This window comes from Sporosarcina sp. FSL K6-1540, assembly GCF_038620285.1.
In the GTDB taxonomy this organism is placed as follows: Bacteria; Bacillota; Bacilli; order Bacillales_A; family Planococcaceae; genus Sporosarcina; species Sporosarcina psychrophila.
The window spans coordinates 4551071-4666413 of sequence record NZ_CP152018.1 but is presented as its reverse complement, the minus strand read 5'-3'; the positions used below and the strand labels follow the sequence as shown (position 1 = coordinate 4666413).

At 40.1% G+C, this 115343-nt stretch carries 100 protein-coding genes and 1 pseudogene (2 of these 101 running past the window's edge); 79 read left to right on the top strand and 22 right to left on the bottom strand.

Going from position 1 to position 115343, the window contains the following annotated elements; translation table 11 throughout:
• The 4 genes and pseudogenes from MKY15_RS22420 to MKY15_RS22405 form a co-directional block, all read left to right on the top strand.
• Positions 1-1233, top strand: the 3' portion of a protein-coding gene (locus MKY15_RS22420; protein ID WP_342538638.1) for a VWA domain-containing protein. It extends 189 nt beyond the left edge of the window; the window shows 1233 of its 1422 coding nt (coding positions 190-1422); its start codon lies off the left edge, out of view; its stop codon occupies positions 1231-1233.
• A gap of 40 nt (positions 1234-1273) precedes the next feature.
• Positions 1274-2049 (top strand): annotated as a pseudogene (locus tag MKY15_RS22415) (Ku protein).
• Positions 2046-2489: a hypothetical protein gene (locus MKY15_RS22410; protein ID WP_187045248.1), complete on the top strand. Its 444-nt coding sequence runs from the start codon at positions 2046-2048 to the stop codon at positions 2487-2489. Before MKY15_RS22415 ends, MKY15_RS22410 begins: the two are co-directional and overlap by 4 nt.
• Positions 2486-2770, top strand: a complete 285-nt coding sequence (locus MKY15_RS22405; RefSeq protein WP_187045247.1) for a hypothetical protein — start codon at positions 2486-2488, stop codon at positions 2768-2770. The genes MKY15_RS22410 and MKY15_RS22405 overlap by 4 nt, the downstream gene beginning before the upstream one ends.
• Positions 2771-2992: 222 nt before the next feature.
• Here the strand turns inward: MKY15_RS22405 and MKY15_RS22400 are convergent, their stop codons facing one another.
• The gene (locus MKY15_RS22400) at positions 2993-4432 is read right to left on the bottom strand and encodes a hypothetical protein (protein ID WP_342538636.1); all 1440 of its coding nucleotides are present in this window, start codon (positions 4430-4432) and stop codon (positions 2993-2995) included.
• Positions 4433-4938: 506 nt separating this feature from the next.
• Entirely contained in the window at positions 4939-5154 is a 216-nt protein-coding gene (locus tag MKY15_RS22395; RefSeq protein ID WP_342538635.1) for a hypothetical protein, read from the bottom strand.
• Between the two features lie 744 nt (positions 5155-5898).
• On the opposite strand from MKY15_RS22395, the gene MKY15_RS22390 reads away from it, so the two are divergent.
• Together MKY15_RS22390 and MKY15_RS22385 are read left to right on the top strand one after the other, a co-directional pair.
• Positions 5899-6450 (top strand): hypothetical protein, encoded by a 552-nt coding sequence (locus MKY15_RS22390; RefSeq protein ID WP_187045244.1) that lies wholly within the window; start codon positions 5899-5901, stop codon positions 6448-6450.
• Positions 6451-6752: 302 nt separating this feature from the next.
• On the top strand, positions 6753-7091 hold the full coding sequence (locus MKY15_RS22385) for a hypothetical protein (RefSeq protein ID WP_187045243.1): 339 nt from the start codon (positions 6753-6755) through the stop codon (positions 7089-7091).
• Positions 7092-7336: 245 nt separating this feature from the next.
• Here MKY15_RS22385 and MKY15_RS22380 read toward each other — a convergent pair whose 3' ends face one another.
• Positions 7337-7534 (bottom strand): tyrosine-type recombinase/integrase, encoded by a 198-nt coding sequence (locus MKY15_RS22380; RefSeq protein WP_255428702.1) that lies wholly within the window; start codon positions 7532-7534, stop codon positions 7337-7339.
• A 205-nt stretch (positions 7535-7739) separates the two neighbouring features.
• Here MKY15_RS22380 and MKY15_RS22375 point away from each other — a divergent pair, with 205 nt between their 5' ends.
• The gene (locus MKY15_RS22375) at positions 7740-8090 is read left to right on the top strand and encodes a hypothetical protein (protein WP_255428456.1); all 351 of its coding nucleotides are present in this window, start codon (positions 7740-7742) and stop codon (positions 8088-8090) included.
• A gap of 383 nt (positions 8091-8473) precedes the next feature.
• Here the strand turns inward: MKY15_RS22375 and MKY15_RS22370 are convergent, their stop codons facing one another.
• Positions 8474-9037, bottom strand: a complete 564-nt coding sequence (locus tag MKY15_RS22370) for a recombinase family protein (RefSeq protein WP_067210754.1) — start codon at positions 9035-9037, stop codon at positions 8474-8476.
• Positions 9038-9156: 119 nt separating this feature from the next.
• On the opposite strand from MKY15_RS22370, the gene MKY15_RS22365 reads away from it, so the two are divergent.
• The 3 genes from MKY15_RS22365 (at position 9157) to MKY15_RS22355 (ending at position 12688) form a co-directional block, all read left to right on the top strand.
• Positions 9157-10566 (top strand): SulP family inorganic anion transporter, encoded by a 1410-nt coding sequence (locus tag MKY15_RS22365; RefSeq protein WP_342538634.1) that lies wholly within the window; start codon positions 9157-9159, stop codon positions 10564-10566.
• A gap of 13 nt (positions 10567-10579) precedes the next feature.
• Entirely contained in the window at positions 10580-10993 is a 414-nt protein-coding gene (locus tag MKY15_RS22360) for a universal stress protein (RefSeq protein ID WP_342538633.1), read from the top strand.
• A gap of 396 nt (positions 10994-11389) precedes the next feature.
• Positions 11390-12688 carry an MFS transporter gene (locus MKY15_RS22355; RefSeq protein ID WP_342538632.1) on the top strand — a complete coding sequence of 433 codons (1299 nt, stop codon included), beginning with the start codon at positions 11390-11392 and terminating at the stop codon, positions 12686-12688.
• 443 nt (positions 12689-13131) lie between these two features.
• Here the strand turns inward: MKY15_RS22355 and MKY15_RS22350 are convergent, their stop codons facing one another.
• From MKY15_RS22350 to MKY15_RS22335, 4 genes are all read right to left on the bottom strand, one after another.
• Complete coding sequence (locus tag MKY15_RS22350) at positions 13132-14652, bottom strand: CoA-acylating methylmalonate-semialdehyde dehydrogenase (RefSeq protein ID WP_342538631.1); 1521 nt, start codon at positions 14650-14652, stop codon at positions 13132-13134.
• Positions 14653-14674: 22 nt separating this feature from the next.
• Entirely contained in the window at positions 14675-16036 is a 1362-nt protein-coding gene (locus tag MKY15_RS22345) for an aspartate aminotransferase family protein (RefSeq protein ID WP_067210738.1), read from the bottom strand.
• Positions 16037-16439: 403 nt separating this feature from the next.
• A complete protein-coding gene (locus MKY15_RS22340; RefSeq protein WP_067210736.1) occupies positions 16440-17990 on the bottom strand; it encodes a PucR family transcriptional regulator in 1551 nt (516 codons plus the stop codon).
• A gap of 22 nt (positions 17991-18012) precedes the next feature.
• On the bottom strand, positions 18013-19182 hold the full coding sequence (locus MKY15_RS22335) for a PucR family transcriptional regulator ligand-binding domain-containing protein (RefSeq protein ID WP_067210734.1): 1170 nt from the start codon (positions 19180-19182) through the stop codon (positions 18013-18015).
• Between the two features lie 194 nt (positions 19183-19376).
• On the opposite strand from MKY15_RS22335, the gene MKY15_RS22330 reads away from it, so the two are divergent.
• The 6 genes from MKY15_RS22330 (at position 19377) to MKY15_RS22305 (ending at position 26858) form a co-directional block, all read left to right on the top strand.
• Positions 19377-20624, top strand: coding sequence for a Zn-dependent hydrolase (locus MKY15_RS22330; RefSeq protein WP_067210732.1), 1248 nt, complete (start codon positions 19377-19379; stop codon positions 20622-20624).
• A gap of 223 nt (positions 20625-20847) precedes the next feature.
• Positions 20848-22251, top strand: a complete 1404-nt coding sequence (hydA, locus tag MKY15_RS22325; RefSeq protein ID WP_067210730.1) for a dihydropyrimidinase — start codon at positions 20848-20850, stop codon at positions 22249-22251.
• A gap of 28 nt (positions 22252-22279) precedes the next feature.
• Positions 22280-23623 carry an NAD(P)-dependent oxidoreductase gene (locus tag MKY15_RS22320; protein WP_231885681.1) on the top strand — a complete coding sequence of 448 codons (1344 nt, stop codon included), beginning with the start codon at positions 22280-22282 and terminating at the stop codon, positions 23621-23623.
• A 12-nt stretch (positions 23624-23635) separates the two neighbouring features.
• Positions 23636-24898: an NAD-dependent dihydropyrimidine dehydrogenase subunit PreA gene (gene preA / locus MKY15_RS22315; protein WP_338656140.1), complete on the top strand. Its 1263-nt coding sequence runs from the start codon at positions 23636-23638 to the stop codon at positions 24896-24898.
• A 280-nt stretch (positions 24899-25178) separates the two neighbouring features.
• Positions 25179-26636: an NCS1 family transporter gene (locus tag MKY15_RS22310; protein ID WP_342538628.1), complete on the top strand. Its 1458-nt coding sequence runs from the start codon at positions 25179-25181 to the stop codon at positions 26634-26636.
• An 18-nt stretch (positions 26637-26654) separates the two neighbouring features.
• On the top strand, positions 26655-26858 hold the full coding sequence (locus MKY15_RS22305) for a hypothetical protein (RefSeq protein ID WP_067210720.1): 204 nt from the start codon (positions 26655-26657) through the stop codon (positions 26856-26858).
• A 236-nt stretch (positions 26859-27094) separates the two neighbouring features.
• Here MKY15_RS22305 and MKY15_RS22300 read toward each other — a convergent pair whose 3' ends face one another.
• Positions 27095-27715, bottom strand: coding sequence for a hypothetical protein (locus tag MKY15_RS22300; RefSeq protein WP_067210719.1), 621 nt, complete (start codon positions 27713-27715; stop codon positions 27095-27097).
• Between the two features lie 516 nt (positions 27716-28231).
• Here MKY15_RS22300 and MKY15_RS22295 point away from each other — a divergent pair.
• Genes MKY15_RS22295 through MKY15_RS22285 form a run of 3 tightly spaced genes read left to right on the top strand, consistent with a single transcriptional unit; the run spans position 28232 to position 31962 of the window.
• Positions 28232-29728 carry a spore germination protein gene (locus tag MKY15_RS22295; protein ID WP_342538626.1) on the top strand — a complete coding sequence of 499 codons (1497 nt, stop codon included), beginning with the start codon at positions 28232-28234 and terminating at the stop codon, positions 29726-29728.
• Positions 29729-30841, top strand: coding sequence for a GerAB/ArcD/ProY family transporter (locus MKY15_RS22290; RefSeq protein ID WP_342538625.1), 1113 nt, complete (start codon positions 29729-29731; stop codon positions 30839-30841).
• The gene (locus tag MKY15_RS22285) at positions 30838-31962 is read left to right on the top strand and encodes a Ger(x)C family spore germination protein (protein ID WP_342538624.1); all 1125 of its coding nucleotides are present in this window, start codon (positions 30838-30840) and stop codon (positions 31960-31962) included. Before MKY15_RS22290 ends, MKY15_RS22285 begins: the two co-directional genes overlap by 4 nt.
• A 12-nt stretch (positions 31963-31974) precedes the next feature.
• Here the strand turns inward: MKY15_RS22285 and MKY15_RS22280 are convergent, their stop codons facing one another.
• The gene (locus MKY15_RS22280) at positions 31975-32922 is read right to left on the bottom strand and encodes a nucleoside hydrolase (protein WP_342538623.1); all 948 of its coding nucleotides are present in this window, start codon (positions 32920-32922) and stop codon (positions 31975-31977) included.
• Positions 32923-33417: 495 nt separating this feature from the next.
• On the opposite strand from MKY15_RS22280, the gene MKY15_RS22275 reads away from it, so the two are divergent.
• From MKY15_RS22275 to MKY15_RS22265, 3 genes are all read left to right on the top strand, one after another.
• Entirely contained in the window at positions 33418-34893 is a 1476-nt protein-coding gene (locus MKY15_RS22275) for a YdiU family protein (RefSeq protein WP_342539805.1), read from the top strand.
• 136 nt (positions 34894-35029) lie between these two features.
• Positions 35030-36478, top strand: a complete 1449-nt coding sequence (locus MKY15_RS22270) for a DEAD/DEAH box helicase (protein ID WP_342538622.1) — start codon at positions 35030-35032, stop codon at positions 36476-36478.
• 93 nt (positions 36479-36571) lie between these two features.
• Positions 36572-37072, top strand: coding sequence for a GNAT family N-acetyltransferase (locus MKY15_RS22265; protein WP_342538621.1), 501 nt, complete (start codon positions 36572-36574; stop codon positions 37070-37072).
• Positions 37073-37329: 257 nt separating this feature from the next.
• On the opposite strand, the gene cobT is transcribed toward MKY15_RS22265, so the two are convergent.
• Together cobT and MKY15_RS22255 are read right to left on the bottom strand one after the other, a co-directional pair.
• Positions 37330-38388 carry a nicotinate-nucleotide--dimethylbenzimidazole phosphoribosyltransferase gene (cobT, locus tag MKY15_RS22260; protein WP_187047922.1) on the bottom strand — a complete coding sequence of 353 codons (1059 nt, stop codon included), beginning with the start codon at positions 38386-38388 and terminating at the stop codon, positions 37330-37332.
• Positions 38389-38583: 195 nt separating this feature from the next.
• Positions 38584-39081 carry a hypothetical protein gene (locus MKY15_RS22255; protein ID WP_187045226.1) on the bottom strand — a complete coding sequence of 166 codons (498 nt, stop codon included), beginning with the start codon at positions 39079-39081 and terminating at the stop codon, positions 38584-38586.
• A gap of 413 nt (positions 39082-39494) precedes the next feature.
• Between MKY15_RS22255 and xylF the strand changes: the two genes are divergently transcribed.
• The 4 genes from xylF (at position 39495) to MKY15_RS22235 (ending at position 44546) form a co-directional block, all read left to right on the top strand.
• A complete protein-coding gene (xylF, locus tag MKY15_RS22250; protein WP_187045225.1) occupies positions 39495-40592 on the top strand; it encodes a D-xylose ABC transporter substrate-binding protein in 1098 nt (365 codons plus the stop codon).
• Between the two features lie 71 nt (positions 40593-40663).
• Positions 40664-42184, top strand: a complete 1521-nt coding sequence (locus MKY15_RS22245) for a xylose ABC transporter ATP-binding protein (protein WP_342538619.1) — start codon at positions 40664-40666, stop codon at positions 42182-42184.
• Between the two features lie 68 nt (positions 42185-42252).
• The gene (locus MKY15_RS22240; RefSeq protein WP_338656823.1) at positions 42253-43350 is read left to right on the top strand and encodes a sugar ABC transporter permease; all 1098 of its coding nucleotides are present in this window, start codon (positions 42253-42255) and stop codon (positions 43348-43350) included.
• 203 nt (positions 43351-43553) lie between these two features.
• On the top strand, positions 43554-44546 hold the full coding sequence (locus MKY15_RS22235; RefSeq protein ID WP_342538618.1) for a Gfo/Idh/MocA family oxidoreductase: 993 nt from the start codon (positions 43554-43556) through the stop codon (positions 44544-44546).
• Between the two features lie 89 nt (positions 44547-44635).
• Here MKY15_RS22235 and MKY15_RS22230 read toward each other — a convergent pair whose 3' ends face one another.
• Complete coding sequence (locus MKY15_RS22230; RefSeq protein WP_187045222.1) at positions 44636-45298, bottom strand: ribonuclease H family protein; 663 nt, start codon at positions 45296-45298, stop codon at positions 44636-44638.
• 844 nt (positions 45299-46142) lie between these two features.
• Between MKY15_RS22230 and MKY15_RS22225 the strand changes: the two genes are divergently transcribed.
• The 5 genes from MKY15_RS22225 (at position 46143) to MKY15_RS22205 (ending at position 50661) form a co-directional block, all read left to right on the top strand.
• Positions 46143-46241: a hypothetical protein gene (locus MKY15_RS22225; RefSeq protein WP_342538616.1), complete on the top strand. Its 99-nt coding sequence runs from the start codon at positions 46143-46145 to the stop codon at positions 46239-46241.
• 231 nt (positions 46242-46472) lie between these two features.
• On the top strand, positions 46473-48080 hold the full coding sequence (locus MKY15_RS22220; RefSeq protein WP_342538615.1) for a spore germination protein: 1608 nt from the start codon (positions 46473-46475) through the stop codon (positions 48078-48080).
• Positions 48081-48094: 14 nt separating this feature from the next.
• On the top strand, positions 48095-49282 hold the full coding sequence (locus MKY15_RS22215; RefSeq protein WP_342538614.1) for a Ger(x)C family spore germination protein: 1188 nt from the start codon (positions 48095-48097) through the stop codon (positions 49280-49282).
• A gap of 6 nt (positions 49283-49288) precedes the next feature.
• Entirely contained in the window at positions 49289-49513 is a 225-nt protein-coding gene (locus MKY15_RS22210) for a hypothetical protein (protein WP_067210695.1), read from the top strand.
• 35 nt (positions 49514-49548) lie between these two features.
• The gene (locus MKY15_RS22205) at positions 49549-50661 is read left to right on the top strand and encodes an endospore germination permease (protein ID WP_067210692.1); all 1113 of its coding nucleotides are present in this window, start codon (positions 49549-49551) and stop codon (positions 50659-50661) included.
• 559 nt (positions 50662-51220) lie between these two features.
• Here the strand turns inward: MKY15_RS22205 and MKY15_RS22200 are convergent.
• Together MKY15_RS22200 and MKY15_RS22195 are read right to left on the bottom strand one after the other, a co-directional pair.
• Entirely contained in the window at positions 51221-51445 is a 225-nt protein-coding gene (locus MKY15_RS22200) for a small, acid-soluble spore protein tlp (protein ID WP_067210690.1), read from the bottom strand.
• A 288-nt stretch (positions 51446-51733) separates the two neighbouring features.
• Positions 51734-52303: a biotin transporter BioY gene (locus MKY15_RS22195; RefSeq protein WP_067210688.1), complete on the bottom strand. Its 570-nt coding sequence runs from the start codon at positions 52301-52303 to the stop codon at positions 51734-51736.
• A gap of 343 nt (positions 52304-52646) precedes the next feature.
• On the opposite strand from MKY15_RS22195, the gene MKY15_RS22190 reads away from it, so the two are divergent.
• Positions 52647-53573, top strand: a complete 927-nt coding sequence (locus tag MKY15_RS22190) for a dipeptidase (RefSeq protein ID WP_067210685.1) — start codon at positions 52647-52649, stop codon at positions 53571-53573.
• On the opposite strand, the gene MKY15_RS22185 is transcribed toward MKY15_RS22190, so the two are convergent.
• A complete protein-coding gene (locus MKY15_RS22185) occupies positions 53558-53935 on the bottom strand; it encodes a DUF3899 domain-containing protein (protein WP_338656175.1) in 378 nt (125 codons plus the stop codon). The genes MKY15_RS22190 and MKY15_RS22185 overlap by 16 nt on opposite strands.
• Positions 53936-54069: 134 nt before the next feature.
• Here MKY15_RS22185 and MKY15_RS22180 point away from each other — a divergent pair, with 134 nt between their 5' ends.
• From MKY15_RS22180 to MKY15_RS22155, 6 genes are all read left to right on the top strand, one after another.
• Complete coding sequence (locus MKY15_RS22180) at positions 54070-55719, top strand: peptide ABC transporter substrate-binding protein (RefSeq protein WP_067210680.1); 1650 nt, start codon at positions 54070-54072, stop codon at positions 55717-55719.
• Between the two features lie 209 nt (positions 55720-55928).
• Positions 55929-56861 carry an ABC transporter permease gene (locus MKY15_RS22175; RefSeq protein WP_067210678.1) on the top strand — a complete coding sequence of 311 codons (933 nt, stop codon included), beginning with the start codon at positions 55929-55931 and terminating at the stop codon, positions 56859-56861.
• A gap of 53 nt (positions 56862-56914) precedes the next feature.
• Positions 56915-57916, top strand: a complete 1002-nt coding sequence (opp3C, locus tag MKY15_RS22170) for an oligopeptide ABC transporter permease (protein ID WP_067213991.1) — start codon at positions 56915-56917, stop codon at positions 57914-57916.
• Positions 57917-57930: 14 nt separating this feature from the next.
• Entirely contained in the window at positions 57931-58950 is a 1020-nt protein-coding gene (locus MKY15_RS22165) for an ABC transporter ATP-binding protein (RefSeq protein ID WP_338656178.1), read from the top strand.
• Positions 58951-58955: 5 nt separating this feature from the next.
• Positions 58956-59969, top strand: a complete 1014-nt coding sequence (locus tag MKY15_RS22160; RefSeq protein WP_067213990.1) for an oligopeptide/dipeptide ABC transporter ATP-binding protein — start codon at positions 58956-58958, stop codon at positions 59967-59969.
• A 305-nt stretch (positions 59970-60274) separates the two neighbouring features.
• On the top strand, positions 60275-61570 hold the full coding sequence (locus MKY15_RS22155; RefSeq protein WP_187047920.1) for a serine hydrolase domain-containing protein: 1296 nt from the start codon (positions 60275-60277) through the stop codon (positions 61568-61570).
• A gap of 699 nt (positions 61571-62269) precedes the next feature.
• On the opposite strand, the gene nagE is transcribed toward MKY15_RS22155, so the two are convergent.
• From nagE to MKY15_RS22135, 4 genes are all read right to left on the bottom strand, one after another.
• Positions 62270-63730, bottom strand: coding sequence for an N-acetylglucosamine-specific PTS transporter subunit IIBC (gene nagE, locus MKY15_RS22150; RefSeq protein WP_342538612.1), 1461 nt, complete (start codon positions 63728-63730; stop codon positions 62270-62272).
• A 75-nt stretch (positions 63731-63805) separates the two neighbouring features.
• Complete coding sequence (locus MKY15_RS22145; RefSeq protein ID WP_067210673.1) at positions 63806-64624, bottom strand: PRD domain-containing protein; 819 nt, start codon at positions 64622-64624, stop codon at positions 63806-63808.
• A gap of 40 nt (positions 64625-64664) precedes the next feature.
• Positions 64665-65147, bottom strand: coding sequence for a PTS glucose transporter subunit IIA (locus tag MKY15_RS22140; RefSeq protein WP_067210670.1), 483 nt, complete (start codon positions 65145-65147; stop codon positions 64665-64667).
• 293 nt (positions 65148-65440) lie between these two features.
• Complete coding sequence (locus MKY15_RS22135) at positions 65441-65704, bottom strand: YqhV family protein (RefSeq protein ID WP_067213988.1); 264 nt, start codon at positions 65702-65704, stop codon at positions 65441-65443.
• 475 nt (positions 65705-66179) lie between these two features.
• On the opposite strand from MKY15_RS22135, the gene MKY15_RS22130 reads away from it, so the two are divergent.
• The 9 genes from MKY15_RS22130 to MKY15_RS22090 all read left to right on the top strand — a co-directional run bounded on the left by MKY15_RS22130 (position 66180) and on the right by MKY15_RS22090 (position 77339).
• Positions 66180-67826 (top strand): glycerol-3-phosphate dehydrogenase/oxidase, encoded by a 1647-nt coding sequence (locus MKY15_RS22130; protein ID WP_342538611.1) that lies wholly within the window; start codon positions 66180-66182, stop codon positions 67824-67826.
• 46 nt (positions 67827-67872) lie between these two features.
• On the top strand, positions 67873-68433 hold the full coding sequence (locus tag MKY15_RS22125; protein ID WP_067210665.1) for a glycerol-3-phosphate responsive antiterminator: 561 nt from the start codon (positions 67873-67875) through the stop codon (positions 68431-68433).
• A gap of 157 nt (positions 68434-68590) precedes the next feature.
• A complete protein-coding gene (locus MKY15_RS22120; protein WP_187045202.1) occupies positions 68591-69415 on the top strand; it encodes an MIP/aquaporin family protein in 825 nt (274 codons plus the stop codon).
• 54 nt (positions 69416-69469) lie between these two features.
• A complete protein-coding gene (glpK, locus tag MKY15_RS22115; RefSeq protein ID WP_067210660.1) occupies positions 69470-70963 on the top strand; it encodes a glycerol kinase GlpK in 1494 nt (497 codons plus the stop codon).
• 128 nt (positions 70964-71091) lie between these two features.
• A complete protein-coding gene (gene hpaB / locus MKY15_RS22110) occupies positions 71092-72525 on the top strand; it encodes a 4-hydroxyphenylacetate 3-monooxygenase, oxygenase component (protein WP_338656195.1) in 1434 nt (477 codons plus the stop codon).
• A gap of 354 nt (positions 72526-72879) precedes the next feature.
• A complete protein-coding gene (locus tag MKY15_RS22105) occupies positions 72880-73440 on the top strand; it encodes a DUF1697 domain-containing protein (protein ID WP_342538610.1) in 561 nt (186 codons plus the stop codon).
• A gap of 222 nt (positions 73441-73662) precedes the next feature.
• Positions 73663-74097, top strand: a complete 435-nt coding sequence (locus MKY15_RS22100; RefSeq protein ID WP_067210656.1) for a YugN family protein — start codon at positions 73663-73665, stop codon at positions 74095-74097.
• Positions 74098-74448: 351 nt separating this feature from the next.
• Positions 74449-75504: a calcium/proton exchanger gene (cax, locus tag MKY15_RS22095; protein ID WP_342539804.1), complete on the top strand. Its 1056-nt coding sequence runs from the start codon at positions 74449-74451 to the stop codon at positions 75502-75504.
• A gap of 161 nt (positions 75505-75665) precedes the next feature.
• A complete protein-coding gene (locus MKY15_RS22090; protein ID WP_187045198.1) occupies positions 75666-77339 on the top strand; it encodes a ribonuclease J in 1674 nt (557 codons plus the stop codon).
• Between the two features lie 126 nt (positions 77340-77465).
• On the opposite strand, the gene MKY15_RS22085 is transcribed toward MKY15_RS22090, so the two are convergent.
• Positions 77466-78398, bottom strand: coding sequence for an MBL fold metallo-hydrolase (locus tag MKY15_RS22085; protein ID WP_338656201.1), 933 nt, complete (start codon positions 78396-78398; stop codon positions 77466-77468).
• A 352-nt stretch (positions 78399-78750) separates the two neighbouring features.
• Between MKY15_RS22085 and MKY15_RS22080 the strand changes: the two genes are divergently transcribed.
• The 18 genes from MKY15_RS22080 (at position 78751) to MKY15_RS21995 (ending at position 100268) form a co-directional block, all read left to right on the top strand.
• The gene (locus tag MKY15_RS22080; RefSeq protein ID WP_067210647.1) at positions 78751-79518 is read left to right on the top strand and encodes a formate/nitrite transporter family protein; all 768 of its coding nucleotides are present in this window, start codon (positions 78751-78753) and stop codon (positions 79516-79518) included.
• Positions 79519-79908: 390 nt separating this feature from the next.
• The gene (locus MKY15_RS22075) at positions 79909-80406 is read left to right on the top strand and encodes a DinB family protein (protein WP_067210644.1); all 498 of its coding nucleotides are present in this window, start codon (positions 79909-79911) and stop codon (positions 80404-80406) included.
• A 1157-nt stretch (positions 80407-81563) separates the two neighbouring features.
• Positions 81564-82994, top strand: a complete 1431-nt coding sequence (locus tag MKY15_RS22070; RefSeq protein ID WP_342538608.1) for an NAD-dependent succinate-semialdehyde dehydrogenase — start codon at positions 81564-81566, stop codon at positions 82992-82994.
• Between the two features lie 189 nt (positions 82995-83183).
• The gene (locus MKY15_RS22065; protein WP_342538607.1) at positions 83184-83600 is read left to right on the top strand and encodes a hypothetical protein; all 417 of its coding nucleotides are present in this window, start codon (positions 83184-83186) and stop codon (positions 83598-83600) included.
• Positions 83601-83622: 22 nt separating this feature from the next.
• Positions 83623-84087, top strand: a complete 465-nt coding sequence (locus tag MKY15_RS22060) for a hypothetical protein (protein ID WP_342538606.1) — start codon at positions 83623-83625, stop codon at positions 84085-84087.
• A gap of 709 nt (positions 84088-84796) precedes the next feature.
• The gene (locus MKY15_RS22055) at positions 84797-89260 is read left to right on the top strand and encodes a S8 family serine peptidase (protein ID WP_342538605.1); all 4464 of its coding nucleotides are present in this window, start codon (positions 84797-84799) and stop codon (positions 89258-89260) included.
• 329 nt (positions 89261-89589) lie between these two features.
• Entirely contained in the window at positions 89590-90540 is a 951-nt protein-coding gene (gene paaA, locus MKY15_RS22050) for a 1,2-phenylacetyl-CoA epoxidase subunit PaaA (RefSeq protein ID WP_187045192.1), read from the top strand.
• 17 nt (positions 90541-90557) lie between these two features.
• Positions 90558-90905, top strand: a complete 348-nt coding sequence (gene paaB, locus MKY15_RS22045; protein ID WP_067210636.1) for a 1,2-phenylacetyl-CoA epoxidase subunit PaaB — start codon at positions 90558-90560, stop codon at positions 90903-90905.
• The gene (gene paaC, locus MKY15_RS22040) at positions 90902-91714 is read left to right on the top strand and encodes a 1,2-phenylacetyl-CoA epoxidase subunit PaaC (RefSeq protein ID WP_342538604.1); all 813 of its coding nucleotides are present in this window, start codon (positions 90902-90904) and stop codon (positions 91712-91714) included. The genes paaB and paaC overlap by 4 nt, the downstream gene beginning before the upstream one ends.
• Before the next feature lie 26 nt (positions 91715-91740).
• Positions 91741-92241 carry a 1,2-phenylacetyl-CoA epoxidase subunit PaaD gene (paaD, locus tag MKY15_RS22035; RefSeq protein WP_067210631.1) on the top strand — a complete coding sequence of 167 codons (501 nt, stop codon included), beginning with the start codon at positions 91741-91743 and terminating at the stop codon, positions 92239-92241.
• Positions 92242-92258: 17 nt separating this feature from the next.
• Positions 92259-92561 (top strand): EthD family reductase, encoded by a 303-nt coding sequence (locus MKY15_RS22030; RefSeq protein WP_342538602.1) that lies wholly within the window; start codon positions 92259-92261, stop codon positions 92559-92561.
• A 23-nt stretch (positions 92562-92584) separates the two neighbouring features.
• The gene (locus MKY15_RS22025) at positions 92585-93337 is read left to right on the top strand and encodes an enoyl-CoA hydratase-related protein (protein WP_342539803.1); all 753 of its coding nucleotides are present in this window, start codon (positions 92585-92587) and stop codon (positions 93335-93337) included.
• 12 nt (positions 93338-93349) lie between these two features.
• Positions 93350-94123, top strand: a complete 774-nt coding sequence (locus MKY15_RS22020) for an enoyl-CoA hydratase-related protein (RefSeq protein WP_187045189.1) — start codon at positions 93350-93352, stop codon at positions 94121-94123.
• A 15-nt stretch (positions 94124-94138) separates the two neighbouring features.
• The gene (locus tag MKY15_RS22015) at positions 94139-95662 is read left to right on the top strand and encodes an aldehyde dehydrogenase family protein (RefSeq protein WP_342538601.1); all 1524 of its coding nucleotides are present in this window, start codon (positions 94139-94141) and stop codon (positions 95660-95662) included.
• A gap of 609 nt (positions 95663-96271) precedes the next feature.
• Positions 96272-97144: a 3-hydroxyacyl-CoA dehydrogenase gene (locus MKY15_RS22010; RefSeq protein WP_342538600.1), complete on the top strand. Its 873-nt coding sequence runs from the start codon at positions 96272-96274 to the stop codon at positions 97142-97144.
• Positions 97141-98346, top strand: a complete 1206-nt coding sequence (locus tag MKY15_RS22005) for an acetyl-CoA C-acyltransferase (RefSeq protein ID WP_342538599.1) — start codon at positions 97141-97143, stop codon at positions 98344-98346. Before MKY15_RS22010 ends, MKY15_RS22005 begins: the two co-directional genes overlap by 4 nt.
• Before the next feature lie 60 nt (positions 98347-98406).
• Positions 98407-99297: a phenylacetic acid degradation operon negative regulatory protein PaaX gene (gene paaX, locus MKY15_RS22000; protein WP_342538598.1), complete on the top strand. Its 891-nt coding sequence runs from the start codon at positions 98407-98409 to the stop codon at positions 99295-99297.
• Positions 99298-99623: 326 nt separating this feature from the next.
• A complete protein-coding gene (locus MKY15_RS21995) occupies positions 99624-100268 on the top strand; it encodes an alpha/beta hydrolase (protein WP_342538597.1) in 645 nt (214 codons plus the stop codon).
• Between the two features lie 549 nt (positions 100269-100817).
• On the opposite strand, the gene MKY15_RS21990 is transcribed toward MKY15_RS21995, so the two are convergent.
• Positions 100818-101342 carry a gamma carbonic anhydrase family protein gene (locus MKY15_RS21990; protein ID WP_340742362.1) on the bottom strand — a complete coding sequence of 175 codons (525 nt, stop codon included), beginning with the start codon at positions 101340-101342 and terminating at the stop codon, positions 100818-100820.
• A gap of 87 nt (positions 101343-101429) precedes the next feature.
• Here MKY15_RS21990 and MKY15_RS21985 point away from each other — a divergent pair, with 87 nt between their 5' ends.
• The 14 genes from MKY15_RS21985 to hpaB (MKY15_RS21920) all read left to right on the top strand — a co-directional run.
• Positions 101430-102398: a DUF561 domain-containing protein gene (locus MKY15_RS21985; protein ID WP_340742361.1), complete on the top strand. Its 969-nt coding sequence runs from the start codon at positions 101430-101432 to the stop codon at positions 102396-102398.
• A 30-nt stretch (positions 102399-102428) separates the two neighbouring features.
• Positions 102429-102824, top strand: a complete 396-nt coding sequence (locus MKY15_RS21980; RefSeq protein ID WP_067210598.1) for a thioesterase — start codon at positions 102429-102431, stop codon at positions 102822-102824.
• Between the two features lie 44 nt (positions 102825-102868).
• Positions 102869-104014: a Glu/Leu/Phe/Val dehydrogenase gene (locus MKY15_RS21975; RefSeq protein ID WP_342539802.1), complete on the top strand. Its 1146-nt coding sequence runs from the start codon at positions 102869-102871 to the stop codon at positions 104012-104014.
• 15 nt (positions 104015-104029) lie between these two features.
• Positions 104030-105085 (top strand): pyruvate dehydrogenase (acetyl-transferring) E1 component subunit alpha, encoded by a 1056-nt coding sequence (gene pdhA, locus MKY15_RS21970; protein WP_342538596.1) that lies wholly within the window; start codon positions 104030-104032, stop codon positions 105083-105085.
• Between the two features lie 3 nt (positions 105086-105088).
• Positions 105089-106105 carry an alpha-ketoacid dehydrogenase subunit beta gene (locus tag MKY15_RS21965; RefSeq protein ID WP_342538595.1) on the top strand — a complete coding sequence of 339 codons (1017 nt, stop codon included), beginning with the start codon at positions 105089-105091 and terminating at the stop codon, positions 106103-106105.
• Between the two features lie 12 nt (positions 106106-106117).
• The gene (locus MKY15_RS21960; protein WP_342538594.1) at positions 106118-107338 is read left to right on the top strand and encodes a dihydrolipoamide acetyltransferase family protein; all 1221 of its coding nucleotides are present in this window, start codon (positions 106118-106120) and stop codon (positions 107336-107338) included.
• A 1-nt stretch (position 107339) separates the two neighbouring features.
• On the top strand, positions 107340-108779 hold the full coding sequence (locus MKY15_RS21955) for an FAD-dependent oxidoreductase (RefSeq protein WP_342538593.1): 1440 nt from the start codon (positions 107340-107342) through the stop codon (positions 108777-108779).
• Positions 108780-108933: 154 nt separating this feature from the next.
• Positions 108934-109917, top strand: a complete 984-nt coding sequence (locus tag MKY15_RS21950) for an ABC transporter substrate-binding protein (protein WP_342538592.1) — start codon at positions 108934-108936, stop codon at positions 109915-109917.
• Positions 109918-109935: 18 nt separating this feature from the next.
• Positions 109936-110985, top strand: a complete 1050-nt coding sequence (locus MKY15_RS21945; RefSeq protein ID WP_342538591.1) for an ABC transporter permease — start codon at positions 109936-109938, stop codon at positions 110983-110985.
• On the top strand, positions 110963-111760 hold the full coding sequence (locus tag MKY15_RS21940) for an ABC transporter ATP-binding protein (RefSeq protein WP_067210581.1): 798 nt from the start codon (positions 110963-110965) through the stop codon (positions 111758-111760). The genes MKY15_RS21945 and MKY15_RS21940 overlap by 23 nt, the downstream gene beginning before the upstream one ends.
• Before the next feature lie 39 nt (positions 111761-111799).
• The gene (locus tag MKY15_RS21935) at positions 111800-112591 is read left to right on the top strand and encodes a fumarylacetoacetate hydrolase family protein (protein WP_342538590.1); all 792 of its coding nucleotides are present in this window, start codon (positions 111800-111802) and stop codon (positions 112589-112591) included.
• On the top strand, positions 112588-113346 hold the full coding sequence (locus MKY15_RS21930; protein WP_067210577.1) for a fumarylacetoacetate hydrolase family protein: 759 nt from the start codon (positions 112588-112590) through the stop codon (positions 113344-113346). The genes MKY15_RS21935 and MKY15_RS21930 overlap by 4 nt, the downstream gene beginning before the upstream one ends.
• Positions 113347-113368: 22 nt before the next feature.
• Entirely contained in the window at positions 113369-113758 is a 390-nt protein-coding gene (locus MKY15_RS21925) for a 5-carboxymethyl-2-hydroxymuconate Delta-isomerase (RefSeq protein ID WP_342538589.1), read from the top strand.
• A 549-nt stretch (positions 113759-114307) separates the two neighbouring features.
• On the top strand, positions 114308-115343 hold the 5' portion of the coding sequence (gene hpaB / locus MKY15_RS21920; protein WP_342538588.1) for a 4-hydroxyphenylacetate 3-monooxygenase, oxygenase component. It continues 449 nt past the right edge of the window; only the first 1036 of its 1485 coding nucleotides appear in the window; it begins with the start codon at positions 114308-114310; its stop codon lies beyond the right edge, outside the window.

The window sequence follows — 115343 nt, the reverse complement described above, 5'->3', positions numbered from 1 at the left end:
AGTGTACTTAAGGTGAATAAAACACTCATGGACAGAATCATGGCGGATGAATCCTTTGTACACTACCGAAGCTTCACCCGATTGAATGATTTATTGTCAGCTATCGGCACGGTGAAATTCGGAGAAAAGACGAATCAATGGCTGGCTGACCAAAAAGAGGAAGATGAAGACTTTCAAAAACAGATCCAGGAAATTCACGCAATGCAAAGGCGACTTCAAGAGCAGGATTGTCAAGAAGATCCAGGAAGTGGAAGTCGGGTGTTAGAAGAGATTTTTAATGAAATGATGACTAAATTTGATGAGAAATTGCAACAGTTGCTTCAAAATAACAGTCATAGCTTTTCACAAGCATTGGCTCAAGCCATGCAAGAAACAAAACAAGTGAAAGACGGTCTAAAGTCTTTGCTTGGCGGCTGTAGTGCAGGGAGTGGTGATGCGGAATTAAAAAAGGTTCCTTTACGCGACCAACTAGCATTAGCTGAAAAAATGGCTTCTGATAAAACGATGAAAGAAATAGCGGAGTGGGCGGGTAGATTCAAACAGATAGCCCGTAAAAAGCAGAAATCCATACATAAAGAGTCTATGGGAAGAAGGGGAGTTACGTTAGGCAACGATATCGAGAGGTTACTCCCGATGGAATTTGGCTTATACATGCATCCAATATCGAAGAACGATTTTCTTCGTCGCTTTGTGGAAGGCCAAACCATGCAATATGAACAGAAAGGGCGTGAGGTATTGGAGAAGGGGCCAATCGTACTTTGTCTAGATCAGTCAGGCAGTATGTACAAACTGGATACACAATCCAAAGGTTTTATATTAACCCTAATGTCCATTGCGAGAAGGCAGCGAAGGGATTTTTGCTTAATATTATTCTCTACTCTGACAGAAATTCATAAATATGAAAAAGGGAAAATTAAAGGGTCTGATATGGTTAGTTTGGCTCGAACCTTTCTAGGTGGGGGTACGAATTTTGCACTTCCGCTTGATGAAGCGATGAATGTAATCAATGAAAGTCGGTTTAAACAAGCCGATTTGGTTTTCGTTACGGATGGTGAGGACACTTTAAACGATTCATTTCTACTAGAATTCAACAAAAAGAAAAAAGAAAAGGATTTCAACGTTCTTTCCCTAGTGCTCGGAAGCAGCATACATATAGTAGAACAATTTTCAGACAGGGTTGTTCAAGTTTATGATTTTGATGACGCAGGCAGTTTTACTGCCTTTGAAATATAAACTATATATGTTGAACAAATGAATCAGGCGTAGGAGTGAGGTGATTGATGTGAACACTGTTTGGAAAGGATTTATCTCGTTTGGACTAGTTACAATTCCAGTAAAGTTACACTCGGCAACAGAGGATAAAGGGATTAAGCTAAGGCAGATTCATGATAAATGTAAGAAACCGATTAAACAGGAAAAGGTATGTCCTATTTGTAACGAGGATGTGGATTCCAAGTCACTTGTGAAGCGCTACGAGTATGCGACTGACCGATTTGTAGTTATTACAGATGCTGAATTAGAGGGCTTGAAGAGTGATATAGAAGAAAAATCAGTTGAAATTGTAGAGTTCGTGAAGTTGAAAGAAATTGATCCGGTATATTTTGATAAACTTATTACTTGGCTGCAGATAGCAACGGTTCAAAAGCGTACGCATTGTTAAGGGAATCGTTAGCCAAGTCGAAAAAGATTGGCATTGCAAAGATAACGATACGTTCTAAGGAACGTCTTGCAGCTGTACGGGTACTTGATAACCATCTAGTTCTAGAGACGTTACATTTCCCAGATGAAGTTAGGTCTACAATTGACCTTCCACAAATCACTAACGTCAAATTAACTGCAAAAGAAAAAGAAATTGCATTATCTTTAATCGAACAACTAACAGCAGAATTTGATCCGACTAAATACCACGACGAATATCGTGAACGCTTAGTAAAATTGCTTAAGAGTAAAATACCTAAGAATGCAGAACAACCATCGAATGTTATTAATTTAATGGAGGCAATGGAGAAAAGCATTGCAACAATCAAGGAACAAAAGAAGCGGGCATGAAGTTAGTTAAGCCTATGCTATTGGAGTCTCAAGAGGAAGTACGTTCTGATGAGGGATGGTTATACGAACCGAAGTTTGATGGTATCCGGCTGTTAGTTGGAAATGACCATTCATATACTCGTCATGGAACAATAACCACCAGTCGCTTCCCTGAGCTTATATTTGTTGGTCAAGAGGTTTTATTAGACGGTGAGTTTATTGCACCCAGCACGAATGCCCCCGACGACTTCGCAGGATCTATGTCTCGCTTCGGTGGAAATAAAAATCAATCAATCTCATTGATGGGATTTGATGTTCTTTCATATAAAAATAAATCAGTCATTCGTTACCCACTCGAAGAAAGAAAAGCAATATTAACAGAATGTATAGCTGGAATTGATTCGCCTTACATTAATTTAATTCCCTACGTTTACACCGAAGGGGCAGCACTTTTTGCGTGATGAAAGAAAACAGAATGGAAGGCATGGTTGCCAAGCGATTGGGGACACCTTACATTCCTGGCACCCGTTCGGATGATTGGCGAAAAATCATTAATTGGAGTTATCATGATGTGGTTGTTACGAAGGTAACGCTTGGGCCGCTAACTGTTCAGTTACATAGTTCAGAGGGAGATTATTTGGGGAGCGTTGTTATTGGATTCACCAAAGAGATAAGGCAGATGTTAAAATCATTGGCTCCCCCTTTTTCCGTTATGGTTAAATCGCGGGGGTGGACAAGTTGAGGTAAACTACGATTACCCCAAATAATTAAGGTGAAATAAGAATAAAAGTGATTAGGGCAAGGACAATAAGTCCTTGCCCTAATCACTTTTATTAGATTTACAGTTCATGGTATTTACAATATATTCAAGGTATCGACTGGAGGTGGAGTGGTTGAATTGAAAAAACTAATATATTAAATAATACCATTTTATAAATCAATTACTAATATTACCGTACTTACTCTAATTCATATTTAGATATAATTGATATATTGGAAGCACCAAGTAATCTGTTCTTTCTTCTATAGTTAAGCGGTTAAAGAAGTGCTCCGCTTCGGTTTTACTATTTAACAATACGTTACAGCTAAACATCGCTGCAATATTTTCGCGGAATTCTGCACTGTATTTCATTTTAATGAGTACTTCAATTTGTTCTTTATTCAGACTTCCATTCAAACGATAATAAACCTGGAGTACATTGATCTCAATTTGCATTTCATAATCCGCATCTAATTCAGTTACCTTCAATTGCATATAAACATATTCTGCTAATTCAAGGAACTGTGTATTTTGTGTATTATCATAAGAAGTTATGCAACTTAAACAAAATTTATTTATCCATAGAAAGGTCACATTGTTCAATACCCTAACAGGGTCCATGAAGGAATCCTGAATTATTCTTAAGTTGATATTAGCACATGTTTCTAGCTCATTCGAAGTTAAAAATATAAATGGGCTAATTGCAAATCTTTCATCTGATTCCCAAAAGTGCAAAACTGTTTCAAACTTACTATAAGTTTCAGAGAATGCATTGATTAATAGTTTTTTCTCATTTGGATTATAGTAGACGAGTATTCTTAAATCACCTACATATAGGTTTAGTAGACCCCCTTTTTCAAGACTCTCTTTATTTATTCTCGAATAATCATGATTCACAAATATATCTGCAATCAGTTGGATCTTTAAATAGATGTCCTTAATATTTCCAATTATAATTGTTTCGTTAGGAATACTCAATTCTTCAAAAACAGGCTTGACCTCATTTAATAATTTAAAGTTATGTTTCGAGTTTTCGATCATTTCTTTTGTATCAAGGTCATTCATTTCGATGAAAACACCTCTAAAACTGACGGTTTTCCCAGCTAATATGAGCTCTAAGAAGGGAAGTACTTTTAGTTGCGATGCAATGGAGTGAAAATTAAAGAGATTAAACTTAATTTGTTGTTCCGAGTCATTAATATCAAAAATGACTTCCAATGAATTTTCTAACGTTACTTTTATAAAGTTTTCCCGCTCTTCAACTTTTAAGTGGAAATTGAAAGGTACCCCATCAACCTCGAAATCTTCTTTTCCTTCCCTAGTCATTTTTCCAATTACTCCAAATCCAATAGGGTAGTCGAAGTCCTTTTTTGTACCATATATATAAAAGTCATGTTCGAATATATTATCTGAAATATTATTCGGATTAAAGGTTAAACTTTTAAAGCTAAATGAATCGAATTCATTTATTTCAATAGGACAGTAGTCGCCTAGACCAATTGATTGCTTAGGACTTTCCGAAAGGAAGTTTTCACAGATAGTTTGAATGTTTGTTTCCTCTAATTCTCTTAGGTAAACAACTCGACTTTTTTGCTTTTTATTTTCTCCGAAATGGGTAATTAATTTTTTTAATTCGAGAGGCAACAAGTTCTTATAAAAGGTTTTTGTACTTCCATCTTGCTGGACTTCAACGACAAATAGTAAAACACCATTATTTTGGTAATAATTTTAATAGTGTTCCATTGAAAAAGTAAATGAAATTAATCCTTCTGTAAACTTATTAACTTGGGTGCCTTTTACTTGTATAGGGACTCTTCCTAATAGCGATTGTATTGTTTCATTCTCGTTTTCAAATACTTGAATATCTCCGTCAAATGAAATTCCTTTGTCCCCAATAGGGATATTTGGGAGTAAATGATTACCAGGTCTATTAGCTTCATTTACAATCGCCTGAACAGCTAAACGTTCAATTCTACTGTTATCTAGTTTAATTATTGATTCTCATTTTCTAATGATTAATATGTATATTATCGAAGGCATTCATCCATGAAGGAACCTAATGGACTTGAGGATAGGGGTGGGGCTATGCACTGGGTATACGTTTTAAGCGTACTCAAAAACTTCCAATAATGGAGTTTGCCCCTTTAAATTCACTCATCATAGAAGCTTGAATTATCTACTTTAATATCATCAATTTCAATATCTATTTCTAAAGGAGTAATTACATCAATTTGCAATTCGATATTGAATGGATGGGACATACTCATCCTTATCCCATCCCCATTTCTAAAATCACGGTTAGAACCATACTGATGTTCAACGTCTACTATGCCAGCAATATTAGCAAGTAATAAAATTACTGTCACTATGCAGCGCTTTATAAACGTCGAAATGATAGTAGAATGTTCTATATTCTTCGACACATTCCGAATCTTTAATACAGCGTAATCCTGTTTCGCACATCTCAAGGATTTTTAGTGATTCCCTTTCCTTCGTATACTCTTTTACTAAGGCATTGGGTAATCGGAATAAATAGTTTAAGATTTTATTATTACTATGTCCATCCAATTAGTTCCTAATAGTCAATAGTAAAACAGTTTAACAAATACATGTAACAGAATCTTTTACCGCGGGTTATTATGTATTCTGCGCCATTGTGTACGCCGTTTGTTCTGATAGGTTCGGCTGCTCCAGCTTCGCAATCTCTTTTTTCACGTATTGTCACGATCTATTTAGAGAAAACCTTTGTGAAAGAACGTCATGTGATTCATTCAATACGATGGGGAATTAGCGCTTCCTGTATTCGTAGTGAATAGACGTACCTGTGGTTGAGCTTTATTTCTAACCGTTAGTTGCCCACTTCCGCTTAATGTAGCCCCTCCATAGTTAGTGGGAAATCCTGCTGAGTTACGTATAATAAAATGACGGAAGTCACCTTTGAAAATTGTCGTCATTGAATAAGTATTATTAGCAAAAAAAACCATAAAACTACAAAAAATACTATTTTAGTAGATTACTGTATAATTACATGTTAGTATTGCATTACCTCGAGGTGGAAAAATCGTATTGCAATATTTTTGAACACTAAAAAATAAATTGGAGTGGTTAAGTTGAAAAAACTAATATATAAAATAATACCAATTGTTACAGCATGTATCCTTCTATTTACAACAATTGGAGGTACAACGGGTTTTGCAGCTGAAAGTTTAGAAAGCACACAAGAAAAAATCTTGAATGTTGAATTAAATGATATAAATCAATTACCCACAGAAAGTTTTAATGGTCCTAGAATTAATTTGGAATCAGAAGTACAGCCGCAGTTTATATTCCCTATTGTTCCATTATTAGTGGGTGTTACTATTAGATTTGGGGTTTCATTTGTTGCAAGAACCGCAGCCGGTAATGTAGTTAGAGTATCAGCACATGCTGCTGAACAAGCAGTAACTAGGAAGATTTCTGCGCAAATGATGGATAAAAGTCTGAGTTCAGGCTTGAAATATGTAGATAAATTTAGTGGGGAACGTATTACTTGGTATAGAGGTAATCAAACTGCTGTCTTACTTAAGAAAACTACAGATGAAGTTAGTACAGTTTATTTACAGCCCGCACCAAAAGCAAGTTGGGTACGTAAAAACTGGGAATGGTTTGGGGATGTGAAATAGCTCTCAGATAACAGAAGAGTTCACATATAAAACGATTGCTCTAATATAAGAGTAAAGCAACTAGTTAATTGTTCATATTAGTTGCTGGATTAGGAGACTTCGGGTACAGTGATTGCAAAGCTGTATCCTAAGTTTTCGCGCCTTTAAACAGAATATCGGACAAAGGATCGTAGTTTTGATTGACGAAATAACCTTCACTTAAGTATACATACAATTATTTGCGTGATAAGGGAGAATCGGCAATTCTCAAAATAGCATGGGGACTAACTGGGCCAATATATTAGAAAGGAGTCTATAATAATATGAAATGTTTATGTAAACAAAAAGAAGTACATGACTTAAAAGTCGAAGGAGATATAGGAGCCGACCCTATATGGTGTAATCAATGTGGATGTAACTTGGATATAGAAGATATTCCAATTTCACTTGCGTTGAAATCAGAATTAATGGAATGGGTATGGAAATATGGCAAATGGATTGATTGGGATAAAGATGGAGTATTTCCAAATGGGATTGAACTAGAAGAAGAACATAATAAACAGGGTATGTATTTAACAGAGAAATTAAGGGGAGAACTTGAAGACAAATATAAAGTTTCATTTTCCCCATCTACATTTGCGAGAAGACGTGCAGATAAATAGCATTAACTGAGTTTATCCAAAGTTTCCTTTTCCGAGTGTTGTGTATTCTTCCATTCTTAAAGTTAAGTAATAAAGATGAACCTTTGTGGTAGAAATTGAAGGGTTACAAGGGCTTCTCACGATGTGAAGCCCTTGTAACCCTTTTTATATGTCTTGATTTGTGACGACGACTTAAGAGGAGTACCCTCGCGCAGCAGCTCTAAAACTACGGTTTTAGTCCTGTTACGTGAGTTTTTTTATGTCAATTAGATATAATCCCCAAATATGTCTGGCTTCCATGCATGAATCGCATGACGTTCTTTCTCGAAGATTTTCTCTAAATAGATCATTGTTGTTTCGAACTTCTCGTGACCAAGAGAACGCATAATGTCGTATATATCCCCTCGGTTAATCTTTGATATGATCGCAAATACATGTCGAAAAACGTGAGGTGTGACTTTCATCGTTTGATCAGATAAGTTCAATTGGTCTAGGCTAGTAATCTCTTTCTTCACGTATTGTGACAAATACGAAGGGGTATAAGCGCGTCCTGTATTCGTAGTGAAAAGGTGATTAGAAAGTGGTATAAGTAAGGTAGATGCTAGGGTAAAAGGTAAGGGTTTTGTAGTTACTACACCTGTTATTACGCCTCCAGTAGTTAAAACGCCTGTGACTGCTCCTATAGTGAATAAGACACTGGATAGTGTGAGAGATGAGTTTAAGGCTGTGTTTGGGAATGGATATGAGTATAATGTAGGTACCGAATCAGTAAGTATTAAAATAGGAGGTGAAACAAAAAATAAATTGATATACCGATACTATGCAGGATCTAAGAGTGTGATGGTATGGGATCTGAATAAGATTAATGAGACGCATAAAGTAATAAAAGAGTTAGGTTTCCTATTAAAAGGAAATGAATTCAGTAGTGCTATTTCTAAATCAAAAACAACTGGTAATACTATTGATATCAAAGGCACAAGTATATTTCATGCTGGTGATAACCTAACAATAAAATGGTGAAATAGTTTTTAAAAGCGGACGTTTTTCTTCAATCTACAAACGAAAAAGATGCCATCGTCTGTGAAGAGATCGAGGGCTTATAATCCACGTACGCCCGGTCAAAAACATACATCTTTGTCAGCGGATCCAAAGAAGTAGGAGATGCCGGCCGGATTCATCCTGAGTGGTTTGGCTAGATTGCGAGGCGAGGAGCTCCACTCTTTTTGGAAGTCGTTGAAAAAGTTCTAATACTTAGAACTAATTAGAATTCCTGCCAATACCGCTTTGACGCTTTGTGGATGCCTCCCGCGATAAGCCAGAAAGAAGACCAATTGGGAGGCACCCCCTAGCGCCAAGCGTTGTTGGTAGGATTCTTTATTGCAACATATCTAGTTTTATATCTGTTATTCTGTCTCATCGGATACCGATGTAGAACGATCATCCAAATAGCGATATAAAGTAGACTTACTAATTCCAGTCGCTTCTTTTATGTCATATAACGTATAATTCTTACTGTCATACATTGAAAAAGCCAGCTGTAAATTGTCATCTGGTTTTCGTGGACGACCAATCGATTTACCCTGTTGTTTAGCAGCTTGTAGCGTAAATGTAGAAGAATGGCTTAGAAATTTAGATTGTAAATCCGCGAAAAAAGTAGCACTTTGAAGTAGTGAAGCTTTTTGTATTGTTTGATTGGATAATTGTTCATCGAGGAAGTGAATGGCGATTTGATCTCGTTCTGCTAGTCGTAAAATATCTAAAAGCTGCTGCAGGGAATCAGCTAATACTACAATATTTTGGACGAATAGTTCATCATCTTTTTTAAGTGCCATTAATAAGTGTTCAAGCTCTGTTCTTTTCCTGGCAAGTCCATGTGTCTCTTTACATAATGTATCAATGAAAAGTTCATTTAATTGGTGGGCGCAATGTTGATCCAAGACAATCGGACGGATATATCCGTATTTCATTTTTTCGCTCCTAACTTCCCAAAAGTATTACCTTATGGGACTAAAAATGATATGATATTAACATTCTAACATTGGCATAAGCTTTTTTATAATTTTAGACATCATGAAAGGGGAACCGTATGTATACTTTAAAACAACAGTGGTTTGGGAATGTGCGTGCCGATCTTTTAGCAGGTATGGTTGTAGGACTGGCACTCATTCCCGAAGCATTGGCTTTTGCGTTCATTGTGGGTGTAGATCCACGTGTCGCGTTATATGCTTCATTTACAATTGCGGTCATTATTTCGTTTGTAGGTGGCCGACCTGGATTAATTTCAGCTGCGACAGGTGCGATGGCTTTAGTGCTCGTCAGCTTAATGGCGAATCATGGTCTACAATATGTACTTGCAGCCACAATATTAACAGGAATTATTCAATTAATACTCGGGGGACTTGGTGTTGCGAATTTAATGAGCTTCATCCCAAACTCCGTCATGCTTGGATTTGTGAATGCACTAGGGATTATGATTTTCATTACACAAATGCCTTATTTACTTGGGTCAAACAGTATGACCTATCTATTTGCGATTGTTACATTAATTTTAGTGTACGCGATTCCACGATTTTTCACGGCTATTCCTGCACCTCTTGTTGCGATTGTCGTTATGACTTGTATTGCGCTCATAAGTGGTGTGAAGTTACAGACGATTGGTGATCTAGGGACGATGCCAAATTCATTGCCGGTTTTTTTTCTTCCAGATATTCCACTTAACTTTGAAACGTTAAAAATCATATTCCCTTATGCTTTGGCTTTATCGATTGTTGGTTTATTGGAATCATTACTTACTTCCCAAGTATTGGATGATATGACTGATACGTCGAGTAATAAAAATAAAGAAGCACGTGGACAAGGGATCGCCAACTTTATCACTGGTTTTTTCGGTGGGATGGCAGGTTGTGCTTTGATTGGTCAATCAATCATCAATATTAAATCAGGTGGACGAGGACGCTTATCAACATTAACCGCGGGTGTATTTCTACTGTTTTTAATTATCGTTTTAGGTGATGTAGTTATCAAAATTCCGATGCCTGTTCTTGTCGGGGTGATGATTATGGTTAGTATTACAACATTTAATTGGGGTTCGTTTAAGTTTCTGAAACAAGCGCCTAAATCGGAATCACTTGTTATGCTCATTACAATTGCGATTATCTTATATACACATAATTTAGCGATTGGTGTTGTTAGTGGTGTTATATTAAGTGCGCTATTTTTTGTTGCAAAAATTTCTCGTGTGACAGTAACGCATGATTTAGATGGATATAAGGTGAAAGGACCTTTGTTTTTTGCATCAACTACGAAATTTATTCAGTCATTCGACAATGTTACAGAAAATGAAATCGTCATTAATTTTGAAAACAGTCAGCTGTGGGATGAATCTGCAGTCGGTGCAATATATAAAGTGAAACAGAAGCTTGAGCAAAAAGGTGTGAAGGTACAGATTCAAGGGTTAAATTCTTCAAGTGAACAATTGTACAAACGATTAACATAAGGGAGGAATTCACATGAAGATTGCTGTAGCAATTGATGGGTCAGAAAATGCTTTACGTGCAGCAAAACATGCTATTACGATCGTCCGTTACTTACCTGATGCGCAGTTAGAAGTTATTTATGTCTCGGACTATAATAAGGCAAAAGATGAGCGGCTGTTATCGCAAAGCCCAGAGAGCTTAACATTGAAACGAGAGCAAAAAGTGCATCCTATTTTAGAACTAGCAAAAGATGTCGGAGTGAAGACGAAGACTATCATGTTGAAGGGGAATCCAAGTCAAGAAATAATAAAGTATGTGAATTCAGAAGGAATTGACCAACTTGTCATCGGGAGTCGCGGCTTAAATACTTTTCAAGAAATGATAATCGGCAGCGTCAGTCACAAAGTAATGAAGCATGTAAATTGTCCGATTACAATTGTTAAATAAAGAGCTTTCATACCCAATGCTATCTGATGCGTGACTGGTGAGAAATTGTGTAAAGAGTGCCTGTCCAACAATGAACACTGAAATTTGTGTAACACAGATACTTTTTTAATGGGTAAAATAAAACTTCCTGTACCGTACTCAATAATAAAGTGTCTGCGCAGAAACAAATAACAACTTCACCCGCTACGCCATTTCATAATGCGTACCAAAGCGGGATTTTTTAATAGCACAATAAACCATCAAATGGGATATTGAATCACATAAATAGATGATTTGTTATATAAATCCCTTGTAGTGTACGGGGGTGTTAAAATAAAGTCACGGATAGTATGCTAGATGACTACCCTTAAATTTGGTGCTATTGGTTTCTTTGAGTTGGTAAAGGGGGATTTCCATATGAGAAAAAAGGACTCGTTAGGGCTAGCACACTATGTAGATTCAATTGAAGCACAACAAAAGCTTTATAAGCGGTCGCTATTTGTTGTCGTGATGTCCCAGATTTTTGGTGGGGCGGGACTTGCAGCTGGGATTACTGTGGGGGCATTAATTGCTAGGGATATGTTAGGAACTGCAAGCTTTGCAGGGTTGCCGGCTGCATTGTTTACACTTGGATCTGCGCTTGCAGCGTTCTTAGTGGGCAGGATTTCGCAGCGTTTTGGTCGTCGGTACGGGTTGTCACTTGGGTTTATCACAGGTGGAATCGGTGCGATAGGTGTCGTCTTCGCAACGACTATGGACAATGTGTTGTTATTATTTATTTCGCTATTTGTTTATGGTGCAGGGACTTCGACGAATCTACAGGCGCGTTACGCCGGAACAGATTTGGCTAGTGACAAGCAGCGTGCGACTGCCATTAGCATCGCAATGGTTTCAACTACGATAGGTGCGGTGGCGGGACCTAATTTAGTGACACCGATGGGGAACTTCGCAATGACGCTAGGTATACCAGCTTTAGCGGGGCCATTCATATTAGCAGCGGCGGCGTATCTCGTAGCTGGACTAACGTTGTTCTTCTATTTGCGTCCTGATCCATTTCTAGTTGCAAGAGCAATTGCGGTAAAGCAGGAAAAACAAGTTGATTCAAATACTACAACAGTAAATAAAACACGACAGAGTAAGGTAAACCGAATCGGTATTTTTGTCGGTGCGATGGTTCTCGTCTTGTCTCATCTCGTCATGGTTGCGATCATGACAATGACCCCAATCCATATGCAAAACCATGGATCTGGACTGACGGTCGTTGGATTGGTGATCAGTCTACATATTGCGGCGATGTATTTGCCATCGCTTGGTACAGGTCTATTAGTCGATAAATTCGGTCGTACAGTAATGGTCATTGCTTCGGGTGTCACGTTATCACTTGCGGGATTACTAGCAGCCTTTTCTCCAGGTGATTCCCTCGTCTGGTTGACGATTGCACTAATAGTGCTAGGCCTTGGATGGAATTTTGGCTTAATCAGCGGAACAGCAATCATCATTGATTCAACTGATATGACAACACGTGCAAAAACACAAGGTTCTGTTGATGTGTGGGTTGCTTTAGCTGGAACAGCAGGCAGTATATTGTCAGGAATCATTGTTGCCTACTCAAGCTATGCTGTTTTAGGCTTTCTCGGCATGTACCTTTCGTTACTTTTGATACCACTTATTGTTTGGAAACGGTTTAAAGAGAAAAAAGAACATCACAAAACTTAATGACAGAAGCAAGAAAATAATGATCCTGCAGCAGTTAGCACATGTGATATGAAAAGAAAAATGAGAGAATTACACTTCATTCTATTGAATAGAAAACACCGGAAATCCATCGACCAAAACTCGGCGGGATTCCGGTATTATTTTTGTGTAAATCAACACTTCTGTTGATTTACCAAGAGTAACTATATAAGTTGAAATAAAGACTCCCATCAAATCCGTTACGGCGCTCGGGGATGCCTCCAGCCCTTAGCCAGATGAGGTATCCTTTAAACTATATGGAATAGCCTCTTGGCATTAACGGTATAATTTCTGCGGAGAATGCAGAAATTATACCAACCGAACTCTTCGTTGTTCGGTTGGCTACCCCTAGTAACGCGCCTTCACTCAGTTCATATAGGTATTCATTTGTTCAACATATATAGTAGTTTATTTTACGTGAACCATCAGTCGTTGTTACTTGGAAAAGCAAATGTTGACGCGGATTCACTGTTCTCTTCAAACCACTTTTCTGAAATGGTTTTAGTCTTGGTGAAGAAGCGGGCTTGGTCAGGCCCAAACATATGCCCCTCACCGAATCTCGAGCGTTTCCAACCGCCAAAGTTATGATAACCAACAGGAATTGGAATTGGCACGTTTACCCCAACCATGCCGACGTCAATCTCCGTTATAAATTTGCGAGCGGCTGCTCCGTTATTTGTGAAAATTGTGACACCGTTACCGAGCTCATGTGCATTGATTAAGTCGATTGCTTGCTCTAATGTATCTACCCGAACGACATTACGAGCAGGTCCAAATACCTCTTGCTCATAAATCTCCATGCCAGGTTTGACGTTATCTAATAAGGTAGGACCTAGATAGAAGCCATTGGAATTTTTAGCGATGTCTGGATTGCGACCATCGCATACGAGTGTAGCACCTTCTTCTAGGCTACGGTCGATAAAGCCAATGATCGCGTCCTTTGATTGCTTTGTAATAACAGGCCCAAAATCAACGTCTGAATCTGTGTATGGCCCTACTTTTAATTTTGCGATTTTATCAGCCAATACTTTGACGAGTTTATTCGCTGTTTCTTCGCCGACGGGAATGATTGTGGAAATGGCCATACAGCGTTGGGAAGCGGCACCATAGGCCGCGCCTAAAAATGCGTTTGCGACCTGTTCTAAATCTGCATCTGGCATGACAATCATATTGTTTTTACCGCCACCTAATGCCGTAACGCGCTTGCCGTATTTTGAACCGGTTGTGTAAATATAATCAGCGACAGCTGTGGAGCCGACAAACGAAATGGCTTCAACAGCAGGGTTTTCTAATAGCTCGTTGACCGCATCCTTGTCGCCATTGATGACTGTCCAAACACCATCGGGTAAACCCGCTTCTTTCCACAGTTCCGATAAAAATAATGCGGAGCAGGGCACGCGCTCGGACGGCTTTAAAATGACGGAATTGCCGACTGCGACCGCCATAGTTGTAATGGCAAGTGGCACCATCACTGGAAAGTTGAATGGGGAAATCGCTGCAACAACGCCAAGCGGTGCTTTTACGGAATAAGCATTAATATTCCCACCAACATTGACGGAGTACTCACCTTTTAATAGGTGAGGCGCATTGATGGCTAAGTCGACGGATTCTAAACCACGTGTGATTTCACCCTTGGCATCCTCGATTGTTTTCCCGCTTTCGATACAAATGATGTCGATGAGCGTATCGATACGTGCGGTCATCAATTGACGAAACTTCATGACAATTTCAACGCGTTTGCCAATCGATAGGGCGCGCCATGCCGGAAAGGCTGCTTTAGCTGTTGCAATTGCGCTTTGCACTTCCTCTTTCGTTGCAATAGGGACGCGTGCAATCACTGCCCCTAAACTCGGATTGAAAACATCTGAGAAGTGACCACTTGTGCCTGCAACGATTTCACCATTAATAAAATGCCCTAGTTCTTTTACCTCTGTATTTGTTACCATACATTCATTTCCCCCTTGTGTTTTACGCTTTTGGCAGTAGTTCATTTAAAGCGTTCGTAAGTTTTTCAACAATCAAATCTTTTTCTGCTAATGAAATAATCAGTGGTGGAGCGAGTGTTAAAGTATTGTTAAAGCCTGCAACCGTGACACCATTTTTCCCAATGATTAACCCTTGTTCTTTACATAAAGCGATGACTTTGTTGACAGCAGTTACATCAAGTGGCGCTTTGCTGTTTTTGTCACTTACAAGCTCAATGCCAATCAGTAAGCCTTTACCGCGGATGTTGCCGACATTTGGATGATTCTTTAAGCGTTCTTGTAGTTCCGCATGGATAATTGCGCCCATTTCTTCTGAGCGAGCAAATAAATTTTCATTTTCCATGATTTCGATATTTTTGAGGGCAACTGCACAAGCTGCTGGAGAACCTCCGAATGTGTTGACGTGGCGGAAAAAGTCGTACTCCTCACTCCCATTGAAAGCCTCATAAATTTCGCGACGCACAGCTGTAGCAGATAACGGCATATAAGCACTTGTTAAGCCTTTTGCCATTGTGACAATATCCGGCTGAATGCCATAGTTTTGGAAGCCAAATGCTTTGCCTGTACGTCCGAAGCCGCAAATTACTTCATCGACAATGAGCAGGGCCCCATGCTTTTCACAAACTGCTTTTACCCCACGCAAATAGTCCTCATGGGGCATAATCACGCCTCCACCGGTAATAATAGGCTCAAGTATTACGCCGGCAATCGTCTCGGATGATTCCCAAGTCATGACATTATCGATTGCCTGAACAGACGGTAGGGCAGTTGGCTCTGTAATATGATCTTCGTTTGCACGGTAGGCATCTGGTGGTGCAACATGGAGGAAACCAGGTGCTAACGGTTCGTACTTATATTTACGTTGTGCTTGCCCTGTTGCCGCTAATGCCCCCATCGTATTGCCGTGGTAGGCACGATAGCGGGAAATAAATTTGGTGCGATTTGTATGACCTTTTTGCTGATGGTATTGACGTGCGATTTTGAAAGCGGCTTCATTCGCCTCTGAACCACTATTAGAGAAAAACACAACATAATCATCGCCTAATAATTCGCTGATTTTTTCGCTCAGTTGAATGGCAGGGATGTGCCCAACGGATAGAGGAGTATAGGCATTTTCCAGTAATTGCTCGTAAGCGACTTTGGCGAGTTCCTCTCGCCCGTAGCCAACGTTCACACACCATAAACCAGACATGGCATCTAAATAACGTTTCCCATCAATGTCCGTTATCCAAGCGCCCTTCGATTTCTGAATGATTGTCGTCGCGTTTGGGTTGTAGGGCTTCATGGAATGCCATACATATTGTTCATCTTTTACTTGCCAATTTTGACTCGTTAAATTCGTCATCGAGCATCATCACTCCTTCATTTATCATCATGCTATCACTAGCGTTGCATAAATACAGGCAGAAAATTCACTCTATTAAATTTCACAGTTCAGAGCCAAAAAGGGAAACACTTCAATAGAGGTGATTCCATCCATTTGGTTTTTATTTACAATTATACTTGTGCGACAAGTTCGTTTTCATTTGGATTTGGAAGGGTACCAGCTGGCTTTATCCATTATAAAAGAACTTTTAGTTTGCAAAAAATAACGAATATTTTGAGTATTTAGAGCGAGTGGGTAGAATTAATGCGACGCTAGTGTCATGCTATAAATCTATTATCCGATTTTTCGGTGAAAATAGCATTATACACAATGTAAAATAAATAGGCTGTTGCTTTTCACATAAGGTGAGTGAAGAGAATGGTTAGTTGTCGCTAAACAGTATTAACTCTAGTGCTAATCGCTTTTCTGTTTGCATAAAATCTGAGCCTAGCAACTGCTCAATTTTTTCCAAACGATGGTACAGTGTTTGTCTAACGATAAACAGGCGTTCGGCAGTGTCTTTTTTTTGACCATTGGTGTGTAAATATACTTTTAACGTTTCGACTAATTTACTGCTATGCTTGCGGTCATAGTCAATAACGGGCTGTATATATTCGGTCATCATGTCCATAATATATGGATTTTTTTGTAATTGCAAAATTAAATGATGGAGGTGTAAATCCTCGTAAAAATACGAAAGCTGTGGATCTTTCCATCGAATGTGTAAGGTGTCTTTGGCTGTTAGAAAGCTAGTATTGAGAGCTTGGAAATGAGTCACGTATTTTCCTACAGCGACTGAAGTTTTAAAGTCACCATATTTATATTTTTGCTGATTGTCATGGATTTGTGTAATGGCTTGTTCGATACGTTGCTTATATGTTTCTTGCGCATGTATATTCGCTAAAATAAAAATAAGCTGTTGTTGCTTTTCTATGATAAACGGATAGAATTCTAACTTCTCTAAGACATTGCGCGTAAACAGCTTATAGTACGTTAAATCACTGCTTTTGCTTTTGTGGATTTGAAGAATCATGACCAGCCAATTACTTGTTGTGATATCTGCATGATGGTCTTGCAGGAAATGCGTCAATTCCTCCATATTGGATAACCCATTCAGCCATTGCTCTAGAACTTCACGATCCTCCACAGCCTTTTTTTCCTCGCTATACAAAACCCGCAATAAATAGTGTGAAAGTGCAATAACCGTGCGATCTAAAATCAGTGCATCGTATTCATTGACGACGCGCTGTGGGGAAAACAAACAAACCTCCCCATAATATTGGTTGAAAATATTCACCTCACAGCGAATAACATGTTTTTCCACATAATCAGGGCTTGACTGTTGTTGCATCTTATCATACTTGTCCTGCTGAATATTGGGAATAAACACAGGCTTTTGCCCATTAAATGTAAAGATGACCTGCAAGCCAAGATGTTTATAGAGGTGCATTAAAATTTGCTCGTAATTGTTGGCGGTCAGTGTATATTTATTAATTTGCTGTGCGTAGTTCTCTAGGTTTTTCACCATGCCATATTGCTGATTGATGAGGATACTGTGTATTTCTTGTGTGATTTCGACAAAGGCTACCTCCTGATGAAAGATGATGAGAGGGAATTGGTAGTCCGTCGCCAGTTGCTGTATGCAATCAGGAATTTCTTGAATGACGCTACCGAGCTCAATGCACAGCCCAGCTGATTTGGATGCTATTAATTGGTGAATAAAGTGATGGAAGTCATCATCATTGTTTTTCAAATGAATACCCGTAGTCAAAATTAATTCATTGCCCTTTAATAATTTGGCAGCATCCATAGTTTCGACGATATGCACCCATTTGATGATATTGAGTTGCCCCTCTGCACCAGCAAGAAGCTTCGCGCTACTGAATAACTTTTTCGTCAGTACATCTGCTATAGTGAGTGGAAATTCATTCATAGTGTCCTCCTATCACGCATAATTATTGATGCGTCAACACATCTTCTATTAAAAAGGCCATATACAAATTGGTTTTTGTAAAAGGGTTGGTGGCGTCTATATCTAATAGCAGTTCAACTTTTTTGATTTTATATAGGACAGTGTTGCGATGAATGAATAGACGTTCACTAATTTTACTCGTACTGCCGTTTTCTTCAAGGAAAATACGTAAAAATGACACGTAATCGGTGTTGTGTAAATCATCATATCGATAAAGTTGTCCAAGTATATCCTGGCTAAAAGATTCAATTAATGTCCGGTTTTGCACACCCATAATAATTTTATAGGCTCCAATTTCTTTATATTTGTATAAGAAGCGGTTGTTGTGCAACTGTGCTAATTGAATGACAGTGAGTGATTCCTCGTAGCTTTTATGGATGTTTTCGTAGTCTTCATAAAAATTCCCTTTGCCGATGATGACATTTAAGCTGCCGCTTTTCTGGGTGATCTTGTCGTAGATGTCTTCAACTGTTTTTGAGAAAGGACTATTGGATGTAGTGATCTGTGTTCGATTGATGAGAAAGATGAGGTGGTTTTTGTGCTTGAGTCTTAAAAACCGTTTATATCTATTTTGGAATGCAAACTGAATGAGGACCTCGTAACGGCCAATGCTACTGCGTGCATCTGTTGTTGTACAAGTGATGATGGCCAATTCTGCGCCTTGTGGAAATCCAAGTTGGGTTAAATTTTGCCTTGTGGAATCGACGTGCTGTTTGTAATGAAACAGTAAGTTGTAAAGGACTTGGTCTTCGGTGGATTGTTCTTGCTCGTGGGTGGCGATAAATTGAAATGTCGTTTTTAAAAGGTCGGCTACACGGCGGTCCCAAGGCATTTGGAAAATGGGCAATTCATGCTCATTGGCAAACGAGATGACCGATTCGGAAATGTCAGGAATATAAGGTCCCGTATTCACGATAATACCAGCTATTTTTTTAGTGTACGCCAGTTTAACGAGTTGTTCTAAGGATGTATTTTGGTGTGGAAAGTTAATGCCTGTTGTTACAACTAATTCATTTGGTCGGCAAAACGTGATTAAATCAATGCTTTCTACTACGTTAATACCTGAAACTTTTCGATACAAACCGCTTTCTCCAGCTACTAATGTCAGCATCGGGAATAGAGCCCCCTCTAGGATTTTGCCAATCGTTCCCATAACAGTCCCCCTTATTATACAAATAACGTACCATAAATATTGTGCACTTGCACATACTTTCTTAGTTTTATATCCATATCTTCCAAATAGTTTCTATTTTATGATTGTCATAAACAACCACTTATTGATAACTATTAATTTAGAATTTTCGTAAACAACCACTATTTTATTACTGTGAAAGAGAGGACTTGCATATGTATAAATGTAATAGTAGTAGATTACAGGGGTTAATTGAACAATTTAGTCAATTTGGTGCAACTGCCAATGGAGGCGTAACCCGTTTGTCCCTTTCAAAAGAGGATGTATTAGCGAGAGACTATTTTTGTGAAATATGCATAGAGTTAGGGATGGACATTCAAGTAGACGATATGGCAAATATCTATGCGATTCTACCAGGAAAAAAAGAGTGCCCACCCATCGTAATGGGATCACATTTAGATTCGGTTGAAAAAGGTGGCAGGTTTGATGGTGTCTTAGGTATTTTAACCGCAATAGAGGCGATACGAACGTTAAAGGAAAACGACATTGAGCTCGAGATCCCATTAATGCTTGTGAATTTTACGAATGAAGAAGGTGCGCGCTTCGATCCGGCGATGATGAGTTCCGGTGTCATTGCTTCAAAATTCAGTAAAGAAAAAATGCTAGAATCTATCGATAAAAATGGTATTACTTTTCAAGAAGCATTACAGGCGAGTGGCTACGCGGGGGAGCAAGGAAATCGCTTAACAGAAGCCCTTGCATATATTGAGCTGCATATTGAACAAGGACCGGTATTAGCAGCAAAGCAACGTGACATTGGGGTGGTAGAAGGCGTTTTAGGCATGGTGTGCTATGAAATTACCGTGACAGGTGAATCAAATCACGCTGGCACAACGCCAATGTCGATGCGTAAAGACCCGATGATTGTGGCGTCTCGTATAATTTCATCTTTGCATGAGCAGCTAAGTAAAATCGACGAAGCGCTTGTGTTCACATTTGGGCGTATGCACGTGGCACCTAATATTCATACAGTCATTCCGAACGAAGTAGTGTTTACTATGGATTCGCGTCATCAAAATCCAGCGGTGATGCTCAAAGTAGAAAAGCTATTGAAAGGTCTAGCTTCAGAGGAAAGCGGTTGCCACATTAGCCCGGTCAAGCTATGGGGGCGGGAGACCGTATTATTTGATGCAGCTATATGCAATGAAGTGGAAAAATCATGTCATGACTTTGGTTATTCCTTCCAACGTATGTTCAGCGGGGCGGGGCACGATGCACAGTATATCGCGAGCTTCATCCCCTCGGCAATGATTTTTGTTCCAAGTATCAAGGGGAAAAGTCATTGCGAGGAGGAAGAAACAACATTTGAAGACTGTGCAAAGGGGGCAGACGTGTTACTGGAAACCGTGTTGACACTACAAAAGAAGTTCAGCATGGGCGAAAAATACACACTGAACTCATGATGAGTGCAGGTTGAAATACTATAATTCGCTAGCACATTGGTTCATCACTAAAAGTTAGAGATGACGTTGGATTAAACTGCATATCATTAGAATGCGGGTTGATTGGAGTGAAGGTTGGACGACCCCAGCTGGACGGAAATTAACCTCCCCTCCACGGTGGAGAGCTAGCGTATTAATGGATATTGACAAACTTTACATTAATTAATCGAAGGGTGAGGGTAGTGTGAAAAAAGTGATTACAGGTGGACTCATTGTGACAGCAACAGATATGTATGAGGCAGATATTTTAATAGAGAACGGCAAAATTGTGCAAATCGGCAAAAACTTATCAGCTTATGGAGCGGAAATTGTAGATGCTACGGGTAAATACGTGATGCCTGGGGGAATTGATCCGCATACGCATTTGGATATGCCGTTCAACAACACGGTGACAGACGATGATTGGAAGTCGGGAACAGTTGCGGCAGCATTTGGTGGGACGACGACCATTTTAGATTTTTGCTTATCTGCGGGTGAAGAAAAACTTGCGACGGCTGTGGCAAAGTGGCATGTAAAAGCAAAGGGCAAATCAGCCATTGACTACGGTTTCCATTTAATGATTGGTGATTTAACGCCTGAAACAGAGGCCGAGTTACCGTTGTTACTAGAGCAGGAAGGGATTACATCTGTCAAGGTGTTCATGGCTTACGCGAAAGAATTCCAGGCGACAGACCGTACGCTGTTCAAAGCCTTTAAAATTGCAAAAGACATTGGCGCTGTTGTCATGGTGCACTGTGAAAATGGCTCAGTCATCGATGAATTAGTTGAGGAGGCGAAGCAAGCTGGTCAGACGGCGCCAATTTATCACGCACTGACACGTCCCGCGGAATTAGAGGGTGAGGCGACGAAACGGGCCATTGAACTAGCGCATATCGCAGGTGCCAAGCTGTATGTTGTACATGTGACGTGTAAAGAGGCTTTGGATGAAATTATCGCAGCACGTGAAAAGGGCTATGACGTGTATGGCGAAACATGTCCACCTTATTTAACGCTCGATCAGTCAGCGTTAGCACAGCCAGGCTTCGAGGGGGCGAAATATGTTTGGTCACCGCCACTTCGCCCGAAATATCATCAAGAGCATTTGTGGAATGCTTTAAAAGCCAAGCAACTGCAAACAATTGGTTCGGACCAATGTTCATTTAGCTTTAACGGGAAAAAGCAATTAGGGTTAAATGACTTTTCTAAAATACCAAATGGTGGACCGTTTATCGAAGATCGTTTCAGTATTTTATTTTCTGAAGGTGTGGCGAAAGGGCGAATTTCCATCTATGACTTTGTCGATATGATTTCGACAAGTGCCGCAAAAATTTTCGGCTTATATCCACAAAAAGGAACGATTGCTATTGGTTCTGACGCCGATATCGTAATTTTTGATCCTACGGTAAAACGTGAAATTTCAGCGAATACCCATCATATGAATGTAGACTACAACCCGTATGAGGGCTGGGAAGTGACTGGAGAGCCAATCAGTGTACTTGTGCGTGGAGAATACGTCATTAAAAACAAACAATTTGTAGGAGCATTAGGCAGTGGCCGATATATCAAGCGTGCACTACAACCGACGACCGCGCAAACAATCAACGTGTAAACATCAATCCATGAGGAGGAATGTTTCAATGACTTCGCAACTCGAACGGAATTTTGTGGAAATGACTAGCAGGATGACAAAAAATGAAGCACAAGAAGAGGCTAATCGTTGTCTGTACTGCTATGACGCACCTTGCATTACAGCTTGTCCGACAAGTATTCAAATACCGAATTTCATCAAGAAAATTGCTTCCAGTAATATGAAAGGTTCGGCCATGACGATTATGGAGGCCAACCCGATTGGTGCAAGCTGTGCGCGAGTATGCCCGACCGAGGAATTATGTGAAGGTGCATGTGTGTTAAATTCCTCGACAAAGCCTATTAAAATAGGGCACTTGCAACGTTATGCAACGGATTGGGCGATGGAATCAGACGTCGAGCTATTTAAAAAAGGTCAATCAAATGGACAAAAGGTAGCGATCGTTGGCGCTGGTCCAGCTGGTTTATCGGCAGCACGTGAGCTTAGTCGCTTTGGCTATAGTGTCACAATTTTTGAAGCAGAAGCAAAGGCGGGTGGCTTGGGCAACTACGGCATCGTGTCATTCCGATTACCGAATGATGTAGTGGATTGGGAAGTGGCGCAAGTTGTAAAGCTTGGTGTTGACATTAAAACAAACACAACAGTAGGCGTGGATATTTCTGCTGCAGAAATTTTAGCGCAATATGACAGTGTTATTTTAGCGGTTGGTATGGGGGCCGTGCCTAATCTTGGCATTAAAGGTGAGGAACTAGCTGGCGTTCATGATGCCATTGAGTTTGTAAAGCACACGAAAATGGGTGCACTGACAGAAGACTTAATCGGTAAACGTGTTGCGGTCATCGGTGCTGGTAACACAGCTATCGATGGTGCAACCTGTGCTGTGCGACTAGGTGCGGAGCAGGTAGACATTCTCTATAGAAGAACAGAAAAAGAGATGACTGCCTATCAGTTTGAATATGAATTTGCCAAGCAGGATGGCGTTGGATTTAAGTGGCTGACAGCGCCGAAACAAATTATCGGTGATGAGGCAGGGAAAGTAGTGGGACTTGAATGCGTCAAGATGAAACTTGGAGAGGCGGGTGTAGACGGCAGGCAACGACCTGAAGTAATCAAAGGGTCTGAGTTTGTTATAGAGGTGGACGCGGTCATTAAAGCAATTGGACAAACGCGCTTTGTCTCACTCATTGAAGCGTTTGGATTACAACATACGAATGGAGTAGTAGACATTGACGAAACGACTATGCAAACATCGAATGACAAAGTGTTTGCCTGTGGAGATGTCGTGTTTGGTAATGGCCAAGGGGAAGCAATGGTGGTAACAGCTGCACAGCAAGGTAAAGATGCTGCTTACATCATTCATGAGCGTTTAAGAAAACCGAGCGAGATCGCATAGGGGGGATGGAGCATGGCGGACTTACGAATTGACTTAGCGGGGATTAAATCACCGAATCCATTTTGGTTAGCATCTGCACCACCGACTAATTCGGGCTATCAAGTGCAACGTGCATTTGAAGCGGGCTGGGGTGGCGCAGTCTGGAAAACATTGGGTGAACCAATTTTAAATGTTTCATCGCGCTTTGCGGCTGTCAGCTTTAACGGACAGAGAGTAGCGGGCTTTAATAATATTGAGCTCATTACAGATCGTCCGTTAGAGGTTAATTTACAGGAAATTCTTGAAACGAAAAAAAGGTTTCCTAATCATGCCATTATCGCTTCATTAATGGTAGAGCCACAGCAGGAAAAGTGGCATGAGATTGTTAAAAAAGTAGAAGCTGTCGGGGTTGATGGTCTTGAGCTTAATTTTGGTTGTCCACATGGGATGGCAGAACGAGGAATGGGGGCTGCTTCTGGTCAAGTCCCTGAATTGGTTGAAAAGCAAACGCACTGGGCGAAGGAAGTTGCACGTACACCTGTTATCGTCAAGTTAACGCCAAACATTACGGATATTACGATGACGGCGGAAGCGGCAGTGCGTGGCGGGGCAGATGCCGTTAGTATGATTAATACGATTAACAGCTTAGCGGGTGTCGATTTAGATTCATGGAATACGGTTCCACATGTTGGTGGGAAGGGGGCACATGGCGGATATTGTGGGCCTGCTGTCAAACCGATTGCACTAAATATGGTCGCAGAATGTGCGCGAAATCCTTTCGTCAATGTACCAATTTCAGGCATTGGTGGGATTTCAAATTGGCAGGATGCTGCGGAATTTCTGCTGATGGGTGCAACAGGCGTACAAGTTTGTACTGCAGCGATGCACCACGGGTTTAGTATTGTCGAAGATATGATTGACGGACTTAATAATTATCTGGATGAGAAGGGCATTGCCTCGGTGATGGATATTGTCGGTCAGTCGGTACAACGTTATTCTAACTGGGGTGACTTAGATTTAAACTACAAAGTTGTTGCTGAAATTAATAATGATGTCTGTATTAATTGCAATAAATGCCATATTGCGTGTGAAGATACGTCACATCAATGTATTGACATGTACACAGAGAGTGGTCGTCCGATGCTAAAGGTGCGTGAAGAAGATTGTGTAGGCTGTAATTTATGTTCGATTGTGTGCCCAGTAGACGGTGCGATTTCGATGGTCGAAAGAATGTCCTCTATTGCGCCAATGACTTGGAACGACCGTCAATCACTAATCAGCAGTTTTGCTCGTTAAAAAGTAAAGTTCACCAGTAGTGGAATATGCTCTCAAGTACAGATTTTGGTGTAGAGCCATAAAAAGAGGTCAATTGTTTGTTTGCAGGTAAGAAAGTATACGTTTTTAGACTTGGAGCAGTGTCTAGACTGAAGCGCCTAGCCGCTCGAGTCGCTTCAGTCCTAAGTTAAAGGGGCAAAGAGCGCCTTTATCTTAAGGTCATCCAGTGCTCTTCGGGTCTATCAAGGCGCCTTCCGCTTTTCATTGTTAACTGGAAATCTACTATAGGGGAGAGACATGAATGGCGAATGGTGGGGATTATTTAAAATCACCAGATTTACTTCCAGTTACACATCAAAAAAGAAGTATCGGGACATTTGGTTTTGCAGTGATTTGGGTAGGCATGGCCATCGTTTTAGCCGCCTTTGCAATTGGTGGATCTGCTATTATAAGTTTGCCATTGCCGATGGTGATTTTAGCGACAATGATAGGTTCTGTTTTAATCGGCGTATTTATGACATTAATCGGTGATATTGGTATTGAGCACGGCTTGTCCTTCCCGGTTTATATGCGTGCCCCATTTGGTACAATTGGCACGCATATACCATCGCTCGTTCGTGGGGTGACAGCGGCTTGTTGGTTCGGTCTTAACACCTATTTTGGTGCAATGGCCATCAATGGGATTTTGAATTTATTATTCGACTTTAATAATTGGTTTTTATGTTTCCTTATTTTTGCGGCATTGCAGTTAATTAACACATCGCTTGGCATTAAATCCATTGAGCGCTTTGCGGATTTTGCGGCGCCGGTTATTATTTTAATATCGTGCTGGATGTACTATACGCTTGCTGATAAAGCAACGGCACAAGGGAAAGACGTGTGGGCATGGGTGGAATCACCAACGACAGGGATGGCAGCTTTTACTGCTTTCATGGTCGTGATGATGGCGAACATGGGATTCTGGGCAACGTTAGCAGCTGATATGCCAACACTATCACGTTTCTTTAAAGCGCCAAAAAATGAGCGCAATTGGTTCAAACGCAATAAAACACAGTTAGTTGGTTCTTTAATCGTGATGCCGATTACCAACACATTTATCGTAGCCATTGGTGCAGTATGTTATATGGCCGTGGCATCTGCTGATCCGATAAATGCCTTGCAGCAAAGTGCAAGTGGAATTGCGTTAGGAATTTTATTGCTGATGATTGTGTTAGCGCAATGGTCTACAAATACATCCGCAAACGTGATTCCTGCGGCCACGATTTTCTCAAACATTGGTGGACCCAAAGTACCGTTCTGGGCTGGGGTTATTATTGCGGGAATTATTGGGATTTTAGCACAGCCATGGAGCCTATTTGGCGTCTTAGTAAATGCGCTATTAATCATTGGTGGTATTTTAACAGCAATTGTGGGGATATTATTCGCCGATTATTATTTAATCCGTAAACGTCGTGTGAACGTAAAAGATCTGTACGAGTTAGACGGCCAATATAAGTATATGAATGGCTTTAACTTAGCGGGGCTAATCGCTTGGGTGATTGGTGGTGTCTTAGCGAATATGTTCCCAACGTATTCTTCATTGGTGGGCTTTTTCGTGGGGGCACTCGTGTACTATGTCTTGGCGAAATATTGGTGGTTTAAAAAGTACCCGCAAGCCGAACTAGACGATCCTAGTGACGCCAAGTATTTAGGTATTACAGTTGGTCACGATTGGGACGATATTATCGTGCAAGAAATCGAAGCAAAAGGTGAAGAATAAGAAAAGCGAGGTGTGTGTATGTCTGATCATTTACTAAGCATGGATGAAATGAAAAAAGTAGATGACTATTTAGATAGGGGCTTTAAAGTCCATTATGTGTATGAAAATTTAAGCGGGATGTTTGTCGAGTTTGAACGGCAGGAAGAAGTTCGGTTGCAGATTCTGACCGCCGACGCGCGTAAATATCTCGCGGCAAAGCTCCAAGAACAAACGCAGTTGTAAGAAGGCATGTCAATTTAATATGATGCGGTTAAAACTCTATTCTATTACTTACTAGAATAGAGTTTTAAAGTTGTACAATGATCTTCATTGGCAAAGGGTGGCCAATATGAAGGTATAAACTTTGTGGAAAATGTAGGACGTTGCAACCAAGAAAGAGGAAGTTCACCAATAAGTTTTGGTTCACTTCCTCTTTTGTTAAACATTTCATACACGTGATGGGATAGGAGTGTATTCATTCATTTCTTCTTTAAGTCTTGGATTTCCTTTATAATACTTTGTTTAGCCTTTTTTTTATCCTCTTCCAGTTCTTGAATACCTTCCATTTCTTTCTGATATTGCTCTTCTACGTCACTAGTCGCTGGGATAAAAGGCTCGTTATTGTAGTCGGTTCGTTTACCATGCCGTAGCATTTCATAAATGATCATTCCGTTATTCGGCTTACCGTTTACAGTTATCATGGGAATGGCGTCAAAAAGTACATAATAGAACGCATAGAAAATAAATCGCTCCCAAAATGTTCTATACTCGTGAAGCATCCCATTGGCTAGAAGTGCATTTATAGTAACAGCAAATACAAGATTGGAAAGAATCGGTCCCAAGTAAACACATATATATGCAAAATTATTTTTTCTTTTCAATGAGTCATAGGAAAACCAACTATACACATGATAATATTTTCGCACATCAAAGAATCCGATTTTGAAAATCCGAGGACCTGATCCAATGGTCAACCTTGGGTTCTTAACACCGAAAATGCCACTGACAATAAAGTAACCAGACTCCCTCAAAAAAATGACAAGAGGCAAGATGATAAATGCAGAAGTAATCAATGACAGTAAATCTTTGAGTCCAAACATATATATATCCCCTTCTGTAAAACAAGCTTCACAACTTGTGATACCCGCAGAGGGAAGAGCTGAACCCTTTATGTTGAAATACGAAGTGTCTGGAAGGGATTGGTATAGAGGTTGGTTTTAGGTAGTTTTTGCTAGACTACCACTTAGTAGTGAGTGTTCAACATAAAACCATTTTCATTGGTGAATATAGCTAGAGAAAATGAACTGAAAATTTTATATACAGATGTGGAACGGGAATTCGTACGCTCTTTTGACTGAAGTATTTCCAAATCTGCTAATAACTGTGGTTGATTGGAATGACCAATTCCAGGATACTTTGAAAAAACAACGCCTTAAAAAATGGGGAGACAGAGTGCGTACGCCCCATTAACCCCATCTCTCCCCGTTAACTGAAGCCGAAAGAAGGGTATAGATTCTCCCTCAAAAGGCTATTCTAGGGACAAAGATACAAATGAGGTGAGTCTACTGTTTTACAAAAAGTCCAAAAAATCTTCCAAGGAAAAACAGGCAAGAGTTGTGGCTGAAAAAAACACAGAAGAAATACAAATACAGATATCAACTTCTGGTGATATTTTTATTCAGTCGATAAAAGATGCTACTCACAATTCATCTGATTTAATCACTAAATCGATATTACCGAATCTTACGCTCATTTATATAGAGAACCTAGTGGATGTCCCGACGTTAAATAATCATATCCTTAAGGACTTGTTGAAGCATACAAATGAATCACCAGAAAATATAATATCCACCCTGACAATAGCGCAGGTGAAATTGGCTGATGAAATAGGGGAAGCCGTAATTGCAATGATGGATGGAACGGTACTTATTCATGTTGAAGGGTACTCGCAAGTTGTATTGGCTAATATCCCCACCAATGAATCACGGGCTTTATCAGCACCGGAAAACGAATCCCAGGTAATCGGTGCCCAAGTTGGGTTTACTGAAAGTCTGTCGACAAATATTTCCTTGATTCGGAGGTATATAAAAAACCCAAATCTATGCAATGAAAAATTAGAAGTTGGAAAGCAATCGAAGACAACGATTGCGATGTTATACATTAAAGGCGTTGCTTCCGATGAAATGGTGAATACGCTAAGACAAAGGATTGCCGACCTTAAAGTGGATTCGGTATTAGATAGCTCGATTCTTGAGCAAATGATAGACGACAACTCTTTATCGATTTTTCCGCAAATGTTACTAACAGAAAGACCGGATAAGCTTTGTGCTGAACTTTTGAATGGCAAATTAGGGGTCATCGTGGATGGAAGTTCCCTTGCAATCGTATGTCCACACTCATTTCTTGAGTTCTTCCAAAGTCAGGAGGATCAAAATCTTCGATGGCAAATTGCTACATTTGCCCGGTTATTAAGATTTAGTGCAGTCGTCCTATCTGTTTTTTTATCCCCTTTATATGTAGCAGCATTGACATTTCATTATGAAGTAATTCCGCAATCTCTTTTAGTCCCGCTAAGTGAATCAAGAGCATTGGTTCCTTTCCCCCCTTTATTTGAAGCCCTACTTTTAGAACTCATTATTGAGCTACTTAGAGAAGCTGGAGTTAGATTACCGTCGAAGGTTGGTCAAACGATCGGTATTGTTGGCGGTATTGTTATTGGAACCGCAGCCGTACAAGCAGGGATTACGAGTAATATTTTAATTATTATCGTCGCCTTAGGGGCGTTGGCATCCTTCACAACACCAAGTTACATGATGGGTAATGTCATCAGAATCATTCGGTTTCCGTTAATAGTATTAGCAGGACTTTGGGGATTTTACGGCATTATGCTGGGGCTTTGTTTTATCCTAATCCATCTTTTGCGTCAAACAAGCCTAGGTTCGCCGTATACAGCGCCTTTTTATCCTCCTCGCTTGCTTGATTGGCGGGATAGTCTTGTCAGGTTGCCGTTGCCGTTTACATTTAAGAGACCTTCAAATACCAGACCGGAGGATGAAGATAAATATGAGCCGCAACCGATAAATCCTGAGAAAAATGAACAGAAGGTGAAATAAGTGAAAAATTCCATACAAATTGGTCCCACTGATACAATTAATGCTTTTCTACTTTTTTTCATCATTCATACCGCTCAAATCGGAATCGGGATTCAAGGATTTCAACGGATTATATACCAGGACGCAAAACATGATGCATGGATTTCTGTACTACTCGCAGGTCTCGCCACGCATATTATCGCAATTTTCATGCTTAAAACGTTGGAAATATACGGTTCAAATGATTTATACGGAATTCATCAAGATGTATTTGGTAAATGGCTAGGGAATTTTTTAAATATCATTTATATTTTTTATTGTTTAGGTGCCTTTTTCTCCGTTTTGAGAAACTATATTGAGGTCGTTCAAACATGGGTTTTTCCGAATTTAAATACTTGGTTTATTGCGGCTTCATTGCTATTAATTGTAATTTACACGTTTACCGGTGGTCTGCGGGTAATTGTAGGCGTTTCTTTTTTTAGTTTTATACTTTCCATATGGCTTTTCCCGATGTTGGCTTATCCAATGAAATATATAGAATTGAGAAGCCTTCTTCCGATTTTAGAGGCTAATATGAGCGAAATACTGAAAGGTGTAAAGTCCATGACCTTTACGGTTGTTGGATTTGAAATATTATTTGTGATTTATCCCTTTATAAAGGATAAAAAGAATGCAAAAAAAAATATTCATCTTGGTTTGTTCGTGACGACATTGATTTACCTTGCCATCATGTTGGTTTCGTTAACTTACTTCAGCGGGGAACAATTAACTAAAACCATTTGGGCGACTTTGTCTTTATTTAGTATTGTTAAATTTCCGTTCATTGAACGATTTGAGTATATAGCGGTTTGTTTTTGGATGTTGATTATTTTGCCGAACCTGTGTCTATTTCTATGGGCTGCTTTTCGCGGAACCAGACGACTAGTAAAGGTAAGTGCGAATAAATTCGTCTGGGTATTCTCGCTCATCATATTAATTGTAAGCTTAACACTTAAAACTCGACTTCAAATAAATACATTTAATAATTACTTTGGCCAGGTGGCGTTTTATATTGTTTTTGTTTATCCTATCATCTTGTATGTCTTAGCAGTGGCGAAAAGGAAAATCAAATCACGTAAGGAGCAAATAGAATGAAAAATTTTTGTTGTTTTTTACTACTGCTATTTCTTTTCATTGGTTTGGTAGGATGTGCAGAAACAAAACTCCTTGAAAGGGTAGGTTTAGTCACTTTAATTGGCTATGACTTGGGTAAAGAGGAAGGCGTAGAGACTACAGCGGTTGTTCGCCAAGTGAGCACAGAGTTAGAAAGTAAAGTTGCAGTTATTACTGCTGAAAACGAAACAAGTCAAGGGACACGTTCAAAAATCAATCGCAGAGCAGCTGAAAAAATAATGAGCGGACAATTGAGGGGGGTCTTATTCGGTGAAGAGTTTGCCCAAGACGGTATTGGTCATTACATTGAAAATTTGTTGAAAAATCCTGCAATGAGTGGGGATATTATTATGGCAGTTGTTGAAGGTCAAACGAAAGCCTTACTGGAATACCAATACCCAGATATAGAGGATATTGGGGAACATATTTATAAGCTGGTAGAGCAAAATATTAAAAGTGAGCAAGTGGTTTCATCCACTCTTCATGACGTAGCCAAAGATTATTATTTCATGGGCAGGGACATAGCGATGCCTATTATAAGAAGAGATGAGGAGCTAATAGAGATTTCTGGAATCGCTTTATTTAAAAAGGACAAAATGATAGGTAAACTTTCTATCGATGATAGCTTTTATGTGAAGTTAAGTCGAGATGATTATCATGCTGGAGTATTTGAATTGAAAATTAAAGGGGATGATTTACCTTCATCTTTACTGAAGGATCCTCCTGATGAAATTAATCTGGTATTCGATCCGATAAAAACGCATAAAGAAGTGAAGTTAGTCAATCCAAAAACTCCTGAATTTGACCTATACCTTACAGTGCAAGCAAGATTATTAGAAATAAAACCTAACGTTAATGTTGGAAATTCTAAAAAGGTGGAAGCACTTGAAAAAGCGATCAGTAAGAGTCTGTCGAGTGAAATATCAAGGGTAATTGCCTATTGCCAAAACATTGGCTCGGATGTTTTTGGCTATGGTGAGATTTATAGAAGCTCTGTACGTCATTCTGAATTGACGGAAGAGAAATGGCATGAGTTGTACAAGGAAATGAAAGTTAACGTCCATGTTGACTTTACACTGCTTAGAAGTGGAGTTTTTGAATGATTAGTACTCGCCTTATTTTGACTGTTTACCTGTCATGACAGACAGGAAGTTGTGGAAAAATGTCTCATAGTCCAAGTCAAATGCAATGCGGTGATTTTTTTCATTGTCATATAATTGGTCAGCTGGACGTATATCAGCAATACTTTGTCCCCTTGTAATTCCTTCCAATTGCTGACCGATTTCGATAGGGTGCGAATTGAACGTAAACATTTCAGGGTGTATGACCGCCATAAGTGTAAGCGCGTCATGCACGGGGCTTCCTTGAAGAGTTGGATCCCTTTCTTGATAAAATTCGGTGTAAAAGTCCATTAACGACTTAAAGATTGCGGTTTTTCCAAAGTGATCAATATAATCGACCATTTCAGGTGTGACAATTGCTTTTTGTGTTGCGTTTAAAGGGATTATTGTGACATTATTGGCATAAGAAAGGACGATTTTCACCGCTACAGGATCTGCATGAAAGTTTGCTTCCGCGACAGGTGTTACATTTCCAGGTACCCCAAATGCTCCCCCCATAATATAAAATTCCTTCACGTTGCCCATTAATTCTTTATAAAGAATAAACAATGTAGCAAGAGAAGTCAGGCGACCAATATTTACGATAATCAGCTCATCCTTATACATTTTAATTATATTTACAATCTCCAGGAAGTTTTCTATCACGAATTCATAGTCATCCGGTACTATGGGTCCGAGACCATGTACGCCATGGATTTCCGGATAGTAGGTGGGGAGTTCGGCAGTCAGCGGCATTTCTGCACCACTTATGACTGGAATGTTATTGGGGAAATTAAATAGGTTAAACAAATAGCGAATATTTGACATTGCATCTTCTCTTGATACATTCCCATAATCGGCTACCACTCCGACGATATCAATCTCGTTATTAAAGTGGGCGTAGATAAGGGCCACTGTGTCATCTATTCCAATATCACCAAATAAAAGAACTTTTTTTGCCAATAGAATACCCCTCTTTCAGTGTAATTATTTACTGAACTGAAAAAACTGTGCTCAATTTGTGTATGACCAAAGTATGTGTCGCAGGAAAGTTCTTATCCACACGGGATTTCAGTTAAATCCATTTATACTATATTATGGTGAAATGGCCGGGTATATCACACTGACCTGATGGTTCAAATATCGTGTTAAAATGTGGCGTAAGTTTTGAGTGATGCTTGAAATACACGCGCATCTAAACGACAAAAATCTATGATAAAGAACTGAGAATGTTGGAGTAGGTACGCTGTCGGTCACTGTATACGACACTTATGGGAAACACATTAGTGCACCCTGCATAGTTAGCGAAAAACTAAGGGAGTTACCAACGTGTGGAAAGGGTATACTAAATTAACAGAAGAAGACACTACGAAGGACTACCTTATGGATAGGGATACCGTGATTTATGTTTTATATAAAAAAATCAGGCAAACAGACGAAAGGAAGATAGAAGATACGATGACAAACCGAAAAGAACTAATAGAATCAGGCTGGAATTTAGATAATAGTTATGCCCGTCTGCCAAAATCATTTTTTACAAACCTCAGCCCTAACCCTGTACAGTCACCGAAGTTGATCATTTTCAATGATTCCTTGGCAATTTCCTTGGGATTGGATGTCCATGAGTTGCAAAGCGAAGATGGAGTGGCAGTGCTTGCTGGGAATCGAATTCCTGAAGGCGCTTTGCCGCTTGCTCAAGCGTATGCGGGCCATCAATTTGGGCACTTTGCGATGTTAGGGGACGGCCGGGCAATGTTAATTGGCGAACAGATAAACCCTTTAGGTGAACGGTTTGATATTCAGCTTAAGGGTTCGGGCCGAACACCCTATTCCCGCGGGGGAGATGGTCGCGCGGCACTTGGACCAATGTTACGCGAATACATCATCAGTGAAGCCATGCATGCGCTTGGTATTCCTACTACTCGAAGTCTAGCAGTAGTGACAACCGGTGAATTTATCATCCGTGAAACCGATCTTCCAGGTGCCATTATGACTCGTGTGGCCGTCAGTCATCTACGCTTCGGAACCTTTCAATACGCTGCAAAATGGGGCACGGATGAGGAACTACAAGTTTTGGCCGACTACGCACTACAGCGCCATTTTCCTGAAGTTGAAACTGATGAAAGGCGCTATCTTGCGTTGCTTCAGGGAGTGATCAAGCGTCAGGCCGCCTTGGTTGCACAATGGCAAATGGTTGGTTTTATCCATGGAGTAATGAATACCGATAACATGACGATAAGTGGGGAGACCATCGATTATGGTCCGTGTGCCTTCATGGATACCTATGACCCAGCAACGGTCTTCAGTTCCATTGACATTCAAGGTCGCTACTCTTACGGCAATCAGCCGAATATCGTCGGGTGGAATCTTGCGCGATTTGCTGAAACCCTAATACCATTACTGCATGAAGATTATGCAGAGGGTGCCAAACTGGCGCAAGATGCCATTTCCGATTTCCCTGAGCACTATCATGCGAATTGGCTCGCGGGAATGAGAGCGAAACTAGGACTATTTATTGAAGAGAAACAGGATGAATCCCTTATTGAAGACCTTCTTCGACTAATGCAGAAACATCGCGCTGACTTTACCAATACTTTTCGCGCGTTAACGTATGATAATTTAGAAGATAATGTCCTTTTTGGGACTCCGGAATTTACCAACTGGTATGCACTGTGGCAGTCAAGACTAGGCAGACAGCAAGAATCAAAGATCAGCTCACAGCAGTTAATGCGGGATAGTAATCCTGTACTAATCCCACGGAACCATCGGGTAGAAGCTGCACTAGAAGCCGCGGTGAACCAAGGTGATTACAGTGTGATGGAAAGGCTATTAGAAGTTCTATCAAATCCGTATGCGTACACTCCTGGGAAGGATGATTATTCCACACTTCCCGCGCAATCAACAAGGCCTTACCAAACATTTTGTGGGACTTAATAATTGGCTTTTCATGGTTTGCTAGCAGTACAAAATAATGCTACCTTATGTATTGGGTAGCATTATTTTAGTTTAGGGATGACTAAACTTAATCAGAAAAAAACGGGGTCAAATAATAATAAATGAGGTTACTTATATGAGTGAAAGAAGTTTTGAGGATTATAATTTAAGCGATGAAATAACAAGAGCACTTGCCTTGTTGAAATATGAAAGGCCAACGGAGGTTCAAAGTGAAGTCATGCCGAGAGCACTGGAAAATCAGGATCTCATCGTGAAATCTCAAACAGGCAGTGGCAAGACGGCATCTTTTGGTATCCCTCTTTGCGAAATGATTGATTGGGAGAAGGAAAATCCACAGGCATTAATTCTTACGCCGACTCGAGAGCTTGCTGTTCAAGTTCAAGAGGATGTAACAGCTATTGGGCGTTTTAAAAGAATTAAAGCCCTAGCGGTTTACGGCAAAGAATCCTTTAGTAAACAAGAGGAAGAGTTGGAACAAAAAACACATATCGTCGTCGGTACTCCTGGGCGTGTGATGGACCATATTGAAAGAGGAACGTTTTGTGTAGATGAAATAAAATACTTGGTTATAGATGAAGCTGATGAAATGTTGACTATGGGCTTTGTTGCCCAAGTAGAAGCTATCATACAAAAACTTCCGCCTACTAGAGTAACGATGGTATTTTCCGCTACGTTGCCTAAAAAGGTTGAGAATCTTTGCCATACCTATATGAAAAAACCTATATCTATTCAAATCGCTTCTACGGGAGTCACGACGAGTGCAATTGAACATAGCGTAATTGAAGTGAAAGAAGCAGGGAAAATGGCATTGCTGAAAAACATTACTGTTGTTGAAAACCCAGATAGCTGTATTATCTTCTGCAGAACTAAGGGGCAAGTTGACACAGTTTTTGCGGAATTGGAAAGGTCTAACTATTCTTGTGAAAAGATTCATGGTGGAATTGTACAGGAGGACCGATTTGCGGTTATGGAAGGCTTCAAAATGGGGAATTTTCGTTATCTTGTGGCGACCGATGTAGCTGCAAGGGGAATTGATGTAGCTAAAATAACACTTGTCATCAACTTTGACGTTCCCGTGGAAAAAGAGAGCTATGTTCATCGAACTGGCAGAACCGGTCGTGCTGGTAATAAAGGAAAAGCAATTACGTTTGCAACTCCAAATGACAGCAAACTCATTAAAGCAATTGAAGCATACATTGGCTTTGAGATACCTGTTTTGGAAGCGCCGACGCAGCAGAAAGTAGCTGTTGGAAAAAATGCTTTCGATGAAAAAGTCAGTGGTCGTCAGAAAACCAAAAATACTATACATGTGCAACCAAACAAGGATGTCATGAAACTCCATTTCAATGGTGGAAAAAAGAAGAAGCTTCGAGCCGTAGATTTTGTTGGCACGATTGCGAAGATTCCTGGAGTAACAGCAGATGATATCGGTATTATTACCATTCAGGATGAGTTGACTTATGTTGATATTCTGAATGACAAAGGTTCATTAGTTATGCAGGCAATGAAAGAAACGACAATCAAAGGAAAGAAATTAAAAGTTAGCCAGGCTAAAAGCATTTGAAGCTGCAATCCGCAAATTTAAGTCGGCGAATGAATTGTTTGTTTTTGAGTCTTTAACAGGTAACTTATAAAAACAGGGAATGGGGAAATGGCTATGCGATTAGTGAGACCATCCATTGAATGGAAAAACGAGCATGAAGATTACATGAAAGAGTGGGATGAATCCCGGATAACGCCCAGCAGTTTTAATGTAGCTGGTCACGAGGACTATGAAACGTATTTAGAAGCACTGCAAATCCGAGAAAGCGGAGACGGAAAATGGGTGCCTAGTACGAATTATTTTTTGGTGGGTTATAATGACCGGATATTAGCGATGGTCGACATCAGGCACGATCTGACAGATTACTTACACAATGTCGGCGGGCATATCGGGTATGGTGTGAGACCTGCGGAAAGAAGGAAAGGCTATGCGACATGGATTCTTGCAGAGGCATTGAAGAAATGCGGTGAACTCGGAATCGATCGGGTACTGGTAACTTGTAATGAAGACAATATTGGATCAGCAAAAACGATAGAGAAGAATGGCGGCATTGAAGACAAGAGCTTTATTGAAGAAGATGGAACGGTGGTTAGACGTTTTTGGATAGAAAGTTAATTGCATGGATGCTGTCATATTTTTCAAATGAACTTGAAAGTATAAACGATCATGATTGATCAGTGCATATATATGCATCCGAAAATTACAGGAGATGGTCTTCTTCAGTTCTTGGCTTGTTGGGAGTAACTGTGGGAATGTCTAGATATATTTAATGAAAACGCCAAGTTCGGAGTGAACTTGGCGTTTTTGCTATTTTTTTGACCACCATTCACTTATGCGTCAGGTTTTAAAATTGTTCTATGAATATTGCGTTGTTATGAATTCATTATCACTTCTGTCTCGTCTTTGCCCGATACACCGGAATTTTCGAATGTAGCCATCTCATTGATCATATTGACTGCGGATTGTAGAATCGGGAAAGCGACGGCTGCACCGGTCCCTTCGCCGAGACGCATATTTAGTTGGAGTAACGGCTCTTTTTGCAAATGTTTGACTGCCGTTGTATGTCCAGGTTCTACTGATTGATGCGATAAAATCATATAATCTACTACAGTAGGAGCCATCAATTTAGCTAGACAAGCGGAAACCGTACAGATAAAACCATCGACAAGAATAGGTACCCGCTTTTCTGCAGCGGCGAGCATTGCACCAGCCATTGCCGCCATTTCAAGTCCGCCCACTTTCGACAGGATATCAATGGCATCCGTCGGTTTCGGCTGATGTAAGCTGATTGCATCACGAACAACCGCAACTTTCCGATTATGCTGTTCAGTGGAAATACCAGTCCCAAATCCGACAATTGCAGCGGGGTCTGCACCAGTAATCGATGCTAGAACAGCGCTACTTGCTGTCGTGTTGCCGATACCGACTTCACCGATAATCAGACATTTGATCCCACTTTCTATAATCTGAATCCCTTCTTCATAACCGATGAGTACCGCTTTTTCTGCTTCTTCTCGTGTCATTGCTAATTCGGTGAGGAAGCTTCCAGTGCCCTGACGAATTTTCTTATGAATAACTTGCACCTCTGTTACATCTCCCGCTACACCTACGTCGACGACTTTGAATTTTGCACCGATTTGTCTACCAAATACATTGATAGCGGCTCCGCCATTTACAATATTTGCTACCATTTGGAGCGTCACTTCCTGTGGATAAGCGGAAACACCTTCTTTTACAATGCCATGATCGGCAGCAAATACGATGATGCCTGGTGGTGTAATCTCTAGAGTCAAATTACCTGTCATTTCTGCCAGACTAATTGCGATTTCTTCCAACCTGCCCAAACTACCTAAAGGTTTTGTTAATGTTGCTATGTAAGAAGTTGCTTTTTCTCCCGCTGCTTTATTCAACAAAGGTATGTCTATATTCATCATTGTTTGTCCCAACTCTCTTTTCGATTTTAGTAAGGGGGCTATAGGACCGTGTGAAAACAGTCTTGTAAACCATTATACTAGTTTGAAGTATGCTGTGTAAGAAACACTTGTGAATGTTTAGATGTACAGGTAATAGAAAAATAACCCAAAAGCATGAGGTGCTTCTGGGTTATTTATTGGGGGAATTTGAAATTAAATGAAAGATACATCTAACTTCATAAGGTCTTTTTGGTTGAAGGTTAAACCAGGAAGAGTGAAAGTCCCTGCATTTATTGCAAAAGTATTCGCAATAACATTCGGACTTCCAGGATGAAAGATTCTAACTTCATAGTGGAATGGTTCAACGAATTGACTTAAGTTGATGTGTTGATTCGGTAAAAGAGTCACTAATTGATTGAGCAGGACTTCTGGACCACCACTATTCCAATTGATAACTTGTACCCTTACTTGAAAGGTTCTAGTTGGATCAAGGTTAGCTACTTCAATATGAGCTGCAGTTTGGCCAACAACCGTATTCAATACACCTGTTGATAATACCATAGGTTTTAACCTATGATCATCTTTATGTTTATCTTCACATTTGCATTTATCTTTACGTTTGTCGTCACATTTGCATTTATCTTTTCGCTTGTCTTCACATCCGTATTCATGGTAATACTTACATTTGTCTTCGTTTCTATAATCACGCATTTTATCACCTCCTTTTATATAAGCTATTACTAATATATTAAAATTGTTGGAAAGTGTTACAAGTTGTCCCGATTTCCAGAAATTTATTTTCCGGGAATAATGACTTTCATCAAAATTGGAGCACTCATTAACAATAGAAGCAGGCCATGGGGAGGTTGTTTTTGCTCGTAATTCAATCCGGAATATACATATATGGCTCTCACGATATTAAAAATGTATTATACCTTTTGCTTAACTTACAAATCATCAAATAAGAAGAACCTCATGCAATCCAATGAGTGGGGATAGCAGAAAAGGTATTTGTAGTGAGTTATACAATAATCTTAGTTTACCTAATAGACAAACTAAGTTCGTGGTGGTAGTATTTCAATACAGTCTATTATTAGACAATTTAGAAAAAAGGGGATTTGTTTATGGTTGGTAAATGTAAGGGGTTACATTATGTCTTTTCTATTTTATTGGTGCTGCTTTTATTGGCGGCTTGTGGTCAAGATGCAGGTAGTGGAAATGAGAGTAGTAGTAAGCCTGGCAAAACGGAAAAGTCCGATTCAAAACTCAAAATTGGTCTTTCAGTATCCGATTTGACGTTAGAACGTTGGCAACATGACCGTGATTTCTTCGTAGAGAAAGCCGAAGAACTTGGTGCAGAAGTAATCGTTCAATCTGCAAATGGTGATGAGGAAAAACAATTGTCACAAATTCAAAATATGTTATCACAAGAAATTGATGTATTAGTCATCATCGCGATTAACTCGGATGCTTTATCACCCGTTGTTGACAAAGCCAAAAGTGAAGGGATTCCTGTATTAGCCTATGATCGTCTAGTAAATGGGTCAGATGTCGATGCCTATGTTTCTTTTGATAACGTACGAGTAGGTGAAATGCAGGCTGAATACCTGGTGGAAAAAGTTTCTAAGGGGAATTACTTCCTAATGGGCGGATCTCCAACAGATAATAATGCCAAAATGTTCAGAGAAGGACAAATGAATATTATTCAACCACTTGTTGATAGTGGTGACATTCAAATTATCGGCGATCAATGGGCCAAGGGCTGGGATGCAAGTGAGGCACTAAAAATAATGGAAAATGCTTTAACAGCGAACAAAAATGATATTGATGCAATTGTTGCTTCTAATGATAATACAGCCGGTGGAGCAATTCAGGCGCTGGATGCTCAAGAATTGGCTGGAAAAGTAGTTATCTCAGGGCAAGATGCCGATCTAGCTGGCGTACAACGTATTGCAGAAGGAATTCAAACAATGACAGTTTATAAACCTATTAAAGCGATTGCGATTAAATCTGCAGAAGTGGCAGTGCAACTGGCAAAAGGAGAAAAAATCTCATCAGATTCGACTGTAAATAACGGCAAAATTGATGTGCCCTTTATTAAGCTTGATCCAATTAAAGTGGGTAAGGAAAATATCATTGATACAGTGATCAAGGATGGTTTCCATACGTATGACGAAGTTTATAAAAACGTTCCAGAGAGCGAGCGTCCAGCACGACCATAAGTTAACTTTATTGAAAGTGGGGGAGTGAGTCCCCCTTTAAATTTACCTATATTAAGAGGTGATAATCTGTAATGGGAAATTATGCGCTTCAAATGAAGGCAATTACAAAAGAGTTTCCAGGTGTTCGTGCTCTAGATAATGTTACATTTTCTGTGCGTAAAGGAGAAATACATGCTTTATGTGGTGAAAATGGTGCTGGAAAATCGACCTTAATGAAAATATTAAGTGGAGTTTATCCACAAGGAACATATGACGGAGAAATCCTAATCAATGGTGAAAATGTGCAATTTAAGTCAATTAAAGAATCTCAAAACGCAGGTGTTGCAATAATTTATCAAGAGCTTGCACTTGTAGAGGAAATGACAGTCGCAGAAAACTTATTTTTAAGTCATGACTTAATGAGAGCGAAAATTATTGACTGGAATAAAATTTATGCAGAAGCCCAAAAGTGGTTAGATCATATAGGATTGGATGTCGATCCTCAAACAAAAGTAAGAGAATTAACAGTTGGAAAACAGCAGCTTATTGAAATTGCGAAGGCATTGACTCGAAAAACGGATATTCTTATATTAGATGAGCCAACAGCGGCATTAACGGAAAGTGACGTCGACATTTTAATGAATCTTTTAAATGACCTTCGTAAAAAAGGAGTTACTTGCATCTATATTTCCCATAAGCTTGGTGAGGTGATGGCGTTAGCGGATTCTGTCACGATAATAAGAGATGGGCAATCTGTTAGTACAGATTCAATTGAAGAACTATCTGAGGAAAAAATTATTACGAAGATGGTAGGACGCGAATTAACTGAGCTTTTTCCATATGAAGTTCGTGCTATAAGCCGTGAAAATATAGTTGACGTAAAGGACTACTCTGTTACTAATAGTGTGGGGAAAAAAGTGATCAACAATGTTTCATTTACTCTTAAAAAAGGTGAAATTCTTGGATTTTCCGGGTTAATGGGTGCTGGTAGAACGGAACTATTTATCAGCTTGTTTGGAGGATTAAAAGGCAATCGAACGGGCACAGTTTTGATTGATGGTCAAGAAACGAATATAAAAAGCCCAGCAGATGCTATTAAGAACGGGCTTGCATATGTTTCTGAAGATAGAAAGCGTTATGGTCTAGTTTTAGGAATGGATATTACTAAAAATACAACGCTTGCTGCTTTGAATAAAATGATGAAAATAAAGGTCATCGATAATGCTTTAGAAGTGAAGAGTGCCGGGGATATTACATATAAAATGAATCTGAAAGCCCCGAATTTAGAAGCGTTAGTAGGTCAATTAAGTGGTGGAAATCAGCAAAAGGTTGTACTTAGTAAATGGTTATTAACTAATCCCAAAGTTTTAATTTTGGATGAACCGACAAGAGGAATTGATGTTGGGGCAAAGTATGAAATTTACAAAATTATAAATGAGTTGGCAAATCAAGGGGTTGGAATCGTGATTATTTCATCTGAGCTACCAGAAGTGCTTGGTATGTCAGATAGAATTATTGTGATGGCAGAAGGAGAAATTACCGGGGAATTCTTAAGAGAAGAAGCAACCCAAGAGAAAATTATGACCTGTGCAACGGGAGGGAAGATATCGTGAACACTCAACCAACTACTGATACTGATACAGATACTGACGAAAAAAGAGGTTTAAGTTTTAAGCTGGATATGCAGGCGTACACACTTATTATTGCGCTAGTGTTAATTGCCGTTATATTTGGTTTTTTCACTGGCGGTGAATTTTTATCTTCACGTAATTTGTCCAATTTATTCTCTCAAATGTCTGTAGTTGCTGTTTTAGCAATTGGAATGACATTGATTATCGTAGCGGGGCATATTGATTTATCTGTCGGTTCCTTAGTAGGTTTAACCGGTGGTGTTACGGCGATTTTACATGTTTGGTACGACTGGAATACTTTTGCTGTTGTCGTTGCCGCGATTGTAGTTGGTGCAATTTTGGGAGCATGGCAGGGATGGTGGGTTGCGTACAGAGCGGTTCCGGCATTTATCGTTACGCTAGGTGGAATGCTTATTTTCCGTGGTATCCTTATTGGATTAAGCAAAGGGCAAACGATAGCCCCGATGAGTAATAGTTTTAAGGATATTAGTAATAGTTATTTCCCATTTGGTCTAGGCTATTTATTAGCGTTAGTTAGTATTGGAATGTTGTATTTTTGGACGGTTCGAAATCGATCTAAAAGAAAAGATATGGGCTTGTTACTTCCAACGCAGTTAATAGATTATGGCAAGATTGGAGTCTATTCGTTTTTCATTTTATTAGCTACATATATGTTAAATCGTTACCATGGGATTCCGACGCCAATATTAATTGTTGTTTTATTAGCGGCTATCTTTATCTTTATTTCTAATAAAACTGCGTTTGGTAGATACGTTTATGCAATCGGTGGAAACCCAGAAGCAGCAGCCCTTTCGGGTATAAACATTAAGCGAAATACATTATGGGTTTTTATATCAATGGGCGCGCTAGCAGGAGTTGCAGGTGTGATTTTAACAAGCCGACTAAATGCGGCTACAGTAAATGCCGGTAATATGTATGAGCTTGACGCAATTGCGGCATGTGTTATTGGTGGAACGAGTTTAATGGGTGGTAAAGGGAAAGTCGTTGGTGCCCTTATTGGTGCATTAATTATGGCCAGTATCGATAATGGGATGAGTATGATGAATATTGAAACGTTCTGGCAATACATCGTTAAGGGGTTAATCTTAATTGTTGCTGTCTGGATTGATATTGCTAGTAAAAAGTAAGGAAGTATCATAGTGATATAGTTTTTAAAATATAAATTTTCTGGAGGAGTTTTCTATAATTTATTTCGAAAATATCAATCAAATCAAATATGAAGGACGAAAATCTGCTAATTCACTTGCATATAAACATAATAACTCCGCGGAAAAAGTGGCAGGTAAGACTATTGAAGAGACTTTGAGATTTGGTAATGGAGAATGTTACGATGGATAAAATTCGTTGGGGAGTTTTAAGTACGGCAAATATCGCTCAAACACAGGTGATTCCTGCTATGTTTCGTGCGAGGAATGCAGAAGTAGTTGCAATTTCAAGTCGAGGGAGTAAAGTACATGCAATTGCATCTGCACTAAATATACCTAAAGCATACGAAAGTTATGAGGAGCTTCTGAATGATCCTGAAATAGATGCAGTTTATATTCCTCTTCCGAATCACTTACATAAGGAGTGGGTGTATAAGGCAGCGAGGCAAGGTAAACACATACTTTGCGAGAAGCCAGCAGCTCTAACATCTATTGAGGCTGCCGAAATGGTTGAAGTATGTCGTGAGCAAAAAGTGAAGTTCATGGAAGGGTTTATGTACCAGTTGCATCCACAACATGAGCGGGTGAAAGAAATTATAGCTTCCGGAGAAATCGGTAATCTTAAACTAATAAAATCAAGCCACTCCTTTAATTTAAAAAACCGTGACTATGATATTAGAATGGAAAAGGATATGGGCGGGGGTAGTCTATATGATGTTGGTTGTTATTCTATCCAAGTAATTCGCCATATATCAGGTGCAGAACCTGTGGAAGTACACGCTATTGCAGAAATTGATCCTAAATCAGGGGTTGATATGAGCACCTATGGATATTTAAAGTTGGATAATGGCTTGACTGCTACTTTTGATTGTAGCTTCGATATGACTGAAAGAAATGAATATGAGATTGTGGGGACAAAAGGCACTATTAAAGTGCCATTGGCTTTTCGTCCAGATACGAGTGGCGGTATAGGTTCTATTATTGTAGAGGGAAGTGGAATAATCCGGCAAGAAAAAATATATGGTGATATTTATCGACTAGAAGTTGAACACTTTTCCGCAGCTATTTTAAATAATACGAGTCCTGTAATTACTGGGCAATCTACTATTAATAATATGCGTGTAATAGAGGCCTGTTATCAATCAATTCGAACAGGGAGCTTTGTAGAAGTGAAGTAACATATTTATTGGAAATCTTATAGAAACGCTGTGCGACAATCATAACTGTTTGTCGCACAGATGTATTTTACCTTAATTTTCCACACTTACTAATCCACTGTAACTTCGCTCGTGGCCGTAATCGAGACTCCATTCAGCGCTTGTGTTGCCAGCCGATCCGCTTCTGAATTTAATTTCCGCTGTACCAGTTTGTATTCTGGTTGGATGCCGAGGTCTTTCAGCTTATCTTCTATCCGGTCTGCCCAGTTGGACAAATTATTTTCGAGCGCTGGCCATTCCCCGGTCAGCTGGTTGATGACCACCTGTGAATCCCCGATGAAGCGGACAGGTAGATGATGGACATTCAAATGCTCGAGCTCCTGTAGGCCAAGGTAGAGTGCTGCATATTCTGCCTCGTTATTCGATGAGAGTTCGGCAGAAGGTGCATTTTGCCGTAACCTATACGATTTCCCGCTTTGTTCATAATAGATGACGCAGCCTAATCCTGATTTACGTGTTGTAAGATCGAAGCCGCCGTCGAAATAAACCGTGATGTTATGTGGTTCGGTTTCAATTCCTTTCAAATAACCTTTCATCTCTTTGACCGTCCACGTGCTGTCGAACTGGTCAATGAATAGTACATTTTTGGTACGTCCGGTCCGTGCCAAGTCTTCCGCAACTAGTATGGCTTGTGCTGCCGGCATCTCCTCGGAGCGGAAGACGGTTTCTGCTCCTTTTGGAGATTTGTAAATCCATTCGATTAGTATATTCATCGCTAATCCTCCTGTATCAGTAAGTCTATGTATTCATCTTCTATCTCTCTCAAAAATGCAGATACAATATGAGTATACCCAATTCAGGCTATATTTATGAAACGACCCAATTTATTAGGTACCTAAGCGGGACACTACAATTGCATGAGCATAGCAAGAAAACCAGGCAGCTCAATGTCTGGTTTTTTTAATGTGTATTGAGATATGTGAATTACTTATTTTGCTCCTCTCACGTGGAAACTCTTAAGGTGATTTTTACCGATAACCATTTCTTGATTTTCTTCGTATTCAAATGGCCAACAAAATCTCGGCAAATAGACTACTAATCGCAAATATAGTAGTGGCAAAGAAGGCGAAATTAATCCCATGTAGTATTTCATCTGCAGAAATAATACTGAGGTGTTTCGATTGCTCACGCAATAGCATGGAGCGTATTTTGCATGCTGTAGAATATACGTGTAATTTACTTGGCAATGAATTTAATCTAGCAATCGAGAGGTTATTGAAAATACTCATCGAGGTTATTTAGTACTGGGTTCCGATTTCATTTAAATGATTACGTTCGATGGAAAACCAGTTGTGTTGAATGACTATCATCTTGGAGACAAAGTAATGACATTAATTTCTGAGAGTATAATTTGTGGGGGAATATACAGAAGAAATCATTACACCAGTGGCCAAGTTTTGTGCTGGAGCAATTGGACCTGCGACGAAAAAGCTGCTTGTCACATGTGAAAATAGGTTTGATTAAGTAAGACATGACTTTTAGATACAAGCGAAAGTGACTTGATTTTACTAGAAACAAGCCAAGTTATTTAATTTGAAAAGACCTGAAGATATTGGCATGCAGTTAACAGAAGGATTGCTGATGGAATCCAAAGTATGCGTATCTGCGATGGTATTCGCTCATCCAGATGCGAGGTGTTTTTTGCAGCTAAACTGAAATGTCTATTGTCTAATAAAGTAAGTATTGATGGATAAGCAGGGGTTTAAAATCACAACGGAGTTAGTTTAAGCTTACAAGAATACCTATGGACTACGACATAACAAACGTATGAAAAAAAGAGAAATAGCTCATGCTGAATACTATAAAAGGGACTTGACCCGCCGAATAATGTAATTTTTATTAGCAGAATATAATCGTATTCATAATAGAAAGTGAGGGACAGAGAGTATGCGGTTTTTTAAAAAGAAAAAAACAAACAAATCAAATAAAGCTGTTCCCTCACAAAGTCAAATGGTGGATCCAAATAAAAAAGATGGTCTGAAAGTTAGTCTTCAGGAAAATATACAAATCTTAAAAGATACACTTGGGAAAAGTACGGATATTGTCTTTCGAGAAATTCGAATTGGAAAAGAAGGAAGCATTAAAGCGGGCATTATATACACTGATGGGTTAACAAATACAACTTCGTTACAAGAATTCATTTTAGAAACACTTATGTTGGATACTAAAGATATTGAATTACAGGTAAAGTTGTCAACTGGGCAAAGTATTATTAGCATTTTAAAAGATTTTTCCATGACAGTAGGAGAGATAAAAGATTTCACTACTTTTGAAGTACTTTATAATGGTCTTTTGTCGGGCGATACAATAATACTAATCGATGGCTATTCACAAGGATTAGTCATTTCAAATAAGCACTGGATTGAGCGTGGGGTAACGGAACCAGTTGCTCAAACGGTAGTGAGAGGACCCCGTGAAGGATTCTCTGAAAACTTACGCGTAAATACGGCATTAGTTCGACGGAAACTTAAAGATCCTAATCTTTGGGTGGAGTCTAAGGTAATTGGAACACGGACGAAAACGGATATTGCGTTGATGTACATCAACGGTGTTGCAGATGAAAAAATAGTGAAAGAAGTCCATTTGCGTTTGGATAATATCGAAATTGATGGAATTCTAGAAAGTGGATATATCGAAGAATTAATTGAGGATTCACCTCATTCACCTTTTCCCACTATTTTCAATACAGAACGCCCAGATGTAGTAGCTGCAGCACTACTGGAAGGAAGAATAGCCATTTTGGTAGATGGAACGCCATTTGTACTTATCGTTCCTGCGTTGTTCATTCAATTTTTCCAGTCTTCTGAGGATTATTATCAACGTGCGGATATTTCGAGTTTTATTCGACTCCTTCGTTTTGGCTCTTTTGGTATTTCTTTGCTGGCGCCGGCGTTTTTTATTGCAATCACAACTTTTCATCAGACAATGCTGCCACCAGCACTGCTAATTAGTCTGACTGCCCAACGAGAAGGTGTTCCATTTCCTGCATTCTTTGAAGCATTGCTAATGGAATTGACCTTTGAAATATTACGTGAAGCAGGCGTAAGAATGCCTCGATCGATTGGATCTGCCATGTCTATTGTAGGTGCATTCGTCATAGGGACGGCAGCTGTCGAAGCAGGTGTAATTTCTGCGGCGATGGTAATTATTGTTTCAATAACTGCTATCGCGAGCTTTGTTTCTCCAACCTATGATATAGCGATTGCTGTAAGATTACTGCGTTTTGGTTTTATGGGAATAGCTGCCTCGTTCGGTTTATTTGGAATTATGGTGGGTTTAATTGCTCTCGTACTCCATTTATGTAGTATTCGTTCTTTTGGCATTCCCTACATGTCTCCATTGGGTCCATTTAATATTTCCGATCAAAAGGATACATTTATTCGATTGCCTAGATGGGCAATGATTACTCGACCTCGTCTTATCAATCAACAAAATATAGTTAGACAACAAGATTCAGCTTCTGCAAAACCAAAGCCACCAAAAAATGAGGAGTAAAAGGAGCCTAAACGATGAAAAAATATACTTTTGTGCTCCTAATTCTGAGTCTTGTTTTAACGGGATGTTGGGACAGGAGGGAATTAAATGAGATTGGGATCACTTTAGCGCTAGGAATTGACAAAGTGGATGAAGAATTTCAATTAACTGCTCAAGTAGTTGTACCGTCGGAAGTATCCATGAAACAAAGTTCTGGTCGTTCAACAGTAACCTTATTCCAAGCTACCGGTGAAACAATATTTGAAGCCTTTCGAAAAATGACAATCGACTCACCCAGAAAGATATATCCCGGTCATCTTCGAATGCTTGTGATTGGCGAGGAATTAGCTAAAGCAGGTGTAGGTGAGTCATTGGATTTACTATCAAGAGATTGGGAACTAAGGTCAGATTTCTATGTTGTTGTTGCAAAGGATAAGACTGCTGCAGAAATACTGAATGTTACAACACCGATTGAAAGCATACCTGCAAATAAAATGTTTAATACGCTTAAAACGTCTGAGGAAAACTGGGCTGTGACGAAAGGGGTTACATTAGATGAGCTGTTAGGCGATTTTATAACAGATGGAAAGGATGCAGTTTTAACGGGTATTCAGGTGTTTGGAAATCAGGAAGTAGGTTCAAGCAAGCAGAATGTGGAGTCAATTACGCCTGCTGCCCAAATTCAATATGATTATTTGGCGGTATTTAGGCAAGATAAACTAGTGGGATGGTTAAATGAAAGTGAAAGTAAGGGATATAACTATATTATCGACTCCGTTAAATCGACAGTAGCATCAATTTCATGTCCCGAGGAAGGGAAAGTTTCGATAGAGGTAATTAATTCTAAATCTGAATTGAAAGGAAAGATTAACAAAGGGGAGCCTGAAGTAAATGTAACTATCGAAGTAGAGGGGAATGTGGGAGAAGTGGAATGTCACATCGATATGAAAGACACAAAAACAATAGATGCGTTAGAAAAAAGTTATGAAAAAGAATTGAAGGAAATCGTTCATCAAACAATTGAAACGCTACAAAAACAATATAAGTCAGATATTTTTGGATTTGGACAAGCTATTCATCGATCCAATCCGAAAACATGGAAAAAAATTAAAAATCAGTGGGATGAAGAGTTTACGGAATTAACAGTGAACGTTGAGGTTGATATGAAAATACGTGATACGGGTACAGTAAGCAATTCATTCTTACAAAAGTTAGAGGAATAAAGAATCATGCTGAAAATTATTGGACTCCTGTTGATAGTAGCGGCAATCGTACGGTTTGAAGTTCCATCCCTATTACGAAAGAAAAATAAAAAAGAATTGGTTGTCTTTTTACTCTTTCTTTCTATTGGTACAGGCTTAGGGATTGCTCAAGTATTAGGAAAACCCATTCCAAATCCAATGGACTTACTAACTTTCATTCTAAGACCAATAAATGAAACGCTCTTCCGTTAGTTGAATTAGAGAGGTAAGGAGGGTGAAGAGTTGAAATGATGCATAATATTAAAATAAATTCAAATCAATTTCTAGTGTTAGTTATCTTTTTTACGATTGGGACGAGCATCTTAGAAGTTCCGTCAGTTTTAGCAGCAAAAACGAACCAAGATGCCTGGATTACAGCTATAATTGGTACGGGAATCGGGTTATTGGTGGTATGGCTTTTCACCGCGATAGCACTTTGGTTTCCTCACCTCACCTATGTTCAAATGAATGAAAAAGTATTTGGAAAATTGATTGGTAATGCCGTTTCAGTTTTATTTGCAATGATGTCACTTCTTTATGCTTCAACTCTTTTATTTCAATCAGGTAATTTTTTTAATACCCATATCATGCCGAATACGCCCTTGTCAGCGCTTAATATTCTGATGGCTGGAGTTGTGGTAATGGGCGTTTACCTTGGGTTAGAGACCATCGCACGTTCTGCAGAAATCTTTGGTGCCTTTTTCATCATCATCTTTATTATATTTACCGTTTTAATTGCACCCGATATCCAGGTTGACCACCTAAAGCCTGTGTTTGAGGCAGAACCGAAAACGATGATCAAATCCTCCATCTTTTATGTCCTTATGTCTTCTGGAAATGCAATTGTTTTATTAATGATTTTCCCCGCATTTGTAAATGATGTTAAACATGCAAAAAAATCCTTTCTACTTGGAAATTTAATTGGTGGACTTATTATTATTCTCATTACATTTTTGAGTATTTCTGTGTTAGGAGCAGGAAAAACGGCGAACGAAATTTATCCAAGCTATGAATTGGCCAAAAGAATTAGTGTTGGAAATTTCATAGAAAGAATTGAAGTATTAATGGCTTTACTATGGATTCTTTCTCTCTATTTTAAAATGATTCTTTATTTTTACGCTACTGTTTTAGCGATTGCACAAATTTTAAATTTGAAAGATTATCGCCCTTTAATAATGCCAATAGGGATAATTACCGTGGTTCTTTCCCTTGTTATATATCCTAATATTATCTATAAACAGAATTGGGATAATACGACGGGAAATTCTCTTACATTAGTAGTTGGAATTATATTTCCCTTATTGTTAGTTATCGTTTACGGAATACGAAGGAAGGGTTTGAAGAAAGAAGTTACAAAATAACAAGATACGTAACGAATAAATTTGTAGCGTAAGTATTTTACTAGGGGGTAAGATGATCAACTCTGGTTAGGCGGGTACGTTTATTTGATATTTAGATATTTGTATACTAAATTGATTTTGTACTGGTTTTTGTTTCACTATTTTTAAAAAATCTGGGCACCAGACCTTATGATAGAACGATCACGACGATATCTAATGGTAAAAATTCTACCATTCAAGATCGGACTATTATATAACTGAATCCGTTGTTAAATCGACAGAACTTGATGAGAAACGGTTAATTGAAACGTTGTAATAATTGAAGGATACTTATTTATATATATTTAGATACATAAATTGCTCGATTGTCTGTCTGGCAATTATTATTAATCAGTATAGGAATAGTCCTAGGCTTTATCTGTGGAAAAATATTCAATATAAAAATAACCCACCATGGTCCGCATTGTAAGAGGCATGGTGGGTTCTATTGTCGATACTAAACATATAGCTAAGAAATTGTGCGAAGCATACATACGTAGTAGAAATGCACAACTAGGCACAATATCGCCTAAATCTATACTTACATTCTTTTTTTATACCCGTTAATTCGTGATTCTTCTTCTGCACTTATTTCAGTTTGTAATCCTTCAATGCTTTCTTTACGTCGCTCGTTTTTCTCCTTGATTGCAGCAAGTTCTTTCCCCTCGGCGAATTCCATCGCTGCTTCGGCTGCTTCCATATTACTGATGGTTTTCTTTAGCCTATTTACATTGTCATCTGAATCATTCGGTTTGATGTTAGTCATTATACTTCCTCCTTCAACTTTTTTAAAAACCTTCAAGAGATAGCGTTCCCAAATTCACAATAATTATTTGTCGATTACAGTTCTCGGGAAGAAGACGATTACTACAATGATATTTTCCTTATGGCAAAGAATCCTCATATCTGGCGTTTAGAATATGTATGAAATAGTGGAATGGGACGTTAATCTACTAGAGTTTTATTGGGGTAGAAAGTAGGTTGGATAGCAGATGAAAAGTGTGAAATACCAAATTCCAAAACAATTACTAGCCGTTTTGGAATCCGGTATGATTTATTTTACTTCAGCGTTCCATGCATATATTAGATTTGTTGATTTCAACCTATTTCTAACAGTAATGCCAGCCCATGCTGCCAGTGTCGCTTTAATGAAGCCAACAAGAAGAAACGGTGCAAATCCACCTGAAAATGCTGCGGTCCAAGAAAGATTTGCAATGACTTTTAACCAAACCGTTCCAAAAGTTAATGCAATAAACATTCCGATTACGTTTGCGATGATTGCGTTTTTAACTGTAAAACTCGTTTTTTCAAGAAAAAAGCCAATGATAAGTGCAGTTGGGATGAACCCGATCAAATACCCACCAGTTGGCCCGACTAGAATCCCTAAACCCCCAGACATCTGTGCGAATACCGGTATCCCTATTGCGCCCATGCATAAATAAATGAGTACTGACAATGTACCATATCGTGCGCCCAATATTGTCGCAGCAAGTCCGATGGCAAGCGTTTGTCCAGTAATTGGTACAAGTGGTAATGGAACTGTAACTTGCGCTAATACACCAATAATTGCTGCGAATAGTGCTGAAATAATCATCATTCGTAGTTTGTAACTTGACTCAGTCATAGTGTGCAAATCCCCTTTTGTGTTAACTGAAATATAATAATAGTTGACTCATTAATTGTATAGTAACCCAACTGCTTTCGTCAACACGATTATTTTAAAATGAAATGTATTGTTTAGGTATTGACTAAACATACAGTACCTTTGTAAGGGATTAGTGTGAGTTGTGAAACCTTCATGACTGTTTATCGAATAGATACTCGAAATTCATCACTTGGACTATACAGGTGATGGATTTATTTTTGCGAATATGAAGTTGAAATCCAACTAGTTGTTTGCTACTATTTTTATTAACAGATAGTTCTAATTGTTGATTCTATTTGTGTATCTGAAAGGGGCAAATAAATTGAAAATTATCGACTTGCATTGTGATGTATTGCTTAGATTGTATGAATCAAAAGGGGAAATGAAGTTTCAAGATTCTTTGGAACTCGATACGAGTTATGAAAAACTAATAAAGGGTGGAGTAAAAGTACAAGCATTTGCTATATTCGTGTATCCGGAAATGAAGTCAGATCAGAAATTTCAAGCTGCTTTAGATCAAATCCATTATTTCTATACAGATGTGCTTGGGAACAATCCGAATATGAAACTGATCAAGGAGTGGAGCGATTTCGATCAGTTAAAAGACGGAGAAATTGGAGCGATGTTGACGCTTGAAGGTGTGGATGCAATCGGAAACGATCTACAAAAGCTAACTATTCTTCATCAATTGGGAGTCCATTCGATTGGTCTTACTTGGAATAATGCCAACTTGGCAGCAGACGGAGCGGGAGAACCACGTGGAGCGGGACTGACGTCGTTTGGCAAAGAGATTGTTCATTTCAATAATGAACATAAAATTTTGACCGATGTCTCCCATTTGTGTGAAAAGGCTTTTTGGGATGTCATGGAAGAAGCAAACTATCCAATTGCGAGCCATTCGAATGCCAGAGCATTATGCAATCATGTTCGTAATCTGACAGATGATCAGGCAAGAACACTGTTTGAAAAAAATGGGCTCGTCCATGTTGTCTACAATCCGCCGTTTGTGAAGGAACAAGGGGAAGTTGTGATAACAGACCTAATCGAACATATTGACCATTTCTGTTCTTTAGGCGGAGAGAAACAAATTGGGTTAGGCTCAGACTTCGATGGTATCTCGTCGAAGATTGTTAATTTGGAAGATGCATCTATGCATCCGAATTTACTAAATGAGTTGCTAAAAAAATACAGTGAAGAGACGGTCAAAGGTTTTGCCTACCAAAACTTTATGGATCATCGTCCTAATTGAACGGTAATAAGAGAGCCAATCAAGCTGAGTGAGAAGTAGAAAGCGCCGAGGGGTAAAATATAGGCTAGTAAGGGAAACTGTTTTAAATAACTCGGGTTTTCTCCGTTTTTACCTTCTACGTCCTGTATAACTTGCTCGCGTTTGCTAAGGGTTGAATAGAAACGTCTCGAGTTGTTGATAAATCTAGTGAAAAAACCATCTTGGATGATGAGTAATACACTGCCGATTAGTAACATGATGATGCCGATATAGAAAAATAAATCAAGTAAAATAATGATATACTTTGGGGCCATAAATACAGTAGAGAATAAAATAACGAAAGATGTGATGCAAAAAGAAAGAAGTAAGCTTTTCTTATTCATAGAGGTTAACAACTCCTACCTTATTTATAGATTAATAGGGATATATCTATTAATTAAAAATATTATTGCTATTGTGATTGTAAGCACTTACAATTATATATAGTTACTAGAATAGTACAAGGGGGGAATGGGAAATGAAGAAAAAAACATGGTTAGGCTTAATTTTCTTGGCCATTTTTTCTTTGATTGTTTCGGGTTGTAATTTCAGCTCATCAACTGAAGAGAAAGACGACAAGAAAGAGGATGAAAAAGAAGCAGACGGCAAGGTTGCACAAGTACTTAATTTGAGTGCAACGGCTGATATTCCAACATTGGATTCAACAAAAGCGCATGACGCTATTGCATTTGACGTTTTGAATAACGTGAATGAGGGGCTGTATCGTCAGGATCAAAGTAACCAATCTGTTCCCGCGCTCGCAGAGAAGCATGAGAAAAGTGAAGATGGCATCGTTCATACATTTACAATTAGAGACGCGAAGTGGAGCAACGGCGAACCTGTAACAGCTGCCGATTTTGAATACGCGTGGAAACGTGTTATGAAAGAAGCTGGTGCATATAATTACATGCTTGTTACTGCAGGCATCAAGAATTCCGAAGCTATCATGAACGAAGAAATGGATGCTGCAGAACTTGGTATTAAGGCAACAGGAGAAAAAACGCTTGAAGTGACACTTGAAAGTGCAAATCCATTATTTGAAACATTACTGGCATTCCCGACATTCTTACCGCAAAATCAAAAGTTTGTAGAAGAGCTTGGAGATCAGTATGCACTCGAAGCTGACAACATTTTAGCAAATGGTCCATTCAAACTTGATAACTGGTCACAAGAACAAAGCTGGAAACTTGTTAAAAATGAAGATTATTGGGATGCAGGAACAGTGAAAATTGAAGAGGTAAATGTATTTGTCGTTAAAGACCCGTCTGCCGGGGCGAATTTATATGAGACAGAGAAAATTGACCGCGTCAAATTAACTTCTGCACTTATCGACCAATATGTTGAGGATAAAAACTTTAAAGTTGAAAAAGACTCAGGTATTGTCTTCTTACGCTTTAATCACAACCATCCAGTGCTTAAGAATTCAGAAATTCGCCGTGCGATTGGAATGGCAGTTGACCGTCAAGGTTTGACAGATGTTATTTTGAAAGACGGTTCTTCACCAATTTACGGAGTAGTTGGAGAAGGATTTTACTTCTCGCCTGAGAATAAGGATTACCGAGAGTTAAATGGAGACTTCAATAAAGGGACTCCTGAAGAAGCAAAAGCAATATGGGAAAAAGCTTTAGCTGAAGTTGGACAAACAGAATTGACAGTGTCACTCAATATTGCTGACTCGGATGAAATGAAAAAAGTAGCTGAGTACTTACAAGCGCAGCTTGAAGACAATCTTCCTGGATTTAAGCTTGATATTAAAGCTGTACCATTCGCTCAGCGTCTTGAAATTGAAAAAGCAGTCGACTATGAACTTTCTCTTTCTACATGGGGACCAGATTATAGTGACCCGATGACCTATTTAGATATGTGGGTAAAAGGCAGTTCTTCAAACCGTATGGATTATAGCAATCCAAAATTAGATGCATTAGTTCATGATGCACGCGGTGAGACGGATTTAAGCAAGCGTTACGAGATGTTGCTTGGTATTGAAAAGGTTTTGTTGGAAGAAGATGCAGCAGTTGCGCCTCTTTATCAACGAGGGTCTGCAATTCTTGTACGTGATAAAATCAAAGATTTAGCTAAACATCCAACGGGTGCTGAATTCACTTACAAATGGGCTCACATCGAATAAACATATGATTTAAGCAACAGATAAGCGAAGGTGTATCCAACTGGAGCATCTTCGTTTTCTGATTGATAAATAACTTGAGAAAAGAATATCTATTTAATCTGAGCGAAGGCGCCTTACAAGGGTTAGCCGAAGCGAATTCAATGGGATATTTTATATCAACATTTATAGAAGGAAAATCAAGAGCTTTTTAAGGAATTGGGGTGTCCGATTTGAAGCGCTACATAGTAAAAAGATTCGGGTTTATGATTATTACATTGTTTATCATTATCACAGCAACGTTCTTTCTTATGCAATTCCTTCCGGGAACGCCGTTTACAAACCCGGAAAAGTTATCTGATAAGCAACTCGTTATTTTAAATGCCAAATATGGATTAGATCAACCGGCAGCAATCCAATACATTCGCTATTTAGGGAATTTAGTACAAGGCGATCTTGGCTATTCATTCCAATATGAAGGTCGAACTGTAAAAAGTATGATCGTTAATCGTATTGGCCCTTCTGCGCTCATTGGTTTACAAGCACTTGTATTTGGGACGATTGTAGGGCTAGTACTCGGTATTATTTCTGCATTACGACATAATACACTTCTTGACTATGGTGCTGTGACACTTGCAGTACTCGGGATGTCTATCCCATCGTTCGTTTTTGCAGCATTGCTACAATACTTCATTGGGGTGAAGTATGAATTATTACCTGTTGCTTTATGGGAAAGTTATGCGAGTACCATTTTACCGTCGTTCGCACTTTCAGTAACAGTTATCGCAACGGTCGCACGTTTCATACGAAGTGAAATGCTCGAAGTATTAGGACAGGATTATGTGACGACAGCAAGAGCAAAAGGCTTGCACGAATCCACGGTTATGGCGAAACATGTCATTCGAAATGCGCTAATCCCTGTTGTTACGATGCTCGGTCCGTTAGCAGTTTCGATCATGACAGGAACATTAGTTATTGAAAAGATATTTTCAGTACCTGGCCTCGGGGAACAGTTCACATTGTCAATTATGGTCCTCGATTATAGCGTAATTATGGGAATTACCTTATTTTATAGTGCGTTGTTCATATTCGTTGTCTTTATTGTTGATATTTTATATGGTCTTCTGGATCCTCGGATTGATTATAAACAGGGGGGACAGGCATGAACAAAATCGAAAAAGATTCGTCCATTCAAAGCAAATCTACGGATAACTTTAAAATGAATACAGATGGAATTACAGCTGATCTATTCGTGCCCGCTCCGCTGGATCCAATGGAACTGGAAGATATCAATTCGCCATCTGTCTCATTTTGGCAGGAGGCATTCCACCGATTATTTAAGAACAAGGGAGCAGTTATTTCACTGGTTTTACTCGTATTGCTAATCATTTTGGCTCTAATAGGTCCCTTAATGAATGAGCATACGTATCGAAGTCAAAACTTGGTTCACTCTAATCTACCTGCAAAAGTCCCGGGACTCGGGTGGCTTGGTTTTGATGGAACAGATATAAAAGGTGTAGATGTTTATGAAAAAAGAAATATAGAAGCAAATTACTGGTTCGGGACAGATGAATTTGGCCGGGATTTATGGACAAGGGTATGGAAAGGAACGCAAATTTCACTCTTCATTGCGCTTGTTGCTGCGGCTTTAGATTTAGTTATTGGTGTCGTTTATGGCGGTATCTCCTCCTTCTACGGAGGCAGAGTAGATAATGTTATGCAACGAATAATTGAAGTATTAATGGGAATACCGAATTTGATTATCATTATCTTATTCATACTCATTCTTGAACCGGGTATTACGTCCATTATTTTAGCGATGGTGATAACCGGGTGGGTAGGAATGGCACGTGTTGTACGCGGACAAATTTTGCAATTGAAAAGTCAAGAATTTGTCCTAGCCTCCCAAACGCTCGGTGCATCAAATTCTAGATTGATTTGGAGGCATTTATTGCCAAACGTAATGGGGCCGATTATCGTTACCATCATGTTTACAATTCCTACAGCCATATTCTTCGAAGCCTTTTTAAGTTTCATAGGCTTAGGATTGCAGGCGCCACAAGCATCGCTTGGTGTGTTAATTGAAGATGGCTATAAATCTATGAGGTATTTCGCATACAAGCTACTATTCCCAGCACTTGTAATAAGTACGATTATGATTTGCTTCAATCTACTCGCTGATGGATTACGTGATGCGTTAGATCCGAAAATGAGAAAATAGGGAGTGGGTCTTTAATGAATGAAGAAATATTGTCAGTCAATAACTTACACATTTCCTTCCAGACCCAAACAGGTGCGGTTAAGGCGGTAAGAGGTGTGAATTTCAAGTTAAACAAAGGTGAAACGTTGGCGATTGTTGGTGAATCAGGTTCAGGGAAATCTGTTACCGCAAAATCAATTATGCGTCTTTTACCAAAGCATAATACATTAATTCCACAAGGGGACATCACTTACGAGGGGCGGGATCTTTTAAAACTATCGTTAAGTGATATGCAGAAGGTAAGAGGCTCAGAAATATCAATGGTGTTCCAAGATCCAATGACTTCCTTGAATCCGACGATGAAAATTGGGAAACAAATTATGGAGGGCCTCATAAAACATCAGAAGATGACAAAAAAAGAGGCCAAACAAAGAGCATTTCAAATGCTTAAAATGGTCGGTATACCGAATGCTGAAGAACGCCTAGATGGATATCCGCATCAGTTTTCAGGTGGAATGAGGCAGCGTGTTGTCATAGCAATGGCGCTTGCTTGTAATCCCAAAGTATTAATAGCTGACGAGCCGACAACAGCTCTCGATGTAACAATTCAAGCGCAAATCCTGCGGTTGATGAAGGACTTGCAAGAAAAAATGGATACGGCAATTGTTTTAATTACGCATGATCTTGGCGTTGTCGCAAACATGGCTAATCGAGTTGCTGTCATGTATGCGGGTGAAATCGTGGAGCAAGGGACGCTAGATGAAATTTTTTATAAACCACAACACCCGTATACGTTAGGACTTCTTCATTCCATGCCTAACTTGAATGCCAGTCGATCCGAGCCACTTATTCCTATTCCGGGTTCACCGCCAGACTTAGCAACACTTGGTACAGGCTGTCCATTTGCTGCCCGTTGTCCGTATACGATGAAGGTCTGTCATAACTTCCATCCAGAAACGACGCAGCTTGGTGAAAGTCACTCAGTTTCATGTTGGCTGCAAGATGTGCGAACGCCGGCCGAACATGTCCCGGAAAAAGTTAGGAGTGTAAAATAATGAATATGAATGAAGATTTATTAGTCGTTACAGAATTGAAAAAACATTTCAAGCTTAATAAGAATAGTACATTAAAAGCCGTTGATGGAATTAGTTTTACGATAAAAAGAGGGGAGACGCTGGGTCTTGTTGGTGAGTCAGGATGTGGGAAATCGACAGTCGGGAGAACCATTACTCAAATTTATGAGCCTTCGAGTGGCCAAATTCTTTTTGCTAATGAAGTAGTCCATTCAAAACGCGGTAAACAAGAGCAAAAAAAGAAGAAGCGCAATATGCAAATGATTTTCCAAGATCCCTATTCTTCATTGAATCCGCGTATGACTGTTATGGAAATCATTTCAGAGGGGCTAGTCATTCATTCAGCCGAGTTATCATTGAAAGAACGAGAAGTAAAAGTGAATGAGCTGTTAGAGCTCGTGGGCTTGAACAAAAAACATTCGCAAAGGTATCCTCATGAATTCAGCGGAGGGCAAAGGCAGCGTATCGGTATTGCACGTGCATTGGCCGTTGAGCCAGAATTTATTGTCGCAGATGAACCAATCGCTGCACTGGATGTATCGATACAGGCCCAAATCGTCAACTTATTGAAGAAACTCCAAAAAGAAAAAGAGCTTACTTTTTTATTCATTGCGCATGATTTATCAATGGTGAAATACATAAGCGACCGAATTGCAGTTATGTATTTAGGGAAAATTGTGGAGTTAACGGAAAGTGAAACGCTTTATGAGAAACCATTGCATCCTTATACTGAGGCTCTACTTTCAGCTATCCCATTGCCCGATCCGAACCTGGAGCGCTCTAGAAAACAAATTGTCCTGAAAGGTGACGTCCCTAGTCCAATCGACATTCCAAGTGGATGTAGGTTCCGGACGAGATGTCCGAAAGCGATGAAAGTTTGTGCGGAGCTTGAACCGGCGTTTATGGAAGTAGAGAAGGGCCACTATGTCGCCTGTCATTTGCACGATGAAAAAGTAATGTCCCGACAAGATGCAGTTCCAATTAATGTAGAGTTGTCCTGATTAGCAGGGGCAACTTTTTTGTTTGCTAAAGATCGTTTAAGATAACGTTATCTACTAGCATAATCCCTATAAATGTAATATCTATAATTAATTAAGCGAAGGCGCCTTAAAAGGGGTAGCCGAAGCCCTAAGACTGGCAGCAAAGCTGCTTGGCTTATGGCGGGAGGCATCCCCGAGCGCCGCAGCGGATTCAATGGTGTTCTAGATTTCAACCTATACAGTCTTATTATTAACACAATCATTTCCTGTCTAATACTACCTATCTACTTAATAACAATAAACTTACGAAGGGATTGATACAATTGATGCAGTGGGAACAATTTGAAAAGTTTATAGAGGAAGTAATGGAAAAGGAACAAATACCGGGTGTTGCAGTTGCACTTTCGAAAAACGGACAACCCATTTATGAGCGAGGATTTGGGACAAGGAATTTTGAAACGAATGAGCCGGTCACCCCAGAAACGATTTTCGGAATCGCATCAATCACAAAATCATTTACCGCACTTGCTATTATGAAACTGGCAGAAGAAGGACGTTTACAAGTTGAAGACACGGTGATCGAGCATCTTCCTGAATTTCAATTAGTCGATTATGCCGATATGGAGGATATAAAAATACGTCACCTCCTTTCTCACACAACAGGTCTTGCAACAATGGAGCGAAAGGAACAACTCACGAAATTCGATGAACATCTTCATTATTTAAACGAAAAAGCATGGAGCTGGGTAGGGAAGCCTGGGGAATATATGTGCTATAACAATGATATGTTTCTCTTACTGGGCGCAATTATTGAAAAAATAACTGGCGAAAATTATCAGGCATATATCAATAATCAAATTATAAACCCCTTACAAATGACCAGAACGACATATAATCTTCTTGGATTACAGAGTTTTGAAAATGTCACAACACCATATGTGCTGGAGGATGGTAAGCCGGTAGCATGTCCGTGGCCGACGTTAGGAAATTATGCCGTTGGGGGTGGTATTCGGTCGACGGTAGTTGATTTGTTGAAATACGGAAACATCTATGTGGATGTACTTGAAAGGAATATTGTCAGTAGGGCGTATACTTCACAAATGGCACAACCCGTTCATCAAACGAATGGCAAGAGTTTTTATGGGTTTGCCCTTCAAACGACTCCAAATTACTCAGCGGTTACATTAGTCGAACATGGCGGAGGCCAGCCGGGTGTATCTTCTAATTTCGGTTTCATTCCAGAAAAGGGAATTGTTGCTGTCGTTTTAGCGAATATGAGCGGTGTAAGTGCCGACGCAATTTGGCTTGCGGCTGTGAATACTGCATTAGGTATCCCAATCGACCAAAAGAGAAACACAGAGCCTGAATTTGAAATGACTAAAGAACAAAAACAGCGTGTACTCGGGACATATATATCAGCTGAAGGGTCCCAAGTTGATATTTCATTAGAAGATCAAACCGTCATGGCAACAATTGATAATAAAACCTACACACTTCGCGCAAGTAACGAGACAACACTAATAATTATGCCGCTCGAGAAGCCGATTCGGTTCTTTATTGATGAAAAGAATGATGCATGGGCACTATTTATTGGGCTAAGAATGCTAGTAAAGAGTAGGTAGTAATCGCGAGTATGTATATAGTGAAATATTCCATCAAACACGCATCGGCTACCTCTTGTAAGGCGCATACGCTCAATTTATACAGGTATTCATAAGTATATATGTTGAATTAAAAAATACTATTGAATCTGTTGTGGCGCTCAATAATGAGAGAGGTGTAATTCGGGGAGTGGATTGTAGAACGCTTGGCGCTTTGGGGATGCCTCTCGCCCTAAGCCTGGATTGGCGCTTCGCATCCAGTATCACGGCTTCGGCTACACCTTTGCCGCGCCTACGCTAGCGTTGTTCATTATTGAAGAGAGTTATGATTCGGAGTGTATATGCCGAGATTATAATGTGATTATTTTTTGATAGTGATTTAATTAAAGAAAGACGCACTAGAGATTGCAGGTCTCATTCCGGTAACGAAATGCTCTTTCTCACATAGTCCATCCAGCGAAGGTGCGTCTTCGTGGTAGCCGGAGCGATGAGACTGAAAGTGGTCTTCTTTCTGGCTTATCGCGGGAGGCATCCACAAAGCGTCGAAGCGGTATTGGCAGGAATTCTAATTTGCTCTATGTAGTGGGGCTTTTTCAGCGGCCTCCCAAAACCCTTTGTAAAGCGCATATGCCGTATTCATTTGTTCGACATATATAGTTGTTTTTAAAATGCAAAAAGACCAGGTCTGCAGAGACCTGGTCCATTCATAATCGCATGTTATCATTTGCGGATTTTATCGATTTCATCCGCAACGAATTGTACATTTGTGCCAACAATAACTTGAATACTTTGTGGCCCTACCACGTTTATCCCTGGTACGCCTGTATCTTTAATTTTCTTTTGGTTGACCGCATTCATATCTTTTACTTCTACACGTAAGCGTGTTGCACAGTAGTCAACGGAAGTTACGTTAGCGTCTCCGCCTAACCCCTCAAAAATCGTAGCGGCCATGCCTGAGAATTTATTACCTGTTGTAGTACTTGCTACTCCGTCTACATCCTCATCTGCTACATCCTCATCGTCTTCTCTACCTGGTGTTTTTAAGTTGAATTTCACGATTAAGAAACGGAATAGGAAGTAGTAAATGACTGCAAAGACTAAACCTTGAACGATTAACATATAGGGTTGGTTAGCAAGTGGTAATCTGAAACTCAAGACTAAATCGACAAAACCAGCACTAAATCCAAATCCTGCTGTCCAGTGGAAAGTAGCGGCAATAAACAACGATAAACCTGTTAACGCAGCATGCACAACATAAAGAGCTGGTGCCAAGAACATAAATGCAAATTCAAGTGGTTCTGTAACACCTGTAAAGAATGCAGCGAAACCTGCTGCTAACATCAAAGATGCTGCTTGTTTTTTTCTTTTTGTTTTAGCTGTATGATACATTGCAAGTGCTGCAGCGGGTAGCCCAAACATCATAATTGGGAAGAAACCTGCCTGATACATACCGGTAACACCCTTCGTGCCTGTTCCAGCCCAGAAGTTACCAATGTCATTAATACCAGCAACATCAAACCAAAATACGGAGTTCAATGCATGGTGTAATCCGGTAGGGATCAATAGTCGGTTAAAGAAGCCGTATAATCCTGCACCAGTAGCACCTAATCCACTAATACCTTCACCAAAACTAACTAAAGCTGTGTATACAATAGGCCAGATAAAGAATAATGCTGCTGAAGCGACTAACATAGCGGCAGCTGTCATAATGGGAACTAAGCGTTTTCCACTAAAGAAGGCAAGTGCATCCGGTAACTGTACATGACTAAAACGATTGTACATAATGGATGCGATAATTCCAGACAATATCCCGATAAATTGGTTTTCAATTTTTTCAAATGCAGGATTTACATTAGCAATATCCGTGCTAAGTAACATAGCTACCGAATCTGTTGATAGCAATGTCGTAGTTACGAGGAAAGCGACCAAACCACTTAACGCGGCAGAGCCATCCTTATCTTTGGACATACCCAGTGCTACCCCGACTGCGAAAAGAATAGACATATTTTGGCTGTCGAGAATCGAAGACCCGGCTTTGATTAAGAAGGCAGCTAATACGTTTCCTGAACCCCAACCATCATGGTCAATCCAATACCCGATCCCCATTAAAATTGCCGCAGCAGGTAATACAGCTACAGGTAACATCAAAGAACGGCCAAGCTTTTGAAGGTATTTCATCATGTTAAACTCACCCCTATTCATAGTTTTTAGATAGTTTGTTCGGAAGAATATATATGATGACGACTCATGTTGACTTTATTGCTTTCTTAATCGTTCAATATGAAGTGCGATATAGCCCAACTCTTGTTCATGCAGCTCGACTGCATGTAACACAACTAATTCCTTTGCAACCTCGGTTGCACAATTATATGAAAGAGGAAACTTCTTTTTAATCATGACCAACATTTCCTCATCCATCGTGTGAAGCCCATACTGATTCATTCTTGTTAGGGTGGAGCGAAGATGCGTAATTAGGCGATGATAAGAAATATCGTCCTCTTCAATCGTGATCATTAAGTGTTCCTTGATTGTTTGGACCATGTCTCTAATAATCGCCGTTTGTCTTAGGGTTTGATGCAAATCACCTCCTTGCGGTTTCATGGTATGGATATGAAGTGCAATATAAGCGGCTTCATCCTCAGGCATGTCCACTTGACATCTTTCTTTTATATGTTGGATTGCCCAAAGCCCAATTTCAAATTCTCTTCTATAAAGTATTTTTATTTCATGCAATAACTTATTATTTAGATGAATACCATCTCTAATTCTTTCGATTGCAAATGACAGATGATCAGTAAGGACGATGTGAATATGCTCGTTTAATTTCGTGCCCATATACGCCTCTGCGTATGTAATAATTTCTTCTGAGATGGTGAAATGCTCTTCTGGAATTCGACTTAGAAGCTGCTGTAACTTGTCATTCTCCCTCATAACAAATAACTTTTCGATTTTTTCGACATTCACAATGTCGTTGCGTTTCTTATTAAAAGCAATCCCAGTGCCAACAGCAATCTTCTCATGCTGGCCATCTAGTACGACGACAGCGTTATTATTGAGAATCTTTGTTATTTTCATCGAAAGTCACCGCCTTCTTTTCACTGGATATACTCATGCATTACTTAGTGGAAATTGTCATTAACACTGTTTCTCCCATGATGCCTTCTTTTGCAACTTCGCACTTTACATTCCGTTCCGCACTATTTGTAATCACGATGGGTGTTATAATGCTTTTTGCATGTTCGCTAATATAATCCCAATCTACTTCAATAAGTGATTGACCGACCGAAACTGCGTCACCTGCTTTGACTAATACTGTAAAACCATTTCCTTTTAATGAAACCGTTTCCAATCCGATGTGAATAAGAATTTCTGTCCCATCACTTGAACGGAGGCCAATGGCGTGCTTTGTATCGGATACTAAGATGACAGTTCCATCTATAGGAGCATGAATACTACCTTTCTTTGGCATGATAGCGACTCCTTCGCCCAACATTTTTTGGCTAAAGACTGGGTCCGGAACTTGGTCAAGTGGGATTATTTCTCCATTAATAGGTGCGAATATCTGTAATTTACTCTTCTTGAATAATTTTGATAGCATGTCTGTGGACTCCTTTATTGTCGGTGATGTAGGGCTCGTATCCCTCGATTTATATTGTGCAATCACAACGAGCAAACAAGAAAAGGCATGGGGTAAAAAAGAAGATTTTAAAAAAACCTTCTAAGTTTACCACCATGCCTGATCGAGTCAGTAACATGTGATCCGCTATTAAACTTCTATTCGGATAATAACATTTAATTTATTATAATGCAATAGAAAAATAAACTTTTTTTTACAAGGCTGCAAGCTTATAGTTCTATCGGTTTATTCACCGAAGACGCCTTATGCTTTTCTTATTTAGATTTTAAGCTGATGAGGATGAGTAAAATTCCGCCAAAGAGACAAATCATCCTTACGAATGAAATTTTTTCAGTTAGTCCAACCAATGCTATTCCTGTCGTAATAATTAAAATACATGGACCTACTAAGGCCAGTAGGGTGTTGATATAAAAGGCTTTTTCTAAATCATTAAATTTAAACATAAACATTGCCGCTGTAATATCAATACTTCCTGATAAAATTCTCAATAAAATTATGAAAATAAGTGCTTTTTCCATCAATGAATAAGACGCCTCCACCCTTTGTTATCCAGCTATATTAGCCTGCCCCTAATCGTAGTTACTAAAGTGTATGTTTGCTTTCCTTCTATTAGTAGAGAAAAATGAAAAGCCCTTAGATGGATCCTTCTATAATATGTTGAATAAATGAATACCTATATTTACCGATCGAAGGTGCCTTACAAGGGGAGCCGTAGCGAATTCAATGGGATTCTTTATCTCACTCCGTTTGAAATAATGTTTCGGAATTAAATTGTTTTTTATAGATAAGTGAAGAAAAATGAACCCGGGTAGAGTGTTATTCGATGAAACAAACTATTATGTAATTCATTGGATATATGATAAACTAGATGTAAGTTAATATATTGGGTTTGAGCTAATGAGAGACCTCAGGGAATGGTTGCGTATCGCAACTTATTTCTTGAGGTCTCTTTTTCACTTATAAAATACCATAATTTAGAAGGAGACGAGATAAATGACAAACTTTTCATCATTAGAACGGGAAGAGACATTAGACAAATTAGCAACAGAGGAATTTGATTTACTCATAATCGGAGGGGGAATTTCAGGAGCTGGAATCGCTTTAGATGCTACGGCACGTGGGTTGAAAACAGCGCTTGTCGAGATGCAAGACTTTGCTTCTGGCACTTCAAGCCGCTCGACAAAACTTGTCCATGGCGGATTACGTTATTTAAAACAATTTCAAATCAAAGAAGTAGCGGAACTTGGAAAAGAGCGGGCAATCGTCTATGAAAATGGACCACATGTCACGACTCCAGAATGGATGGTCCTTCCTTTTCATAAAGGAGGAACGTTTGGCAAATACTCGACTTCTTTTGGTTTGAAAGTATATGACTTTCTCGCAGGCGTTAAGAAAGCTGAAAGAAGAAGGATGTTAACAAAAGAAGAAACCCTTCAGAAAGCACCGCTTGTGAAACAAGAAGGATTATTAGGCGGCGGCATTTACGTCGAATACCGCACTGATGATGCACGCCTGACAATTGAAGTTATGAAAGCAGCCGCTGAAAAAGGCGCAACCTTAGCAAACTATGCAAAAGCAGAAACCTTTATTTATAAACAAGAAAAAATTGCCGGTGTGCAAGTGTTAGATACATTAACAAATAAAAAAGTTGTTATTAAGGCGAAAAAAGTTGTCAATGCGGCTGGACCTTGGGTAGATGATGTGAAGGGGATCGAAGGCGAGGCTACAACAAAAGGAAAACACTTAATTTTATCAAAAGGTGTGCATCTTGTATTCGATCAAAAAGACTTTCCGTTGCACCAAGCAGTTTATTTTGACACACCCGATAAACGTATGATTTTTGCAGTGCCTCGCGATGGAAAAGCTTATGTGGGAACAACGGATACATTCTATGAAGGAGATCCGAAAGTGATGCAAATTACTGAAGAGGATCGCTCGTATATCTTAAATGCGATTCAATATATGTTCCCTAGTCTTAACTTGACAGCGGAAAACGTAGAGTCAAGTTGGGCAGGAGTCAGACCACTCATCCATGAGGAGGGCAAAGGTCCGTCGGAAGTATCGAGAAAAGATGAGATTTGGGAATCGGAGAAAGGTCTTATTACAATTGCAGGTGGGAAATTGACCGGCTATCGTAAAATGGCGGAAACTGTGGTGGATAAAATAGTTGATCAGCTTAGTCATGAAGAAATTCGTCATTTTAATAAGTGTGGGACGAAGAATTTGCCAATCTCAGGTGGTGATATTGGTGGTTCATCAAATATGAACCGATTTATGGCCAAGGCGATTGAAAAAGGTCAATTAGCTGGATTTACAGAACGACAAAGTCGACACTTGGCAACACTTTATGGCACCAATGTTGACCAAGTATTTGCGATACCCTTTGAAGCACACACAGCAATTCCACGTATTCTTTATGTGAAATTACGCTATGCAATTGAATCCGAAATGGTTGCCAAACCAACTGATTTCTTTGTTCGGAGAACTGGGGATATGTTCTTCAATATTGACAACGTTAAAGCAGGGAAAAAAGATGTGCTAGATGAAATGGCATTCATTTTCGAGTGGACAGATGCAGAGCGTCAGCAATACGAAAAAGAACTGGCTGATGAGCTGACAATTGCAACAACAGTGTTGTAACATGCTATATTGGAGACAGGAAGCATGAAAGGAGGCAGTGCAAAAGATGCCTTTTCACGATCAAAAGATATTGCCCGCTGCGCGAAGCTTAAAGCAGTTTGAACAGTTGCTAAAAAGCCCATTTGAATACATTGTTCTTTTAGAAGTGCATGTTGGCAATCTTAAAACGCTCAAAACAGAAGCAGAGAAATATGGGAAAAAAGTAATCATCCATGCCGATTTGATTCAAGGATTGAAAACGGATAATTTTGCTGCCGATTTTCTATGCAATGACATTAGACCAGCTGGCATTATTTCGACGAGGTCCAATATGATCATGAAAGCGAAAGCCAAAGGAATTATCGCTATTCAACGCATGTTTCTCTTAGATACAATCGCTTTGGAAAAAAGTTATTCCTTGATTGACCAGACAGTTCCTGACTATATTGAAATGTTGCCGGGGGTAATACCAGAACTCATTAGCGAAGTGTATGATAGAACAGGAATTCCAATTATTAATGGAGGCTTGATTCGGACAAAAAAACATGTCCAAGATGCATTGGATGCGGGTGCTGTCGCAGTAACAACATCAGACCATGAGCTGTGGGATTCATTCATCAAAGATTGACAGTCTTTTTTAATAAGAATATACTAATAGCAAGTCAATAGTAAGTGGTTGAGCTAAGGAGTCCACGTTTGAACCCTACGTAATGTAGGTGTTTAAACGTGGGCTTTTTCATGTCTAAAATCAACCACTACAAAATAGAAACGAAGGTGGATTAAAAATGACACCCTTTATAGCAGAGCTAGTTGGGACAATGATTTTAATTATTTTCGGTGCTGGAGTCGTCGGTGGTGTTTTGATGAAGAAGTCGAAAGCCCAAGACTCTGGTTGGATTGTAATCACAATTGGATGGGGACTCGCCGTTGCAATGGGGGTATATGCAGTTGGTGGTGTCAGCGGTGCACACTTGAATCCCGCGGTGACCCTCGGAATGGCTTCCATTGGTGAATTCCCATGGGCTGATGTCCCCATGTATATGCTAGCTCAAATACTTGGAGCGATTTGTGGAGCAATCATTGTTTATTTCCATTACTTGCCTCACTGGAAGGAAACTGAAGACGAAGCGGCGAAGTTATCTGTATTCGCTACAATTCCGGCAATACGTCATCCACTCTCCAATTTAACGAGTGAAATAATTGGTACGTTCATTTTACTGCTTGGTTTACTAGCAATCGGTGCAAATGAGTTTACGGAAGGCCTGAATCCACTAATTGTAGGTGCGTTGATTGTTGCCATTGGGGTCTCATTGGGTGGAACAACTGGCTATGCCATTAACCCAGCCCGTGATCTAGGCCCGCGTATAGCCCATTTCTTTTTGCCGATTCCTGGGAAAGGGAAGTCGGATTGGAGTTACGCATGGATACCTGTCGTAGGTCCGTTATTGGGCGGAACATTTGGTGCGCTGTTTTATCAACAAGTGTTTGAAGGTGTTACTAGCATTGCATTTTGGATTGTTGGTAGTATTGTGTTAGCGGTATTGTTAGGTGCACAGTATTCATTAAGAAAAGAGTCAGCACAAGACGCAAAACAAAGTGTTACAGAATAGCTAAGAAGATTCATACATTATGTAATAAAAACTCACTATATGGGGGACTAAATAATGACTAAAAAATATATAATGGCTCTTGACCAAGGCACAACAAGTTCGCGGGCAATTCTATTCGATAAAAGCGGTAAGATTTTACATACAGTCCAACAGGAATTCACTCAATACTTTCCTCAGTCTGGATGGGTCGAACATAATGCAGACGAAATCTGGAGCTCCGTTTTAGCTGTTATTGCAGGTGTATTGTCAGAAAAGAATATTGCAGCTGAACAAATCGAAGGCATTGGCATAACAAATCAGCGCGAAACAACAGTTATATGGGATAAAAATACAGGAAAACCAATTTACAATGCCATTGTTTGGCAATCACGTCAAACTGCTGAAATATGCGACGATCTGAAAGAGAGCGGTTACAATGATCTGTTTCGAGATAAAACTGGCTTACTTATCGATGCTTATTTCTCAGGCACAAAAGTGAAATGGATTTTGGACAACGTACAAGGAGCAAGAGAAAAAGCGGAGCGTGGAGATCTTCTATTTGGAACAATTGACACATGGATTGTATGGAAATTATCTGGCGGGAAAAGGCATGTAACCGACTATTCCAATGCTTCGAGAACACTTATGTACAATATTCACGAATTAAAATGGGATGAGGAATTGCTCTCTATCTTAGACGTCCCTGCGTCAATGCTACCAGAGGTCCGTCCCTCTTCTGAGATTTATGCGCATACGGAAAAAAGTCACTTCTTTGGTCATGCTGCTCCGATTGCTGGAATCGCCGGTGATCAACAAGCCGCATTGTTCGGGCAAGCTTGTTTTGAAAGTGGGATGGTAAAAAACACATATGGAACTGGTTGCTTCATGTTAATGAATACGGGGGATAAAGCAGTCAAGTCAGATCATGGTCTATTAACAACCCTTGCGTGGGGAATCGACGGAAAAGTAGAGTATGCACTTGAAGGTAGTATTTTCGTTGCAGGATCTGCCATTCAGTGGTTGCGTGATGGACTTAGAATGTTCCGTAATTCATCTGAAAGTGAAGAATACGCTAAACGCGTTGAATCGACAGAAGGCGTTTACGTTGTGCCAGCATTTGTCGGCCTTGGAACACCTTACTGGGATAGCGATGTAAGAGGTGCCATTTTCGGATTGACACGTGGTACAGAGAAAGAACATCTTATTCGTGCAACATTGGAATCACTTGCATATCAAACAAAGGATGTACTTGATGCAATGGAAGCAGATTCTGGAATCTCTTTAAAAACGTTACGTGTAGACGGCGGCGCAGTTGAAAACGATTTCCTTATGCAATTTCAGGCAGACTTATTAAATGTACCTGTCGAGCGTCCACTGATTAGTGAAACAACTGCACTAGGAGCCGCTTACTTAGCAGGTCTTGCCGTTGGTTTTTGGACGGATCGCTCAGAAATCTCGGCTCATTGGAATCTAGACCGACCTTTCGAACCGAAAATGGAGCAGCAACAACGCGAAGACTTATACGCTGGGTGGCAAAAAGCAGTCAAAGCCGCTATCGCTTTTAAGTAAGATTTGCTGATAATACGCATGGGCATAGATATGACCTTGTAACAACCGAAAGAACATAATAATAGTATACAACTAAAGAAATAGATGGATGCTAAAACAATCCGCTACTATTAGTTAGGGGTGTGTCTATGCCAGCGATTACAGGAAACGATTATCTTGAACGAATTGATCGGCTACAAACGAATGTATGGATAGATGGTAAACTTGTAACGGACAATATTTCTAAACATCCTGCATTCAAAGGTGTCATGGAAAGCCAGGCAGCGCTATATGATTTGCAATATGATGCGACATGTAAAGACGTCATGACCTATCCATCGCCATCAACTGGAGATTCAATAGGTCTGTCTTATTTACAGCCGAAATCAAAAGAGGATTTAGTTAAAAGGCGGGCAATGGTTCAACAGTGGGCTAAATCGAACAATGGTATGATGGGAAGAAGTCCAGATTATATGAATACTGTGTTAATGGCTCTTGCATCGTCTGTGGGTTTATTGGAAGGAAAAGAAAATTGTTTCCCGGAAAACATACTTGCGTTCTATGAATATGCACGTGAAAATGATTTGTCCATGACACATACATTTATTGACCCACAAGTAAACCGGGGGCAATTCTATTTTGAAGATTCAGATGAGCCGATTGCTGCCAAAGTGATGGATAGAAACGAAGCGGGAATCATTATAAAAGGTGCGCGGTTGCTGGCAACACAGGGCGGCATAACGGATGAAATCATGGTGATTTCAGCGGGTGGGGTTGATGATAAAGCGTATGGATTTGCGTTTTCTATCCCTAGTAATAGTCATGGTCTAAAGTTTGTCTGCAGAGAATCATTTGTTGGGGGCGACTCCACATTTAACTATCCATTAAGTTCGCGGTATGAGGAAATGGATACGATCGTTGTTTTCGACAATGTATTGGTCCCATGGGAGCGCGTGTTTTACTACGACAACATAGAAGTATCGAACAGTTTCGTGGCTTTGAGTTCGTTCTTACCATTTACGTTGCATCAAGTTGTTTCTAGACAAATTATCAAAACGGAATTTGTATTGGGAATAGTTCAGTCAATCATCGAAACCATTAATATCGGTGAATATCAGCATGTTCAAGAAAAGGCTTCTGAAATTATTGTAGCTTTAGAAACAATGAAGGCATTGGTAATGAAATCGGAAATCGAAGCTGAAATCGATGAATGGGGATTTATGCGACCCAATCGAACAACACTGCAAATCGCGATTAATATATTTCCACGGGTTTACCCGAGATTTACTGAAATTATTCAGCTTTTAGGTGCAAGTGGCTTGATGTCCATTCCAACGGAAAAAGCTTTTCAATCAAGTGTTAGAAAAGATTTAGATCAATATTTGCAGGCTAAATCGAAAAATGCAGAGGATCGCGTCAAAATATTTCGTTTAGCATGGGATTTAACGATGAGCTCTTTTGGTACTCGCGAAACGTTATATGAACGATTTTTCTTTGGCGATCCTATTAAACTTTCATGTGAATTATATCGTTCCTATGATAAGAAACCATATGTGAAGCGAGTGAATGATATATTGGGATAAATATTCAATGGAAATTGATTGGCTCTTTTTTAGGAGACAATCAATTTTTTTATGGAGAAAAAGGGCATGGCGAGCATAAACTCGTGTGTGGCGGTCATAATGTGCTTCAAGACGGTCATAAAGCCATTCATGGCGATCATAACTCCACTCAAGACGGTCATAACCCATCTCGTGGTAATGATATCCTTCAACACGCGAAAAAACGCACAGCGTGACTTAATCGAAACCGTATTGTAATGACACGCTAGAGGAATTAGGCTAAATGAGTGGAATTTACTAATAGATTGGGTAGAGAAGATAGACACCTTTTGTTTGAATGAATGGTTGTTACTAATAGAAAGGCGGGATATTGGGATGAGAATTAATATTGCATTACTACGCGGCATTAACGTGGGTGGGCATAATAAAATAAAAATGGTAGAACTACGACAGCTATTTGAAATGCTGGGCTTTAGCCGGGTGCAGACCTATATTCAAAGTGGTAACGTTTTGTTCGAATCAGATGAAAGTGAGCAATCCCTAATCAAGTGTATTCAAGGGGAGATTGAGAAGGTCTTCGGATTTTCGATCAATGTTGTAATCAGAACGGCTGCAGAGTTGGAATGGATTACTAAGAATTGTCCGTTTACTGAGGAAGCTGTAGCAGAAGCAAAACTTACTTCAGAAGGAGAAAGCCTTTACGTTTCTTTATTGCAGGACAAGCCTTCACAAGACAGAATCGATCGATTGGGTGCTTATAAAAGTGACAATGATGAGTATTTGATCGAAGGGCGGGAAGTCTATCTGTTGTTCCAGCGTGGTGTTCGAAACGCTAAGCTTGCGAATAATTTACAAAGACTAGAGGTTCCTTCAACGATGCGGAATTGGAAAACAATCAACAAGCTCTCAATGTTAGCAAAAGAAATGGAGAATTAACGTTCTGAAATGGGGACATTATAGGAAATGCCTCGTAATCAATCAAATAGTCGAACGGTTTGGAAATAATTTAACACACTATGAATTTGATGCGGATAGGGAAGGGAATAAAGAGACTGCTTGCTACATTTTTTCTTTTGTTGTCCTTGTAAATGTTGGTAGTATTTTTCCGCCTTCTTTTGTGAATGCTGTTTATAGAGCAATTTACAAGGAGGAAAAACAATGTTGAAATTACAAACTGAGCTTGATGGGCAAAGGGCTTCATTTGGTGTTGTGAGTGATTGTATTCAAGGGCTCGGCTATCACTTAGGTGGAAACTGGGATTATCATAAAGGATGTTTTGACCATATTTTATGCCGCGAAGGCGGTGAAACTATTTATGTGCGAATTCCATTTTTCGTAACGGACGGAGAACTTGATGAATATAATGCTTCCATAGAATTTGAAACACCTTATGTGATTAAGCATGTCGTGCATGTTGGTCTAGATAGTGATGAAAGTTCATTGTTAAATGCAACTGGTTTTAGCCAATTCCAAAAACCGATTGATCCAGATGGGAAAATCGTTGATAAAAATAGGTGGATTCATGCAGGTGAAGTTGCCGTAAAAGAACTGATAGATTGTTTGCATGCTCAAGAGCACCTAAAATCAAGTTAATGGAAATGTCATGATATATAGGTTGAAATAAAACCCCCCCATTGAATTCGCTTGGGGATTCCTCCCGCCATAAGCCAAGTCAACAGAAGTGATAGTAGAAAATAGTTAGTTGTTAAAAATTGGATTAAAAAATCCGAGATTGACGTCGGATGCATGAAATTAGTTGGTAAACAATTTACAAATGCATAAGAAAAACTAAGAACCAACCGAGAGTAATCCGGTTGGTTTTTTTAACTATCATTGCATTACGATATGGCTGCATCAAAATAAGTTATGAACACATTTTTAAGTTTGTTTTATCTTCATAAGGGAAAGATAGGGAGAAGATTTCAATTATCCTAAGAGGTGATTCTGTTGAATTGGTTATTTGCCATCCTTGTTATCACCGGAGTCCCACTCGTGATTGCTGGTGCATTCCTAAATTGGTCGGACATCATGATGTTCATCCTTTGTTGTATAAGCATCATTGGGCTTTCAGGATACATAGGTCGGGCTACAGAAAGCCTTGCTATCGTTAGTGGACCAAGGATTGGTGGGTTGTTGAATGCGACATTTGGCAACGCAGTCGAACTCATCATTTCCATTTTTACATTGAAGGCAGGAATGGTAGGCATCGTCTTGGCTTCGCTCACAGGCTCTGTACTTGGGAATCTGTTGCTTGTGCTTGGGCTTTCCTTCTTCGCGGGGGGCATCAAATTCAAACGTCAAAATTTCAGTCTCCATGATGCACAATACAATTCGGGATTGCTAATTTTTGCTGTCATCGTGGCATTTGTCATCCCTGAGATTTTCTCCATGTCAATGGATACACAAACGACATTTAACTTGAGTATCGGCATATCTGTTGTACTAATTACACTTTATCTTGCAGGTCTATTTTTCAAACTCGTCACCCACCGTGGCGTCTTCGCCTCTTCTGATAAGGTAGTGGAGGAGCAGGAAACGCCAGAATGGACAAAGCGCAAGTCGATTCTTGTACTATTTTTAGCAACGCTAACGGTTGCTTTCGTATCAGAGCAGTTGGTTCATACATTTGAAATGCTTGGTGAAAAGTTTGGTTGGACCGAATTGTTCATTGGTGTCATTATCGTTGCTATTGTTGGAAATGCAGCGGAACATGTGTCCGCAATCACAATGGCGGTCAAGAATAAGATGGATGTAGCTGTGGAAATTGCAGTAGGTTCCACGTTGCAGGTCGCCATGTTCGTTGCGCCAATCCTCGTACTCATTTCACTAACAATGTCGGAACCAATGGCACTTGTTTTCACTGTGCCAGAGCTAGTGGCGATGGTATCCGCAACATTCCTTGTCATTACTCTGTGCAGTGATGGTGAATCAAATTGGTTCGAGGGTCTAATCCTCTTCTCCGCTTATCTGATTATGGCAATCGGTTTTTATTTACTTTAATGTCTGCAGATAGTTGGAAGAGGTAGCTCTAAAAAGAATGACAGTCGAACTTATCATCAGCCAAACTGCTACGCGAATGTTCTCTTAAGAAGCTTAAATCATAAAAGAACTTTTTACGGGCATACTTTGAGTATTATTTCAAAAGTAGGAGGCTATTAAATTTGATTAAAACTGAAAATAAATTATCAGTTTTTGCACTAGGTGGTATTAATGAAATTGGGAAAAATATGTATGTCCTACAATATGAAGACGATATCGTTGTGATTGACTGTGGTGCTAAGTTTCCAGATGAAAGTTTATTAGGAATTGATTTAATTATCCAGGATATTTCATACTTACAGGAAAATAAGGATAAGATTCGGGCGTTAGTTATCACTCATGGACATGAAGATCATATTGGAGGCATTCCGTACGTATTAAAGCAATTAAATATGCCGATTTATGCGACACGATTAACGCTGGGTTTAATTGGGCTTAAGTTAAAAGAACACGGACTTTTTAGGCAAACTGAGTTAGTTCTGATTGATTCTGATTCGGATTTGGAGTTTGGAACAGTGAAAGTAACATTTTTCAAAACAAACCACAGCATTCCTGATTGTTTAGGCGTTGTATTTCATACGCCAGAGGGGGCAGTTGTGCATACTGGTGATTTCAAGTTCGATTTAACGCCTGTCAATAATGACTATCCGGATATTCATAAAATGGCTAAAATCGGCAGTGATGGTGTGTTGCTATTGTTATCAGAAAGTACCAATGCGGAACGTCCTGGTTTTAATCCGTCTGAAATACTTGTAGGAGGGCATATTGAAGAAGCATTCCGCAAAGCCCGTCGGAAAGTATTTATTTCTACTTTCGCTTCTAACGTTCATCGTGTACAGCAAGTAGTAGATGCCGCGCAAAAAACGAACCGCAAGCTTGCATTGCTTGGCCGAAGTATGGTGAATGTAGTAGCGGTTGCTTCAGAACTCGGGTATTTGACTATCCCTGAAGGAATGTTAATTGATAAAAATGAAGTTAGGGGAATGGATCCGGAGAAGGTTGTTATTCTTTGCACGGGAAGTCAAGGAGAACCTATGGCGGCTCTGTCACGTCTATCCAGTTCAAACTTCCGTGAGGTAGAAGTCCACCCTGATGATACGGTTATTTTTGCTTCATCGCCAATTCCTGGAAATGAAAAAAGTGTATCACGTATTATTGATAATTTATATCTTTTGGGAGCCAAGGTGATCTATGGATCGGGGACTGTAACGGGTATGCATGTTTCAGGACATGCCTGTCAGGAAGAATTGAAATTAATGCTAACCTTAATGAAGCCGAAGTATTTCATTCCCATTCATGGTGAGTTTAGAATGCTTTATCAGCATCGTTTATTAGCAGAATCCGTAGGTGTGGAAAGAGAAAATATTTTCGTTATTAACAATGGTGATGTTGTCGATATTAACAACCGCGTTGCCCGCCAAACACGAAAAGTCCAATCAGGGAACATTTTCGTAGATGGATTGGGCATTGGTGATGTTGGAAATATCGTGTTACGTGACCGGAAATTGCTTTCGGAGGAGGGCATGCTCGTTATTGTTATAACGATAAGTAAAACAGATGGACAGCTAATTTCCGATCCGGATACAATTTCACGCGGATTCGTCTATAGGAATGATGCACAAGCACTATTGAATGAAGTGAATCAGTTAGTCATTACGACCATTAACAACTCGCGAGGCGAAAGTGGAAACCAACGAATTAATCTCAGACAACACATAAAAAAATCAGTTGAAACACTTTTATATACGCGGACAAAAAGAAGGCCGATGATTCTTCCAGTCATTATTGAAATTTAACTTGATTTAGCAGAATTCAACCACTTCTACTGAATAACCAACATCCTGTTGACCCAAGTCTCCGGCGTTGTGGCCCATTAAAAAGAGCGAACCCCTTGAAAGTATAGGGAGTTCGCTCTTTTTAGCTCAAGTAGTTGGAGTCTCCATCTGAATAGTTTCCCCAAGTTTCAAAACAGTTAACTTCTTGCCATCTAACTTTCTTTTCTCCCATTCAGCTTGTAATCTATCAAGTGCTTCTTTAGGTGTATCGTCGGCTAACCTATAAGCGCCGTAATGCATCGGAATCATCACTTTCGACCGTGTATTGATGAAGGCTTTGACAGCATCTTCAGGGTTTACGTGTTGAGCAGCCATGAACCATTCCGGCTCATATGCGCCAATCGGCATCAAGCAATAATCAATGGCATACTTTTCTCCGATAGTGTGAAAGCCTTCGAAATAGCCGCTGTCTCCTACGAAATAGAGTGTTTGATTTGGATTTTGGATAATCCATCCCCCCCAATGTGAGTGATTTGTATCCGTCGGCGTTCTTTTTGACCAGTGCTGAGCTGGAACAAAGGAAATCGTTAATCCGCTTATTTGTTGCTCATCCCACCAGTTAAATTCCACAGTTTTGTTGAATCCTTTTCTTTTAAACCAGTTACCAAGTCCAATTGGTACAAAAAAAGTTGGATCACCTTTTAGTTTTTTAATAGAACCATAGCTCAGGTGATCGTAATGGCTATGTGAAATTAGGACCATATCGATTGGCGGTAATTCCTTAATTGGCAGTCCTGGTGGTGTCAGCCGTTTATCTGTGCCAAGACGATTTGCCCAGACTGGATCTGTTAGGATATTCAGTCCATTTAGTTGGATTAAAAATGTGGAATGGCCAATCCAAGTGATTGTTGGAATCGTCCGATTTGATTGCAAGAACGCTGTTTCCGTTTTATCTACTAGTGGCACTTGGAATGATAAATCTTTCAGTTTGCCTTTTCTTTCTTTGCGCCACTGTAGTAAATCTTTAAACGTGGCAAGTGATGCATTCTTATCCGTATTTTCATAGCGTGTTTTTTTCATAGATAGACACCTCAAATGATTTTAAGTTCCCCTTAATGATAGGACAATGGGTTTAGGACTATGCCTAGTATACATGACAATCATACACTTGAATTACGAAAAGGTCTGTTGGCGTTACCCAGTGCCATGACTGTTGTCTTAGTAGGAGGTTTAGTTTAACGGGTGTATTGTCTGAATGACGAAAAACCAACCCCATATCTCGGATTGGTCGTTGTATTATCATCCGTTTTCCGTCGGAAGTACCGTATATCTGTGATTAGTAGTATAGTCGTTAGAGATAGAATATATACTTGGGTAAAAAAAGATACTAGGCATCCAAAAAGTCATGCTAATGGTAGTTGGAGGGAAAAAAATGAAAGCAACAATCGCTGTGTTGGGTGATACAGCCATTTCGAAAGTGAATCAATTACATACGAGTAAAAGTAGATACCTAACATTGACAATGATGGCTGGGGTTTTCGTTGGATTTGGAATCATACTTATTTTTACGATTGGTGGTTTGTTAGGACCAACTGATTTTGCAGGAACGAAAATTATTATGGGCGTTACATTTGGGATTGCGTTAAGTTTAGTGTTAATGGCAGGGGCAGACCTTTTCACAAGTAATAATATGATCATGACGATTGGTATATTGACGAAGAAAACGACTTGGTATGAAACCATACAAATTTGGACATTCAGCTATGTTGGAAACTTTGCAGGCTCTATTCTCGTTGCGGCACTTTTTGTCTATTCGGGACTGGCCATAGGTGGGACGGCGGACTATATCAATTCAGCGGCAAGCGCCAAGATGAATACGCCATTTGTAGAGTTGCTTATGCGTGGAATTCTGTGTAATATACTCGTTTGTCTGGCTGTTTGGTGCGCATTTAAACTTAAGGATGAAACAGCAAAATTGATTATGATTTTTTGGTGCTTATTTGCTTTTATCACTTCGGGGTTTGAACATAGTATCGCAAATATGACCTTGCTTTCCCTCTCGTTGATGATCCCTCACCCGGACACTGTTTCATTGGCCGGGATGACGGCAAACTTAGTACCAGTAACAATTGGCAATATAATTGGTGGAGCTGTGTTCGTTGGGGCGGCATACTGGTTCGCGAATTCTGAAAAGAATTAGGGAACTTTTCATCGATAACGAGAGGAATACTTTTTAAAGATTGAGTGTATTCGAGTAGTCGATGTCCTAGTATTTATCCCGCATTAACGGGCTGTAAGAACCCCCCTCTGATTGTAGATTAACTTTATCTGGATAATTACTAAAAAAACGAATTGAATAATGCCTCATTTTAAACGACATAAAAATGTCTTTAGCAAAAGTGTTTTTCACTAAATCACTTGCGAAAAAAGAGAAAAGCTTCTATTGTAGGTAGGGAAACAAAAAGATGACTAAATCAGTTCCTACACTATCAAATAGGCGTACACATTAACTGTACTATCATGTGAAACGTACCACTTGCAAACAACAATAACGGAAAAGATTTCTGAGGTTATCAAAGGAGATATTTAAATGATTTTAGGAAAAAATACTATCATCCGAAAAGAGTTATTTAAAGCAATTGAAGGGTTAACGGATGAACAATTCAATAAAATACCTTCAAATGGCGGATGGTCTCCGAAACAAATATTTGAACACCTTGTACGTATGGAGACAGTCATTGCGACAAATATAGCCAAAGAACTAACAAATCCTGATAGCCCGAAATCGATGAAGAAACCAATTGCACTTTCTACGATTCGTTTCATAAAAGTGGAAGCTCCAGGCTATACTGCACCAACGAAAGAGTACAAATCAAAAATAGAGATGAAAAATGCACTCTATGATTCGCGCCTCTTTTTATTAGATGTATATGAATCAAGTACAAAGGACGTACTTCGTGAAAAATCATTCAAACACCCAATTTTTGGGCAAGTGCCACTGATTCAGTGGTTTCCTTTTGTTGGATTGCATGAAAAACGCCACTTAAAACAATTGAAGAAAACGATTGTAATGGACTATAAATTATAACAATCTAATTGAGTACGATGACTTTTGATAAGGTAATAGATTAACCTTATAATACAACTATATAATTTTCAGCGAAGGCGTCTACTGGGGTAGCTGAAGCAATAAGACTGAGAGTGATTTTCTGTCTGGCTTATTGTGGGAGGTATCCCCTAGCGCAGAGCGTTGTTGGTAGGATTCTTTATTACAACATATATAATAGGTAGCAGCACTTCTGTTGATTACCCAGTTTTTTGCATAAAATACTGGTGAGTCGGGTTTGATGACCTACATTTTCACTGCACTATTTTTGGCCCGCTTTCGACAAACTATTCATGATAGATTTACTGAAAGAGTGTTGCGAATAGTTGCCTATCGCGTTCCTACACTATTCAAGTGAAAAATGCAGTTGCTTTGAAAGAAATGAGTAGATGACTTTCTATAGAGAGTGTTAGTGCCCGAAGATACAATTTCGGGCACTCTAGAACTTTGTACAATGTGTTCCTTGCTTACTTTTAGTAAAGATTATGCATCAAACTCATGTGATGTCTTATAGAAAGCATCAGCCGCCAAAATTGCATCTTTGGCGGCTTATTTCCAGTTAAGAAGACACCTATTCTTTCGTCAAAAAAAGTTTCAGCACTACGAGTACTTATGCATTTAGAGCGCGATGGATGAAGGACCACCATACGATTACCGAAAAAACTGTGTAGGGATGCGACAAGGTCGTATCCCTACACAGCCAGACATCCCGGTAACTGTATAGAAGTCATTCAATCCGGAGCACTCGGAAATTCAACTATACAAGTAGCGCCTAGTAGGAAATTATGTTATTCACTGTTTACTTTTGGTTAATCAACAGATGTGGGCTAGTAGCCATTTATAAAGACGAGATTTTGCTTTACAATCTCTTGTCTTTGTAAGTGGCTCTATTTAGTTGGATTGATTCTATTTCCATCAGGGGCATTTTTACTGTGGGGCTGCTCTTAATTCGAAAAAAACACTATTAGTCAGACTTTTATGAATCATCAAACTAGTATGGGGCTAGTAGGTAGTGATGTGGAACTGCGAAGTCTCATGAAGAGATGAAGCAAGAAATAAAGCGTATACTTAGGGAATAAATAGGGTAGTAAAGAAATAGATAGGTTTGTTGAATAAATAGAGAGTGGAGGTAATAGGAAATGAAACATCATTTAATGTATATAAACGGTGAATGGCTTGGGGGAGATCTAGAAAAATTAGATGTTATCAATCCAGCTAATGGTCAAATCGTAGGTAGTGTGCCAATTGGTGGGGAAGAAGAAGCAAACGTGGCGATTGACGCTGCTTATGATGCATTTCAAACGTGGTCACAAACGACAGCTTATGAGCGTGCGAACTATTTGAAAAGGCTCTATGAACTGATGATAGAACATCGTGATGATTTGGCTCAAACGATGACGATGGAAATGGGCAAACCAATTAATGAATCCATAGGAGAAGTGACAAGCGCCGCTGCTTTTCTAGAATGGTTTGCTGAGGAAGGCAAGCGCGTTTACGGTGAAATCTTGCCTACACATACGACGAGCAAACGTTTGCAAGTGTGGAAAAAACCAGTTGGCGTTGTAGCCGCTATCACTCCTTGGAATTTCCCAGCCGCTATGTTAGCGAGGAAAATGGGGCCGGCTTTAGCAGCGGGGTGTACCATTGTTATTAAACCTTCAAGTGAAAGTCCGCTGACAGCCATTAAAATGATAGAGTTATGTGAAAAAGCTGGGTTCCCTAAAGGTGTCATTAACTTGGTGACTGGATCTTCAAGCAAAATAGGGAAAGCAATCATGGAAAATGAAAAAATTCGAAAAGTTACCTTTACTGGATCTACCGAAGTCGGTAAAATTTTAATCGAACAAAGTGCTCATCAGGTAAAACGATTATCACTCGAACTCGGTGGTCATGCGCCTTTGATTGTATTAAATGACGCCAATGTAGATCTAGCAGTGAAAGGTACGATTGCGTCAGCATTCAGGAATGCTGGACAAACATGCGTTTGCGCAAATCGTATTTATGTACAGTCAGGTATTCATGACGAGTTTGTAGAAAAGTTTTCTGAAGCAGTTAGCCAGTTGAAAGTAGGAAATGGTACAGATGTAAATGTAGATATTGGACCATTAGTAAATCGCGCAAGTCTTGAGAAGGTGTCGCATCATGTTGAGGATGCACTGTCTAAAGGCGCTACCCTTATGACAGGAGGCAAGCTAATTACAAAAGATGGGGGGACTTTCTATGCCCCAACAGTCCTTAGTAACGCGGATCCGTCCATGGTTATTATGAAAGAAGAAACATTTGGACCTGTGGCTCCTATTCAGAAAGTGGACACAATAGAAGAAGCAATCGTATTAGCAAATGATACACCATACGGTTTGGCTGCTTATGTATTTACGGATAGCATTGCTATAGGGACACGTTTAATCGAACAACTTAACTTTGGTATTGTGGGTTGGAATGATGGAACACCTTCTGCAGTACAAGCTCCCTTCGGTGGGATGAAAGAAAGTGGGGTTGGACGTGAAGGTGGACGTGAAGGGATTGAAGCCTTCTTAGAGTCGCAGTATGTTTCAATTGCGATTAGTTAACTACAATAGTATTAGGATATCACTATCATGCGATGAAGTGATATCCTTTGGTTGATACATGGCTAACAGGCCATCTTCAGAATAAATCGGTGCCAAGCACCAACGCAATTTTAAATTGTGTTGGTGCTTGGCATTTTTTTGATTCTTTTACTCCCCGTTTTCATACAATGTCGTGAGGAGGGAATCCGTTTGTCGGCATGGATTTGGAGCTTGTTAATTTTTCAATTTCTACTTGCTGGTGTCACTTATCAGTTTTTATACAGGCGAAGAAAGTTGATTGATTTTCATCTGGGGATGAATATCGCCATGGTAGCGGGCGGAGGACTAGCTCTTGGAACGGGCGTCCTCTTGATTTATGAATTCCCGGTCTATTATATGGAAGTGACCGTAGTAGCTGCTTTGACAGGGATGCTGGTGGGAAGTTTGTTCGGAGGAATTTTTGACAATCAAACGTTGCTCACCGGATATATTAGCGGGCTTATGACGGGAATGATGGCACCAATGATTGGAGCTGCCGCATCATACAGTATTCCGTTTGCCATAATGATGGAATTATTCGTCTTGTGTTCATTTATGATGTTGTTTAAAGCGACAAAGTCTTCTTGAAAAATATAAGGAGAGGCATGCGATGATCTTATTTGGATTATTTTTGCTCGTGTTAAGTAGTTTGTTGGGCGTTTATATGTATGCATTATTCCATAAGTTACGTTTTAGAATCAGCGACCGTCTCAGCTTTACAGTTACCTTAGCCGCGGGGCAGATTACCAGTTTTGTCATCGCAATCACATTATATTTGGTTTTTCCGATGGATTTTACTGTTATCTGTACGGTTAACCTATGGATTGGTATTGTAATAGGCACTCAATTCAGTTCGGTGGCAAAGAAACAATCGGTTCTTGCCGGTTTTTTTAATGGAGGAGTAGCAGCAATCATGGGAACGATGTTAGGTGCTATCTCTTTCGATCCCACCCTTTGCGGTTTGCCTGCATCGACCCTAACATTACAAAACACGGGTATTGCGGTTGGGATCTTCGGATTGTTGTTGCTTTGTGCCACGACGTTATTAGTGAGATTTTCGTTGATGAAAAAATGAAGTGCGCTAGGTAATAAAATGGGTTTAAACTATTTTATAACCGAGTAAAAAGTTATGCCGGGATCATTCTAGAACCCGGTTTTTTTGTGCTTTTATAGTCAATAAATAATTCTCCATTACTACTTTTTTATCGTTCTCCAGAACTTCAAATCCTTTCAGTGGTAAAAGCCCCCTCTAAAATGAAAATTCAAGTCAGGGCATCTACATTACTGAGAATAGGAATTAAATCGATGAAATATGATCGTATTAGTACTTTATGCATACTGTGTTTATATTTATACGAGTTATAAATACCTATTTATTCCTATCTGTATAATTGGAAATTGGCATTAATTTATCATACCTAGTCATATCTATGTATTTATTAATTATGATGCAAAAAAATGGTAATCTATCTTCAATTCAAGTCATCAAGAAAACGCAATGATACCAAGGGTGTAGCACAATCATTTGTTGAAGTGCTAATTATTTCCATAGAACTTTTCTACTGGAATAAATAGGGTTAGAGTAGATAAAAACTATCAATTGGTAAAGTTCTGTCAATATTCGACAAAAAGAGATTTAGTATCCGTGTATGTTTAGTAGTATCAACTAGATTTTCACAAGCGACACCGTCGGGTACCTACACTAACTTTTAGGAAGGGGGCAAGGGGTGTTTTTTATTGATTTAAAAAATGCAGTTCAATCGTTGTAAAAATCGGAGGGAGGAATGAATTTGAAGAAGCGTAGTCGAATAAGAGTGTTCAGCATTATTGCATCGTTACTCATGGTGTTTTCCCTGGTCACACCTGGAGTTGCGAACGCAGAGCCGAATCAAAAACTCCACGAATCTTTAAATAACTCTAATGTAATTTCAAAGGACAAAGTAAGTGATCGCTTGCTGGAAAGCTTCGGAAAAGCTGACACCGTCACTTTTTTGATAAAATTTAAAGAAAAAACGGATACGGAAAAAGTAGCGAGTGAAGCAAAAAAACATGCAATTAATGCAAATTTATCGGCACAAAAAGTGGAACTTATGCAACGATCGGCTGTCGTATCCGAGCTGAAAACAACATCTATCGAAACACAACAAAATGTTAAACAGTATCTTGAACAGCAAGTTAAAGCAGGAAACGCTAAAGACATCACCTCTTACTTTATCGTAAACGGTATGGCTGTTACGGCCACGAAGGAAGTCGCGCAAAAGGTAGCGACATTCGCAGAGGTTGAAAAAGTGCTACCCAATGAAACGCGCGAACTTTTTGCAACAAAAACTGAAAATGCAGTTGCTCCTGAATCTAAAATTGCAAATGTAGAATGGAACGTTGAGCGTGTCAATGCACCGCAAGTTTGGGACATGGGCATTGACGGTTCCGGTACGGTTGTTGCGAGCATCGATACAGGTGTTCAATGGAACCATCCCGCATTGAAAGAACAATATCGAGGGTATAATGCGGCATCAGGTGATGTGAACCATGACTTCAATTGGTTTGACGCAACTGTAGGACAAGCTACACCATATGATGATGTCGGTCATGGAACACATGTTACTGGCACAATGGTCGGTAGCGAACCGAATGGATCTAACCAAATCGGTGTTGCTCCAGGTGCTAAGTGGATCGCTGTTAAAGCATTCACTACGGCTGGTGGGTCAGATAGAGATTTACTGGCTGCAGCTCAATGGATTTTGGCACCGACAGACGCCAACGGTAATGTACGCGTCGATCTAGCGCCAGATGTCGTGAATAATTCATGGGGAGGTGGACCAGGACTTGATGAATGGTATCGTGATGTTGTCAAAAACTGGCGAGCAGCAGAAATTTTCCCAGAGTTTTCTGCAGGAAACACGACGCTATCTAATCCAGGCGGACCCGGATCAGTTGCAGCTCCATCGAATTACCCTGAATCTTTTGCAACTGGCGCAACGGACATTAATAACAAAGTAGGCAGCTTTTCTCTACGTGGTCCATCTCCATATGCAGAAATTAAACCCGACATTTCTGCACCGGGTGTGAATATTCGTTCATCCGTTCCAGGCAGCGGTTATGAAGGCGGTTGGAATGGAACATCAATGGCAGGACCGGCTGTATCGGGCGTGGCAGCGCTACTTCGCCAAGTAAACGCCAACTTAACAGTCGATGAAATGGAACAGATTTTACTTGATACAGCGACACCGTTGACTGACGCAGTATATCCACAGTCTCCGAACCACGGCTATGGATATGGACTTGTCGATGCTTACGAAGCTGTTTCATCAATCGCTAGTGGCCTTGGGAAAATGGAAGGTCAAGTTTCAAAACAAGGTGACGATCATGAAGCACCAACATACAAGCATGATGCGCCTGCAGAAACATACGCGGGAATGGATTTAGATTTGAGGGTTCAAGCGACAGATAATATTAGTATCGCGTCTGTCACATTGAACTATAAGGACGCAGCTAACAAGTGGCAAGCGGTGGAAGCTAGCCGTAAGTCGGGTAATTACCAGTCAGGTGAATTTGGAGCAACGATTGCGGGCGAAAGTATCGCAGGCAATACATTCACTTACAAATGGACAATCAATGATTTTGGGAATAATGAAGTGACAAGTGAAGAATACACGATTCAAGTGAAGCCGGGCATCACAATCGGCTTCTCAGAAGACTTTGAAACAACGCCGATTGGTTGGACTTCATTTGGCGAGAAGAACAGCTGGGAGTGGGGCGTACCAACATCTGGCCCAAATAGCGCCTCTTCAGGTGAAAAAGTATATGCGACAAATCTTACAGGCACATATGAAACTAATATGAATGCAACACTTGTCATGCCTCCAGTTGACTTGCCAGAAGGGGATTCCTTCTTGCAATTTAAACAATGGCATAACTTCGAGCAATCTACATCCGGCAGAGCATGGGATTACGGTCATGTATTCATTTCCATAGATCAGGTGGAATGGACCCAACTACTCATGGTTCAAGGTCAATCGGACGGTTGGATTGACGGTGAAGTTGACTTGTCGGAATATAGCGGTCAACGTGTTTACATCGGTTTCAATGCATTTTCCGACGCTAGCGTTGTAAAAGATGGCTGGTATATTGATGATGTAGCACTGACAACTACTTCAAAAACGGGCAAAATGCAAAAAGGAACTACACAAGATAGTAACGGAAGCAATGAGAAAAATAGCGGTAAAAATCTTGAAGCTATTAAAACCGAATCTGGTAAAGACCTCGGTATTATTAAAGAAAAAGAAAAAGATGCATTCAAAGAACCTATCGATCCGACAAAAATTCACCCGGTAGTTCCTAAGAAAGAACAACCGCCAGTCCAAGACGAAAAGGCAAACCCTACACTGCTTCCTTTAAGTGCACAAGTCAGTGTGCTTGAAACAGGGCGTTCGGTCTATTCGAACCCTGCTGATGGAAAATATTCACTGACGCATGGAGCAGGAACATTTACGGCGAAAGCAGAAGCATACGGATTCCAATCTGAAGAGCAATCCGTAACAATCGAAGCAGACAGTTCAACGAAAGTTAATTTCACGCTAAATGAAATTACACAATCCACGGTAAGCGGTACAATTACTGATCAGTCAACAGGTGAAGCAATTGGTGGAGCAACATTGCTGCTAATCGAAGATGCAAACATTACACCTGTCGAAACAGATGGAAATGGGAATTATTCCATCACCGCTTATGAAGGCGACTACACGTTGAAGGTGATTGCACGTGGCTACCATAGTCAAGAAGCGGCTATCACAATTGGCGACGGCACGACTGAAAAAGATTTCGCACTAGAACCATTTTACACATATCCAGGCGGCGAAATTGGGTATGACGACGGCACAGGCGAGAATGCGCGTGCATTCTACGATGCAGGTAATGGCTGGGGAGTGAAAATGTCTCTTCCAGAAGGTAAAGAATCCGGAATTGTCACAGACGGCGTACTCCGCTTCTGGGATACGGAATGGCCAGTTCCAGGAGGGACGGCTTTTGCAGTAGAAGTATGGGATGCAACGGGTGCTGACGGAACTCCTGGCAAGAAACTTGCAGGACCAATCGATGCACAGGCTCTGCGTAACGGAGAGTGGACAGTTGTAGATTTAACTGAGCACAACATAGTTGTCAGCGGTGACTTTTACATGGTTTACATCCAGAAAGATCCAAGTCCAAATTCACCTGGTCTCGCGACAGATGAAACTGGAACGAACGCGGGAAGAAGTTATCAATATGTATCGGGCGCGTGGTCAGCAGCACCTGCGGCGGAAGGGAATTACATGATTCGTGCACGTGTCAGCTATGAAGTCCATGCACCAATTATTACTTCACCTGCAGAGAACTTCACGACAAATGAATCAAGTATTACGATCGAAGGGACAGCATCTCCGACGACAACAATCCAGCTGAAAAACAACGGAGAAGATGCAGGGACGGCAGTGGTTGGAGAAGACGGCAAATTTACAATCAAAAATGAGCTTGCAGAAGGAGTAAATGAGTTCAAGGCAGTTTCCACGCTTAATGGCAAAGTGACAGGCGAATCTGCTCCAGTTACAGTGACATTAGATACTGAAAACCCTGAACTGACAATCGATAACCCGAAAAACGGTGATAAATCGAATCGTGAAACGGTTATGGTTGAAGGGACGGTTTCTGATGCTAACCTTGATTGGGTAAAAGTAAACGGCCAAAATGCGGAAGTCGTAAATGGAAACTATTCCAAACGTATTTTGCTTGATAATGGTGAAAACGAAATAACGGTTGTTGCAAGTGATAAAGCGAATAACCAAACTTCGAAGACGGTGGTAGTTACAGCTCAATATAATGCACCATCAATCGAAAATTTAACACCAACTAATGATGTCTACTTAACAACAGGCAAAAGTGTAAAAATAGAATTTGACAGTGCCCCAGGACTAAAAGCTAGTTTTGTAATCCACATGCCACTGACAAATGTAGGCAACGAAGTGACAAATGCCACCGAACTTCCATTTAGTGAGACATCACCAGGTCACTATGTAGGTTACTGGACAGTACCGTTTGGTGTCACTGCTGACGGAGCGCGTATTGAAGCAAAAGTTATTGACAACTTCAAAAACGAAGCGCGTAAAATGGCGGAAGGCAAGTTGTTTATAAACATGGAGAATGGAGAAAAAGTGGAAAATGGTGAGGTCATTCAAGACATTGAAAGCATCGAGAAAAATAGCATGAGCAATTGATTTACGTATTAAAAATGGACATCGGCAGAATTTTGCCGGTGTTTTTTTGTTTTTGGGAATTGTCCCAGAAGGTATTCAAAGTATAGAAATGAAGGAACAGCAGAAGTACCTGAACATCTTCTTGAAGATTTAGAAGATGCATAAGTCGGATGTCCGACAGATTCTATTAAAGTGGGCGACCAAGCATTAAGTAAAGCGACTGTTTATGGAAAAGGCACACGGTATTATCGGATTGGTATGTCTATAAATATAACTGAGTTTTAGATTAACGTTATGTAAGTGTTATATGTTTAGTCGGAAACACATACCTTAAACTAGGGGGCTGTGAAATGACGGGTTTATACAATTCGGAAGTAGAAAAGTTAGCTCACTTTATGCAGAGGATTGAAGCAGGTGACAAAATTGAAGCCGATGATTGGATGCCTGAAGAATATAGGCTGACATTGATTAAATTGATTTCCATGCATGGAATGAGCGAAATAATGGGGGCTCTCCCAGAGAAAGAATGGGTACCAAAAGCCCCATCCCTTTCTCGTAAGTTAGGCATTATGGCCAAGGTGCAAGACGAAATGGGCCACGGTCAACTGCTTCTTCGGGTAACTGAAGATTTACTTAAACCATATGGCAAGAATCGCGGAGATTTAATGCAGGACTTATTCAATGGAGACTTGAAATTTCATAATGTATTTCACATGAAAACAACTACATGGGCAGATGCTGGAATAATCGGTTGGCTCGTTGATGGGGCTGCAATTATTACACAAACAAATATGCTTGGGGCTTCTTATGGGCCTTACGGGAGAGCGTTACAGCGTATTTGCGCTGAAGAAGTGTTTCATGCACAGCATGGTGAATCTATTATTATGGCACTTGCGGAAGGTACAAATGATCAAAAATCGATGATTCAGGAATCAATCAATTATTGGTGGGAATCTCTGTTAATGTTCTTCGGACCTGCGAGTAAAGAAACAACAGGTTCTTCGAAACAAGATTTGACTATTAAATATAAAATCCGGACAAAAACAAACGAAGAGTTCAGGCAAATCTTTTTTGATAAATATATCCCGCGTATTTTATCTCTTGGTCTAACAATCCCAGATCCGACCATAAAATTCGATGCTGAAAGCAAAATATGGACGTACAAACAACCGGATTGGAATGAATTCAAGAAAATTATTAGAAATGAAGGACCTCGTTCTCAGGCACGCCTGAACCTGCGTCGTACATCTTATGAAAATAATACATGGGTGCGAGATGCTTTAAGTGCAGTCGTTAATTAATGGAAGGAGTCAGTAAAATGACTGGAGAAAAAACATTTTATCAAGAATATGAAGTGTTCAGTAAGCGGACACCGAGCTCGGCATTCCAACACCAATTCAGCTTACTGGCTCCAAATGAAGATATGGCACTTATTTTGGCACAGGAAAATTTCATGCGCCGTGAACCAGTTGCAGACATTTGGATTATAAATCGAAAGAATGTTAGGAAAATGAATGCCGAAGAGAAGATGACGCTCACCAGGCTAGACAATAAAGAGTACAGGACGACAAAAGGTTATGGTTACTTAAAGAAAAAATGGCGTCAATATGAACAGCAAGTGCTTGATGAAAAAGAAATTTTGTCATGGGGAGGGGAGCGGAAATGAGCATAACAGACAATGGCATGAGCATGGAATATAAAGAAGCAATCACTAGTTTGTTGTTCCAATTAGCAGATGATGATTTTCTGTACGCATTCCGCGGATCTGAATGGCTCGGACTCGCTCCTCACATTGAAGAAGACGTTGCTTCCTCATCCATTAGCCAAGACAGTATGGGGCATGCGGCGATGTACTACAAATTACTTGAAGAGCTTGGAGCTGGAAAAGCGGATGACTTGGCCCATTTACGTCCGACAGATGAAAGAAAGAACAGCATTTTGACGGAACGGGTGAACGGCGAAGGTTATTATATGGAAACACCCAATTATGACTGGGCCTATCAAGTCGTAAGGAGTTATTTTTATATACAAGCGAAAAAGGTAAAAATGGATTCGTTATGTGAAAGCTCATACAAACCTATTGCTGAAGTGGCGATAAAAGTGAAAATGGAACTTTATTATCACAAGTTGCACTGGGAAACGTGGTTTAAGCAGTTAATGAGTTCTACGGATGTGGCAAAAAAGAAAATGAATGATGCAATTACGCTTGTTTTGAATGATTTTGGAGATGTATTTTCTTTTGGAAATCAGAAACAAAAGATTGAAAGCAGTAACTTAATAGACAGTGAGGAAAAAATGAAGAAACAATGGCAAGCTATCATCAATCCAGTGTTCGAAACCCTCCAAATGGAAGTACCGTTGATCCCGAATCATCCCGTGATGAACGGACGAAACGGTGAGCACACAAAAGACTTGGATGAAGCACTCGGCACGCTTTCCGAAGTTTACAAGCTTGACCCGGCAGCTGTCTGGTAAACGGTACCAGGAAAGAGGTGAATAATATGACTGCTTCTGTAGATGTTTCAACTGAGCGTATTTTTGAAGTACTTATGAATGTGAAAGATCCGGAAATTGATTCGGTGAGTATTATTGATCTTGGAATGGTAGGCGAAGTCACAACCGAAGGAAATAACGTGAAAATCACACTTCTACCGACTTTTTTGGGATGTCCTGCACTCGAATTTATTAAAACGAATACAGTAAATGCTGTGAAAAAACTACCGGAAGTTGAAACGATTGAAGTAGAATTCGTCTTTCATCCGCCATGGACATCAGACCGTATAACGGAACAAGGTCATGTGAATCTGAAAAAGTTTGGGATTGCTCCACCGCCCCGCTATTTTGAGGAAGATGGATCATGGCATGTGGATTGTGCCTATTGCGGATCTGGCTATGTATCAATGGAAAATATTTTTGGACCGACGGCTTGCAGAAGTATTTTGTATTGCAAGAGCTGTAAAAACGTATTTGAGGCAATGAAACCTGTGTCTACATTAATGTAAAGTGAGGAGAAGAAAAAATGGCTAAACTAATTGCTTTGTACAAACACCCTGAAAACAAAGAGGCTTTTGATGATCATTATTTCAATGTACATTCACCACTAACAGCAAAAATTCCAGGTCTCCGTGAAATGAAGATAACAAAAATATCGGGATCTCCAATGGGAGGTGAAGGGAAATATTACCTCACATGTGAGATGAAGTATGACAATCTAGAGGCGTTACTGGCAGGTTTGCGCACAGCTGAAGGAAAGGCATCAGGCAAAGACTTGATGGGGTTTGCGGGTGATCTTGTCACATTAATGATTGGTAAGGATGCCTAGTGTATAGTTTTGAATTCATTGAAATGACAGTAAAGGGAAACATCGCGGTGATTGAACTGAATCGTCCTCGCCAGTTAAATTCGTTGAATCGGAAAATGGTTTGTGAAATCGTTACTGCAATGGAAATGTTTGATCGAGAAGAAGAAGTTCGCATTATCGTCCTTACTGGAAAAGGCCGTTCATTTTCAGCTGGGGCTGATATTGATGAAATGACTGGAGATGACCCAGTCAGCCTTGAACTCTTGAACCAATTTGCTGATTGGGACCGTTTTACACTTATTAAAAAGCCAATCATTGGTGCAGTAAAAGGCTTTGTTTTAGGAGGGGGATTTGAGCTTGCATTGTGCTGTGATATTTTAATTGCAGCAAGCGGTACAGAATTTTCATTCCCGGAAGCAGGCCTCGGCGTCATGCCGGGTGCAGGAGGGACACAGCGGTTGACGAAACTTGTCGGACGTACGAAAGCGCTCGAATGGCTTTGGACAGGAGAGCGTATTTCCGCGGAAACAGCACTCAAACATGGAGTCATTAACAAAGTTGTTGCTCCTGAACTATTAATGGAAGAAACTCTGAAGTTTGCAAATCGACTAGCCAAACAACCACCGCTCTCACTGCGCCTTATTAAAGATTCGGTTAATAAAGCAGTGGATTATCCCTTGTATGAAGGAATGCAGTATGAACGGAAAAATTTCTACCTTCTTTTCGCATCACAGGATCAAAAAGAAGGTATGAGCGCATTTGTTGAGAAAAGAAGGCCGGATTATCAAGGAAAGTAAGGAGTGTGCTAAATGTTTGAGACAATTCGTTACGATGTCAAAGATGGAATTGCGTGGCTCATTTTAAATAGACCTGACAAACTGAATGCTTTTATCTCGCAGATGAATCGTGAAGTAAAAGATGCAATCAAAGCGGCATCATATGATGAACAAGTGCGCTGTGTTGTCATTACGGGTGAAGGCCGGGCATTTTGTTCCGGACAAGATTTATCAGAAGTTGATGATTATATGGATCATGGTCAAGTGTTAAGAGATCATTATGGACCGATGATCCAGCAAATCAGAAAATGTGAAAAACCGATTATTGCAGCAGTAAATGGTGTAGCAGCAGGGGCGGGGTTTAGCCTTGCGCTTGCTTGTGACTTTAGACTAATGTCTGAGCGTGCCAGTTTATTAAATGCATTCATCCATGTGGGGCTTATTCCGGATTCAGGTAATCTTTATTATTTAACACAATTAGTCGGACAATCTAAAGCTGCAGAATTAGCCATTTTAGGAGAAAAAGTGCCAGCTACAGAGGCGGTTGCAATGGGTCTTGCAAACCGACTGATTCCATCAGAAACATGGGAAGAGGATGTATCTGCATTTGCAACACGACTTGCCGCTTTACCAACAAAAGCAATCGGATTAATCAAAGGCTCATTGATGACGATATCAGAACTTTCTTTTGAAGAATATCTTGAACATGAAGCCCAAGGACAGCGAATAGCTGGTTTAACAAAAGATCATCGCGAAGGCATCAATGCATTTATGAAAAAAAGAAAACCTGTTTTTACAGGCCAATAGGGGGAAGTAAACCATATGACAAAAACCCATGAAATCGAAATCGAAATCGAACAAGAAACGATGAAGCGTGATTTCTACAAACTTTTTATCAACGGTGAACAAGTCGAAAGTAGCAGTGGCGAGCGCACAAAGATTTATAATCCGGCGACGGGTGAACTACTTGCTGAAGTAGCGAAAGCGACGAAAGAAGACGCTGAAAAAGCTGTTCAAGCTGCCAGGGATTCATTTGATAATGGAAAATGGAAAAAAACTCCTGCAGGACGGCGTGCACGTGTACTAAACAAAATTGCAGCAATTATGGGCTCCCGCTTTAATGAGCTGGTAGAACTAGAAATTTTGAATACGGGTAAATCACTTGCAGCTGCTAAAGGGCAGATTTCACAAGCCATTGAAGACTTTGAATTTTATGCGGGCGCTATTGTTGGACATGGGGGTTCTGTGAATAATGTACCTGGTCAATTCCATAATTACACAGAAAAAGAACCACTTGGTGTATGCGCGCAAATTATTCCGTGGAACTATCCACTTATGATGGCTGCTTGGAAGATTGCTCCAGCTATTGCAGCAGGGTGCTCCGTCGTTATTAAGCCAGCGTCTCTCACGCCACTTACAGCTATTATTCTTGGAGAAATTTGCTACGAAGCAGGGGTTCCAGCAGGCGTCGTTAACATTTTGCCAGGATCTGGATCTGAAATCGGTAATTACTTGGTAGAACATGAACTAGTGAATAAAGTTGCATTCACGGGTTCTACACCAATTGGAAAAGACATTATGGCAAAAGCAGCAGGAACAGTAAAACGCGTAACACTAGAACTTGGTGGAAAATCCCCAAGCCTTGTTTTTGAAGATGCAGATATTGAAGCAGCCGTTGATGGTTCACTCTACGGAGCTTTCAATAATACAGGTCAATCGTGTGATGCGCGTACACGCATCTATATTCATGAAAATGTGTACGATGAGTTCGTTGAAAAATTTATTGCTAAAACAGAAAAACTTGTAATTGGGGATCCATTTGATAAAGGAACACATATGGGCGCAGTTATTGATCAGTGCCAGTTGGACACAGTGAAAATGTATGTTCAATCTGCAATTGATGAAGGTGCTGAAATCCTTACTGGTGGTAAAGAATTAAAACCAGAAGGCTTTGAAAACGGATTTTGGTATGCGCCGACAATAATCGGAAACGTAACACAAGACATGAAAGTTGTTCGTGAAGAAATCTTTGGACCAGTTGTCGTCGTATCGAAGTTTAAAAACGAAAAAGAGGCAATTGCATTAGCAAATGACTCAGATTTTGGGCTAGCTTCTTCTATTTGGTCAACAAATACTGCAACTACAACACGTGTTGCGAACCAAATTCAAGCGGGAATCGTTATGATCAACACGCCATTCTCTGCATTCCCAGGTACACCATTCGGTGGCTATAAACAATCTGGATTTGGCCGTGAGCTAGCAATCGGATCGCTTGATCTTTACACTGAAACAAAAAGCATTATGTCGTACTTTGGCAGTCGGCCAGTAAATCCATTTGGACTATGAAAAGCGCAAGGCGCCGTCTAGCCCCGACAGGCATAAGTCGATCTAGCGACGTGGCGCTCTTTGCCACATAGCTGGATTGCTTATGACCGAGGGGTTGGCGCGAGGAGCTAGACACAAAGAAAAGCGCAAGGCGCCGTCTAGCCCCGACAGGCATAAGACGGTTTGCGAGGAGGCGTACTTCAGCCACCACAGCAAAACGGCTTATGACCCGAGGGGCTGGCGCCTGGAGCTAGACACAAAGAAAAGCGTAATAGATAGTCGGCACTTAACAAATAGAATGTTCTTCCAACACCGCTTAGTCGCTTGGTGATGGCCTCACGCAATAAGCCCGTCAGAAGATCACTAGGGAGGGATTGAACTGCTTCCCTCCTTGGTCTTATTGCTCCGGCGCCTGCAGGATGCGGGTGTGCAGCCTTTGCCGCAGGACGCGGCGAAATTGGGCTGCCTTTCATTAGTGTCGCTCCTTCGCTAGATTTGTTCGTTATACGGGTGAGGTATATCACCTAATTAATTCTAAATAAGTAGTGCCGAATATATAGATGAAAGAATACGGACAGGGATGTATGATCTCCTGTCCGTATTCTTTCATCATAAAAAGGAGGATCACTTATGATTAATCAAATAGTTGTTGTCGGTTCCGGTGTGATGGGCAGAGGAATAGCCTATGTCGGAGCGATTGGCGGATATACAGTTACAATTGTCGACATTAATGAATCCGCATTGGAAAATGCGAAACAAGAAATTGATAGTATCTTTGAAAAAGGTCTCGCACGCGGAAAGATATCAGCAAATCAGGCTGAACAAGCGCATAGTAATTTAAATTATGAAAGTGACTTGGCAAAAGCCGCAGAGAATGCGGATTTAATCATTGAAGCTGTTCCTGAAAAGGCTGCCATTAAAAAGAAAGTATTTGAAACGATTGAAGAATATGCACCAGCACATTGTTATTTTGCAACGAATACATCGACGATGAGTCCGACAGAAATTGCTTCTTTCGGTAAACGCCCAGAAAAAACAATCGCCATGCACTTTTTCAATCCCGTACATAAAATGACTCTTGTTGAAATTGTCCGGGGCTTGGAAACGAGTGATGAAACGGTAGAGACGATTAAACAAGTTGCTGTCAATATGGGAAAAGAAACGGTTGTTATTAATGAATTTCCTGGGTTTGTAACAAGCCGGATTAGTGCGCTTGTCGGCAATGAAGCATTTTATATGCTGCAAGAGGGACTTGGAACAGCAGAAGAAATTGATAAAGCAATTAAGCTTGGCTTAAATTACCCTATGGGTCCATTCGAGCTCGTGGATTTAGTGGGTCTTGACACACGTTTGAACAACTTGAACTATTTATATGACAAGCTTGGAGAAAAGTACCGTCCAGCGCCTCTCCTAGAACAATACGTAAAAGCGGGGCGTCTTGGACGGAAAAGCGGAAAAGGTGTCTACGATTATACACATGGAGAAGAGTTGATTACGAAATGAGAGAAGTAGTCATAGTAGACGCTGTTCGTACACCTATTGGCAGGTACGATGGCGCGTTAAAAGACGTACGTCCGGATGATTTAGGAGCCGTCGTTATTAAGGGACTTATTGCTCGAAATCCTGAACTTCCCGCAGAGCAGATCGAAGAGGTCGTTCTCGGAAACGCCAATCAGGCTGGAGAAGATAACCGCAATGTTGCACGTATGGCAGGTTTGTTGGCGGGTCTTCCAGTCGAGGCGGGGGGCACGACGATTAACCGTCTTTGTGGTTCAGGTCTTGACGCTGTTATTTACGCTGCAAGAGCAATTGCAGTTGGGGATGGTGATATTTACATTGCAGGCGGAACGGAAAGTATGACGCGTGCCCCGCTTGTTATGGCAAAGCCGGATAAGGCAAATCCACGAGGTAATATGGAACTGCAAGATACAACAATTGGCTGGCGCTTTACAAATGAAAAACTGCAAGAAATGTACGGAACGGATTCGATGCCGCGTACCGCTGAAAACGTCGCGCAGCGATACACGATAACGCGAGAAATTCAGGATTTGTTTGCATATGAAAGCCAACAACGTGCAAAGGCAGCAATAGAAGCTAACAGATTTTCCAAAGAAATTGTTCCGGTTGTTTATACGGATAGAAAAGGCAATGAAATCACTGTAGATCAAGATGAACATCCGCGGCCGGACATTACGCTTGAGAAACTGGCACAATTAAAACCATTATTTGAGGGCGGTACAGTTACAGCAGGCAACGCATCAGGTGTTAATGATGGCGCGTGTGCATTGCTTCTTATGAGTGCCGAAAAGGCGAAGGAACTAAATCTTAAACCTTTAGCAAAATATGTTGCGGGGGCAACGGCGGGACTTGAACCGGCTGTCATGGGGCTTGGTCCGATTATTGCTTCAAAAAAAGCGCTAGTACGTGCGGGATTGACGATGAATGATATAGGACTCGTCGAAGTGAATGAAGCCTTCGCTTCCCAATCACTCGAGTGCATTAGACAGTTAGAGTTGGACGCTGAAAAAGTAAACGTCAATGGTGGAGCAATCGCTTTTGGACACCCTTTAGGCGCGAGCGGTGCCCGAATTTTAACGACACTCTTATATGAAATGAAAAGACGGAATGTTCAATATGGACTCGCAACAATGTGTATCGGGGTAGGCCAAGGAATTGCGGCAATTATTGAGAATGTCTCGGAATAATAAAAGAACTGTCGAATCGTGATACATCGATAAGGAACGAAAAAAGAAAGAGTGAATATCATGGCAAATACACAATCAATGATTTTTACAATCTACGGTGATTATATCCGTCATTACGGCAACAAAGTATGGATTGGCAGCTTGATTCGGTTATTGAAGGAATTTGGTCATAATGAACAATCGGTTCGAGTAGCTGTCTCAAGAATGATGAAACAAGGATGGATTCAATCCGAAAAACAAGGCAACAAAAGTTATTATTTCTTGACGGTGCGAGGGGAAGCACGGATTGAAGAAGCGGCAATTCGTATTTTCAAATTAAACCCAACTGAGTGGGACGGAAAATGGCGCATGCTTATGTATACGATTCCGGAAGAAAAAAGACAAATTCGTGATGAACTTCGAAAAGAGTTATTATGGAGCGGATTCGGAAGTTTTTCAAATGGATGCTGGATTTCGCCAATTGATCTCGAAAAAGAAGTGAACCTTCTTATTGAAAAATATGATATTCAGTTTTACGTAGATTTCTTTGTATGTGACTACAAAGGACCGCAAGCGGACAACTTGCTCGTTGAAAAAAGCTGGCCACTTCAAGAAATTGAAGGGAAATATCAAGAATTCATTGCGACGTACAGCAAAAAATACATTGTCCACCAAAGTATAATAAACGAAGGTGAAATGACGGATGCAGAGTGTTTCGTGGAGCGCACCAATCTTGTGCACGAATACCGAAAGTTTCTCTTTACAGATCCAGGTCTCCCAAAAGAGCTGCTGCCTGAAGTGTGGAGTGGTAATCACGCTACTCTGTTATTTGAACAATATTATAAATTGCTCGCTCAATCAGCAAGCCGTTTTTTCGAACAGGTATTCCAAGAAGACAATGACATGCGCAGGAAAGATAAAACGTATGACGCAGATGACCACCCGCTTATTAGTGACTACTTAACAAACTAAAAAGTAACTGGCTGCCCAAAGTAACGGGTTCTGTTGGGGTTATAAAAGGTCATTAAACAAATTAAACGGTATCCTCATCAGCACCCTTTTAGAGTATCAATTAGCATCGCATTTAGCGGTGCTTTTCTTTTTGGCTATTTTCTCAAAGGCTGTTACTTAATGGTGTGCATTTTTGTTTTTGCATTTTCTAAGGTGTGGTAGTTCGATTGTTGAAAGGCAGTTGAATTGAATAAATAAACGCGGACACAAAAAACTAATAAATTGAAATATTTATATATTTAGTTTGGGACAATATGTATAATTGATAAGGAACGGGGGAGATATCAATGTTGAAAACAAATACAGAAAGCGTTAAGGGATATAAAGGAATGAATATTTCTTATACGTTATTAAGATCTGAAGAAAACGCGGGAAATTTGAGCATCTTTCTTCCGGGTGCAGGATATACCATTCGGAGTCCTCTTTTTCATTACTCAACAGATATATTCTTAAATAAAGGCTTTGATGTATTACAAGTTAATTATCAATACAATGACAGAGTCTATGCAGAATTTAGTATGGAAGAATTAAGCGAAGCAATTAAATACGATGTGAGAACAGTAATTGATACTGTTTTAAGGGAAACTTCGTATGAAAACTTTTATATAATCGGCAAATCTCTTGGAACAATTGCTATGAGCTCAGAGTTAAGGAGGGATATCTTCGAAGAAGCTAAAGCAGTATGGTTAACTCCGTTGATTCAAAGGGATGATGTTTTCGATGCAATGGTTAGCATTACTAATAGTGGGTTATGTTTCATCGGAGATAATGATCATTGTTATACCGAGGAAAGGTTTAATCAATTGGCAAACAACCCAAAAATAGTTGCGAGACTCATTCCTAATGTCAATCATAGCTTGGAATATGAAAATAACACAGTCGAATCAATTGAGGTTTTAAAAAGTGTAATAGATGACATTAATAATTTTTAAAAGCATAGCTAATTGTTATGCTTATTTGTTGTAAATTTGCAGTCGTCGGAGCAACCTATCCATCTGATGCAAAAAAGGTCAGAGAATTGTTACCACATTCCATATTTTTAGTTCCTGGGCTGAGAGTACAAGGTGGAAATGCTGAAGATTAAGCCGAGTTCTATGATGAAAAAGGGCTAGGGGCCTAAAAGTGCGGACTGCCAGAGAAAGTGTCAAGCGAATTAAGAACCACCAGTTTCTAAGCCGGTGATATTGAAATGCATCCAAAACGTTGAACCTGAATAGTTCAACGTTTTTTTGTCGTATACAAATAAGTGTCACTCTAGAATAAACTTTTCTTTCGATTTTACTGCAACTTACACTATGAAGGATAATAGCGTGTCAATAGGTGAACCAATTAGTTAATGTATTCCTCGCTAATCCGTTTAGATATCGAAACATTGGTTTATCCACAAAAGGAAGGAGCTACAAACCATTGTGGTTTATAGCCCCATGTAATATTCAATATAAGAGTTTCTCTAGAGAGAAAATCTTATATAGGAAACTCAATTATTGTCCTTCGTTTTTAAAAATCTCCCGATAGTCATAGCCTTTTTGAACATATGAATCGATCGATAATTGAATGATTTCGAAGTCTTTGTCGTTCAATTCCCTTACTACTTTTCCTGGAGAACCGACAACCAATGAACGAGGGGGGATTTTCTTGCCTGGTGGGATTAATGTGTTGGCGCCAATAATACATTCTTCACCAATTTCTGCGTGGTCAAGAATTGTAGAACCCATTCCAATAATCGATCGCTTTCCGACTTTGCAGCCATGCAGGATAACGTTATGCCCAACGGTAACTTCATCTTCTATAACGACTGGAGCATCTTCATATAAGTGAATTGTTGAATTATCCTGGATACTGCATTTATTACCGATTGTAATCGGCCCTTCATCTCCCCGCAAGACCGTGTTAAACCAAATAGTAGATTCTGCCCCAACTTGAACTTCTCCAATAATTTTTGCACCCGGAGCGACGAAAACCGAAGGATCAAGAACAGGGCTTTTTCCTTTAAATGTGATTAACAAAACTATTCCCCCTCAAATTAGTTTACTAATCTTAATTATCTTTTAACTCTTCTTAGCATAACATAATTGCACAGGGGTGGAAGAAAAATGATATACGTTTGTAAAGTGCTTCAAATCACTCTTCCAATTATACAAGGTGGAATGGGGAATATCAGTAACGCAAAACTGACAGCGGCTGTTTCAGAGGCAGGGGGACTCGGCACAATTGGATGCGGAACAATGACTCCAGATGAAGTAGAAAAAATAATAGTTGAAACGAAAAAACTGACAAACAAGAATTTCGCAATCAACATCGCAATCAGTATTTCACCATACGTAACAGAGCTGATTAATCTTGTCATTAAACATAATATATCAGTTGTTTCGCTATCAGCAGGAAATCCAGTACCTTATATTCCCCTACTACATGAACAAGGCGTGACAGTCATTGCGCTTGTAGCCTCAGTAAAACACGCACTTAAAGCTGAGGAAGCGGGGGCAGATATTCTCGTGGCAGAAGGGTTTGAAGCAGCTGGCGTCAACTCTAACTTGGAACTGACGACATTTACGCTACTACCTCAAATAGTGAAGAATGTTAACGTGCCGGTAATTGCTGCGGGGGGAATCGGTGACGGTAAAGGTTTGGCAGCTGCGCTGACGTTAGGGGCGAGTGGTGTGCAAATGGGTACCCGTTTAATAGCGACAAAGGAAGCTCCATTTCATGACACGTACAAGCACAACCTTGTGAATGCAAGTGATACCGAAACGTTACTTATTGGACGCAGTGTAGGGCGGCTGAGACGGATATTAAAAACGCCATACGCAATGAAACTAAAAGACTTAGAAAAAGCAGGAATGACATTGGAACAATATAGTGAAATGACTTCGGAACAACAACATGTCTTGGGTGCAATCGAAGGCGATATGGAAAATGGTTTTGTCAATAGCGGCCAAATTGCAGGATTAATTGAAAACATCCCGACTGTGAAGATTCTACTTGATAGCATGATGGAAGAAGCAGAAAATCAGCTGAATAAATCGATAGAAGAAATTAAGGACATAAGGAAAAATGAGTAATTTAAACTATAACTTAAGTAGGGATAGCGGATGAAGTGTGGGTTAAACATTGGTAGAGAAGAGACGATCGAAATAATTGTGACAGAGGATATGTTTGCTTCTTTTGAGGGGAAAGTTGTACATCCCGTCTATTCAACAGTAGCAATGACATATCATATGGAGTGGGTTTCTCGAAAAATTATTCTTCCATTTTTGGAAGAGCATGAAGAGGGAATGGGTGCATCAGTCCAACTAAAGCATCTTGCTGCGTCTCCACTTGGATCTAGAGTAACCTTGACAGCCAATTTAATTGAGTTTCGTGACAATAGGGTTGTGACAAAAGTCACTGCAGAAAATCATTTAGGGCTTATCGGAAAAGGTGAAGTGATGCAAGTTATATTGTTAAAGGAAAAAATTGCGGAAAAGCTGAATGAAGCTTCATCCTGAAAAAAGAGGTTTTCATGACCAATCTTAAAGGGGAGAATCGAGTAATGCTAGCTGAAAGAACGTCAATGACAAAGGAATTTGAACTCTTCGATCGAATGAGTGAGCATGAGCAAGTCGTTTTTTGTAATGACTCTTCAACAGGTTTGCGTGCGATTATTGCAATTCATGACACAACGCTTGGACCAGCACTCGGCGGATGTCGCATGCAACCTTATAGCAGTGTGGAAGAAGCGTTAGAAGATGTTCTTCGCCTTTCAAAAGGAATGACCTATAAATGTGCGGCAGCCGATGTCGATTTCGGGGGTGGGAAAGCAGTTATTATCGGTGATCCGAAAACAGATAAATCACCGGAATTATTTCGTGCGTTCGGTCAATTTGTGAATTCACTGGGCGGCCGTTTTTATACGGGAACGGATATGGGAACGACAATGGATGATTTCGTTCACGCAATGAAAGAAACCAATTTCGTCAATGGTCTCCCTGAGGTATATGGGGGCGGCGGAGACTCATCAATTCCAACAGCTGCAGGTGTTTTGTACGGTATAAAAGCGACCAATCAGATGCTCTATGGAAATGACGATTTAGGCCAACATATATACGCGATTCAAGGTCTTGGAAAAGTTGGATTCAAAGTTGCAAGTGGATTGCTTGAAGCAGGAGCTCGCATTTTCGTAACGGATATTAATGAAGAGAGTCTGCGGGCAATTGAAGAAGTTGCAACAAAAACTACTGGTAACGTACAAATTGTTGCAAATGAAGCTATTTATTCGCAGGAAGCGGATATATTTGTTCCGTGTGCATTTGGTGGAATTATTAACGACGCTACAATTCCTCAGTTTAAAGTAAGAGCGATTGTAGGTTCGGCTAATAATCAGTTATTAGATGATAGACACGGTAAATTATTACGAGATAAAGGGATATTATATGCACCGGATTATATCGTCAATTCTGGTGGGCTTATTCAAGTGGCAGATGAATTGTATGGCATTAACCATGAGCGGGTACTTGTGAAAACGAAACATATATACGATGCAATTTTGGAAGTTTACGAGGAAGCTGCGAATGGTGGAAAAACAACAGAGGAATCCGCTAATGCAATGTGCGAGAAAAGAATAGCGGATCGAGGAAGAAGGAATAGCTTTTACTCAGCACCAGCTAAACCAAAGCGGTCGTTTCGCAATCATTCCTGATTGGAGGCAAGTTAAGTGGAACATAACTACCCTATAAAAAGAATAGTAGATAATAAAGGCTTTCTTGTTGATACAAGCTTTGAAAAGCAGATAGATGAGCAATTGGTAAAAAATTTGTACTATCACATGTTACGAGTTCGTACATTTGATAGAAAAGCAATTAATTTGCAACGACAGGGACGTCTAGGTACTTATGCGCCTTTTGAAGGACAGGAAGCTGCTCAAGTTGGTAGCGCACTCGCACTAAATGCCGACGACTGGGTGTTCCCGACGTATCGTGATCATGGTGCGACGATAACGTTCGGGAAAAGTATGGCCAGAACATTTTTGTACTGGAATGGGAGAGTAGAAGGTTGTGTAGCTCCAACGGATAGAAATATTTTCCCGCCAGCTGTTCCAATTGCGACTCAACTCCCCCATGCCGCAGGCGCTGCATGGGCTGAAAAAAGAAGGGGAACACAAAATGTTGCAATTGCCTATTTCGGCGACGGTGCGACCTCGGAAGGGGATTTTCATGAAGGATTGAATTTTGCAAGCGTATTCAAAGTACCAGTCGTCTTTTTTAATCAAAATAATGGGTATGCGATTTCGGTTCCGATTGAAAAACAGATGAATTCTGCAACAATCGCTCAAAAATCAGTTGCCTATAGTATGCCAGGGTATCGAATTGATGGTAATGATTGTTTTGCAGTTTATTTTGAAACGAAAAAGGCCTTTGACTATGCCCGGTGTGGATATGGCCCGACATTGATAGAAGCGGTTACTTGGCGAAAAGGAGCTCATACGACTGCTGATGATCCGTCTAAATATCGTCCTGAAAAACAAGGAGAGAATTTTGTTGACCCTCTTATCCGATTAGAATTATTCATGAAGAATTACGGCTACTGGAATGATGAGTGGATCCAAGCGACTAAAGAAGAAACGACTAGTGAAGTTGAAGCAGCAGTAGAAGAAATGGAAAAGTTCCCGCCGCCGAATGTAGCTGACGTTTTCGATCATGTATACGCTGAAATGCCAGCACAACTCGCTGAACAAAAAGAAGCGTACCTTGCACATTTAGGGAGGCAATAATTGATGACACAACTGAAAGAGTCGGATCCAAAAAACGAAACGACAAAACAAATGACACTAATCCAAGCGATTAATGATGGCATGCGTTTGATGCTAGACGAGGATGATCGAACCATCATACTCGGTGAAGATATCGGTAAAAACGGTGGAGTGTTCCGTGCGACAGAAGGACTTCAGGAGCAGTTTGGGGATGACCGGGTAGTCGATACTCCGCTTTCAGAGGCAGGAATTATTGGCACATCAATAGGTCTTGCAGTTAACGGTTTTCGACCGGTTGCAGAAATCCAATTCCTTGGTTTTATCTATCCTGCGTACGAACAGATTATGACACATGTTTCAAGGATTAGAATGCGGTCGATGTCTCGTTTTACTGTGCCTATAGTCATTCGAGCACCATACGGGGCAGGAATTCGTGCGCCCGAAATACATTCTGATAGTACAGAAATTTTATTCACACATATGCCTGGCATCAAGGTAGTCTGTCCGTCTAATCCATACGATGCTAAAGGGTTATTGATTGCGGCGATGGAAGATCCTGACCCTGTTCTAGTTTTGGAGCCTATGAAAAACTACCGTTCGAAGAGAGAAGAAGTACCTGTTGGAAAGTATACTGTGGAAATTGGTAAAGGGAAGATCGTGCGTAAAGGTTCGGATGTCACACTTATTGCTTGGGGAGCTATGATTTCAATCGCAGAAAAAGCCGCCGAACTGGCCGGGAAAAAGGGGATTAGTTGCGAAATTATCGATCTGCGAACATTGTATCCAATCGATCGGGACATCATTACTCAATCTGTGCAGAAGACAACGAGAGCGGTCATCATTCATGAGGCGCATAATACCGGAGGGCTCGGCAATGATATTGTTTCGATTATAAACGATACCGCTTTCCTTTATCTACGAGCTCCAATTGAACGCGTGACGGGATTCGACGTACCGGTTCCATTCTTTACATTAGAAGAACATTATCTTCCAACTACGGCACGTGTCGTTGAAGGAATAGAAAAAGTGCTTCATTTTTAAGGAGGAAATGGAATGCTCGAAGTAAAGTTACATGATGTCGGGGAAGGAATGACCGAAGGGGAAGTGCTCCATTATTTAGTCAAAGTTGGGGATTCGGTTATGACAGATCAACCGCTTGTTGAGGTACAAACAGACAAAATGGTCGCTGAACTTACTTCACCCTGCTCAGGTATTGTGAAAGAAATACGTATTGAAGCAGGGGAAATCGTTCAGGTCGGAACAAGTCTACTTTATATTGAAATTGATGAAGCTGTTCGAGCTGTACAAAAATCATACGTAGAAACGAAGTTAATTGCTGAGGAGCAAGCAATCCCGACAATTAAACTAGAAGAGAAATCCCCTCATATGCCTTTTAATCGAATACTAGCTGCACCATACACACGCAAGATTGCACGGGATAACAATATAAATATTGAAGATGTCCATGCTAGTGATCCTTCTGGAAGAATAAGCGAAGAAGATGTTTTACGATTCTTAAAAGGACAACAAACCGACACGGAATCAAAGAAGGAAAGTAAGCAGGTAGAGGTCGACCAAGAGGTTCCTGATGAAATTCCTTTTAGAGGAATTCGAAGAAAAATCGCAGAAAAGATGACGAAATCACTCTTTACAATTCCGCATGTTACTCATTTTGACGAGGTCAATATGACGAACTTATTTAAAATGAGAGAGCAATTGAAAGTTGATGGTGAATCAGTTAGTGTATCAGCATTTCTTATAAAGGCACTCGTTATTTCGTTGAAGGATTTCCCGATATTCAATGCTGAACTTGATGAAGAAAATAGCCGGATACTACTCAAGAAAAACTATCATATCGGTATCGCAACAAATACCGATAGCGGTCTAATTGTACCTGTTTTACATGATGTTGATAAACAATCCATCAAAGAGATTAATGCAAATGTCAGAAGTTTGACAGCAAAAGCAATCGCTGGTAAATTACAACCGTTTGAAATGAAAAACAGCACATTTACGGTGAGTAATGTTGGACCCCTGGGTGGTATGGGTGCCACACCAATTATCAACTACCCTGAAACAGCTCTAATTGCTTTCCACAAAACGAAAAAACAACCGATTGTCAATGAGCATGATGAAATTGTTATCGGTCATATCATGACACTGTCAATGGCGTTTGACCATCGTGTTGCTGATGGTGCGACAGCCATTGCATTCACGAATCGTTTTGCAAGCCTAATTGAACAGCCTCACAAGCTGATGATGGAGATGATTTAAAATGGTTGTTGGAGAAATCAGTCAGGAAAGAAATCTCATTATCATTGGAGGGGGACCGGGCGGCTACTCTGCTGCTATACGTGGTGCGCAGCTTGGTCTCTCAGTGACGTTAATTGAACAGGCAGAATTGGGCGGTGTTTGTCTGAATGAAGGATGCATTCCATCTAAAATATTTACACATGCAGCAGGTATGCGCTCAGATATAGCCCATTTTCAAGAACTTGGAATTGGGAATATGGAAAAAATAATTGATATCAAAAAGCTGGTTTCCTATAAAGACAAAGTTATCAAACAGCTCAGGTCTGGCGTAGAAAGTCTATGTAATGAAAACAAAATTGAAATAATCCGAGGCAAAGTTACTTTCCTCGCAGTAGACAAAATCGGTGTAGAAAATGGCCATCAATTTGATATCTTTGAATTTGAGCAAGTTATTATCGCAACAGGAAGTTCCCCAACTATGCCACCAACAATTCAAGAAAAAGGGGAAAGGATTTTATTGCCTCATGAACTATTTAAACTGGAAGAGATACCTAAGCATCTTATTGTTAGAGGTCAAGATACCATTGCACTCGAAGCAGCTTCAAGTTTTGCAGCATTAGGAGCGCAAGTAAGTATTGTAATTGACGATCAAGCAGGTTTTCCATTTGACGAATCTATTAATAAGGAATTAAATCGTTTATTTAAAAAGCGAAAAATGAAAGTCTATAAAGAACTTGAACTCATATCAACACATGAAACGGAAGACGGAATTACGCTAACATTTCAAACGGATAAAAACGTAGAAGAGACAATTAGCGGATCATATCTATTCGTTTCTGGAACTAGGCGACCCAATTTGGAGGCTCTCGGCATAAGCCGCTTCGGAATTGTACAAACAGCCGAGGGTTTCATAAAAGTAGATGGAAATATGCAATCATCGATACCTTCTATATATGCAATTGGTGATGTAACAGAAGGTCCCTTGTCTGCAGTGAAAGCAATTAAACAAGGAAAAGCTGCTGTGGCATCAATTGCAGGAGAACAAACTGAAGTCAATCTGACATTTATGCCGGTTGTGGCACATACAATTCCACCAATCGTCTCTGTAGGGCTTACGGAACAAAGTGCGCGCGATTTTGGATTGGCTATTCGTGTCAGTCAATTTGCACTTGGTGGCAATGGCTATGCAACAATCACTGGTAAAAAGGATGGGTTTATTAAAGTTATTTCTGATGCAACAACTGAAATCATTCAAGGCATTCACATGATTGGTGAAGGAGCCGTTGAAATGTCAGGTTCGTTTGTGCAGTTGCTTGAAATGGCTGCGAAAGAAGAAGATATTAAATTCCCACACTATGCACATCCAGGGTTCAATGAAGGACTACTTGAAGCGGTAGAGGGGCTAATCGGACAAGCGATTCATGCTGCGCCGATAAAAAGAAAAGACATGTTGACGATCTAACGCATCTAAAAAGGAGTAAAGGAAATAAAAATCTCATTCAACCCGTTTTGGCGCTTAGTTCATCTATTCAACTAGGTAAACCAAACGCATCACACACTGATTCCTAGGATTCAAATAAATAGTAAATATACTAGCATAAAAAGGGGGAATTGTAATGAAGAGCGGTTCGAAAAAAATGTTGGTATTTATTTTTAGTGCTGTCTTACTACTTGCAGCATGTGGGAATAGCGGGGAAGTTAAGGATAAGAAAACATCTTCGAAGAAATATAAAATAGGTGTCAGTCAAATTGTTGAACATCCATCCCTCAATGCAGCTTATGACGGCTTTAAAAAGGCTTTAGAAGATGCAGGGATTGATGTGGAATATGATGTTCAAATTGCTCAAGGCGATAACAGTGTAAACACAACGATAGCGACAAATCTTGTCAGCGCAGATGTCGATCTAATATTTGCGAACTCAACTCCTAGTGCTCAGGCAGCAGCTAGTGCTACAACGGAAATTCCAATCATTTTCACATCGGTAACAGATGCGGTTGGGGCGGAACTCGTTGACTCAATGGAAAGCCCTGGAGGCAACGTTACAGGAACAATTGATGCGCATCCTGATGCAATTACCAATACAATGAAGTTCCTTAAAGAAGAATTGGATGCAAAAAATGTAGGAATGGTGTTTAACTCTGGAGAGCAAAACTCTCGCGCTCAAGTAGATGCAGTTAAAGAAATGCTGAAAGATATGGATATGACTGTTGTCGAAGCGTCTGTTGCTACATCCGCAGATGTGAAACAAGCGACTGAATCGTTGCTTGGCAAAGTAGATTCTATGTACATCATCACAGATAACACGGTTGTTTCGGCGCTTGAATCTGTAATTTCAGTCGCCAATGACAATAAAATTCCGATGATGGTTGGCGAATTCGACTCTGTAAAACGAGGCGGCTTAGCAGCATATGGGTTTGAATACTTTGACATCGGTTATGAAGCAGGACAAATGGCTGTGAAAATCTTAAAAGGTGAAAGTAAACCAGCTGACTTACCAGTTCAAATTCCACAAAAGTTGAAATTGATTATGAATAAAGACACCGCATCTACTCTGAGACTCGATATTAAAGACGAATGGAAAGCTGAATTTAGTGAATAGATAGGAGGGTGATTCTACATGTTTTCAGCTGTATTTGGCTCTGTAGAGCAAGGAATCATCTATGCAATTATGGCACTTGGCGTGTATATTTCATTCCGAGTTTTGGATTTTCCAGACTTAACGGTTGACGGAAGTTTTGTTACAGGAGCTGGAGTTGCCGCCACGATGATTATCTTCGGATATCATCCGGTGGCGGCTACAGTAGTAGCCATTGTTATCGGTTTTCTTGCTGGATGTGTAACCGGCCTTCTGCACACAAAAGGGAAAATCAATGCACTTCTATCTGGAATATTAATGATGATTGCCTTGTATTCGATAAATTTACGCATAATGGGACTGACATCTGAGAATTCGATTGGTCGTCCGAATATCCCATTGCTAAATGCCGAAACTTTGTTTGTTCAGTTCAAAACATTTTGGAGCCCTTTAGGTATCGACACTGCGATTAGCAATTTTTTCAGCATGCTGGGATTCCAATACTTGCCTTCAACGTGGGGTACATTGTTCATCATGATTATTATCGTTTTGCTAATCAAATTTGTCGTCGATTGGTTTTTGAAAACCGAAGTCGGGCTTGCAATAAGGGCTACTGGTGATAATAAGAAAATGATTCGTAGTTTATCAGCTAATACAGACACACTCGTTATTGTAGGTCTTGGCTTTTCAAATGCACTCGTTGCCTTTTCGGGAGCATTGATTGCTCAGTATTCAAAGTTTGCTGACATCGGAATGGGAATCGGAATGATTATCATCGGGCTAGCTTCCGTTATTATTGGTGAAGCAATTTTCGGTACGAAAACGATTATGCGAACGACGTTTGCTGTAATTGCAGGAGCCATTATTTATAGAATTGTACTTGGACTTGCACTTAGAGTGGACTTTCTCGATACGGGTGATATGAAATTAATTACAGCAGTTATTGTAATTGGTGCGTTGATATTACCGCAGTTCTTTGAAAAAAAGCGAGAAAAAAGCAGGAAAGCTAAACGCCATGCTGAGAGGCTAATAGAGCATGAACAGTTGCTGATGAGGGAGGGAAATCCCGTTGCTAAAGCTCAGTCAGATTAATAAATTATTTAATGAAGCAACACCTGATGAAAAAGTAGCTTTGGATCAAATTAATCTAACATTAAATCCAGGAGATTTTATGACTGTGATTGGAAGCAACGGTGCCGGAAAATCGACGATGTTAAATATGATTTCAGGTGCTCTTTCTCCTGATTTTGGTGTTATTGAAATTGCTTCTAATGATGTTACAAAAATGCCTGAATACAAGCGCTCACAAATGATTGGAAGGGTATTTCAAGATCCAATGGCGGGGACAGCTCCTACAATGACGATTGAGGAAAACCTCGCAATGGCCTATTCACGAAACAAAAAACGTGTATTAAAAAAGGCTGTTGATAAGAAACGGCGTGAATTATTCCGCGTATCTCTTGAAGCCCTTCATTTAAACCTTGAAAACCGATTGAATGCAAAAGTAGGAATGCTTTCTGGTGGGGAGAGGCAAGCACTTTCACTGTTGATGGCTACCTTTACACAACCATCTATTTTGCTACTTGATGAACACACTGCTGCACTAGATCCAGCACGAGCCGAATTAATTACAAAATTAACAAAGCAACTTGTTGAAAAAGATCAGCTCACAACGCTGATGATCACTCATAATATGCAGCAAGCACTCGACCTAGGGAACAGGCTTATTATGATGGATAAAGGGCAAATCATTTTGGAAATAGAGGCCGATGAGAAGAGGAAATTAACCATTCCTAAACTGATGGATGAATTCCAACGCATTCGCGGTGAAAAGTTAACGAGCGATAAAGCATTGTTATCAGTATAGTAATTTGTTTTCTTTGTTTGTTGCAAAGGAGTGGAATGGATGAGTAGAGCAAGGATTAAAGTGTTTGGGGCAAATGAATTAGTTTCAGTCGATGTGAATATAGTTACGAGTACAATCACGATAGAGGACTGCGCGGTAAATGCTAATGAAATACAACTCGACATCCCGATAACAGGAACGGTTTTTGGTACACTGCTGAACTATAAAGGGGCACTTGAAAGACTTGCTGATGCTGTAAATGACAAACCATATAGTGCACCACCAATTGCCCCAGTTCTTTATATTAAACCGGCAAATACTTTCAACCGTTACGGTGCAGAAATCCCTATGCCGGCTGGGCTTTCAAGGCTGGAAATGGGTGCGGCCCTCGGATTGGTCATAGGAAAGCAAGCCGTTGCTGTGGATGAAGAAAATGCGCTGGCTTATGTGGCGGGCTATACGATTATCAATGATGTCAGCGTGCCACATGATAGCGTATACCGTCCAGCTGTCCGGTACAAAGCACGTGATGGATTTTGTCCTATCGGGCCATGGATTATCGACCGTCAAGAAGTGGATAACCCAGATGATTTAACTATCCGTGTATTCATCAATGATGAACTTCAACAGGAAAATTCAACATCAAATTTGATTCGTTCGGTCTCTCGGTTACTCGCCGATGTAACCGAGTTCATGACGTTGAATCGAGGAGATGTGCTACTCGTAGGGGTCCCCGAAGAAGCACCGCAAGCCAAGATAGGCGATAAAGTTCGAATCGAAATAGCGGGTATTGGCAGTTTAGAAAATTTCATAGTTGACGAAAAAGAATCCAAATGGAGGGGGACGATATGAAAAAAGCACGAATAGCATATGGGGGTGCCATCCATGAAGCAATTGAATGGGAAGGGCAACTCAAATTAAATGATGGTCGACTAGTAGAGGAGAGCAAAGTAACTTGGCTTACGCCGATAGAGCCACGTACGGTATTTGCGTTAGGGCTTAACTATGCGGATCATGCAGCAGAACTTGCATTTGCCGCTCCATCTGAACCACTTGTCTTTTTAAAAGGACCGAATACATTTATCGGGCACCAAGCATATACTCGTCGTCCCTCAGATGTTACTTATATGCACTATGAGTGTGAATTGGCCGTGATCATCGGTGATACTGCTCGAAACGTCAAAAAAGAAGACGCCTATAACTATGTTAAAGGCTATAGTGTCGCTAATGATTATGCGATTAGAGATTATTTGGAAAATTATTACCGCCCCAACTTGCGCGTGAAGAATCGTGATACTGGGACACCATTCGGTCCGTGGATTGTTGAGGCGGCAGATGTTGCGGACCCAATGAATTTAAAATTGACGACGCATGTCAATAACAAACTCGTACAAGAAGGAACTACAGCGGATATGATCTTCGATATTCCCACGCTTATTGAGTACTTAAGTAGTTTCATGACATTGAGTGAAAATGACGTCATTCTTACAGGAACTCCTAAAGGTTCTGTCAATACTGCCGTCGGAGATGTTGTCGTCACGGAAGTTGAGGGAATCGGACGGTTAGTAAATACCATTATCGGAGATGAATCTTTCATCTATCGATAGTGTAAAGAGGAGAAGAATTTGCTTGCCACATTTTATTGTAGAGTACACGGATAATATTAAAGATGAAGCGAATATTGCAAAGCTATTTGAAGAGATTCATAAAGTCTTGATTGCACGAGATACGATTTTTCCGATAGGGGGAATCCGCTCAAGAGCGATTGAATTAAAGGAGTATCGGGTGGCAGATGGTGCTGAGGATGACGCTTTTGTCCATGCCAAGTTGAAAATAGGGGCTGGACGCTCAGAAGAAATAATGAAAGAAGTTTGTGATGCGCTATTTGAAGTCATGAAAGAACATTTCTCGCAAGTAATGTCCAAGCGCTATTTAGCATTGTCAATGGAAGTAATCGAATTTAGTGAAGCGGGTACTTATAAACTAAATAATATTCATGCTAGATTTAAAAAGAAGTGAGAGATGACTATATAGTCGGCACTTAACAAATAGACTGTTCTTCCAACAACGCTTTGTCGCTCGGTGATGGCCTCACGCAATAAGCCCGCCAGAAGATTACTGTCGGTCTTATTGCTCCGGCTCACACTTGTCGCTCCTTCGCTAGAATTGTTCGTTATACGGGTGAGGTATACCACCTAGTTAATTCTAAATAAGTAGTGCCGAATATATATATGGACTGCACATCTGAATTTTTTATGTCCTTACGCTCTTGGAGATTGTTTGGTGTGGCCATTTCTACTCAGTGTGCAGTGTCAGTAACTGGAACAATACATTTTTCTTCATTGTACTAGTAATTTCCTTACCTATGTAAATTTAGCGTAGGCGCCTTAAAGGGGTAGCCGAAGCCCTAAGACTGGCGGCGAAGCTGCTTGGCTTAGGGCGAGAGGCATCCCCAAGCGCCGCAGCGGATTCAACGGAATTCTATATTTAAATCTAAATAGTATGAACTGTTAAATGTCGCTTGTCATATTGAAATTTCACTTTATCCAAAAACAAGGAGGAAATAGAATGGGCGCACGAACGGGGAAAGAATATATTGAAGGTATTAAAGAACGGAACACGGAAGTATGGATACATGGTGAGAAAGTAAACGACGTTACCATACATCCAGCATTTAAAAATGTGGTGGAGAGCGTTGCAGGTCTTTATGATTTACAACATGAGAAGCCTGAAAAAATGCTTTATACATCACCAACATCTGGGAAAAAAGTTGGACTTTCTTTTATCGCTCCTAAAACGAAAGAAGATTTGTTCAAAAGACGTGAAATGCATACGGAGTGGGCAACTTTTTCCGGCGGCATGATGGGACGTTCCCCAGACTATCTGAACACTAGCATTATGGCATTCGGTACAGCCAGTCAATTCTTTGCGCAGGAAGGTGGTGGTAGTGATCAATTCGCCAAAAATGCAGCAGATTACTATGAATATGCACGTGAAAATGACATTAGTTTAACACACACATTAATTCATCCACAGGTAAACAGGTCGATGCTAACGCAAGCAGAGCAAAAAGATCCATTTCTCTCCGCACGTATTACGAAAAAGACTTCAGACGGAATTATTGTGAACGGTTGTCGTCTCTTGGCAACATTAGGCGGTATCACTGATGAGCTCGTCGTATTTCCTTCCACTATAAACAGAACGCCAGGTACTACAGATGACCCCTTCGCATTTGCATTTGCGATCCCAAATAATACAAAAGGTTTAAAATTCCTATCCCGTGAATCATTCGACTATGGTAAAAGCAAATGGGATCATCCATTAGGTGCTAGGTTTGATGAGAGTGATGCAATCATTTCATTTGAAGATGTATTTGTTCCATGGGAAAGAGTTTTTGTAAGTGAAAGTACAGATATATGTAATCGTACGTATACCGAGACAAATGCGGTTATACATATGACGCATCAAGTGATTGCAAAAAACGTTGTCAAAACAGAGTTCATCCTTGGTGTTGTCATCAGTATGATGGAAGCAATCGGTATTGATAAATTCATGCATGTTAAAGAAAAAGCGAGTGAAATCATGGTTATTTTAGAAGTGATGC

Coding starts and splice junctions, on each gene's coding strand:
- MKY15_RS22135 (WP_067213988.1), bottom strand. CDS start 65,704: ATGGAAAAAGCACTTATTTTCATAATTTTATTGAGAATTTTATCAGGA.
- paaX (WP_342538598.1), top strand. CDS start 98,407: ATGGCAAATACACAATCAATGATTTTTACAATCTACGGTGATTATATC.
- MKY15_RS22060 (WP_342538606.1), top strand. CDS start 83,623: ATGATCTTATTTGGATTATTTTTGCTCGTGTTAAGTAGTTTGTTGGGC.
- MKY15_RS22185 (WP_338656175.1), bottom strand. CDS start 53,935: ATGAATAAGAAAAGCTTACTTCTTTCTTTTTGCATCACATCTTTCGTT.
- MKY15_RS22275 (WP_342539805.1), top strand. CDS start 33,418: ATGACAAACCGAAAAGAACTAATAGAATCAGGCTGGAATTTAGATAAT.
- MKY15_RS22255 (WP_187045226.1), bottom strand. CDS start 39,081: ATGCGTGATTATAGAAACGAAGACAAATGTAAGTATTACCATGAATAC.
- MKY15_RS22195 (WP_067210688.1), bottom strand. CDS start 52,303: ATGACTGAGTCAAGTTACAAACTACGAATGATGATTATTTCAGCACTA.
- MKY15_RS22125 (WP_067210665.1), top strand. CDS start 67,873: ATGCCTTTTCACGATCAAAAGATATTGCCCGCTGCGCGAAGCTTAAAG.
- MKY15_RS22360 (WP_342538633.1), top strand. CDS start 10,580: ATGAAGATTGCTGTAGCAATTGATGGGTCAGAAAATGCTTTACGTGCA.
- MKY15_RS22305 (WP_067210720.1), top strand. CDS start 26,655: ATGTCTGATCATTTACTAAGCATGGATGAAATGAAAAAAGTAGATGAC.
- MKY15_RS22015 (WP_342538601.1), top strand. CDS start 94,139: ATGACAAAAACCCATGAAATCGAAATCGAAATCGAACAAGAAACGATG.
- MKY15_RS22350 (WP_342538631.1), bottom strand. CDS start 14,652: ATGGTAACAAATACAGAGGTAAAAGAACTAGGGCATTTTATTAATGGT.
- MKY15_RS22410 (WP_187045248.1), top strand. CDS start 2,046: ATGAAGTTAGTTAAGCCTATGCTATTGGAGTCTCAAGAGGAAGTACGT.
- MKY15_RS21995 (WP_342538597.1), top strand. CDS start 99,624: ATGTTGAAAACAAATACAGAAAGCGTTAAGGGATATAAAGGAATGAAT.
- MKY15_RS21935 (WP_342538590.1), top strand. CDS start 111,800: ATGAGTAGAGCAAGGATTAAAGTGTTTGGGGCAAATGAATTAGTTTCA.
- MKY15_RS22380 (WP_255428702.1), bottom strand. CDS start 7,534: ATGAAAGTCACACCTCACGTTTTTCGACATGTATTTGCGATCATATCA.
- MKY15_RS22235 (WP_342538618.1), top strand. CDS start 43,554: ATGGATAAAATTCGTTGGGGAGTTTTAAGTACGGCAAATATCGCTCAA.
- MKY15_RS22265 (WP_342538621.1), top strand. CDS start 36,572: ATGCGATTAGTGAGACCATCCATTGAATGGAAAAACGAGCATGAAGAT.
- MKY15_RS22180 (WP_067210680.1), top strand. CDS start 54,070: ATGAAGAAAAAAACATGGTTAGGCTTAATTTTCTTGGCCATTTTTTCT.
- MKY15_RS22285 (WP_342538624.1), top strand. CDS start 30,838: ATGAAAAATTTTTGTTGTTTTTTACTACTGCTATTTCTTTTCATTGGT.
- opp3C (WP_067213991.1), top strand. CDS start 56,915: ATGAATACAGATGGAATTACAGCTGATCTATTCGTGCCCGCTCCGCTG.
- nagE (WP_342538612.1), bottom strand. CDS start 63,730: ATGATGAAATACCTTCAAAAGCTTGGCCGTTCTTTGATGTTACCTGTA.
- MKY15_RS22205 (WP_067210692.1), top strand. CDS start 49,549: ATGATGCATAATATTAAAATAAATTCAAATCAATTTCTAGTGTTAGTT.
- MKY15_RS21945 (WP_342538591.1), top strand. CDS start 109,936: ATGTTTTCAGCTGTATTTGGCTCTGTAGAGCAAGGAATCATCTATGCA.
- cobT (WP_187047922.1), bottom strand. CDS start 38,388: ATGAATATAGACATACCTTTGTTGAATAAAGCAGCGGGAGAAAAAGCA.
- MKY15_RS22105 (WP_342538610.1), top strand. CDS start 72,880: ATGAGAATTAATATTGCATTACTACGCGGCATTAACGTGGGTGGGCAT.
- MKY15_RS22225 (WP_342538616.1), top strand. CDS start 46,143: ATGCAGTTAACAGAAGGATTGCTGATGGAATCCAAAGTATGCGTATCT.
- MKY15_RS22365 (WP_342538634.1), top strand. CDS start 9,157: ATGTATACTTTAAAACAACAGTGGTTTGGGAATGTGCGTGCCGATCTT.
- MKY15_RS22300 (WP_067210719.1), bottom strand. CDS start 27,715: ATGTTTGGACTCAAAGATTTACTGTCATTGATTACTTCTGCATTTATC.
- MKY15_RS21950 (WP_342538592.1), top strand. CDS start 108,934: ATGAAGAGCGGTTCGAAAAAAATGTTGGTATTTATTTTTAGTGCTGTC.
- MKY15_RS22220 (WP_342538615.1), top strand. CDS start 46,473: ATGCGGTTTTTTAAAAAGAAAAAAACAAACAAATCAAATAAAGCTGTT.
- MKY15_RS22140 (WP_067210670.1), bottom strand. CDS start 65,147: ATGCTATCAAAATTATTCAAGAAGAGTAAATTACAGATATTCGCACCT.
- MKY15_RS22085 (WP_338656201.1), bottom strand. CDS start 78,398: ATGAAAAAAACACGCTATGAAAATACGGATAAGAATGCATCACTTGCC.
- MKY15_RS22200 (WP_067210690.1), bottom strand. CDS start 51,445: ATGACTAACATCAAACCGAATGATTCAGATGACAATGTAAATAGGCTA.
- paaC (WP_342538604.1), top strand. CDS start 90,902: ATGAGCATAACAGACAATGGCATGAGCATGGAATATAAAGAAGCAATC.
- MKY15_RS22160 (WP_067213990.1), top strand. CDS start 58,956: ATGAATGAAGATTTATTAGTCGTTACAGAATTGAAAAAACATTTCAAG.
- MKY15_RS21955 (WP_342538593.1), top strand. CDS start 107,340: ATGGTTGTTGGAGAAATCAGTCAGGAAAGAAATCTCATTATCATTGGA.
- MKY15_RS22165 (WP_338656178.1), top strand. CDS start 57,931: ATGAATGAAGAAATATTGTCAGTCAATAACTTACACATTTCCTTCCAG.
- MKY15_RS22145 (WP_067210673.1), bottom strand. CDS start 64,624: ATGAAAATAACAAAGATTCTCAATAATAACGCTGTCGTCGTACTAGAT.
- MKY15_RS22100 (WP_067210656.1), top strand. CDS start 73,663: ATGTTGAAATTACAAACTGAGCTTGATGGGCAAAGGGCTTCATTTGGT.
- MKY15_RS22245 (WP_342538619.1), top strand. CDS start 40,664: ATGGGAAATTATGCGCTTCAAATGAAGGCAATTACAAAAGAGTTTCCA.
- MKY15_RS21980 (WP_067210598.1), top strand. CDS start 102,429: ATGAAGTGTGGGTTAAACATTGGTAGAGAAGAGACGATCGAAATAATT.
- MKY15_RS22155 (WP_187047920.1), top strand. CDS start 60,275: ATGCAGTGGGAACAATTTGAAAAGTTTATAGAGGAAGTAATGGAAAAG.
- MKY15_RS22335 (WP_067210734.1), bottom strand. CDS start 19,182: ATGGGAACGATTGGCAAAATCCTAGAGGGGGCTCTATTCCCGATGCTG.
- paaD (WP_067210631.1), top strand. CDS start 91,741: ATGACTGCTTCTGTAGATGTTTCAACTGAGCGTATTTTTGAAGTACTT.
- MKY15_RS22130 (WP_342538611.1), top strand. CDS start 66,180: ATGACAAACTTTTCATCATTAGAACGGGAAGAGACATTAGACAAATTA.
- MKY15_RS22010 (WP_342538600.1), top strand. CDS start 96,272: ATGATTAATCAAATAGTTGTTGTCGGTTCCGGTGTGATGGGCAGAGGA.
- MKY15_RS22030 (WP_342538602.1), top strand. CDS start 92,259: ATGGCTAAACTAATTGCTTTGTACAAACACCCTGAAAACAAAGAGGCT.
- MKY15_RS22330 (WP_067210732.1), top strand. CDS start 19,377: ATGTATAAATGTAATAGTAGTAGATTACAGGGGTTAATTGAACAATTT.
- MKY15_RS22310 (WP_342538628.1), top strand. CDS start 25,179: ATGGCGAATGGTGGGGATTATTTAAAATCACCAGATTTACTTCCAGTT.
- MKY15_RS22005 (WP_342538599.1), top strand. CDS start 97,141: ATGAGAGAAGTAGTCATAGTAGACGCTGTTCGTACACCTATTGGCAGG.
- MKY15_RS21975 (WP_342539802.1), top strand. CDS start 102,869: ATGCTAGCTGAAAGAACGTCAATGACAAAGGAATTTGAACTCTTCGAT.
- MKY15_RS22120 (WP_187045202.1), top strand. CDS start 68,591: ATGACACCCTTTATAGCAGAGCTAGTTGGGACAATGATTTTAATTATT.
- MKY15_RS21985 (WP_340742361.1), top strand. CDS start 101,430: ATGATATACGTTTGTAAAGTGCTTCAAATCACTCTTCCAATTATACAA.
- preA (WP_338656140.1), top strand. CDS start 23,636: ATGGCGGACTTACGAATTGACTTAGCGGGGATTAAATCACCGAATCCA.
- MKY15_RS21930 (WP_067210577.1), top strand. CDS start 112,588: ATGAAAAAAGCACGAATAGCATATGGGGGTGCCATCCATGAAGCAATT.
- MKY15_RS22055 (WP_342538605.1), top strand. CDS start 84,797: ATGAATTTGAAGAAGCGTAGTCGAATAAGAGTGTTCAGCATTATTGCA.
- hpaB (WP_338656195.1), top strand. CDS start 71,092: ATGCCAGCGATTACAGGAAACGATTATCTTGAACGAATTGATCGGCTA.
- MKY15_RS22385 (WP_187045243.1), top strand. CDS start 6,753: ATGAAATGTTTATGTAAACAAAAAGAAGTACATGACTTAAAAGTCGAA.
- xylF (WP_187045225.1), top strand. CDS start 39,495: ATGGTTGGTAAATGTAAGGGGTTACATTATGTCTTTTCTATTTTATTG.
- MKY15_RS22320 (WP_231885681.1), top strand. CDS start 22,280: ATGACTTCGCAACTCGAACGGAATTTTGTGGAAATGACTAGCAGGATG.
- MKY15_RS22370 (WP_067210754.1), bottom strand. CDS start 9,037: ATGAAATACGGATATATCCGTCCGATTGTCTTGGATCAACATTGCGCC.
- glpK (WP_067210660.1), top strand. CDS start 69,470: ATGACTAAAAAATATATAATGGCTCTTGACCAAGGCACAACAAGTTCG.
- MKY15_RS22240 (WP_338656823.1), top strand. CDS start 42,253: ATGCAGGCGTACACACTTATTATTGCGCTAGTGTTAATTGCCGTTATA.
- MKY15_RS22340 (WP_067210736.1), bottom strand. CDS start 17,990: ATGAATGAATTTCCACTCACTATAGCAGATGTACTGACGAAAAAGTTA.
- MKY15_RS22215 (WP_342538614.1), top strand. CDS start 48,095: ATGAAAAAATATACTTTTGTGCTCCTAATTCTGAGTCTTGTTTTAACG.
- MKY15_RS22355 (WP_342538632.1), top strand. CDS start 11,390: ATGAGAAAAAAGGACTCGTTAGGGCTAGCACACTATGTAGATTCAATT.
- MKY15_RS22020 (WP_187045189.1), top strand. CDS start 93,350: ATGTTTGAGACAATTCGTTACGATGTCAAAGATGGAATTGCGTGGCTC.
- paaA (WP_187045192.1), top strand. CDS start 89,590: ATGACGGGTTTATACAATTCGGAAGTAGAAAAGTTAGCTCACTTTATG.
- MKY15_RS22070 (WP_342538608.1), top strand. CDS start 81,564: ATGAAACATCATTTAATGTATATAAACGGTGAATGGCTTGGGGGAGAT.
- MKY15_RS21965 (WP_342538595.1), top strand. CDS start 105,089: ATGACACAACTGAAAGAGTCGGATCCAAAAAACGAAACGACAAAACAA.
- MKY15_RS22210 (WP_067210695.1), top strand. CDS start 49,289: ATGCTGAAAATTATTGGACTCCTGTTGATAGTAGCGGCAATCGTACGG.
- MKY15_RS22270 (WP_342538622.1), top strand. CDS start 35,030: ATGAGTGAAAGAAGTTTTGAGGATTATAATTTAAGCGATGAAATAACA.
- MKY15_RS22345 (WP_067210738.1), bottom strand. CDS start 16,036: ATGACGAATTTAACGAGTCAAAATTGGCAAGTAAAAGATGAACAATAT.
- MKY15_RS22025 (WP_342539803.1), top strand. CDS start 92,585: ATGACAGTAAAGGGAAACATCGCGGTGATTGAACTGAATCGTCCTCGC.
- MKY15_RS21960 (WP_342538594.1), top strand. CDS start 106,118: ATGCTCGAAGTAAAGTTACATGATGTCGGGGAAGGAATGACCGAAGGG.
- MKY15_RS22075 (WP_067210644.1), top strand. CDS start 79,909: ATGATTTTAGGAAAAAATACTATCATCCGAAAAGAGTTATTTAAAGCA.
- paaB (WP_067210636.1), top strand. CDS start 90,558: ATGACTGGAGAAAAAACATTTTATCAAGAATATGAAGTGTTCAGTAAG.
- MKY15_RS22080 (WP_067210647.1), top strand. CDS start 78,751: ATGAAAGCAACAATCGCTGTGTTGGGTGATACAGCCATTTCGAAAGTG.
- MKY15_RS22230 (WP_187045222.1), bottom strand. CDS start 45,298: ATGAATATACTAATCGAATGGATTTACAAATCTCCAAAAGGAGCAGAA.